The sequence below is a fragment of the Telluria sp. ZT3P26 genome, assembly GCF_059686035.1.
Genome location: NZ_JCASII010000005.1, coordinates 1 through 115343, shown reverse-complemented (window position 1 = coordinate 115343; position 115343 = coordinate 1). Strand labels below are relative to the sequence as shown.

Below are 115343 nucleotides of genomic sequence, written 5' to 3'. Positions count from 1 at the left end.
GCGGCCTTGATGCGGCGGATCGGCTGCTTGTCGACGATCAGTTCGCGGATCTCGTCGTTCAGGGTCAGGATTTCGGCGATCGAACGGCGGCCCTTGTAGCCGGTGCCACGGCAATCGCCGCAGCCCTTGCCGCGCATGAACAGGTAGTCGCCCACCTCGGCGCGTTCCAGGTGCACCGAGGCCAGTTCGAGATCGGTCGGGTCGTGCCGCTCGCCACAGCGCGGGCAGTTCATGCGGATCAGGCGCTGCGCCCAGATGCCGTTCAGGGCCGAGACGAATGCATACGGATCGATGCCCATGTGCGTGAAGCGCCCGAACACATCGAACACGTTGTTGGCGTGGACGGTCGTCAGGACCAGGTGACCGGTCAGCGCCGACTGCACCGCGATTTCGGCGGTCTCGCGGTCGCGAATTTCGCCGACCATGATCTTGTCCGGGTCGTGCCGCAGGATCGAGCGCAGGCCCTTGGCAAACGTCAGGCCCTTCTTTTCGTTGACCGGGATTTGCAGGATGCCGGGCAGCTGGTATTCCACCGGGTCTTCGATCGTGATGATCTTTTCGCGGCCGTTGTGGATTTCGGTCAGCGCCGCATACAGCGTCGTGGTCTTGCCCGAACCGGTGGGGCCCGTTACCAAGAGCATGCCGTAGGCCTCCTGCGCCAGGTGGCGCAGCGTGACAAGGGACGGCGCGTCGAACCCCAGCGCTTCGAGCGTGAGCGAGCCATACGCCTCGATCATCGCGCGCTTGTCGAGGATACGGATCACCGCATCTTCGCCGTGGATGCTCGGCATGATCGACACGCGCAGGTCGATGTCGCGCCCGGCCGCCTCGACCCTGAAGCTCCCGTCCTGCGGCACGCGGCGCTCGGCGATATCGAGTTCGGCCAGCACCTTCAGGCGCGAGATGATGTGCTCGGCCAGCTCGATGCCGCCCACCGTCGTGGCGTGATCGAGCACGCCGTCGACACGGTATTTCACGGCCAGGCCGCCGGCCGTGCTTTCCAGGTGGATGTCCGAGGCGCCGGCTTTCAACGCGTCGTACAGCGTCGAGTTGACCAGCTTGACGGCCGGGCTGCCAGCTTCGGACACCGACGCGAACGACAGCACGGTACCGATCTTGCCATCACGCCGGCCATCGGCCGCCCCGCCGACGAGCGAATCGACAGCGCGCGCCGATTCCTCCTGCTTGGACAGGTAGGCCTGGATGTCGGCCTGCTGCGCCAGGCACAGTGCAAGCGGCCGGCTAGGCGTGGCGCGGGCCTGCGCGCCGAGCCACGTCTGCAGATCGAGATCGAACGGATCGGACACCACGCCGACCAGGCGCCCGTCGGCGTGGCGCAGCAGCGCGCAGTGACGCGACAGTGCCTGCGCCAGCGGCAGCAGATCGAACGCAGGCGCGAGCAGCAGCATCTCGCCCGTTTCCATGACGGGGAGCGCAAACAGTGCGGCCAGGCCGTCGACCAGTTCGCGCGCATCGCGCCCGGTCAGCGCTTCCAGCTCGGCCACGAGGCCCCGGCGCGACACGTTCGCGGCTGCTCTGGCCTGCGCCAGAACGACAGGATCGAACGGCGCGGTGGTCACGACATGTCCCCTGCCAGATCGAAGATCGGCATGTACAGCAGCACGACGATGGCGCCGACCACGAGGCCAATGGCGGCCATCAGGAGCGGCTCGAAGGTGCGCGTAAAGCGGTCGATCCAGCGCCCGATCTCGCCATCGTAGAACGCGGCCGACTGGGTCAGCATCGGCCCCATCTCGCCCGTGCGTTCACCCACGCGCAGCATGCGCAGCGAGATCGGCGTGGTCAGGCCGTGGGCCTCGAACGCGTTCGACATCGGCTCGCCCGACTCGATCGCGGCGCGCGCCGCCGCCAGGTTTTTGGCCAGGTGCGGCGAGACCATCTGCTGCACGGTCTCGATGGCGCCGACGATCGTGATGCCGCCTTCGGTCAGCATGCCGAGCGTCAGGTACAGGCGCGAGAGTTCATACACGCGGGCACGCTCGCCGATGCCGGGCACGCGCCGCAGCAGCCGGCCCATGCCGCCGCTGCGGCGCAGGTGACGGATGCCGGCCACGATGCCGGCGACCACCAGCACGGCGCCGAACAGGATCGCCGTCCCGTGGCCGGACGCGAACTGGCCCCAGTCGAGCAGCCGCTGCGACAACCACGGCAGGTTTCGGCCCGCACCCTGGTAGACCTCGGCGAATTTGGGCACCACGTAGCCGATCAGGAACCCCGAGACACCCCCGCCGACCATCAGCAGGATCACCGGATAGATCGAGGCGCTGACGATCTTCGCGCGCACGGTGTCGATGCGCTGCTGGTAATCGATGTAGCGCGTCAGCGCGCGCGGCAGGTCGCTGGTGCCTTCGGCGGCGCGCACGATGCCGATGTACAGCGGCGGGAACAGCGCCGGCTGCGCTGCCAGCACGGCCGAAAAGCGCTTGCCTTCGCGCAGGCCGCCGAGCAGGCGTTCGAGCACGGCGCGGGTGGGCGCGGCGCTTTCCTTTTCCAGCAGCGCTTCGAGACTTTCGACGATGCCCAGGCCCGCATTGAGCAGCGCGAGCAGTTCCTGGCTGAACAACACCAGTGACAGTCTGGCGCCGCGCGAACTGGCCAGGCGCGCGCCACGCGCCGGTTCAACGGCGCTGACGAACAGGCCGCGCGCCTCGATCTGGCGGCGGGCATCCTGCGCGTCGAGGGCATCGACGACGAGGTTGGCGATCGACATGTCGGGCGCGAGGGTGCGAACGGCGAACTGCATGGGGCGGCGCTGTCAGGTGGGTGAGACGAACAATAATGTGAACAATGAGGCGAACAACGTCGGTCAGTTCGACGTGATGTCGGCGTTCTCGCCAACGCCGCCGGGCTGGCCGTCCTTGCCGAGCGAAAGCACCTCGTATTCCGCGCGGGCGCCGGGAGCGCGGTACTGGTACGCATTGCCCCACGGATCGAGCGGCACGGCTTTCTTCAGGTAGGGGCCGTTCCATTTGACGCCGGCGCTGGGCGGCGCCGTCATCAGGGCGGCCAGGCCTTCTTCGGTGGTCGGGTAACGACCGACGTCGAGCCGGTAGGTGTCGAGCGTCTTGTCGAACGCGTCGATCTGGGCCTTGGCCGCGGTGACTTCGGATTTGCCGAGCTGGGAAAAATATTTCGGGCCGACATACGCGGCAAGCAAACCGATGATGACGATCACCACCAGCAATTCCAGCAACGTGAACCCGGCGCTGCGACGCGCGGCGCCCCGTTTCATGGCAAAGAACATCGACCGACTCCTCATCTGCTGCTCAAAAAAAATCCCTGTGAACGGTATCACGGGGTATAGCAAAAGGACAACTCTTGTTTTGAGATACCACCCAACGCCGACACCGATGCGTCGAGCATGAACGACAAAGCGCGCCGGGGCGCGCTTTTGTCGTTGACGTTGCGACGCGTCAGTTGCTTGCTGCGCCGTTGCCCAGCTGGCAGGTGCCGGCCACACAGACCGCGCCCGGATCGGCTTTCATCATGCAGGTCGACACCATGCCACTGGCCGTGAGCGCGGCCTTGGTCTCGGCATACGAGCGTTCGGACAGCGCGCGCAGCGCATTGGCGTCGCTCTTTTGCGTGGAGTACGGCAGGTATTCCTGCGGGCCCCCACATGCCATCGCGCCCACCGGCAACGTGCGGCATTGCGCGTTGTCGCTGCATGACGGCGTGCCGATCTGGCGCCGGATGTCGGCCAGCGTCGTGGCCGGCGCCGTGCTGATGGAGGTTTCACCCTTGACCTGAGCGCGGACGGGACCCTGGGCCTGGCTCGTGCAGGCGGCGCAGCTGACGAGCAGCAAAAGTAGGAGTTTGTTCATGAGCCTATCTTCGCGTGCGATGGGCGTGTGGTCAAGCGAAATGCGACTGCTGCGCCGGCCACGATTTTCTTCACGCACTGTCGCGCGGCCGCCACGCCTGAGCTGGCCTTGGTGATGGTCAGAGCAGGCGCAGCGCCAGGCAGCGCGCCACCGCATGCGCCCGGTTGGCCACGCCGAGCGCGCGGTAACTGCGCTGCAGATGGTTCTTCACCGTCAGCGCGCTGATGCCGAGCTGACGCGCCACTTCTTCGTTGCTGCAGCCGGCGCGCACGCCGTCGAGCACGGCCAGCTCGCGCCCGCTCAGGGGCCGCACCGGCGCATTGCCGGCGTCCTGCCCGGCGCTGGCTGCCACTGGCATGCGCAGCAATCCCAGATGCAGGTACGGCAGCAGCAACTGCAGAAAATAGGCCTGGCGCGCATCCGGGCGCGACGGCATGCCGAGCAGCGCGAATACCGTGCCGGCAGCGCCCTGCGGCGCGCTGCCGTGCACGAGCGCATGCTCGACGCCCATCGCGCGCAAGACGCTGTCGTTCGCATCGATCACCGTGGGCATGGCGTTCCCCGCCTGCCAGCGCGCCACCAGTGCCGGCGCCACGCCGGTCTTGAGGTGCGCCAGCGCAGCGCGATCGAGCACGGTGCGATGCAGGCACTCGACATGCGCGACGGCGCCCGCCGCATCCAGTGTCACGCACAGCATGATCTCGTGTGGCAGCAGCGCCTGGAATGCGCCCTGCGTCCACAGGAACAGCTGGCGCCGCTCGACCAGTCCGACGCCCGATTCGATGGTGCGCAACAGGTATTCCTGCTCCAGCTTGTCGAGGATCGTCATGCGGCACCCGCCAGCGCCGGCAGGCCGGCGGTGAAGCGGTAACCGGCGCCGCGCACGGTCTGGATGCGGTCGCCCTGGCCGTCCGGCCCCAGCGCCTGGCGCAGGCGGCCGACATGGGTGTCGACGGTTCGTTCATCGAGCACCGCATGACGGCCCCAGACCCGGTCGAGCAATTGCGGCCGCGAATGCACGCGCTCTGGATGGCGCATCAGGAATGCCAGCAGGCGAAATTCGATGGGGCCGAGCAGGACCGGGCGGCCACCGGCGCTCACCTGCAATGTGTCCGGATCGAGGTGCAGGCCACCGTCGCGCATGGCGGCGGCGCCAGCCGGCGTCAGGCGACGCAACACGGATTGCGTGCGCGCCAGCAGTTCGCGCGGACTGAACGGCTTGGTGACGTAATCGTCCGCGCCCGATTCGAGCGCAAGCACCTTGTCGGCCTCGGCGCCCCGCCCTGTCAGCATGATCAGGCCCAGTGCGCGCGTGCTCGCCTGCGCGCGCAGCCGGCGCACGAGGGTTTCGCCGCTCTGGCCCGGCAATTCCCACTCGATCAGCAGCAGGTCCGGCAATCCCTGCGCCAGACGCTGCAGCGCATGTTCGGCATCCGGACAACAGGTCACCAGATAGCCGGCATTGCCGAAATTGAGCCTCAATAATTGCTGGACAGCAGGATCGGGGTCGACCGCGAGAATCTGGACTGGCATGGTGGCATATGTAATGTCTGCACGACAATACAATGACTATGCCCCAAGGTGCCAATGTTTATAAATACAATTTCTTTAACGTATTTATATGCTTGAAGAATAAATCCGGCGCAGCGACCTGTCAGTCGCTGCGCCGGATTGACCGGCAGTGCAGGATTAGCCGCGCTGTTGCATCCGGCGGGTGGCGCCGATCAGCAGCAGGCCGGTGGCCAGCAGCAGCCATTCGCCTGGTTCCGGGACTTCGGCGATCTGGGCCACCTGTGCCAGGCCAGGCGCGTTCACGGTGACGTCGGCCAATTTGTCTGCGATCACGTCGATCGAGAACAGTTCGGCGTCAGCGCCAAGGTAGGCGTCGAACGCGTCGTTGAACAGTGCCACGGTGAACAACGTACGCAGCGGCTCATTGCCCAGGTCGAACGCGACGTCGAACGAGAACAGGCCACCGAAGGCCAGCGCCTGGGTGAAGAAATTCTCTCCCGTGCTGTTGCCCAGGACCGCCCCGGTGGCCACGGTGCCGCTGGCGTCACCCACATACATTGCATCCCCAACGAAGTTGCCGCTGAAGTTGCTCAGACGGGCGACTGACTGCCCCATGTCGCCACCACCGTTGAAGCCCAGGTCGAGGAAGCCGGTGCTGCCGGCAAGTGAAGACGTGTCGAGCGAGACCCGGTACATCGGGCCAGCCAGCGCGGCAGGCGCGCCAACCGCGATCGAGAACGCCAGCATGGCGCGAAGAAACAGAGCGTAAAGATTGTTCATGATGATTCCTGATCAGAGCGCGCCGGAAACCAGCTGCGGGGTGTAAGTAATGGACCGTTTGGCGCTATTGGTGAACGTGGTGGTGAATGTGACGGTGGCGCCGGGCGCGATGCTCGCTTGCGGCAGCGTCAGGTAAGGCGCGCCGGCCCGCATGCCGCTGCTGCCGTCGAGTGTCACGCCGCTCGGCAAGCCCTGCATGACGAAATGCAGTGGACCGGTGAGGACCGTGGCACTCGTGTTGGTGACCGTGACCTTGCCACTGTATTTGCCGGTAAGACGGTTGATCGCAAAGCCGCCAATATCAGCACTGACCGATGCCGTGACATCGCCGAACGCCGGCGTCAGGTTCAGGCTCACCACCAGCGGATCGTGATCCGATGCACGGTAGGCGTTGTCGCGGTACGGATCCTGCGCGGTGTCGTTCAGGTTGTAGTCGATGGTTTCCGGCTCGTCGGCATTGCTGTGCCACTCGGCGGCGCCCACCACTTGCGCGGCCAGCGAGCTGCTTGCCAGTGCGTGGTCGAGGTAGCCCGACAGGCCGTCGAACACGTACGAGTACGGCATTGCCTCGGGGCGCACGAAACGCTCGAGCAGGTTGACCATGCCGGCCACGCCGGTCAGGTGGTTGATCGGGCTTTCGAACGCGTAGGCGTTCAGGTCACCAATGACCAGCACGTCCGGGTCGCCGGCGGCCGCGATCACCTGCGGGATGAAGTACGACGTCAGGCGCTGGGCCTGCTGGGTGCGGGTACGATCCCAGCAACCTGCGCCATTACCCGGATCGGTATCGCCGGCGCCGGCGCCACTGCAACCGCCCTTGGATTTCAGGTGGTTCACGACCACCGAGAACTTGCCTCCGCCATTGCCGGCCATGAAGGTCTGGGCCATCGGCGCACGGTTGTTGATCGCGTTGCCATCCGACAGCGCACCGCCCACCAGCGACACGACCGACGGCTTGTAGATCATTGCCACACGGATCGCGTCGGTACCCAGTGCAACCGGCTGCGGCACCACGGCGTACTTGCCCGGCGCCGTGGCGGCGTTGAGCTGCTCGACCAGGTAGCCCACCGCGATGTCACGGTTGTTCTGGATTTCCATCAGGCCGACGACGTCGGCGTCGAGCGCGGCCAGCGACTTGACGATCTTGTCGCGCTGGCGGATGAACTCGGCCGTGTTGTCGGCACCGCGGCAGTTGCCGGCGGACGTCGAGTTGCCGATGGTGCAGCCCTGGCCGGTGCGGCCCCAGGCGTCGCGCCCGTCGGTAAAGGTCGTGAAGAAGTTCAGCACGTTGGCGCTGCCGACCTTGATGCCCGCTGGCAGCGTTGGCGCCGGGGTGCGTTCGTTGGTGCGGGCGAAGGTCGGGGCCATGGTCGGCTGCAGCTTGAAGCCGGCGCCACCACCGCCCAGCGCGCCATAGTCGATAACGCCCGTCAGGTCGGTGACGGTGTCGCCGACGCGCACGGTGCCGTCTTCGGCCAGGTACGGAATCACGGCAGGCGCGACAAAGATGCCGTCGTCCAGCACGATCTGGTTGGCCTGGTGCTCCTGGTACAGCGCCAGCGCTTCGGGCGAACCGAGCGGGAAACGGTTGGTTGGATTTTCGCGGCGGCCATTGGCCAGGATCAGTTCGCCACGGTCACCGACGTTGCGGTTGCCATTCACCGTCAGTGGCGACGTGAAGCGCACCAGCATGCCTTCGACGCTGGCCAGGTCGGCGTTCGGCAACACGATATTGGTCGGCGTGATGGCCGGACCGGTACCCAGGCGCTGCACGCCAGTGACATTGGAGAATTCGGTGTAGGTGCGGTTGGCGCCAGTCGGGCGGTATTCGATGATCGTCCCTGTCACGCGCACCAGTTCGCCGATCGGCGCATCGGTCGGCGCGCCAAAGACGTACAGGCCGTCCGACGTCGACGGGTCGCCATCGCCGGCGGCATCCTGGATGAAGAAGCCGCTGCCGATCTTGGCCGTGATCACGCCCTGCGTGGACTGGACCGTGCCGACATACGGGCTGGCCGCACCCGAACCCTGGATGGCCGGAATGCGCAATTCACCAGCGACATTGACGTTGATGGCGCAGGTTTCGGCGTCGCCGGCGACATTGCCGAACTGGACCTGGACCGGATAGCTGCCGGCGGCCAGCGTGTCGGCAATGACGAGCTGCGCCTGGGCACGGCCGCCGACGGCGCCGGCGGCTGCGAAGTCGAGCAGGCTGATGCCCGGACGGGCGCCAGCGATGATGCTGGCGCTGTTGACGATGCCGTCGCCGTCGATGGCCGACAGGACGGTCGACGAAGCGCTGCCCTGCGCGACCTGGACCGCCGTCGGGCAGGTCAGCACGATCGGCTGCACGACCGGGCCGCCGCATGCCTGGATGGCCGACGCCATGCTGCGCGGGCCGGTCACGGGCGCGCCAGCAAAGTCGTCACGGTTGTTGTCGGTATCCTGGCAGCCGAGTGCCGCGCGCTGGATCGAATTGACGGTCGACGGGGCCGGTGCCGGCGCGCCCTCGGCGCGGTTGGCGCTGCCGAAGCCCACCAGGTCGATCAGGTTCGTGCCCTCGCCCGCCGGCATCTGCGTCGCAATACCGGACAGCGCCACCTTGCCGCCGCCTGCCGCCATGTCGAAGCTGGCGCTGGTGGCGTCGCCCGTGCCCACCGGCATGGCGTTGGACTGGGTGCCGCTGCGACCGACCATCAGGAAGTATTGACCTGGCTTGAGTTCCACAGCCGGCAAGCGCGTGACCGATCCCCAGTTGGTGCCGGTCGCGGACTGGTATTGCAAGCTCATGCCATCCAGGCTGACTGGCGAAGAACTGCGATTGAACAGTTCGACGAAGTCGTGGCTCCACTGACCGCCAGCGTTGTTCGAATGGGCATACAGCTGGCTGATCACGACGTCGCCCGGGGCAGCCGAGGCTGTCGCGGCAAAGCCCGCAATCAAGGTCGCCAGCAGCGTACGCCGTGGCATGAAGGATGCAAAGGTGGTCATGGATTCCCTGTTGGTTGTCATGCAAGGCATGCTTGCGGCATTCATTAACAAAATCATAGTAAATGCGCAAATTGACAATATGATGACGCTGCATTAGTCCGAAGGAACCAATCTTCATCATGCATACAACACAATTGGAAATTACCCTGCCAAAACGGTCGTTGCTGCGGGGCTGGTCAGGTGTCTGACGCAGATGCATGGCCCCGGGACGGGCGCAGCGGAACGGATGTCGGGCAGGAGCGGTCAACGACCAGGTGACGGACGAGCGCAGTGCCGCCAGCGTGCAGCAGGCAGAATTGATGGGTGTGGCAAAGTGTGACTTGGCCGGTGTTGGCCAGGTGATAGCGAAGGCGGAAACGCCGTGGTGTGTCGTGATGCCGGGGCGGTCAAGACGACTGCCCCGGCATCAGCGTGGTACAGCCTGATGAATTACGTTACGCGCGCTTGTAGATGTCTTCGAAGCGAACGATATCGTCTTCACCCAGATAGCTGCCCGACTGCACTTCAATGATGTGCAGCGGCAGTTTGCCCGGGTTTTCCAGACGGTGGTTCATGCCGATCGGGATGTACGTCGATTCGTTTTCGGACAGCAGGCTGACCGTATCGCCGCACGTCACGCGCGCCGTGCCCGATACCACGACCCAATGCTCGGCGCGGTGATGGTGCATCTGCAGCGACAGCTTCTCGCCCGGCTTGACCGTGATGCGCTTGACCTGGAAACGGTCGCCCGCATCGATGCCTTCGTAGTGGCCCCATGGACGATACACCTTGGTGTGGTGCAGGTGCTCGGTGCGCTCTTTCGACTTCAGGTGTTCGACCACCTGCTTGACACGCTGCACCTGGCTCTTGCTCGTGACCAGCACGGCATCCTGGGTTTCCACGACAACGATGTCTTCGAGACCAACGACGGCCACGATGCGGCTTTCGGCACGCACCAGCGAGTTTTTCACGCCATCCAGATACACGTCACCGCGCTGGGCGTTGCCGTTGACATCTTTCGGCTGGGTTTCCCACAGCGCCGACCACGAACCGACGTCATTCCAGCCGATGTCGGCCGGCACGACTGCGGCGTCACGCGTGTGCTCCATGACCGCGTAGTCGATCGAATCGGACGGGCACGCCGAGAAGGCGGTTTCGTCGAGGCGGCAAAAATCGAGATCGCGGTACGCGGCGTGCATGGCCTGGTTGGCAGCAGCGGCGATGGCCGGCGCATGCTCTTCCAGTTCTTGCAGGTAGCGCGCGGCGCCGAACATGAACATCCCGCTGTTCCAGTAATACGTGCCTTCGGCAACAAAGCCTTCGGCAGTGGCAGCATCCGGCTTTTCGACGAAGCGCGCGACGTTGTAGCAATCGCTGCACTCGGCCACCGGTTCGCCGCGGCGGATGTAGCCGTAGCCGGTTTCCGGCGTTTTCGGCACGATGCCGAACGTGGCCAGCTTGCCGGCCGCGACCAGACGGGTGGCGCGCTCGACCGCTTCACGGAAGGCTTGCGCATTCTCGATGACGTGGTCGGCTGGCAACACCAGCATGACAGCGTCCGGGTCGATCTGTTGCAGGTGGTGCGCAGCCGCAGCCACGGCCGGCGCGGTGTTGCGGCCGACTGGCTCGAGCAGGATGCCCAGTGGCGTGATGCCCACTTCGCGCAACTGTTCAGCCACCATGAAACGGTGATCATTACCGCAAACTACCAGTGGCGCCATCAATCCAGGCCAGTTCGTCACGCGCAAGGCAGTGTCCTGCAACATGGTTTTGTCGGCAACCAGTGGCAGCAACTGCTTTGGCAGAACGGCACGCGACAGGGGCCACAGGCGGGTCCCGGCGCCGCCGGAGAGGATGACTGGATAGATCTTCATGCGCTGACTTTCTCTTTCTTTGACTCGTTGGTGTCCGGGGTGTCCTTGCGGCGCGAGGTGCGACGATCACGTGCATTGAGCCACTCTTCGGAAGAATATTCGGAAGTGTGCTTCATCTCGCCATTTCGGTCGACACTGTATTCCTTGAAGACAATCATTTCATTCAATGTTACATCATGCAACACCCGCGTGTACTCGAACAGGACGCTGCGAACGACTTCGGCGCCTTCGCAGATGTGGCTGCCATGGCCGATCCAGGTCGGGCCAACGATACGCGTACCGGCTTCGATCTTGCAACCGGAACCGATGTACACCGGGCCTTCGATCGTGGTGCCTTCCCAGTCGATGCTGGTGTTCAGGCCAACCCACAGACCCGGCTTGATCTGGATGCCCGGCACGTGCATGTGGTTCACTTCGCCGGTCAGCACCGTCTGCAGCACTTCCCAGTAGTCGCTCATGGTACCGATGTCGAGCCAGTTGAACGGGCGGCCCTGGGCGTAGAACGGCAGGCCGCGCTCGGCCAGCAGCGGGAACAGGTCGGAGCCGATATCGAACGACACGCCCGACGGGATCAGGTCGATGACTTCCGGCTCGAAGATGTAGATACCAGTCGAGATGAAGTTGGACTTGGCGTCGGCTTCGGCTGGCTTTTCCTGGAATTCCTGGATGCGGCCTTCTTCATCGGTCACGACCACGCCGTACGACGAGACTTTGTCCCATGGCACTTCTTTGGTGATGACGGTGGCCATCGCGCCCTTGCGGCGGTGTTCCATCAGGGCTGCTTTGAGGTCCAGGTCGATCAGCGCGTCGCCGCACAGCACGACCGTCGTGTCGTCGAAGAAGCCACCGAATTCCTGGATTTTCTTCATGCCGCCGGCCGAGCCGATCGGCATCGGCACGACTTCGCCGTCGTCCTTCGTGTAACCCTCGAACGAATAGCCGATCTGGACGCCGAACTGCTCGCCTTCACCGAAGTACTCTTCGATTTTTTCATGCAGCCAGCTGACGTTGACCATGATCTCGGAAATGCCGTTTTTTCGGAGGTGGTCGACCAGGTAGGCCATCACCGGCCGGCCCAGCAGCGGAATCATCGGTTTTGGCAGATCGTAGGTGAGTGGACGCACGCGCGTCCCTTTGCCTGCGGCGAGAATCATGGCTTTCATTCGATGTTCCTTTGAATTATTTGGCAGTGGTTTGGTAGCGCCATACATCGGCGCACATTTGAGCGACATCGCGTTCGGCGGTCCAGCCGAGTTCATCGCGTGCCTTGGCCGGGTCGGCGTAGCATTTGGCCACGTCGCCAGGGCGGCGGTCGACGATCTGGTAGGCGACCTTGCGGCCACTGGCGGCCTCGAACGCGCGGATCATTTCCAGGACGCTGTTGCCGCGCCCCGTACCGAGGTTGTAGGCAACGATGCCCGGGCCCTTGGCCAGGCGGTCCAGGGTCTTGACGTGGCCGATGGCCAGGTCGACGACGTGGATGTAGTCACGCTGGCCGGTGCCGTCCGGCGTGTTGTAGTCGCCGCCGAAGACCGACAGCTTCTCGCGCTGGCCATTGGCAACCTGGGCGATGTAAGGCACGAGGTTGTTCGGAATCCCGCTTGGCTCTTCGCCGATCAGGCCGCTCTCGTGGGCGCCCACCGGATTGAAGTAGCGCAGCAGCGCAATGCGCCAGTCGGGCTGGGCCTTGGCCAGGTCTTGCAGGATCTCTTCGATCATCAGCTTGCTGCGGCCGTACGGATTGGTGGCCGACAGCGGGAAATCTTCGCGGATCGGCACCGAGGCCGGGTCGCCATACACGGTGGCCGACGACGAGAACACGAGCGACTTGCAGCCGAACTTGGCCATCGTTTCGAACAGCACGACGCTGCCCGAGACATTGTTGTCGTAGTAGCGCAGCGGCTCGGCCACCGATTCGCCCACGGCCTTCAGGCCGGCGAAATGAATGACCGCTTCCGGCTTGTGCTCGGCAAATGCCGCTTCCATCGCTGCGCGGTCACGGATATCGGCTTCGACAAAGGCGAACGGCTTGCCGCTGATGCGCTCTACCCTGTCACGCACCGACAACTGGGCGTTGGACAGGTTGTCGAGCACCACCACGTCGTGACCTGCGCTCTGCAGTTCGACGACGGTGTGCGAGCCGATGTAACCAATGCCGCCAGTAACGAGAATTTTCATGTATTGCTCTCTGCTTTCACTTGTAGTGATCAATTATTGTTTGCAATAACCTTGTTGCCTGATGTTGCCTGCTGCGCTTTCTTGCTATTTTTACTACACCCTGCCCGTCACCGCTTCTCTCGTCAGGACCAACGAGCGGGCGACAATCGACGCCATGGTGTGACTAGGATACATCCGGTCGACCCCGCGCACGATATCCTGTTGTGCAGCGAACAAAAAACCGCGCGTGCCTTGCTGCTACGGACCAGGTTGCTCGACCGTACGCCCTGTGACGCAATATTGCTGCATAGCGTCATAGCAAAGCTTATCTATTTTACAAGCCTTTTGCAAAAAGCGCGCGCGCGCATGCTTGTACGTACTGGCAATCTGGCAGCAATGCCCCGCTTTACCGCGCATTGGCATGCCGGTTGGCAGCCGGCAACGGTGTGTGCAACGGTGCTATTTTTCGTCGATGAACGTGATTGAAAACCTGCATTCCACCGGCACCGCAGACGAAACGGTCGAGATGCGCAACACATCGCACGGCACCTTGGACTGATAGGTGGCCGAGTACCAGCCGAGCGGCGGGTTTTCAGCGCCGCTCACCAGCTCCAGGTGCAGATCTTCGCCGCTGGCCTGCATCTGCAGCACGAAGCGGCGGCCACGCACGGCCAGGCCGTTGCTGGTCAGGCGCACGTCGAGCCCGGGCGCGAAATGCCAGAACAACTCGACCTTGTGCGGCTTCCTGCCGGATACCTCGTCGCGCACGGTCAGCGTGTTGCTGGCGCTTTCGAAGCGGACACTGCGCACATGACGCACCGGATCGGGCAGGCGCGCGTAGCCATCGTGCGAACCGCGGAAGTCGAACTCGTGGGGCGAGGCCGGCATGCGCTCGATGCTGGCAACGGCCTTGCGCAGCCACATGAACCGGCCACCCGGGACCGACTGGTCGACGCCATCGATGCGCACCGTGTTGTGGCTGGACGTGCCGCGGAAGTAATCCCGCCATTTGTCATCCTGGCCATACGAATAGGTGCCAGGATCGACCAGGCAAGGTTCACCCGCCACCGACAGCGCGAGCGCCAGTGCATCGGCGTGGCCGTGGGCAGCCGTGCCCAGGTAGCCCAGCGGTCCGCAGTCGAGCAAGCCCTTGATCTCGTCCGCCTCGCCAAAATGGTTGCCGAACAGCAGGTAGCCGCCGTCGGGAAACGCCCAGCCCGTATCAACCTCGTGCGGGTCGCAATCGGGCCGCCCGCCCGGCAGCGTGTGCAGCAGCCAGCGCACGCCGGGATGACTGTCGGCATGGCCGCCGAACACGGTGTCGCCCAGCGCCAGCAATTGCGCGGCGCGGTCCATGCCCGACGCGTCCAGGCGGAATACGCAGCCGTCATCGGCGTCGCCCACGGTCGGCACATTGCCACCGACATCGCGTACCGAGCGTAAAAAGCGCAGCGCGCGCTGCAGGCTGCCCCAGTACGCGCGCGAAAACGGTCGCAGGCTGTGGCCGCCGGTCTGCGCCAGCAAGCCCGCCACGAACAGGAATTCGCACACCAGCAAGTGGTAGCCGAAGGCTTGTTCGCGGTTGACGCCATCGCGTGAAAATTGCGCCTGGGCTTCGACTTCCAGCTCGTTCTGCGCCAGCGCCTGCCAATCGCGCGACTCCTTCCAGCACGGCCAGGTGACGGCGCCCATGTACAGGCCGGCCAGCTCGCCAATCAGGTGGTTGTTGGCCAGTGAATGGCGCGACAGATGGCGCGCGATCGTGCGGCAGTGCGCGTGGATGCTGCCGAGCCAGTCGGCGCGCAGGCGCTGTCCGTCGTCGCCCTCGAACAGTGCGCTGCGCTCGCCCCCGATCAATTGCCAGATCAGGCTCCAGTTGATGAGCCGGATGCCCAGTTCCCTCGAACTGGTCCAGTTGGGACCGGTCAGCGGCGGACATTGCTCGAGCCAGCTGCGCAGGTTCTGGCCGATTGCATCCATCCAGCGCGCATCGCGCGTCAGCGCCCAGGCCTGCGCCAGTCGCACGAGGTGCAGGTGGCGGTTCAATTCCCAGACATGCTTGATGTCCCCGACCAGCTCGCGATCGGTGATGGCGATGTCGCCACGGTACACGGCCGGCGCGGTCACGCCGGTATCGGGATCGCGGTTCCATGCGGTGGGCACGCCAACGTCGAAGCGACCATCGGCAAACAGCACGACGTGGCCTGCACAGATGCGTTCGGCGTCCAGCAGCAGTGCCTCGACCTCGCGCGGATCGAGTTCCGGCGCGCCGCGCACGCCCAGCGTCAGCGCCGGCACGGACGGGGGCGCTGCACGAGACTGCACCAGCTGCGCACGGCCCGCCATGCTGCGTCCCAGCCGGATCGCGGTCGCCTGCTGCACCCGGTACCCCATCTCGGCCACCGACATGCAGCGCAAGCGGTTCACCAGCCATACCATGTTTGCTCCGTTCATCACGCTTCCTTCATGCAACACTCCATCTGTTTAACCGGTTGCCCTTCCCCGCCAGGCGTGCGTAAAGCGCAGCGCCGGCGGATGTCTCGCTGGTCGAGCGTGGCGGGCGACCAGCGCCGGCGTGTTCCCGCGGGCGGGAGTTACCGGCACCTTGTCGAGGGGGCTTGCAGCGCGGCACGCGGTCTGGTGTGGCTTGCCACGCTGAACCGACGGCAGCGCGATGGAACCGACGGCAACCGGCCTGGCAATCGCAGGACCATCTCGTCCGCGCACTTGGTAAAGGCACAATTTTTCCGATCATACATTTTCCCGTGTCGGACGCCACGCACGATTCACGATGCGTGCGGCGTCATGCAGACCCGCGATTTCCGGGCTGTGCAGTCGCTTCGACACACCCGGTCGACGCCACGCTGACGATAGCGCGCCGTGGCTGCGACGGGCCTGGTGAGTACCTTCCGGATGGCTAAGGCGATCGCTTCGGGACGCCGCAAACACGTATCCGATCGCGGTAAGCCGGGTCGTACGGCGCATGGGCGGTTAGTTTGCAACAAGAATATGGCCGGTGCAATAACGGGTCAATGGTACGACCTATGATGTCGGCGTGCCTGTCGGCGAGGCCGCATGCCGGCTGGCGCAGCGCGCGTGCCAACGCGGCGTGATCATTCAACGCTGCGCTTGCCGGGCGCACGGATGAACGCGAGAATCACCAGGCCGAACAGTGCGCTGAGCACGGCCGTCCCTTCGCGCCCCATGCCGGCGGCAACCCCGATCGCAGCGGTCATCCAGACACTGGCAGCCGTGGTCAATCCCTTGACGTCGTTATTGTCGCGCTGCTTGAGGATGGCGCCGGCGCCCAGGAAGCCGATACCGGCCGTGACGCCTTGCAGGACACGGGACAAGTCCTGGATTGTCATCCCCGCCTGCAAAGGAATCAGCACGAACAGCGCCGAGCCAACCGACACGAGCATGTGGGTGCGCAGGCCAGCCGAGGCGCCTTTCGTTTCGCGTTCATAACCAAGCAAGCCGCCCAGGACGGACGCCACCAGCAGACGCACGACGATCACCGTCACATCCTCGGCGTCGCCCAGATCGGAAAATTCACGTTGAATCGTCTGCAAGCTTTCTGTCCACCACACGCGCATGCCCCCCATCCTTGATCACATTTATCAAGGAAATGATGCCATCCATGCAAGAAGGGTGTCGCCACGCTCGCCCGTGGGCATTGTCATCGATGCGAGATGACGCGATTGAGAGTTGGCAAGGCTGCATCAAGTCATACAAGCCGCCGGCATCGCCTGCCAGCCGCCGCTGGTCAGAACCAGCTTTCGCGCACGACGATCACGTCATCGATCTGGACCATATCGCTGCCCCGCACGTCCAGCGAGACGGACTGTCCACTGGCATCCTTGCGCGTGATGCGGATGCCGTTGTTGCTGCCGCGCGGACTCAGGCCACCGCCAGCCGACAACGCCTGCTGGACCGTCATGCCACGTTCGAGCCGGAATGGTCCCGGGCGACTGACTTCGCCGGTGATATACGCACGCGGCGCCCGTTCGACAAAGATGATGTCGCCGCCGGCCACTTCGACGTCCCGGTCGAGTTCGCCCTTGCGCACCATGTCGACCACATCGATGGTCTCGCGCATGGTCTTGCCGTCGCGCGTGCGCACGAGGCTGATCATGTCGCCACCCTCGCTATGGATGCCGCCGGCCAGCGCCAGCATGTCGAGCACGCGGCGGCGGCCTTCCACCGGATAGCGGCCGGGCCGGTTCACGTGGCCCAGCACCGAAATCTGCTGGCTCGCCATGGTCGTCACCAGCATATTGACCTGGGCATGCTTGAGGTAGCCGCTTTTCTCCAACAGCCCCGCGATGGTGTTCTCGGCTGCCGCCACCGGCATGCCGCCGACGGCCACCTGCCCTAGCAACGGGAATGTGAGGTGGCCGCTTTCGCTGACGCGGGTTTCGAGTGACAGGTCGGGACTGCCATATACTGACAGCTTGACCACGTCGCCCGGCCCCAGCAGCACCTCGGCCGCGCCAGCCATGCCCATGCCCAATATCAATGCCAGGCCTGCGATCCATATGACGACACGCTTCATGATGCCTCCATCCGCATTGGTGATCGTTGCAGGGTGCCTGCGCCTGGCCGGAAGCGGCAGCACCCGTCCCGGAAAAAATCTGCCTGACATGTCATTCGACGCGGCTGCAACCCATCGGTTCCGTCGAAAAGCGGCGCAACCGATTGAGCTGGCGCAAGCGCAACCGATGTGCGTCGTGCGCGCAAAAACACCTGGCCGTCAACGCGCCGGTCAGAACAGCACGTTGGCGGTAACCTCCACCACATTGGCATCGAACTTGCCCGTGCCGAGCCGCGCCGCCGCACTGCGGGCCTGGTGGACAACCCCGGCAACCACCTTCACCTTCGGCCTGACCTGCCACACGGCGCGCATGCTGGCCGAGCGCAGTGCGTCGCGCAGTGCATCGGCGCCGGTGAAGTCGCCCCGCCCCGTGGAGCGACGCCGCTCGTAGAGCGCGCTAACCTCGACGGCCACCCTGGCGCTGGCAGCCCAGTTGACACCGATGCTTGCACCCTGGTTGAGCGTGTAACTGATGAACGGGCTTTCGATCGGTGCGAAGTCGCGCCACACGCCCGCCTGGTAACTGACCGGGCCGCGGGGCGTGAAGACCACGTCGACGCGGCCGTTCACGCCGCTCGTGGCACCCGCGCCGTACGACGGCTGCGCGCGCCGCACGTAACCGGCCAGGCCCTGCACCGTGGTCGAGCCCGTGGCGAGCCAGTGCACGCGCAGCTTGAGTTCGTTCTGGGTGAAATCGTCGTTCAGGCCCGTCGCGATGGACGCACGCCGGAACGGATAGCTGCCCTTGATGCGGCGCGCGACCACGCCCAGCGCACTGCCGCCCCTCGGCTGGTACAACAGCTCGGTTTCAAACGTGGTTTCGGTGCGGTTGTTGAAGCGCTGGATCGCCAGGTCGTAGCTGGCCTTGTCGCGCACGGCCCCGACGCGCACTTTCCAGCTTGGGTGCAGCTTCCAGCCGGCATCGGCTTCCTGGCGGCGCTGCTGGCGCAGGTTGCGCTGGTCGCTGTTGAAGTCGGTGTAGGGGGCCAGCGTCTCGAGATACAGCCCCGCCAGATGGCCGTCGAACCTGTCGCCGATTTCCCAGAACCACGTGGCTTGCAGGTTGCGCCCGGTGTAGTCGAGCTGCCTGAATCGATCGAACGCGGTCTTCGAGACCCTGGCCGTGGCCGCGATGCGCTGCCGGCTGATCTGTTTGGCGAGCACCACACCCGCCTCGAACGTGCGGTAGCTGTCGCTGCGCCCGTTACCGAAGGCAGACACGCCACCGGCCTGGCGCAGGAGATTGTCGTCATGGGCCCAGCCGATGCCGGCGAGCAGTTGCACGCCTTCAGAGGATGCGGTGGACGCTGCGGCTGCAGGAAAGCAATACAGCGCACCGGCGCAGAACGCGACCGGCGAAAGGCGATGCAACGCTGGAGAGGCTGGCATGGTCGTCGTCTTCCACGGGTCGTGCTACCGGAGGAATCACCAGAATTGCCAGCCCCCTGTGTAGACGACCCAGACGCCCAGCAACCCATTCGTGACAGCGTGGGCCAGAATGGGCGACCACAGGTTGCGATGCCGCATATACAACACGCCATACGCCACGCCAGCGACAATACCGGCCAGCCACAGCGTGTGTTCAAAGCCAAACAGCACGCATGGAATCACGAATGCCTTGAATCCGATACGCGCCGGATCAACGAGCCGGAAGTTGGCGTGTTCGACCCACCGCATCAGGAACGAGCGCCAGAACAATTCTTCCATGACGGGCACGACCAGCGCCGCGCCGGCGATACGCAGTGTCACCATCAGCCAGTCGATCTCGCCACCGGTGCGCGGATCGTAGCCGGGCGTGCTGCCGAGCGTCATCCATGGCACGGTCAGATTGACCCACAGCACCAGCACGATCACGCCGACGACCATGGCAACGAGCGTGTGCGAGAGGCGCAGGCTGAACCGGTGCAACTCGTCGTACTGGCGCCAGAACACGGCCAGCAGCGCCAGCACGGCGCCGGCCTGCACCGGATACAGCCAGCGCAGGTCGGCGCGGCTCATGCCCATGCGTTCGAGCAGGTCGCCAATCACGATGAACAGGATGTAGGTGCCGAATGGCAGGATCCGCGCCCAGGCGGCGCGGGTCAGGAAAGGTGCATCGGCCACCGGCGCAGCAGACGCGGGGCCATCTGGCCGGGCGGTGCGCGACTCGTCGTCCATCATGAAAAGTCGCTCCGCCCGGCCATTGCCCGTCCCTGTTGCTTACACGCCGCGCGAGCGCGCTTCGATCGTTTCCCAGCGCTCGAGCGCATCGAGGAGCAAGTCTTCGATTTCGGCAAAGCGCGCATTGATGCGCTTGGCGTCGGCCGGATTCTGCTTGTAGAAGTCCGGACCGTTGAGCTGCGCCGTGATGGCCGACTGTTCGTCTTCCAGCGTCGCGATCAGCTTCGGCAGTTCTTCCAGCTCGCGCTGTTCCTTGTAGCTCAGCTTGACCTTCTTGGCAGCCGGGGCTGCCGTGTCGTCCGCTTTTGGCGCGCTGGCCTTGACCGGCGCCTGGACCACCGGCGTGGCCGCCTTGACGCGTTCCCAATCGGTATAACCACCGACGAATTCGCGCCACTTGCCCGCGCCTTCGGCCACGATCACCTGCGTGACGACGTTGTCGAGGAAGGTGCGGTCGTGGCTGACCAGGAACACGGTACCCGTGTATTCCTCGAGCAGCTCTTCGAGCAGCTCGAGTGTGTCGATGTCCAGATCGTTGGTCGGCTCATCGAGCACGAGGCAGTTGGCCGGCTTGGCGAACAGGCGCGCCAGCAGCAGGCGGTTACGCTCGCCACCGGAGAGCGACTTGACCGGCGAACGTGCGCGTTCCGGCGAGAACAGGAAGTCGTTCAGGTACGTCATCACGTGGCGGCGCTGGCCATTGATCTCGACCCAGTCGCTGCCCGGTGCAATGGTGTCGGCCAGGCTGGCTTCTTCATTGAGCTGGGTGCGCATCTGGTCGAAGTACGCGACGTTCAGCTTGGTACCCAGACGGACCTTGCCGCTGTCGGCCGTCTCTTCGCCCAGGATGATCTTGAGCAGCGTCGTCTTGCCGGCGCCGTTCGGTCCGATCAGGCCGACCTTGTCGCCGCGCATCAGCGTGCCGGTGAAGTTGTCGACGATGACCTTGTCACCGTACATCTTGGAGATGTTCTCGAGATCGGCAACGATCTTGCCCGAGCGCTCGCCCGTGGCGACGTCCAGCTTGATCTGGCCCTGCTGGTCGCGACGCACCGCGCGCTGCGAACGCAGTGCTTCCAGGCGGCGCACACGGCCTTCGTCGCGGGTGCGGCGTGCCTGCACGCCCTTGCGGATCCACACTTCTTCTTGCGCCAGGAACTTGTCGAACTTGGCGTTTTCGACTTCTTCATTGGCCAGCAGTTCTTGCTTGCGCGCCTGGTAGGTCGTGAAGTTGCCCGGGAACGACAGCAGACGGCCGCGGTCGAGTTCAATGATGCGCGTGGCAACGTTGTCCAGGAAGCTACGATCGTGGGTGATGAACAGGACCGAGCCACGGAATTCGCGCAGCAGGCTTTCCAGCCACTTGATCGACGTGAAGTCCAGGTGGTTGGTCGGCTCATCGAGCAGCAGCACGTCCGGCGCCGACACCAGCGCCACGGCCAGCGCCACGCGCTTCTGCATACCGCCCGAGAGCGTGCCCATCAGCGCGTCGCCCGACAGGTTCAGGCGATCGAGCGTGGTCTCGACCTTGTGCGCCAGGTTCCAGCCGTCGTTTGCGTCGAGTTTGGTCTGGATCACATGCATGCGCTCCATCAGCGCGTCGTCGTCGCCCTGGCCGAACTTGCCGGTCAGCTCTTCGTATTCGGTCAGCATCGCCTGCTGGTCACCCATGCCGCCGGCGACGACGGCAAACACCGTCATGCTCAGGTCAAACACCGGTTCCTGTTCAACATAGGCGATGGACACGCCCTGCTGCATGACCAGCAAGCCATCGTCCAGGCGCGAGCGGCCCGAGATGACTTTCAGGAGCGAGGATTTGCCGGTGCCGTTGCGGCCGATGAGGCCGACGCGTTCGCCGGTCTCTAGGGAAAAATCAGCGTGATCGAGCAGCGGCACGTGGCCGAAAGCAAGTTGAGCGGAACTAATGGAGATGACAGCCATGATCGGTATGCGTTTCGTCGCGCGAGGAAAATTCAGGCGCGGGGGAAAAGGTGCGTTGATTGATTAAGGGGCACATTGTACCGACTGCCGGGCATGAACCTGCATTTCTATTTCGATCCCGGCTATAATTGCAACCGGTTCACGGTACCAGCCCGCCCTGCGGGGCCTGCCCGCCGGACTGCAGGCTTGCCCTGCTTCGCGCCGTCAGCACCTGGCGGCGCGGGCGTCCTCCCCGTAGCACAATGGATAGTGCACATGCCTCCTAAGCGTGGGATACTGGTTCGATTCCAGTCGGGGGGACCAGCTACACCCCGTCATCCACGCGCAAACTGCGCTTCATGGTCGACAACAGCGCGATCATCGTCGCCTTGTCTTCTGCCGCCACATCAGCCAGCATTTCCTCGATCCAGCGCTCGTGCACTGCCGCCATTTCGTCGAACGCTGCGCGCCCCGCTGGCGTCAGCTTGACGGCCGATGCACGCCGGTCGTTCACATCCTGCACCCGCACCACGAGCTGCTCGCGTTCGAGCTGGTCGGTGATCCCCGTGATATTGCCACCCGTGACCATCATGCGCTTGGACAGTTCGCCCATGCGCAAGCCGTCCGGATGCCGCTGGAGCTGCGCCATCAGGTCAAAGCGCGGCAGCGTGATGTCGAACGTCGTGCGCAGGCGGCTGCGGATCTCGTTTTCGATGCGCGTCGTGCACGACAGCATGCGCAGCCACAGGCGCAGCGATTGGTGATGTTCGTCCGTCAGGCGGCTTTCCATGTCCAGCTCGGCTGCCCCGCCCATTGCTGGGTCTTGTTCACGTCCATCCACTTCCTGCATGCTGTCCTCAATCTGCGTTCGTGCGTAATTTAAAGCGTTGTAGTTTACCGGTTTCGGTGCGAGGTAGTTTTTCCTTGAACAAAATGGCCCTGGGGTACTTGTACGGCGCGATCTGCGCCTTCACGAATTCCTGCAGTTCGCAGGCCAGACCCGCCGACCCTGCCTGCCCTGCGCGCAGCACGACGTGGGCCTCGACCACCTGCCCGCGCTCGGGGTCGAGCCGCCCCACGACGGCGCACTCGGCCACGGCCGGATGGTGCAGCAGCGCTTCTTCGACTTCAGCGCCGGCGATGTTGTAGCCGGCCGAGATGATCATGTCGTCGGTGCGCGAGCGGTAGTAGAAATAGCCGTCGGCATCCATTTCATAGGCGTCGCCCGTGATGTTCCAGCCACCCTGCACGTAATCACCCTGACGCTCGTCGTCCAGGTAGCGGCAGCCGGTCGGGCCTTTCACGGCCAGGCGCCCGATCACGCCCGGGCCGACAGGTACGCCGTCGGCATCGAGGATGCAGGCCTGGTAGCCCGGCACCGGCTTGCCGGTCGCGCCCGGCCGGATGGCTGCGCCCGCGCTGGCGATGAAAATGTGCAGCAATTCGGTCGCGCCGATCCCGTCGATCATCGCCAGCCCGGTGGCCGCCTGCCAGGCCGCGCGCGTGGCCAGCGGCAGCGGCTCGCCGGCCGAGACGCTGGCGCGCAGGCTGGTCAGGTCAGAACAAGCCGCCTGCGCCGCCATCAGGCGGTAGAAGGTCGGCGCCGTGAAGCATACGGTGGCGCGGTAGTCGGCGATGGCCGCCAGCAGCGCCTCGGGACTCAGGCGTTCGAGCAGCACACCGGCGCCGCCCACGCGCAGCGGGAAAAGCAGCAGGCCACCCAGCCCGAACGTGAACGCCAGCGGCGGCGTGCCGATGAAGATATCGTCCGCGCGCGCACCGAGCGTATGGCGCGGGAAGCAGTCGCACACGGCCAGCACGTCGCGATGAAAGTGCATCGTCCCTTTGGGGATGCCGGTGGTACCGGACGTGAAGCTGATCAGGCAGACGTCGTCGCGCGCGGTGTCGGCCGCGACGAACGGGGCGTCGTGGCGCGCCATGCGTTCTTCGAGCGCATCGGGTGCATCTGGCGCATCCGGCACCAACTCGCCGAACACCAGCACCGGCACGCGCAGGCCCAGTGCCTCGACGGCCTCCATCAGGCCAGCGGCGCACAGCACCGCGTTGATGCGCGCCTTGTCGGCGATGGCGCCCAGCTCGCGTGCGCGCAGCAGCGGCATGGTCGGCAGCACGATGCAGCCGGCCTTGATCACGCCCAGGATACAGGCCGCCATCATCGGACAATTCGCGCCGCGCACTAGCACGCGGCTGCCGGTGGCCAGGCCAAGATCGTCGCGCAGCACGTGGGCGATGCGATCGACCTGCGCCAGCAGGCCGGCATAGGTCAGGCGCTCGCGCGCGCCGATCAGCGCCGTGCGCGCGCCCCAGCCGCGCGTGATGGCGTCGTCGAGCAGCACGCTCGCGCAGTTCAGGCGCGGCGGATACTGCAGTTCGGGCAGGTCGAACAGGAAGTCGGGCCAGGCATCCGGCGGCGGCAGGTGCGTACGCGCGAAGCCGTCCGTGTGGCCGGACGGGGACAGCGCGGCACTGGTGACGTCGTTCATGGCGTGATCCCGGCTAACAATGAAGCAGTCGACCGGCAGCGCCGGTCAGGCAACACCTGCGGGATACTGTAAGTCCAAAGCACACCGCCAGCAAGGAAATTTGTTCGGCAGACAGGCCATCGGCATCACGCACGCGCGGCGCGCCCGATCTGGCGCATCACCGCAGCCTGTGCCTGCGCCAGGCCTGCCGCCAGCGGTGCCCGGTCGAGTGCTGCGGCGGCGCCATGCAGGCCGAGCATGCTGCAGCCGTCGCGCAGGCGCGCGAGCTGCTGCGCGCCCTCGGCGCCTTCGGCCAACCCGCCCTGCGCGGCCTGCAACTGGCGCGCCAGGCCATCGAGATACAGGCGCAGGCGATCGGTGTCGATGCCCAGCCGGCGCACCACGGCGTCAGGTGCTTCGTCGATGGCGTCGTTCGCGTCGGTTGACGCAAACAGCCGCTCGAACTGGGCGCGCACGTCCTCGTGGCGAAACGGCTTGACGATGTAGCCGCTGGCACCGGCCAATGCTGCTTCATCCATCGTGCTGCTGTCGGACGCCGCAGAAACCAGCACGAACGGCAGCGCCGCCAGCAGCGGGGTCTGGCGCACGCGCTGCAGCAGTTCGAGCCCGGACAGATGCGGCATGCGCAGGTCGCAGAACACGATATCGGGCCGCAGGCCGGCTTCCAGCTGGCGCCAGGCATCGGCGCCGTCTTCGGCTTCGACGATCGCATGGCTGCCGCAGCTGTCCACCAGATGCATCAGCATCATGCGCGCCACCACATCGTCGTCCACCACCAGCACGTTCATCCCGTCTCCACCAGAATCCTCAGTCACTTCATTATAAGCAGGTGTCAGGACGGCTCGCCCGTTTCAAACGTATCGAGGACCGCGGCCAGCAGCGGCAAGCCGGCGCGCAGGCGGTCGGCGTCGTGGCTGTCGGCGGCCGCTTCCAGCTCGCCGCACAGTGCTTCCAGCGCCGGTTCGGCCAGATAGGTAGCGCTGCCGCGCAGCCCGTGCAGGATCAGACCGGCGGCATCGAAGTCGTCGCTGGCCAGTGCGGCGTCCAGTTCGGCGCGCCGGCGCGGCAGGTCGTTGCAGAATGCGGCGCGCAGGCGCAGCCCAAGGTTGTCGGCCGGTGCGGCGGGCGGCGCCGCTGGTGCCTCCACGCCGAACAGCGCATCGAGCGCACCCGGCGCAAGGGCGGCCGGCGCAGGGGCCGGCGCCACCGCAACCACCAGCCCGTCCTCCATCAGCGGCAACGGGAAACCGCGCTGCAACTGGCGTTCGATCGCGCGCGCCAGTTGCAGGTGCAGCGCCGCGTCGTCGATCGGCTTGGTCAGGAACGCGTCCATCCCGCACGCCAGGTAGCGCGCGCGGTCTTCGCCGCTGGCGTTGGCGGTGAGCGCCACGATCATCACGTGCTGGTCGAGCACCGGCGCGTCTGACGGACCGCCGGCGCGGATCAGGCGCGTGGCGCTGGCCCCGTCCATCTCCGGCATGCGGCCATCCATCAGCACCAGGTCGTAGCGCTTGCGGGCGCACGCCGCCACCGCTTCGACGCCGTTGCCGACGATGTCGATCGCATGGCCCATCTCTTCGACCATCAGGCGTGCGATGACCTGGTTGGTCGGGAAATCCTCGGCGCACAGGATCGCCAGCCGGTGGCTGTGCGGCGCGCGCGTCACGTGCGGGGCGTGCGCAGGCGCGACGCCATCGCGCAGCGGCAGCAGCACGGAGAACACGCTGCCCTCGCCTTCGACGCTGTTCACGCCAATGGTCCCGCCCATCAGCTCGACCAGCTGGCGGCAGATCGCCAGGCCCAGGCCCGTACCGCCGTAGCGGCGCGTGGTGGTGGTGTCGGCCTGCTCGAATTTCTGGAACAGGCGCGGCACGGCCGCAGCCGGGATGCCGATGCCGGTATCGCGCACCGTGAAGCGGATCATGTGCTGTTCGCCCGCCCCGTGCTGGTCGCTCGGCCGGCATTCGACATGGATCGTCACACCGCCCGCTTTGGTGAACTTGAAGGCATTGCCGACCAGGTTGACCAGCACCTGGCGCACGCGGGTCGGGTCGCCCACCAGATAGCGCGGCACGTTGTCATCGACCAGCACCGAAAACGCCAGGTCCATTCCCGCCGCCTGTTCATCGAACAGGCTGGCCACGTTGCGCATCTTGGCATGCAGGTCGAAGTCGATCCGCTCCACGGTCAGCTTGCCGGCCTCGATCTTGGAAAAGTCGAGCAGGTCGTTGATGATCGACAGCAGGGCCTGCGCATTGGCCTGGCCGCGCAGGATCTGCTCGCGCGTCGTCTCGCGCAGCGCCAGGTCGCGCAGCGCGAAGCCCAGCATGCCGATCACGCCGGCCAGCGGCGTGCGCATCTCGTGGCTCATATTGGCCAGGAATTCCGACTTCTGGCGCGTCGCATCCTCGGCGCGCTCCTTGGCCTGGCGCAGCACTTCCTCGTTGTCCTGCAAGGCGCGATAGGCGCGCGCCAGCTCGTTGCTCTGGTGGCGGCCGCGCCGCTCCTGCTCGCGCAGTTCCTCGGTCTGGAGTTCGAGCATGCGGTTCTGCTGCTCGACCTGCTCGGTGCGCGCGCTGACCTGGTGCTCGAGGCGCTCCTTCTGGTGGCGCAGGCTGGCGAAGCGGATGCGCATGCCCAGGTAGATCGCGCCGCAGGTCAGGATGATCATGCCGATCCGGAACCAGGCGGTGCCCCACGGCGGCGGCTCGATCGTGATCGCCAGTGCGGCCACGTCCTCGCTCCAGACATCGTCCTTGTTGGCCGCGCGCACCCGGAACACATACGTGCCCGGATCGAGATTGGTGTAGGTGGCAAAGCGCTTGTCGGCGCCGGCATTGACCCAGCCCGCATCGAATCCGTCGAGACGGTAGGCGAAGCGGTTGCGCTCGGGCGCAGCGAAATGCAGCGCCGCGAATTCGACCGTGATCACGGGGGCATCCGATGGCAGCGTGATGCTGCTGGCATGTTCGATCGGTCCCGCCAACAGGCCCGGGAAGACCTGCTCGACCGGCCGGTTGAACACCTGCAGCCCGGTGATCGTCGGGCGCGGCGGGATGCGGTTGTCGTGGATCGCACGGGGATCGAACGCGGTCAGGCCATTGAAGCCGCCGAAATACAGCGTGCCATCGGTCGTCCTGAGCGCCGCCGTATCGAAGAACGCGCCTTCGCTGATGCCGTCGGCCGCCGTGTAGCTGCGCCAGCGCCCGCTGGCCGGATCGAAGCTCGAGATGCCGCTCGACGTGCTGGCCCAGATGCGCCCGTCCGCATCTTCCAGGATGGCCGACACGGCGTCGTCGACCAGGCCGTCGCGGGTGGAGTAGCGCGTGAAGCTCAGGGAGCCATCCGGGCCAGTGGTCATGCGGTTCAGGCCCACGCCGGTGCCGATCCAGATGTCGCCGCGGCTGTCTTCGAACAGCGACTGCACTTCGTTGTGGCTGATGCTGTTCGGGTCGAACGGATCATGGCGGAAGTGGCGGAAACGCCCGCTGGCGCGGTCCAGCAGTTCCAGACCCGAGACCGTGCCGACCCAGAAGCGCCCGTGGCGGTCTTCCAGCAGCGGCCGCACCGAGTCATCCGTCAGGCTGGTCGAGCGGGCCGGATCATGCCGCAGGCTCGTCACCGCGCGCGTACCGGCCGCCATCCGGTGCATCCCGCCGCGCGTCCCGATCCAGATGACATCATCGCGATCGACCAGCATCGAGCGCACCTGGTTGGCGTCGGCGTCGCCCGGCAGCACCTGACGATTGAAGCGCCGCGTCGCCGGATCGAAACGCGTGATGCCCGAGCGGCTGCCGATCCACAAGAGGCCGGCGCGATCGCGTACGATGGCCGCTGCCGGCACGTCGATCAGGCTGTTGGGATTGTCCTTCTGGTGCCGGTACACGTCGGCCTTGCCGGTGGCGGGATCGAACCGGTGCAGCGCGGTGGACGAACCGAGCCACAGATGGTCGCCGTCCTGCAGCAACGCGCGGATCTTGTTGTCGGCCAGCGAATGGGCGTCATCGGGGCGGCCCACGATGCGGGCAAAGCCACCACCGCCCAGATCGACGCGCGAGACCCCGCCATACCAGGTGCCGGCCCAGAACGTCCCCACGTTGTCGCGGTACAGCGCCGACACAAAATTGTCGCCCAGGCTGTGGCGATCGGCGATCGCATGGCGAAAGACATCGAAGCGCTCTCCCCTGGCGCGCCAGCGGTACATGCCGTCGTCGTGCGTGCCCACCCACACCGTGCCATCGGCATCCTGGTGCAGCGCGGTGATCCATGCGTTGCCAACGCCGTCACCGGCCCCGAAGCGGCGCAAGGCGCCCTTGCCCGGCCCCCCCGCACCGTACCGCTCGAGCCCGCCGTAGCGGCCCACCCACAGCCGCTGCTGGCTGTCGACCAACAGCGCATGCACCGGCACGGCGCGCTCCGTCAGGTCCGACGCATGGTGCTCGATGCGCCGGCGGTCCGCGCTCAGACTGTCCAGGCCTGCCGCACTGCCGATCCACAGGCGCCCGTCACCGCCCAGCGCCAGCGCCTGGATACCGTCGGCGCGCAGTGTGCGCGGATCGCCCTGGACGTGGTGCCAGACCGTGAATTTGCCGGTGTCGATGTCGAAATGCTGGAGGCCGTCGGCGGTACCGATCCACAGGCCGTCCTGGCCATCGCTGATCATCGTCTTGATCTGGCGGTTGCCGGTGCCGCGCCGCGCCGGTTCGTTCGGCGCATGCAGCGTGAAGCTGCGGGTGGCCGGATCGTAGCGATTCAGCCCGCCGTCGGTGCCCAGCCACATGGTCCCGTGCCGGTCGAGCAGCATCGCGCGCACCGAGTTGCTGGCCAGGCTGCGCGGGTTGCCGATCTCGCTGCGGTAATTGACGAACCGGTAACCGTCGTAGCGCGACAGGCCGGACTGCGTGCCGAACCACATGAAACCATCCCCGTCCTGCAGGATCGACAGCACCGACTCCTGCGCCAGGCCCTGCTGCACCGACAGGTGTTCGAAACGCAGGGTCGGCTCGGGCGCCGCCGCGCGCCCGGGCGCTGCGCAGAGCGTGGTCAGCGCCAGCAGCGCCAGGAGCAGGAACGCGCGCACCATCGTCACGCCGCGAAAAAGGCCAGCACGTCACCGCGCCGTGCCAGCGTATCGCGCTCGCCAAGGCGAATCAGCTCGCGCGTGTAACCGGCTTCGAACAGCAGATAGGATGCCAGCGCAGCGCCGCGCGACTCGAGTGCGCCGAGCGTGCCGAGCAGCGTGCGCACCGGCGCCGGCAAGCTCGATGTATGGCGCGCGGCGATGTCGTCCAGCCGTTCGGAAGGCGAAATCATCAACAGTTTCACCTCGCGCAGCGGCATCTGCGCGCGGGTCTCTGGCGGGATGCGCGCCAGTGTGTCGTTCACACGTTCGAGGCGCTCGACGTCGGCCGCCAGGCTGTCGAGAAAGATCGACGACAGCGCATGGCCCGCCACCTGCGCGAGACTCGGATAACCGCCCTGGCCAGGATCGCCCGGGCGCGGGTCGGTCACGCGCCCGGCGCCCACGACCAGCACACGCGTGGCGCCCAGGTGGATTGCCGGCGCAATCGGCGCCGACTGGCGCATCGAACCATCGCCGCAGAATTCACGGTGTCCCGCCAGGTACAGCGGCACGGCCGGGAACACGAACGGGATGGCGCTCGACGCCAGCAGGTGCTCGACGCCGATCTGCGTGGCCAGCGCCACGCGCCCGTGACGCACCCACGGTTCGACCCGGGCCGCGCTCTGGTAGAACGTCAGGTGATGGCCGCTGCTGTAGGACGAGGCCGTGATTGCCAGCGCATGCAGCGTGCCGTCGGCCAGATTGGCGTCCAAGCGCGGCAGGTCGAGCACGCGGTGCAAGAGCCCGGCCAGCGGCGTGTTGTCGAGCAGGGACGTGGGCGGCGCCGCGCGCCACTGGCGCAGCAGCCAGCCGAACGAGAGCAGCGAAAGCCAGCGCGCGCCCGAGCGCAGCACGGACAGCGAATCGGCCCGGTACACGGCGGGCACCTGGATGTTTTCCCACACGGCCAGCAAGCCACGCACGCTGCTGGCGAAGTTGTCGGCGCGGCAGGCCAGCGCGACCGCATTCAGGGCGCCGGCCGAGGTGCCGCACAGAATATCGAACGGCATCTTCCCGGGTGGATGACCGGCATCCTGAAGAATCCGCGCGATGGCGTGCAGAACGCCGGCCTGGTAGGCGGCGCGCGCTCCTCCTCCCGTCAGGATCAGTCCGGTTTTCTGTTTGTTCTCCACGCCAGCAGGTTAGCAAATTCTGCTTGTCTTGAGGCAAATAAGGGATGGGAATGGCAAGAAATTGTCACTGATTGTCGCTTGTATGCCCACTTGCTCCGAATGGTCGACGCTGCCTGCGTAGTCTTGTGACACGCCAAAAACCGCTTTGCCGAACGCGCCAGACGCCAGGCCTGACGCCTGCCGGCCCATCCGGGCCGGCTTTCATTCCAGAGATACGTCAATCGCCCCTGGCGACACCTTCCCGGCGCGGATCCGCGCCGCCAAACCACATTGGCACACCCTTCACCATCACGCGCTCGATGCCGTGCAGCCCCGACGTCTGTTCACTGATCCGGATCGCGTGACCCCGCGCGCGCAGCACGTCAATGGTCGCATCAGGGAAGCGGCCACGTTCCAGCTCGGTCGGGCCATTGCGGCTGCCGAAGTTCGGCAGCGCGATCGCCTGCTGCACGTTCAGGTCCCAGTCGAGCGTGCCCACCAGCACCTTGGCCACGTAGTTGATGATGGCCGGACCGCCGGGCGAGCCGATGGCGAGCACCAGCTTGCCGCTGGCGCGGTCGAACACGATCGTCGGCGACATCGCGCTGCGTGGGCGCTTGTTGGCTTCGACGCGGTTGGCCACCGGTCTGTCCGCGTCGCGCGCGCTGAACGAGAAGTCGGTCAGCTGGTTATTCAGCATGAAGCCGTCGACCATCTGGCGCGAGCCGAACGCATCTTCGATCGTCGTCGTCATGGCCAGGCCGGCGCCATTGCCGTCCACGACCGAGACGTGCGAGGTCGACGGCGTCTCGATCGCGTTATCGGTGCCCCAGGCCACGTTCATCCCCGGCGGCGTGCCCGCTTTGGCCTCGCCCATCGAGCGCGCGCCCACCATCCCGGCGCGCGCCGTCAGGTAGCCCTTGTCGATCAGGCTCGGGATGCCACGGCCCGGCAGCGGCACGAAATCAGCGTCGGCGGCGTAGCGGTTGCGGTCGGCGTAGGCCAGGCGCCCCACTTCCGAGAACACGTGCACGGCGTCTGCGCCCGGCACGCCGTCCTTCGGCGCGAGCGCCTTCATGTCGAAGGTTTCGAACATGCCCAGCATCTGGGCGACGGCGATCCCGCCCGACGATGGTGGCGGCATGCCGCACACGGTGTAGGCGCGGTAGTCGCTGCAGACGGGCGTACGGACCTTGGGCCGGTAGTCGGCAATGTCCCTGGCTGTCAGCAGGCCCGGATTGGTCGGGTGCGCAGCCACCTTGGCCGCGATATCGCGCGCGAAGCGGCCCGTGTAGAACACGTCGGCGCCGCCGGCAGCGATCTCGCGCAGCGTGGCGGCCAGCGCCGGGTTCTTCAGCACGTGGCCGACCGGCCACGGCTTGCCGGCAGCGTCATAAAAGTAGGCAGCAGCGACCGGGTCCTTGATCAGGAAGGTCTCGCCAGCGAGCATCTTGTGCATGCGCGGGCTGACCTTGAAGCCTCCCTCGGACAGGCGGATCGCCGGTGCGAACAGTGCCTTCCACGGCAGCTTGCCGTGCTGGCGATGTGCGAGTTCGAGCATGCGCAGCACGCCGGGCGCGCCGACCGAGCGACCGCCGACCACGCCTTCGGTGCGCGACAGCGGCGTGCCGTCGGGCCGTTCGAACAGGTGCTCGTCGGCTTTGCTTGGCGCCGTTTCGCGGCCGTCGAACGCCTGGGTTTGCTTGCCGTCGTAGTGGACCATGAAGGCGCCGCCGCCGATGCCCGACGATTGGGGCTCGACCAGCGTCAGCACCAGTTGCGTGGCAATCGCCGCATCGATGGCAGCCCCGCCCTGGCGCAGGATCTGGTAGCCGGCCTCGACCGCCAGCGGATTGGCGGCGGTGACCATGTATTTCTTGGCCTGCCAGCCATTTTTCTCGGTGTAGCCGGTCGCCGCTTCGGGCGCGGCCTGCAGTGAATCCTGGGCCCAGAGGGGCGTCGTCGTCGCGCCGGCGAATGCCAGGGCGAGCGCAAGCTTGCTGAGTGTGTTCAAACGGTTCTCCAAAATAGCAAACGGGCGCGTGACCATAGGCCAGGCGCCCGACATCGAAGACATGCTACAGCATCTTCGAAATGCTTTCAGGACACGTCCCTGAAGAACTACTTTGGCTGCATGCGGATGGCACCGTCCAGGCGGATCGTCTCGCCGTTGAGCATCACGTTTTCGATGATGGCGCGGGCCAGGTGGGCAAACTCGTTCGGCAGGCCCAGGCGCGGCGGGAACGGCACCATCTTGCCCAGCGAATCACGGACTTCCTGCGGCATGTTCATCAGCATCGGCGTCTCGAAAATGCCCGGCGCGATGGTCATCACGCGGATGCCGTTGCGCGACAGGTCGCGCGCCATCGGCAGCGTCAGGCCGGCCACGGCGGCCTTGGACGACGCGTAGGCCGCCTGCCCCATCTGGCCATCGAAGGCGGCCACCGACGCCGTGTTGATGATGATGCCGCGCTCGCCGTGCTCGGCAGCCTCGGTCCTGCTCATCGCCTCGGCGGCCAGGCGCGCCATATTGAAGGTGCCGACCAGGTTGATGTTGACGGCGCGCTGGAACACGTCCAGCGGGTGGGCGCCATCCTTGCCGACGGTCTTGACGGCCGGCGCGACGCCGGCACAGTTGACCAGGCCGCGCAGCACGCCGAGCTTGACGGCGGCATCGATGACGGCCTGGCCATCGGCTTCCTGGGTGACGTCGCAGCGGACGAACTGGCCCTTCAACTCGGCAGCCAGTGCCTGGCCCGCCTCGGCCTGGACGTCGGCGATGACGACGGTGGCGCCGTTCTCGGCGAGCATGCGTGCGGTAGCGGCGCCAAGGCCGGAGGCACCGCCGGTGACGATGAAGACGTTATCCTGGATATGCATGGTTGTCCCTTTTAAAAGTTCTTGTGCCACTATTTTGCCCGGCTTTAACGTTTACGTAAACGTAAAGTAGGCACAAGCGAACTTTCGGGACGACGGGCGGTCCTAATTCAGAAGCACTGCACCGTGGTGCCGCTGCGGTTGCACAGGCGCCCGGCGCTGTTCACGCTCGAGCTGCCGACGGTGCCGGCAGTGGTCGCGCCAGTGGCATCGGTGCACGTGGCGCCGATGCACGGGCTGACCTGGCTGGTCGTTGGCACAACCGGGGTCGGCGCGCTGGTGGCCGGAGCGACCACCGTTGGCGCATTCGGCGACGCGAGGCGCGCTGCGCTATCGATCTGCTGCTGCACCGAGCGGCGTGCGACCGGCTGCACGCCCTGCTCCTGCTGCGTCTTTGGCGCTGGCACTGGCGTTGGCTGTGGCCGCACGTTCTGCGGCGCCGGATGCGTTGCCGGGTCGATGTCCTTCAGGCGCGATGGCTCCTGGCGACCCGTGGCTTTTTCTTCCTGGGTTTTTGGCTGCATGTCGATCGGTGCGGCCGGGGTCGAGGTTTGCTGGCCATCGAGGGATGGCCGGTATGTCTCGCCCGTGGCGGGCTGACCCTGTGCGGCGCCTGTCGTCTGGGCACTGGCGCTGGCAGCGGCAAAGGCCAGCAGCATGGCGAGGATGGCGTTGTTCTTGTTCATGGGAAGACCTCTCAGGGTTGAAGACAGATAACTTATTATCGTCTTGCCAACCCGCACACGGCGCACGGGAAACAATTGCTCACAATTGTACGGCGTAATGACGGTGACAGGTCCCAATGCAACGATCCCGCGCAGGCGGGGCCGGCGCGGGATCGATTGGGTGGTACCGGATGAACGATTTATTCGGCCAGCGCCGCAAACGCGTTGTCACGCACCTGCTCGACCGGGCCGACGCCCGTGATGCGGCGATATTTCGGCGCGCCTGGCAAGCCCGACTCGGCCCACTTGCCGTAGTAGCCCAGCAGCACCTTGGTCTGGTTGTGATAGACCTCAAGGCGCTTCGAGACGGTTTCCGCCTTGTCATCGTCGCGCTGGATCAGCGGTTCGCCCGTGACGTCGTCGGTATCGGCGACTTTAGGCGGGTTGAACTTGACGTGGTACACACGGCCCGATGCGGCGTGCGAGCGGCGGCCGGTCATGCGTTCAAGGATCATTTCGTCCGGTACATCGATCTCGAGCACGTAATCGATGGTCACGCCGCTGTCCTTCATCGCTTCGGCTTGCGCGATGGTGCGCGGGAAGCCGTCGAACAGATAGCCATTCTGGCAGTCTGCGTCCTTCAGGCGCTCCTTGACCAGGCCGATGATGATGTCGTCCGACACGAGTTGGCCGGCATCCATCACTTTTTTGGCGGCCAGGCCCAGCTCAGTCCCTGCCTTGATCGCGGCGCGCAGCATGTCGCCGGTCGAGATCTGGGGGATGCCGAACTTTTCTTTGATGAAATTGGCCTGGGTGCCCTTGCCGGCACCGGGTGCTCCTAACAGAATGAGACGCATGAGTTTCCTGAGATTCTAGAAAATAGAGAAAAGTAAAATGGCGGATAGGGTGATCTTTTTGATATGGCGCAGACTTCGTTGAGACGGAAGTTACCACAAAAGTTGGCGTAAAAGCCAGTCGCAAGCCGTTGCAGCGAGGATATTTGATCCTGCGCAGATGGCTTTGCTATCCCCTTGTGGCTTGCATCAAGACGTGTAGTGCAAACGCACCCGGGCCAGATCATCGGGCGTGTCGACGCCCCCTGGTGGTGCGCTGTCGGCAATGTGCACGGCAATCGGGACACCGTGCCACAGCACGCGCAACTGCTCCAGGGCCTCAATCGACTCGAGTGGCGACACCGCCATGGCCGGATACGCCTGCAGGAACGCATTGCTGTAGGCATACAGGCCGATGTGGCGCAGCGGTACATAGCCTGCAGGCAGCGACTCGAGCGTCTGGGCAAATGCATCGCGGTGCCAGGGAATGGTGGCGCGCGAGAAATACAGTGCGCGGCCGTTCTTGTCGAGCACGACCTTGACGACGTTCGGGTTGAATACGTCGGCCGCATCGAGGATCGGATGCGCGCACGTGGCCATCGGCACGTCGGCGCTGATGCGGGCGGCGCAGGCCGCCAGCAGGGACGGGTCGATCAACGGTTCGTCGCCCTGCAGGTTGACGACGACGTCATCCGGCGCCAGGCCCAGCACCTGCGCCACTTCGGCAATGCGGTCGGTACCCGACGGATGATCGGCGCGTGTGAGCACGGCGCTGACGCCATGCTCGGCGCAGGCGGCGGCAATGTCGACGTGGTCGGTAGCGACGATAATGCGCGTCGCGCCCGATTCACGGGCACGCTCAGCCACGCGCACCACCATCGGCTTGCCGCCCAGGTCGGCCAGCGGCTTGTTGGGCAGGCGGGTCGACGCCAGGCGCGCCGGGATGATGACGGTAAAGTTCATGCAGGCCGATCAGACAGGCTCGATCTTGCGCGCCTGGTCGGCCCACATGATCGGGATGCCGTCACGGATCGGATAGGCAAGGCGGTCGGCGCGGCAGGTCAGCTCCTGCGCCTTCTTGTCGAGTTCAAGCGGACCCTTGCACAACGGGCAGACCAGGATATCAAGCAGGCGAGCGTCCACGACATTTCTCCACGATTTGTTCAGCCAGCGCAGGGTCGAGCTGCGCCGTCACAGGCACGACCCACAAGCGCGGATCGTCCTTCAGATGTTCAAGTTGCCGACATTTTACTGCATCCTTCTCCGTGATCAGGATGATCTCGGCGTCCACGGCGGCAAACGGGTCATCCAGGAAATCATGATGGTCCGGCAACGCCAGTTCGCCAGGGTCGAGGCCAGCCGCGCGCAGCATCGTGAAGAAGCGGCCCGGATTGCCGATGCCGGCTGCGGCGACGAGGCGTTTGGCGCGCAGATCGGCCAATGGCACACGCGCGCCGCCTTGCAGCGGTTCGGCGTACTGGCCCGACAGCAGCATCCGGTATGGGGCGCCACCGACGGCCCGGGCCAGCGCGGAGGTAATTTCAGGGACATTGACCACGGTGAAATCGCGGCGGCGCGACGGCGGCTCGCGCAGCGGCCCGGCCGGCAGCAGCCAGCCATTGCCCACGCCGCGGCCATCGAACAGGACGATCTCGATGTCGCGCGCCAGCGCGTAGTGCTGCAGGCCGTCGTCGGTGATGAGCACGTCGACGTCCGGGTGCGCCGCCAGCAGCGCCCTGCCCGCCTCGGCGCGCTGGGGGCCGATGACCACCGGGCAGCCGGTGCGCTGGGCAATCAGCAGCGGCTCGTCGCCCACGATGCGCGGATCGGACCCGGGCGTGACGGCGCGCGGCGCGCCATCCTTGCCGGCAGCGCCACCATGGCCGCGCGAGATGATGCCCGGCCGCATGCCGGCCGCGCGCAAGGACTCGGCCAGCCAGATCGTCAGCGGGGTCTTGCCGGTGCCGCCAATAAAGATGTTGCCAACAACGATGACGGGCACGGGCAGCCGCGCCGACTGTTTGATGCCGGACTGGAACAGCCGGCGGCGCACGGCGGCCAGCGCCCCGAACAGCAGCGCTACCGGCAGCAGCGCGATGGCAAGCGGGCCGCGCCGCAACCACGCGCGGGTCAGGGTTGTTTCGAGGGAAGATGCCATGCGGGTGGATGCCGGCCCGCTTGACGCGGGCCGGTGAGGTTACTTGCCAGTGCCGGTCTGGGCAGCGAAGGTCAGCTTGTCGTAGCCGGCCACGCGCGCTGCTTCCAGCACATTGATCACCATCTGGTGCATCGCGAACTGGTCGGCGTTGACGATGACGACCGGGCTGGCGACCACCTGGCCATCGGGCGTGCGGGCCGCCGTCTTCATGTCCTGCGCCAGGCCTGCCACGCTGGTGAACGCCACGGGCGTGTTATTGACCGTGTAATTGCCCTTGGCGTCGACCGTGACATTGATCTCGAACGGCTTTTGCGCCTGCTTGTCGGCCTCGGCCGTCGGCAGGGTGATCTGCAGCTCGGTGAACTTGCTGTAGGTGGTCGAGACCATCAGGAAGATCAGGACCACGAGCAGCACGTCGATAAACGGGATCAGGTTGATCTCCGGATCCTCGCGCTTGCGGCCACGACGAAAGTCCATCATTTGCGGGCACCATGGACGACGTCGACAAATTTCACGGCCTGCAGTTCCATGTCGACGATATAGGTGTCGACCAGATTGCGGAAGTGACGGTAGGCGACCAGGGCCGGCATGGCGATGGCCAGGCCGAAACCGGTGTTGTACAGCGCCACCGAAATGCCGTGCGCCAGCTGGGCCGGGTTATTGCCGCCGGTCGGGGCCGAGGCGCCGAAGATCTCGATCATGCCGACCACCGTGCCAAATAGGCCCATCAGTGGCGCAAGCGAAGCGATGGTGCCGAGCGTGGTCAGGAACCGTTCGAGGTTCTGGGCCACACCGCGGCCAGCTTCCTCGATCGACTCCTTCATCACGTCGCGCGGGGCGTCGACGTTACGCAGCGCGGCGGCCAGGACGGTGCCCAGCGGCGAATTCTGTTCCAGCTTGTTGATGACGTCCGGCGTGGCCTTGCCGGTGTGGTGCACGCGGATGACTTCATCGAGCAGATTGCGGGGAAGGATTTTCTCGCGGCGCAGCGTGATCAGGCGTTCGACGATGAGGGCGACGGCAACGATCGACGCGAACAGCAGGAACCAGATAGGCCAGCCTGCGGCTTGAAAGATGGCGAGCAAGAGATACTCCTGAGAGGATAAAAGTCAATCCGGCAATGTAGCAAGTTGGCAGCGAAGCAGCAAGTAGAGTTCTGCACACCTTCTGTGGATAAAATTGTGCGCAACGCGCTGGACGCCCTCCAAGTGTGTTGATTTCAAACGGCTTTCTGTGTCTGCGCAAGAAAATGGCAGTCTCATGACCCGGTCTTGGCGCGTGGTGACACCATGGTTTTTTCGACAATACCAGTGCACGCGTTTGTAGTTGCGAACACATTCTGTGGACAAAATTGTGCGCAAGCCGCACCAACACGTGATAAGTCGTTGATTTCACACGAGTTGATCGCCGCGCCTGTTTTGGAGGCAGCTCATCGAAGTAGCGACTGCATCAGTTGGCCATGTAGTTCCGCACACTTATTGTGGACAAAATTGTGTGCAAGCCACCTTTTATGACACTAAGCCATTGATTTGAATCAGTATTAGTGTTCCGCTTAAAATTTGAGCATACGGGGCTATTGACCAATAAAACCTGCCCGGACATGGCACATTGCCCTGTTTATTTCGTCTCCACCCGGGTTGTGCAGGGATTATTCGTACTATGCACACTTTGTGTGGATAAGAGTGTGAGGAAGCCTGAAGTTAGCGAGCCAAGTCATTGATTCTTATAAGAAGACTTCGGGGTGCTTCAAAACCGGGCAGTGAGATGCATGGTGATAACAGGGAACAACAACCCAACGATGACACGCAAAACAGCCCGGACAGTGCGTGAACACGTGTGCACAGATTCTGTGGACAACTTTGTGATCAAGCCCGCCACAATCGACCTAAGTCATTGTTTTGTAATAAATCCAGCAATCCTGCTCAATCGGCGTGCAGCCCCCGGTCTTATGCATGAGTTCCCCACAGTTTGTGTGGATAAACTGCCTTCAAACGACATTACCAACCCTTCAACCCATTGATTTAAAACATAATTCAATAGATTGCATTGAAAAGCAGCAATAATCGGCGTTTGCCGGCGGATCGCCATCGACAGGAAACGTCGCACCGGGGCGGCTATAATCGCTCCTCTTCGATTTTTCGCGACCCACTATGTTCCCGACCAGCGACGCCGATTCCGCCTACGCTCCCCCCGCCGTTTTGAGCGTCACTGCGCTGAACCAGCAGGTGGCGCGCCTGCTCGAGCGGACGTTTCCACTGACCTGGATCGGCGGTGAAATTTCCAATTTCACGCGCGCGGCATCGGGCCACTGGTATTTCACGCTCAAGGATGACGCAGCCCAGGTGCGCGCCGTCATGTTCCGTGGCCGCGCACAGTCGGCCGGGTTCATTCCGCGCGAAGGCGACAAGGTCGAGGTGCGCGCCCTCGTGACGCTGTATGGCGCGCGCGGCGACTACCAGATCAATGTCGAAGCCATCCGGCGCGCCGGCGTCGGCCAGTTGTACGAGGCGTTCTTGCGGCTGAAAGAAAAGCTGGCCGCGCAAGGCATGTTCGACGCCGACCGCAAGCGCCCGTTGCCGCTGTTCCCGCGCAGCATCGGCATCGTCACGAGTCCCGGCGCCGCCGCGCTGCGCGACGTGCTGACCGCCCTGCGCCGGCGCGCGCCGCATGTGCGCGTGGTGCTCTACCCTACCCCGGTCCAGGGCCAGTTCGCCGCCGACAAGATTGCCGAGGCGATCATGACGGCATCGCGCCGCGGCGAAGTCGACGTGCTGCTGGTGTGCCGCGGCGGCGGCTCGATCGAAGACCTGTGGAGTTTCAACGAAGAGTGCGTGGCGCGCGCGATCGATGCCTGCGCCATCCCGGTGGTCTCGGGCGTGGGCCACGAAACCGATGTCACCATTGCCGACTTCGCAGCCGACGTGCGCGCCGCGACGCCGACCGCCGCCGCCGAACTGGCCGCCACGCCGCGCGCCGACTGGCTGGCGTCGCTGCATGGCGACGCACTCGACCTGCAGCGCGCGATGGACCGCCGCCTGTCGGACGCCAGCCAGGGCCTGGATAACCTGAGCCGTCGCCTGTTGAGCCCATCGGCCCAGATCGGCCACCAGCGCCTGAAACTGCTGGCACTGGCCACGGCCATGACGCACGCCGTCAAACTGCCCCTGAACCGCCAGGGACTGGTGCTGGCGCAATTGCAGCAGCGCTGGAGCCGGCACCGGCCCGACATGCGCGCACTGCGGGCACAACTGGCATCGGACGGCCGCCACCTGCACACGAGCCTGCGTAACAGCCTCAAGGGCCGTCGCGATGCGTTGACGGGGCTGGCAGCGCAGCTCGAGCTGCTCAATCCGCAGCGCACGCTCGAGCGCGGCTACGCCATCGTGCGCGACGGCAAAGGGCAGATCGTGCGCGACCCGGCGCAGATCCATGCGCGCGACACGCTGCATCTTCGCCTGGCCGATGGCAGCGCCGAGGTCGGTGTGGCACAGGTGCAGAGCGTGCTCGACTAAAGAATCCTGTCTGGATGGAAAGAGAATGCAGTCATGCAATATTGCTGCAGCCGGTTTAGAATAGCGCCGCTATCAGAACTACAACCTTTTCAACCAAACAAGGATTCATCATGGAACACACCCTGCCAGCACTGCCGTATGCCAAGGACGCCCTGCAACCGCACATCTCGGCCGAGACCCTGGAATATCACCACGGCAAGCATCACCAGACTTATGTGACCAACCTGAATAACCTGATCAAGGGCACCGAGTTCGAAGAGATGCCACTGGAAGAGATCGTCAAGAAGTCGACGGGCGGCGTGTTCAATAATTCGGCACAGGTCTGGAACCACACCTTCTTCTGGCACTGCATGACCCCGAACGGCGCCGCACCGACCGGCAAGGCGCTGGACGCGATCAATGCCAAATGGGGTTCGGTCGAGAAGTTCAAGGAAGAGTTCAACAAATCGGCACTGGGCAACTTCGGTTCGGGCTGGACCTGGCTGGTGCAAAAGGCCGACGGCAGCGTCGACATCGTCAACACGTCGAACGCCGCGACGCCACTGACCACGACCGACAAGCCGCTGTTGACGGCCGACGTCTGGGAACACGCTTACTACATCGACTACCGCAACGCGCGCGCGAAGTTCCTGGAAGCGTTCTGGAATGTCGCCAACTGGGACTTCGTCAACCAGAACATGGCTTGAAGCCACTTGAATCGCTGAATGTCACGCGCTGTCGGGCGTGACGCTCTGAAACGGCCCGCGCATGCGGGCCGTTTGTCTGCTGGCGCTCAGTCTCCGCCGCCGCCACAACCGCCGCAACTGCTGCTGCCGCTGCTGCCGCTATCGCCGCCATCGGCGCCGCCCTGGTGGCAGTCGAGGTCGAGGTCGCGCTTCACGGTGTAGCTGCTGCCACCATCGACGAGAAACGTGCCTGTCCCGCTGTCCGCGCCCTGCTTGTCGCGCCGGGCTGCGGCATATTCCGGTTGGCTGATCAGGTTCGCCAGCACCAGCGCCTGGAGGGTCAGCTCGGGATGCAGCCTGACGCGGCCGGTCATCTTCCCCTGCGCATCCAGACGGCAATACACGATGTCATGGTCTTGTAGCGCGTAGCCATGACCATGTGGCATATGCAACGTCGCATCGAGTTTGAACAGCGCGGGCAAGCCACGGCCCGGTGAGCGCGTGCGTTCGTGCTCACGACAGGCAACGAGCATGCGCGGCAGTGCAAGCGCGTCGAGTCGGGCTTGTGGAAGATGGCCGATCGGCTTGCCGAAGTGGCGACGGCAAAAGTGATCCAGATTCACGGCATCCCATGCCATCCAGGCATGCCAGACCGAGTCGGCTGCCAGCGATGGCAACGCGCACGGCGCGCGCTGGTCTGCGGCCACCTCGAAAAAGCGCATCAAGCCGCTCGCTGCCTGCATGAAAAAGAGCTCGCTGTCTGGTATGCCGGGAAATTCTTTCCCGCTATTGCGCTGCCAGAAAGGAAACAGCCCAGGAGGAATATCCTCCAGCTGCGGACGAAAGCCGGACTGGCGGACATGCTGCAGCACGCGTACTTTGGCGACCAGGTTCATGGCGTTTTCCAAGAGTGTCGGGACGTGGTTGGATGACCGGCATGTTCGACGAGAGACCGGCGTTCGTCAAGTCGGGGATGACTGACCGGGTGCGGACGTGGGCCAGGACATGGTTTCCTGCCAACTGAGCAGGTTGTCGTCAAACTGTAATGACTTGTCTCGCTTCTGGCAGGATCTGCCATTCCCGCGCACTGGCCGCTACAATGGCCGACCGAGGAGAAATTGAATGCACCGTGTAATGTTGGTGGAAGACGATGCGCGCCTGGCCGAGCTCGTCTCCGAATACCTGTCCAGTTACGAATTCGCGGTTGACCTCGTCACCCGCGGCGACGTCGCGCTCGAGCGCTTCAAGGAATTGTCGCCGGACGTCGTGATCCTGGACCTGATGCTGCCAGGCCTGGACGGCATGGTTGTGTGCCGGCAGATCCGCGAGCATTCGGACGTCCCGATCCTGATCCTGACCGCGCGCGAAGACTCGTACGATGAAGTCTCGGGCCTGGAGCAAGGCGCCGACGACTTCGTCAACAAACCGGTCCAGCCGCGCGTGCTGCTGGCGCGCCTGCGCGCCCTGATGCGGCGCGCCCAGGCCAAGTCGGGCGTCGATGCGCGCATCCTGCAATTTGGCGCGCTGCGCATCGTCACGAGCGACCGCAGCGTGGTCTGGCGCGGCCAGCCCTGCATCCTGTCGAATACCGAATACAAACTGCTGCTGGTGCTGGCAGAGGCAGCCGGCCGCGTACTCTCGCGCGACGCCCTGCTCAAGAAGATGCGCGGCATCGAATTCGACGGGCTCGACCGCAGCATCGACAACTGCATCTCGAAGCTGCGCCGCAAGTTCGACGATGCCGATTCAGAAAAGATCAAGACCGTCTGGGGCGAAGGCTACCTGTTTTCGCCGTCCGCCTGGAACTGACAGCGCGATAACGGGCCATCGCATACCACTGCACAGCCGGGGTCAGGTCTGACATTCGGACACGAGCTCAGGTTTAGCCAATTCCAACACTGCACAGCTGGGGTCAGGTCTGACATTCGGACACGACCTCAGCTTCAGCCACTCCCGTTGGTGTCTTGACCAGCATGTGCACAGCTGGGGTCAGGTCTGACATTCAGACACGACCTCAGCTTTAGCCACTCCAGTTGGTGTCTTGACCAGCATGCGCATGGCCCGGTCCAGCTGGTTTCAACTACCCAATTGTCGAGACCGTGTCCAAATGTCAGACCTGACCCCGGCTTTATGGTCGAGACCGTGTCCGAATGTCAGACCTGACCCCGGCTTTTCGCTTATTCGAATACGGGGACGATTGCCAGTGGCGCGTTGTATGTGACGAGCTGGGCGGTGTCGGTTGGGGTGAAGCGGTAGGTGACGACCGGGAAATCGTCGTCAACGTCGCCGGCAAATGCGGGTGCACGCGTGACTGGCAGGACGGTGTCGGTGCTGCCGGTGCGTACACGGGCACCGGCAGCGGGACTGGTCTTGGCAAATACCAGCCGCACGCCCACGCACGCCAGGCTGCGCGCCGAGGCGTCGCCATGGCGGGCGAAGCCCAGCGCCTGCTCGCAGGCGGCGCGCAGTTCGGTCGCGTCGTATGCACCGTCGGCGCGCAGCGCCAGCGAGATGCGGGGGCGCACCGTGAAGCCGCCGAGCGTCCGGTTGGGCGTCAGTACGGCGTTCTCGTCGTAGGCGGCCTTGAGCAGCGGCAGCGTCGTGCGGCCCAGCGCATCAAGCGCCAGGCTGGTCTGCAGCGTGCGGCCCTTGATCAAGAGGCTCGCATCGTCATCCAGCATCCCCCGCGTGCGCGGGCGCACCTGCAGCTGACTGTGCAGCAAGTGCTTGGGGCCGCCATATTTGTCGAATACCACCATCGCGCGGTAGGCATCACGATAGCTTACCCATTCCGCGGCGTGCGCCTGCGCGCTGGCAACCCCTGCCGTCAGCAGCAGGGTCACGCAGGCGATGTGGTGTACGCGTTGCATCATCAGAAGCGGTAAGCGAAGGCGGTCGAAACCGTCACGTTGGTCGGCCGCTCGACGAGCGGGCTATGGCGGACGCTGCCGATCAGGCGCGTTGCTTGCAGATTGGTGGTGAGCATCCACGACGGGCCGAGCGCCCAGTTCCAGCGCGCGCCGGCGCGCACATCCTTCACGCCGCCACCGGGGCGATACACGGCATTGCCGCTGCTCCAGGCTTCGTTTTCGTTCACGCCGAAGTAGCTGCGGTTGTAGTCGCGGTTGACCAGCGTGAGCCCGGCATTGAACGAGACCGTGTGCTGCGGCGCGATGGCCACCGCCAGGCGCTGCACGCCCAGCTCCATGCGGGCGCCGTCGCGCTCGTTGCCCGAGCCGATCAGCACGCTGCTGGTGAGCCGCCATGCCGGGTTCAGGTAGTAATTCAGGAAGATGCCGCCTTCGACCCGGGTACTGACGTCCGGCATGCCGACGACCGGATTGTCGCTGCGCACGCGTGCTGCCAGCGGCAGCATGGTCGCAACGCCGATCCCATCGATGATGCCGCCCGAGCCGGACGCATCGCGGCTGGCATGGAGCGAAAGCATTGGGCCAAATTCAAGTGTGGGATCGGTCGACAGATGCATCCCGGCGCTCATGCCGGAGACGAACATCCCGTTACTCCACTGCACCTGCAGCACCGGCATGACCGACGTCTTGCGGCTTTCCGCACCCTCGTAGCGCGCCCGTGAGACAGCCCCCAGCCCCGCATACATGTCGTGGCTGCCATCGGGCATCGGGTTGGTGGCCGGCATCTGCGCGCTTGCTGCACTGCTTGCAGCGGCGAGGGCCAGGGCGAAGAACTGTTTCATCGTGATAGCGTTCCGGGAGTTCGTGTGCTGATATTTTACGTCGAGCAAGCTACGCTCTCCCATCGCATGGTGACAATGCAGACGCTTTCGCTCTGGCTCGAATAAAAAAGCCCACTGATACTCGCGCACCAGTGGGCAAACGGAAACCCTGATGATGAGACAGATGGTAAGCGTTGCCCCTGCTGCGAATCACCCTCCAGATGTCCACCAATTGTCGTCAATTTGTAAGGTGGCCCCGGGCGACCGGCACGGATGCTTAACGTTCCATCCTTGCCCCTGTACAATCGCCGGCTCAGGAGAAACCATGCATTTGGCCGCATTTCGTCACCGACAGTTACCCAGGATGGGCCCGTGAACCGGCTATTTTTCCGGTTCTTCGTGTTCGTCATGCTGTCGATTACGGTCGCGACATTTCTCATCTACTTCGCGTTCGCACGCTTGTTTGGCGACCCGCTGGAAGACATTGCACGGCGCCAGGCCGCGGGCCAGATCTTCCTGATCGAGCATTACGTGGACGAAGCGCCCGGCGACGAGTGGCTCACGCGCCTGAACAAGGTGCGCGAGGTATCACCGGTGCGCTACGACCTGCTGCCGCTGGCCGACGTGCGCGCCCGGCTGGGTACGGGCCAGCGCGCGGCGCTCGACCGCGGCGCCATTGTCATCGACATCGGCGAGCGGGCCCTGTACCGGCGCGTCGACCTGGCGGGCGAGCGCTATATCGGCAGCAATGACGACGTGCTGCATGCGCAGAACCTGCCGATCGATATCGGCAAGGAGCTCATGATGGAGCTGCTGCGTTTCGTCATCGTCGCCCTCGCCCTGCTGGTGCCGATCGCGCTGTGGTCGCGCTCTCACTGGCGCGCACTGCAATCGCTGTCGCGCATGGCGGACGAATTCGGCGCCGGCAAGCTGTCGGTGCGCGCGCGCTTGCAACGCTCCGAGATCGTCTATCCGCTGGCCGAACGCATCAACCACATGGCCGGGCGCATCGAGGCGCTGATGGCAGCGCAGCGCAGCCTGCTGCATTCGGTCTCGCACGAACTGCGCACGCCAATTGCGCGCCTGGAATTCGGCCTCGAATTGCTCGATGCGCGCGCCAGCGACCCTGACCTGCGCCGTCGCATCGCCGCGATGGAAGGAGACGTGCGCGAGCTGAACGACCTGGTCAAGGAGTTGCTCGACATGAGCAAGCTCGACAGCGCCGGCACGTTGCAAGGTGCCACGGTCGATCTCGACGCGCTGCTGCGCGACTGCTGCGCCACGCTGCCACCGTCGTCCCAGGACGTCAGCTGCCAGTTCCAGGACGGACTGGGAACCATCGAGGCCGATGCCCGTCTTCTGGCGCGCGCCATCGGCAACTTGCTGCGCAACGCCCAGAAATATGCAGGCAGCCGGGTCGTGCTGTCGGCCGCACGGGGCCCTGCCGGCATCGAGATTGCCGTCGACGACGACGGCCCCGGCATTCCCGAAACCGAGCGCGACAAGGTGTTCGAGCCGTTCTACCGGCTCGACCGCAGCCGCGACCGCGCCACCGGCGGCTTCGGCCTTGGCCTGTCGATTGCGCACAAGGCGGTGCTCCTGCATGGCGGCGTCCTGAGCATCGAGACCTCGCCACTTGGCGGCGCGCGCTTCGTGGTGCGATTACCGCAGGCACCCAAATAAATAAACGGTTTCGTTTACTTATTACGCGGACGGGCGTAAGCTCGGCGCGTTGACATTCTTTCAGCGCGATCATGAACCAGCGTTTCCTCATCTTCACCCTGTGCGCTCTGGCCCTGCTGTCGACGGTCGGCGCCTCGCTGCCCTATCCGATGCTCGCCCCCCTGTTCGCCGATGGCAGCGTCCATGGGCTCAACAGCTTTCTGGGCCTGCCGCCCAAGCTGCTGCTGGGGATTGCGCTGATGATCAATCCGCTCGGCCTGCTGCTCGGCAGCGCCGTGCTGGGCCCGTTGTCCGATGGTTTCGGCCGCCGTCGCGCGCTGCTGCTGACGACCGTCGGCGCGGCGATCGGCCACTTGCTGACCGCCGTGGCGATGGTCATGGAATCGTATTTGCTGTTCCTGGCAGCGCGCTTTTTTACCGGCCTGCTCGAAGGCAATGGCGCCGTGATGCGGGCCCTGGTCATCGAGCGCATCAAGGGACCGATGCGCAATCACGCACTGTCGTGGCTGAATGGTTCCTTCAACCTGGGCTGGCTGGTCGGCCCACTGCTGGGCGGCTTCACGATGACGCTGGGCGCCGAGGTACCATTCGGGATCGCCGCCGTCGCCCTGCTGCTGGGTACGCTCTGCGTGTTCCTGACGATTCCCGCCACGCCGCCCGCCACGCACGGCCTGCGCTGGTGGACGGTGGCGCGGGAACGCCACGCGCTGACACTGCTGCGTCACGGCCCGCTGCGCACGCTGTTCATCGTCCACCTGGGCTATTGCTGTGGCGTCGCGTCGCTGTACGAATACTTCCCGTTATGGCTGGTGGACGTCGGCGGCTACGATGCGCGCCAGATCTCGCTCGTGAACATGGGCATGTGCGCGTTGATGACGACCGCCGCACTGTTCGCCGGCCACGCCAGTCTGGTGGAAGGCCGCCGGCGCGCTGCCTGGTACGCAGCTGTGGGTGCCACCGCTATCCTGTGCGTGGGCTTCGGCAACCTGTGGATCGGTATTGCCGGCATCGTTCTGTTCGGCGTGCCGCACGCGTTCTACAACACGGCGCTGCAAACCTGGGCGGCCGACGAGTTTGCAGCCCACGGCCAGGGGTCGGTCATGGCGCTGCTGTCGACCATTTTTTGCCTGGCCAATATCCTGATGGCGCTGTTGGGCGCCGTGCTGACGCTGATCGACACGCGGCTCGTGCTGGTCGTCGGCGGCATACTGGCGGCCTGGGCATCGGTGGCGCTGCAGCGCTGGAGCGTGCGCAGTACGCATCAACGACTGGAGACCCCATGAACACGTCGGAACGCATCCTGATGCAGCTGAAAATGCGTGGGCCCCAGACCGCCCAGGCACTGGCTGCGCAGCTCGACCTGACGTCGATGGGCGTGCGCCGCCATCTGGAGAGCGCGTTTGAAAAAGGACTGGTCGCGTATGAGGACAGCGGGGGCAAGGTCGGGCGCCCGGTGCGGCGCTGGGGCCTGAGCCAGGCCGGGCAGGCACGCTATCCGGATCGTCACGCCGAGCTCACGGTCGACTTGATCGGGCAGGTGCAGATGCTGTTCGGACCGGCGGCGATGGAACGCCTGATTGTCGCGCGTGAGCAGACCAGCGAAGCGCTGTACCGCAGCCGGCTCGATGACGTCGGCGCCGCGGCGCCAATGGATGCGCGCGTCGCGGCGCTGGCCGCCGTACGCGATGAAGAGGGGTATATGGCCGAGGCGCAGTCACAGCCGGACGGCAGCGTGCTGTTGATAGAGAACCACTGCCCGATCTGCGCCGCGGCACGCATGTGCCAGGACTTTTGCCGCTCGGAACTCGACGTGTTCGCGCGCGTGCTGGGCCCGACCGTAAAAGTGATACGCATCGAGCATCAGTTGCACGGCGCGCGGCGCTGCGCCTATGCGGTCTCGGCCGCTGAATGACAGAACGGCGCCCATGGGCGCCGTTCCGGTATTGCCAGCCTCACTTGCCTAGCTCAGTTGCCCACTCATTTGCCCACATTATGCGGAGCAGGCCGCACATTCATCACGCCGAACCAGAGGTGTTCCCACCAGTGATCGCGCGAATCCACCGTGACCAGGCATGCCTTGTCAAATCCCGCCTTGAACACCAGGTCAGGGCATTTGTTCGTCGCCAGCGCATGACGCTGATTCTCCGCATTGACCAGCGCGATGCTCAGCCAGACGGTCGCCATGGCGAAGATCGCCACCAGCGACCACGCCAGATGGTTCACGTGGCTGGTCTCAAACAGCTCTTCCTCTTTGGGCCGTGACCCTTCGTAGATCTTGAGGATGTCGCGTTCGACGTCGTTGGTCATTTGGTCTGTGCTGCTTTCGTTACCAGTGCATCGAGGACCTGGCCGGTGGCCGTCATCAGCTGGCCCATGTCCTGGATCTTGTTTGACTGCGCCACGGTGGCCGGCGACACGACGTACTTGCCATCGATGACGACGGTCGGCGTGCTGCTGGCCTTGTACGCTTCGGCAACGGCCGGCAGACGCTTGAGCTTGGTCTGCACGCCGAACGAATTCCACGCTTCCATGAACTTGGCCTTGTCGAGCCCGTTCGAGGTTGCCCAGGCGATGATGTCGTCATCCTTCATCAGGCGCTTGCGCTCGACGTGGACGGCGCGGAACACGCGGTCATGGTACTGCTCCAGCTTGCCCATGGCGTCGAGCGTCAGGAACAGGCGGGCTTCCGGGTCGCTCGGGCCCTGGAACGGCAGCGGGATGCGGCGCATCACGATGTTGTCGCCCTGCTTCTTGATCCATGCATTGAGCGTCGGCTCGAACGCATTGCAGGCGCCGCAGTGGTAGGCGAAGAATTCGACGACTTCGACCTTCTTGCCGACGGTCTGGGTCGGCTGCGGCGCGGCCAGCACGGTGTATTCGGAGCCGACGCGTGGATCAGTCGGCGAAGCATTGGCGAAACCGGCAACCAGGGCGGCAGCAACGAGGGCAAAACGCAGAGTGCGCATAACATCCTTCCACAAATATGATTGAGCGAACGATCGCGAGATTACCACTTTTTGCCCGTTCCCTGTCTGCAGGGCGCGATTTATTGCATTTGCTTACCGCTGAAACATGCATGCAAATACATCAGCCGTCCGCGCCCGGCAGAACATGGATCAGAAGTCGTAACGCAGCGACACCTTCATCTGGCGGCCATCGCTCGGGTAAATCCCGCTGCGGCAGCTGAACGCGTAGCTGTAGTGCTGGCGATCGAGCAGGTTCAGGCCCGACACCGATGCTTCCCATGGGCCAAAGCGGCGCGCATAGCGGGCGTCGACCGTCGTGTACGACGGCACACGCGCGCTGCAGCTATTGGCGAAGTCATCGCCAAAACGCTGGCTGGCCACCCACTGCGCGCCGATATCGGCGGTCTGGCCATTGCCTGGCGTCCAGGCCAGGCGCGTCGTCACGACGTGCTTGGGCACCAGCACCATCTCGCGGCCAGCGTTCGGCCCGTCGCGGAACTCGGATTGCACGTACTGCCAGGCGCCGGTCAGGCGCAGGTTGTTCGCCAGGAGTGCGTTGCCCTCGAGTTCGACGCCCTGGCGCCGGGTCGGGTCGAGATTGGTGTTGACGCCAAAGCCGCCGGCCAGCGTCGGATCGAAGAAGATCTCGTTCGTCAGGCGGTGACGGAACACGCGCACCGTGGCCTTGCGCGCATCGTTGCCGAAGGCGACGCCCAATTCGAAGTCGCGCGAGGTTTGCGGCGCCAGCACGCCAGCGCTCGAGCGGTACGAATTTTCGTCGATATTGGCGATGCGGTAGCTGCGGCCGGCCTTGGCAAACACGGTCACTTCCGGCGCCACGTCGATGCTGCCTTCGACCGTAAAGGCATTGACCGACTGCTCGGTGTCTTCCGGGGCGGTGAACGCGAGCGGATCGGTGTAGTCCTTGTCGAAACGTTCATGGCGCGCGCCGATGGCCAGGCGCGCGTTGTGCGGCGCATTCCAGGTCAGTTCGTCACGCACGTAGATGGCGTTGGAATCCTGCGTCGCGTCGCCCGCCGAGAAGCCCGACGTCACCTGGCGATCCCAACGGGTCAGATCGATACCGGTAACGAACTCGTTGCGCTTGTCGCCGAGCATGGCCGTATGGCGCAGGCGCGGCGAGAACTGGGTCTGTTCGGACTCGTAACGCGAACCGAACCCGCTGTAGGTCGACTTCACATCGCGCTTGCGGTGCGACAGTTCGGCCGCCAGTTCGATGGCGCCGATGCGGTGTTCGACGAAGGCGCTGAGACGGTCGGTGTCGAGCGAGCCGAAGTCGTCCGGCGTGCTGCTCTGGGTCGGGATCGACTGGAACTGCGCGTCGGTCAACGAACCCGGCAGGCGCGAGTCCGAGCGCGAGCTCTCGAAGCGCAGGCCAGCACGGCCGTTCGAGGCGTACGCATACTGCACGCCGCCGCTGAAGCTCGTCTGCTCGTAGCGGTTGTTGTCGCGGTAGTTGTCGGTGCGGCGGTCGGTCACGGCAGCGTCGAACGACCACGGGCCGGTGCCATGCGCGATCGAGGCGCGCAGGTCGCGGGCATCGAAGCGCCCGGCCTCGGCAAACAGCGAACCGCGCGTGCCGCTGCCCGATGGACGACGGGTGAAGATCTGGATCACGCCGCCGGTGGCGCCATCGCCGTACAGCACGCTGCTGCCGCCGCGCGTGATCTCGATGCGCTCGACCGTGTCGATCGAAATGCCCGACAGTACCGTGCTGGCCAGTTCGTTTTCATTCAGGCGCACGCCGTCGACCATCACCACCACGTTCTGCGCGCTGTTGGTGCCGAAACCACGCAGGTCGAGGCTGAAGTCGGGCGAGCCGTCCAGGCTCTGGCGACCGAAGACGCCGCCGATCTTGCGGATCGCCGCATTCACGTCGGCCACGCCGGCCGTGCGGATCTGGTCGGCCGTGATCACGGTGGCGCCGATCGGTGTGGCGGTGGCCGGGAAACGGGCGGCGGTGACGACGACAGGCGCCAGCGTTTCCTGTGCGGTGGCGAGGGTGGCGAAGGTGGACACGGCGAAGGCGCACGCCACGGCGAGGGGCGCGCGGCGCGCGGGAGCTGCAAAAGTCATGATGGGTGTGTTCTCGGTAAAGGGCGCCCCGCTGCGTCCCCGCAGCCCGGCGTCGAAGGAAGCGCGTCGCGCTTCCACCTGTCCTGGCCGGTATCCGGGCTGGCAAGCGGGACGCCCTCACCTTCCTGTCCGGCGGACAGTGGTTATCGAGATTGTCTGCCGCGGCGCAGGATGTGCGGACGCGGCGCTTGTCGACCGTTGCGGGGGCAGCACACTTCCAGGACCGCGCGTGGCGCAGGCCTGTCGTGTTTCCCGTTTAACTTCGCGCGCCGGAATGCGCGCGAGAGCACCAAAACGGCGCGATTATACCGTGTCGGCACGCGCCCTGGCAGGTCAGCTGCCGCGCTTGCCGCGCGACTGCTCTTCGAGCTTGGCAGCCAGCTTCTCGGCGGCCAGACGGGCTTTCTCGGCCACTTCGGCCGCGTGCAACGCCAGACTGGCCGCGCGCGAATCGGGCGTTTCCAGGCTGATGCGGCCCAAAGCGCCCTGGCGATAATCCTGCAGCAGCGAGTGCGCCGCCTTTTCATAGTCGTAGTCGCCGCCGCGCACGCGGAAGCCCCGGCGCATCGCCACGCCTTCGATGACGCCCACGCCATCCATGCCCTCGGTTTTCAGGCCATAGCGCGCGGTCAGCAGGTGCGGATAGCGCTGCAGCAGCAGCTCGCCCAGGTATTCGGCGACTTCTTCTTCAACCAGCGCATTGGTGCCAATGGCGTGGCTGGCTGCCAGCATCAGGCCGTCGGTGGCCATGGCGATCTTTGGCCACAGCATGCCGGGCGTGTCGACCAGGACCACGTTCTTGTTCAGGTACAGGCGCTGCTGGACCTTGGTCACGGCCGGCTCGTCGCCCACCTTGGCCACGCGTTTTTTCAGCAGCGCGTTCATCAACGTCGATTTGCCGACGTTGGGAATGCCCATGATCATGATGCGCAGCGGTTTCGTCGGCACGCCGCGGTGCGGCGCCAGCGACAGGGCCAGATCGGGGATGCGGGCGACGTCGGCCGGTTTCTTGGTCGTCATCGGGTAGGCCGTGACGCCTTCCTGTGCATCGTAATAGGCTTTCCAGGCGGCGGTGGCGACCGGATCGGCCAGGTCGATCTTGTTCAGGATCTTGAGGCTGGGACGCTGGCGGAACTTGCGCAGCTGGTCCACCAGTGGGTTGCAGCTCGCCTCGGGCAGGCGTGCATCGAGGACTTCGATCACCAGATCGATGTTCTCCATCTGCTCGGCCGCTTCCTTCTTGGCCGCGTTCATGTGGCCCGGGAACCATTGTATCGACATGCTGTTGCTTTCTTTATCTTTCGTTCAAGGTGCTATTTTACGCTGGTGGCGCGCGCTGGCGTCGCGAACCCGCCACAGCTGCCCTTTCTCTTCTGCACGACGTTGAGCCGTTGCAACACTGTTGACATATTCGCCGTGCACACTGGCCCTTGGCCACGCGGGGTGGCAGGACGCAGCGGAGACGACATATGCGCGCACGGGACAGACTGAAACGATCGATGGTGCGCTGGTATGGCGTCGGCTTGCTGTGCTGTGCCATCGCGGTGTCCGCGCTGGTCGAGTTGCCGCTGGTGCCTTACTGAACCAGCCCTGGCGCGCTGCATCCGGCGGGCGGCAAGGTGGCCACCGGATCGAACGCCGCCAGGCGCTCGCGCGCCGCCATGCGGTCTCTTGCATACTCGGCCAGGTAGCGGCTGCGCTCCTCGCTCTGCCACTCGCTATCGGGTACGCCGGCCAGCGACAGCGTGCGGCTGACCAGCACGAGCCCCTCGCGGCGCGCCAGCAGCAGCCGGTCCGGATCGGTATTCTCGCGCAGCAGATAACCTTCGACATCGCGCAGCACCAGCGGCAGTGACGGCGCAGGGTCGGCGTCGTGCAGAAGCTTGCCATGCACGCGCAACGCTACCGCCTGCGTGCCCTGCCCCAGCAACTCGTTGAAGCTCGCCAGTGCGAACGGGCGGCCCAGCGCATCGTCGATGCGGCCGCTGACCACGTAGCGGCCAGCCAGGCGTACGTCGAGCGGGAGCGTGAATTCGAGCGCGTCCGGGCCGATCGTTTCATGCGCTGCGCCCGTCCAGATGGCGGGCAACTCGGGCGAATGGATCACATCGAACAACACGACACCCGCGCGGCCAGCCGCGCTGAAGCGCACTTCACTACGGATGGTGCCGTGAAAGCCCGCGAGGGCGCCCGCTTGCGGCGCGAACGTGGCGCGCCAGTCGCCGCCGTCTTCCTGCGAGAACGCCAGCGTGATGCGCGGCGCGGGGCGAGCTCCCTGCGCAACCATCCCCTGGGCCAGCGCACGCGTGACCACCAGAGGCAGTGCGGCGCCGTGCGCGTCAAGAGCGCGCAGCGAAAATTCGACTGTCTCGCCCGCCGCCAGGTAGACGCGCGATTGCATGGTCTGCACCAGCACGGCCGGGTCGCTGTCGCCACCATCGACCCGCATCGGATTCGATTCGCGGACCGGCTGGTTCGGATACAGCTGGTCGGGATGCTGCGCGGCCGGGCGCGATGTGTGCGGGTAGCGCGTGTGCTGCAGGTAGCTGCAATAGGTATGCTGCGTCAATCGAACCTGTCCGGCAAGCTGACGCCGGCGCACGCTAGCGTCTTCGCCGGCAGGGTGCACAACCGGCACCGGACCGAAAAAATGCAGGTCGGCCGGTGGCGCCGGTGCAGCCACCGGCAGCGCCGGATCGTCCGGCTGCCAGAACAGCCCGACCAAGAGCGCACCGGTGACGACCAGCGCCAGCCAGGCCGGTCGCGACCTAATTGGCCGTATCGACCATCGCCTCACGCACGACCCCGATGACACCGGCCCAGTTACCGTCGCCATAGTGATTGAAGCGTTCACCGTCGTCGCGGAACACGACCGAATGCCAGCTCCACTTGACACTGCCGCCCTGGTTGGGCGCGGTGCCCAGGCGCAGGTCATCGCACAGCCAGTCACCCGGATTGCACAGCGCGCGGCCCGCATTGCCGGCCACGCCGCCGCTGCTGTGATAGGCCACGACCTCGTCGTCCTGGCCCGGCAACAGGAACGAGTACGCGGTGCCGCGCGCGCCGGCGTAGCGATAGAACCAGACGTTGCGGGTGTCATTGTGGTTGTACATGGCGCGCGCGGTGCTGGTCTTGAGGTCTTGCACGAGTGGCTCGGAGGTGGTCCAGGCGCCGGCGTTGGCGAGCTCGGAGCCGCCCGCCGCGCCGGCCGCGACGCGCACCCATTTGAGGTTCCAGCCCGTCTGCACGCCGCCACTGGCAACGCACACGCCGCTGGCGTTCGCGCCGGCATTCGTCACGGCGCGCGCCGAGCCGCCGTAATTGGCCAGCGTGTAGCCGAGCAGCAGGTCGCCCGCGCTATAGGCGGCGATATAGCACCAGTTCTGGCCCGTACAGAAGCAGTCGAGCGCATCGCGCACGCGGCCGCTTTGCGACGCGATGCTGCTGCGCCCGTCCCAGTTGACCGCCTGCTTGTTGATGCCGGCAGGCGTCGCGGCCGGGCCCCAGTAGCGAAAGTCGCTGTAGTTGCCGGGCGCGCCACCGCTGCTGCGGCCGTTGATCCAGAGCGTGTAATTGGCGGCGCTCGCGACGGTGCTGGCCAGCAGCAGGCACGCGGTGCAAAGAACATAGAAGGCGTACGGGATGCGGCGGTGCTTCATGCTGGTCTCCTCGCTGCCCGGCTCGTGCCGGTGCTACGTTAGAGAGCAGAATGCCGCCGCGGTTCCCGACTATTCGAGATCGGCCAGCACCTTCAGGTGCGCCACCACGCTGCGCGCCAGCGACGACAATTCGTAACCGCCTTCGAGACAGCTGACGATGCGCCCGCCGGCGTATTCGTTGGCCACGGCCAGCACCTGCCGCGTGATCCAGGCGTAGTCCGCCTCGACCAGCCCGATGCCGCCCATGTCGTCGTCGCGATGGCCGTCAAAGCCGGCCGAGACAAAAATCATCTGCGGCTTGAATGCATGCAGCGCCGGCAGCCACTGGTCCTGCACCAGCTGGCGCACGGTGTCGCCCTCGCAGCGCGCCGGCACCGGTACGTTGACGCAGGTGGCGGTAATCGGCTCGGGTTCGGTGTACGGAAAGAACGGGTGCTGGAAGAAGCTCGCCATCAGCACACGCGGATCGTCGCGAAAAGCGTCGGCCGTGCCGTTGCCGTGATGGACATCGAAATCAATGATCGCGACACGCTCCAGCCCGTGCGCCTCGAGCGCGTGGCGCGCGGCGATGGCCACGTTGTTGAAGAGGCAAAAGCCCATCGGCTCGGTGGGCGTCGCGTGGTGGCCCGGCGGGCGCACCGAGCAGAACGCGTTGGTGACCGTGCCGGCGATCACGTCGTCGGTTGCCGCTACCGCGGCGCCGGCTGCGCGCAGCGCCGCCTGGTAGCTGTACTGATTGAGCGACGTGTCGCCATCGAGCGGGTAATAGTCGCCCGGCGTGGCCGGTATGTGGTCGCGCACCAGCGCCAGCGCGCCCGCCGTGTGGTTGCGCAGGATCTGCGCGGTGTCGGCCAGCGGCGCACTGCGCTGCTCGATCAGGCCATCCAGGCGCGCCAGGATCAACTGGTCGTCGATCGCCCGCAGGCGGGCCGGGGACTCGGGGTGCCAATCGCCCATCTCGTGCCGCAGGCAGTCGGGGTGGCTGTAAATCGCTGTACTCATGATGCTCGGTCTCCGCCTGTGCTCATCCATTCACACCTTGCCGCGCCGTTCTCGCATAGAATCCCTTGGGACGGCTGTTGCTGTCGACGTATGAAGATTGCCAATGACGCTAATCTACCACGGCAGGCCGCAGCGCTGCTGTGCCGCGTTGTCAATCATGCATGCGCGCCACGACTGCCGCCCTGTTCCATGTACCGAATAACGTAGAGCCAACCATGTTCAACAAATTGCACGCCGTCGCACGCCAGGTCAACGAGGTGGTGGTCGGCAAGGACCAGCAAGTGCGCCTGGCCCTGACCTGCCTGCTGGCCGGCGGCCACCTGCTGCTCGACGACCTGCCGGGCGTCGGCAAGACCACGCTGGCGCACGCGCTGGCCATTTCGCTGGGGCTGCGCTTTAACCGCGTGCAGTTCACGAGCGATCTGCTGCCGGCCGACGTCGCCGGCATCTCGATCTATGAACGCGAAAAGAACGAGTTCGTGTTCCATCCGGGCCCGATCTTCACGCAGGTGCTGCTGGCCGACGAGATCAACCGCGCCACGCCCAAGACCCAGTCGGGCCTGCTCGAAGCGATGGAAGAACACCAGGTCTCGGCCGACGGCGTCACGCGCGCGCTGCCCGAACCCTTCTTTGTCATCGCCACGCAGAACCCGGCCAACCAGGTCGGCGTGTTCCCGCTGCCCGAGTCGCAGCTCGACCGCTTTTTGATGTGCCTGACGCTGGGCTACCCGGACGCCGCCGCCGAACGCGCGCTGCTGATGGGCGAAGACCGGCGCGCGATGCTCAAGACGCTGCAGCCGGCGATGCAGGCCGCCGAACTGGCCGAAGCCCGGCGCCAGCTGCGCACGATCCACGCATCCGGCGCCCTGATCACGTATGTGCAGGCGCTGGCGCAGGCGTCGCGCCAGAACGGCATGTTCGCCGAAGGCCTGTCGCCACGCGCCGCGATCGCGCTGCTGCAGGCCGGGCGCGCGTGGGCCGCGCTCGAAGGGCGCGACCACGTGCTCCCCGAGGACATCCAGGCCGTCCTGGTGCCGGTCTGCGCGCACCGCCTGCGACCACTGCGCGCCGCGCATGGCACGGCACTGGCCAGCCGCGATCTGGTGCTGCAACTGCAAAAGGCGGTCCCGGTCTGATGGCGCTGGCGCTACGGGGCTGGTTGCGCCGCACGACGGGCGTGTGGCTGCCGCGCGGCGGCGCGCTGGATGCGGGCGAGGTGGTCATCAGCCAGCGCCGCGTGTTCATCGTGCCGTCGCGCGCGGGCCTCGGCTTCGTGCTGCTGCTGGCCGTGCTGCTGGTTGGCTCGGTCAATTACGGACTGGGCCTGGGCTTCGGCCTGACCTTCCTGGCCTTGTCATGCGCACTGGTCGACATGGTCGCCACCTACCGCAATCTGGCGCAGCTGCGCCTGCAGCAGGGGCGCACGGCGCCCGTGTTTGCGGGCGAGGTCGCCCAGTTCGAGCTGCAGGTCATCAACCGCACGCGCCTGGCGCGCTACGCCGTGCGCGCCGATTTTGCCGACTGGCCCGAGGCACGTCACGTTGCCGACATCGCCGCCGGCACGCAGGCCACCGTCACGCTGACGCTGCCAACCACCGCGCGTGGCTGGGCCGCGCCGGGGCGCGTGAAACTGTCAACGCGCTTTCCCCTTGGCCTGTTCGTCGCCTGGAGTTACTGGCGGCCCGCCGCGCGCGTGCTGGTCTATCCACGGCCCGAAGACGGCGCGCCCGGCCTGCCGCTGCAAGGCGGCGGCGGCAACAGCGTGCGCACGGCCGGTTACGATGATTTTGCCGGCGTACGCAATTACCAGGCGGGCGACTCGCCGCGCCAGATGGCGTGGCGCCAGATCGCGCGGCTCGATCCCAGCATCGGCGGGCAACTGGTGACGAAACACTTCGAAGGCGGTGGGGGCGACGAACTGGTGCTCGACTTCGACCGCCTGCCACGCAACCTCGACGTCGAACTGCGCCTGGCGCGCCTGACGCGCTGGGTGCTGGAAGCGGAAAGCCGCGCCCTGCCCTACGCCTTTCACCTGGGCCACGTGCGCATCGACGCCGGGAGTGGCGCCGCGCACCAGGCGGCGTGCCTGCGCGCGCTGGCCTTGTACGGCATCCAGGACCCCGCATGACCTTGCTGCGTACCCCACTACCGCGCGACAAGGCTGATACCTTGCTGCTCCTGGCCAGCGCGGTGCTGGTGCTGGCGCCGCACGCGCTGCACCTGCCGTGGTGGGTCTCGCTGCTGTGCGCGGCCACGCTGGGCTGGCGCGCCGCGATCACGCTGCGCGGCAAGCGCATGCCCAAGGCCATCGTGCTGCTGCCGATTGCGATTGCCGCCATGGTCGGCGTGCAGTTCAGCTACGACACTTTGCTCGGCAAGGACGCCGGCGTGGCGATGCTGGTGCTGCTGGTGGCCTTCAAGATGCTCGAGATGCACGCGCGGCGCGATCTGTTCGTCGTCGTGTTCCTGTGCTTCTTCCTGGTGCTCACCAACTTCTTCTACGCGCAGGGCATCGGCACGGCCATCATGATGGTGGCGTCGGTGCTGCTGCTGCTGGCCACGCAGCTGTCGTTCCAGTTCACCGGCGCCGTGCCGCCACTGCGCACGCGCCTGGCGATGGCCGCGCGCATGCTGGCCTTTGCCGCGCCGATCGCGATCGCGCTGTTTGTCGTGTTCCCGCGCATCCAGGGTCCGCTGTGGAGCATGCCGGGCGGCCCCGGCGCCGGTACCTCGGGCCTGTCGGACCAGATGGCGCCGGGCCAGATGTCGAACCTGGCACTGTCCGAAGAGCCGGCGTTTCGCGTGCGCTTCTTTGGCACGCCGCCGCTGGCACCCCAGCTGTACTGGCGCGGCCCGGTGCTCGACGCCTTCGACGGCCTGACCTGGCGTCGTGGCGAGAACAGCGCATCGGGCCGCAACCTGCGTTTGTCGGTCGGCGGGCCGGGGCTGGAGTACGAAGTCACGCTCGAACCGTCGCAGTCGCGCTGGGTGTTCGCGCTCGAGATGCCGGGCGAACTGCCCGTCGTGCCGGGCCACGAACTGCGCATCTCGCCGCAGTTCGAACTGACGGCCGACGCGCCGCTGGCAAGCCGCGTGCGCTACCGCGCCAGCTCGCACGTCGAGTATGCGCTGCAGCGCGGTCCGGTACTGGCGGACACCAATCGCTGGCTGTTGCTGCCGTATGGCTTCAATCCGCGCGCACTGGCTGCCGGCAGGGCCTTGCGCGCGCTGGGCGATCCGGCCGCGCGGGTCGACGCCGTGCTGCGCCAGTTCCGCGAGCAGCCGTTTGAATACACGCTCGCCCCGCCGCTGCTGGGTCGCCATACGGTCGATGAATTCCTGTACGGGACGCGCTCCGGCTTTTGCGAGCATTACTCGGGCGCGTTCGTGTTCCTGATGCGCGCAGCCGGCGTGCCCGCACGCGTCGTGACCGGCTACCAGGGCGGCGAACGCAATCCCATCGACGGCTTCATGACGGTGCGCCAGTCGGATGCCCACGCCTGGGCCGAAGTCTGGATCGCGGGCCGCGGCTGGCTGCGCGTCGATCCGACGGCGGCAGTGGCGCCGGAACGTGTGCAGTCGGGGACGAACCGGGCCACGGAGCGGCCCGCGCCCTTCGGCATCGACGCGCTGCGCGGCGTGAACCCGTTCGGGCTGCAGGCCGGTGCGTGGCTGGCCGACGTGCGCAACGCGATGGGCGCGCTCAACAACGGCTGGAACCAGTGGGTGCTGAACTACACGCCGGAACGCCAGCGCAGCGTTGTGCAGGGCTTGCAGGACAAATTGCTGGCCTGGCCGTTCGGCGTCGTGCTGGTGCTGGCCGGACTGGCCTGGTGGGGGATGAACATTTTGCGGCGCCGTCGCGAAATCGACCCGATCGATGCTCTATACTCGGTCTTGTGCAAGCGTCTGGGCCAGGCCGGCCTGCCGCGCGCGCAAGACGAAGGGCCAAGCGCCTACGCGGCGCGCATCCTTGCCACCGATGCTGCTACCGCCGCCGGCGCGCAGGTCCTGGCGCCCCCTGCCCGCGAGGCCGCCGTCACCTTCCTGCGTCGTTACAGCGCCTGGCGCTACGCAGCGCCCGCAGCCGATCCACGGCTCCACGCCACCTTGAAAAGTCTATTGTCGCAAGTCAGATGAAATTAATTGTTACCCTGTTCGCCGCGCTCGCGCTTGCCGCCAGCGCGCATGGCGATGCGCTCGCCGCCCCTTCTTCCGATACCCAGACGCGCAGTGCGCAAGCGAAGGCCAAGGCCAAGACCGCGAAATCCACAGCAGCGGCGAAGGCCAAATCCTCCAAGGCACGCCGCACGGCTGCCAAGGCCGCGCCAGTGGCCGCTGCCGGCGCCGCCGTGGCCAGCGTCGTCGATACCGACAACGAGCATGTCAACTTCCTCGAATGGCAGCCGGTGCGCGAGTTCATCGACGGGATGGTCGCGCAGCACGGCTTCGAGCGCGCGGCGCTGGAAACGCTGTTCGGCCAGGTGCGCTACATCGATACGGCCGTGCAGCTGGTCAAGCCGGCACCGCCGGGCAAGCCAAAGAACTGGCAAGCCTACAGCGCCCGCTTCATCGAGCCGATCCGGATCCGCGCCGGCGTGCGCTTCTGGGAAGCCAATGCCGAGGCGCTCAAACGCGCCGAGGCGGCGTATGGCGTGCCGGCCGAGATCATCGTCGGCATCATCGGCATCGAAACCATCTACGGCCGCGACACCGGGCGCTTCCGCGTGCTCGACTCGCTCACCACGCTGGCGTTTGCCTATCCGGATGCGCCAAACCAGGTCGCGCGCCAGGCGTTCTTCCGCGACGAACTTTCCAGCACGCTGATACTGGCGCGCGAGCGCGGCTACGATCCGTTCTCGCTGCTCGGTTCGTTTGCCGGCGCCGTCGGCATGCCGCAGTTCATGCCAAGCAATATCCTCAAGTATGGCGTGGACTTCGACAACGACGGCCGGGTCGACCTGCGCGGCTCCAGCGTGGACGCAATCGGCAGCGTGGCGAACTTCCTGGTCCAGCATGGCTGGAACGCAGAGCATCGCGGCCCCGTGGCGTATGCCGCCGATGTGTCGCCCACCCGCGCCTGGGAGCCCCTGCTCGGACTCGGCCTGGAAGCGACGCTGCTTCCCGAAGCGCTGCGCGCGGCCGGCGTCGTGACCGGCACGGCCCTGCCCGCGGAGACGCTGTACGGTTTGATCGACCTGCAGAACGGCGCCGAGCCGACCGAGTACTGGGTCGCCAACGATAATTTCTACGCCATCACCAAATACAACCGCAGCTATTTCTATGCGATGTCCGTCGTCGATCTGGGCCGCGCCGTGCGTGCTGCCCGGCCGGAGTGAGGCAAGAAACCCTCCCTTGCCTAGCGGGAAATTTTGTAATCTTTTGTAACAAGTTTCCGGCCAACTTTCAATATTGCTGATCAGCATTCGCCTGCATACCCCCCAGGGGTATGCAAAGACATCTTGCAATTATTCGTACTAAATATATTACGAATGTAGTCATACTCCCCATTTTCTTTCCTTTTAGTTAGCAATTTCCATACTGTGCGGCATCAAACGCTGGATGCCCGTACACTATTGATTAATCAAAAAACAATAGTTCTTTCACGTGACTATATGAGAGAATTGCATTGCGGCTATTGTTGCAAGTAGACAACGATAACCGAATCGAAAGAAACGATTCCGGCTTGCTCATGAGTATCGGTATCGAAATAGTTGTACAATTGAATAGAAATTTACGAAAGTAAAAACGGACTCGACGTTGTAGATGTTGATGACTCCGCACTAACCCCTAAGGACTATGAATCATGACTAACCAAGTCGGCATTGATATGAACAGCGATTCGGAAGGCGACGAGCTGCTTCAGTACAACCCGAATCGCCTGCTCGATACGTTGATCGAGAACCTGCGCCTGAAGAATGACGCAGCGCTGTCGCGCGCACTGGAAGTCGCGCCGCCGGTGATCTCGAAAATCCGTCACCACCGCCTGCCGGTCGGCGCCTCGCTGCTGATCCGCATGCACGAAGTAAGCGACCTGTCGATCCGTGACCTGCGCTACCTGATGGGCGATCGCCGTGCAAAGTTCCGCATCAGCGACAAGCAGTTCAAGCCAAAAGAAGGCGCAGTCCCGGCAATGAAGGACTGACAGATGCCGGGCGCTTCACGGCGCCTGCGTTTGTCGTCTTGCCAGGATTGACCGGGCCGGCGCCGTATGGCACGGCCAGTACCCGTAGTGCATACGCCCGCGCGGGCGTATGAGCCGCCGCATTGGCGGACGACCGAAGGAAATTGGCGCAACGCCGATGGAAAGGTCTAGGCAGTCCAAGGACTGATTTGAAGGCCGCCTGTGAACCAGGCGGCCTTTTTTACGGGCGCAACCAACGTGGAATCACGCTGACTGCGCCATTTATCATGCAGGAAACACACCCGTGGACAGGTAGCGATCACCCCGGTCGCAGACGATGAACACGATGGTCGCGTTCTCGACGGTCTGCGCGATGCGCAGCGCCACTTCACAGGCGCCGGCAGCCGAGATGCCGCAGAAGATGCCCTCCTCGGCCGCCATGCGACGCGCCATCTGCTCGGCCGCTGCCTGGCTCACGCTCTCGACCTGGTCGACGCGCGCCTTGTCGTAGATCTTGGGCAGGTAGGCCTCGGGCCACTTGCGGATGCCCGGGATTGACGAGCCTTCTTCGGGCTGCGCGCCGATGATGCGCACCGCCTCGTTCTGCTCCTTCAGATAGCGCGACACGCCCATGATGGTACCGGTCGTGCCCATGGCGCTGACGAAGTGCGTGACGCGCCCGTCGGTGTCACGCCAGATTTCCGGGCCCGTGCTCTCGTAGTGCGCACGCGGATTGTCGTCGTTCGCAAACTGGTCGAGGATGATGCCCTGGCCGTCCTTCTGCATCTGTTCGGCCATGTCGCGCGCGTATTCCATACCGCCCGACTTGGGCGTGAGGATGATCTGCGCGCCATACGCGGCCATGCTCTGGCGGCGTTCGATCGACAGGTTATCGGGCATCAGGAGGATCATCTTGTAGCCGAGGATCGCGGCGGCCATTGCCAGCGCGATGCCGGTATTGCCGCTGGTCGCTTCGATCAGCGTGTCGCCCGGCTTGATCTGGCCGCGCAGTTCGGCGCCGCGCAGCATCGACATCGCCGCCCGGTCCTTGACGGAGCCGGCCGGGTTGTTGCCTTCGAGCTTGCCCAGGATGATGTTGTTGCGAGCCGCGTTCTCGGCGCCCGGGAGGCGCTGCAGCTGCACGAGCGGCGTGTTGCCGATCGTCGATTCGATGGTCTTGTATGCCATTGCGTTCTCTATTCCTTGCGATACCAAAACACCATTTTAATCCGAGACGCACGCGGGCGTCGGCGCAGCCGCCGGTCACGACAAGCGGCGGCTGCAAAGACTGGTGTTCAGCGCGTACCCTGGCGCATCAGCTGGCCCGGCACGGGATTCGGAGGCATGAAGTAGCCGCAGATGCGGTTGACGTCGATGACGGGTTCCTTCGCATCGGACGCGAAGTTGGTGACGCGGCTTCGGCGCACTGCCAGCTTCCTTTTCGCCTGCTCGCACTCGTACGAGTTCGGGTCACCCTGCGGCGGCGCGATCGAGCCGACCGGATCGGCCGCACCTGCCTGCAAGCCGCCACGCTCCTCCTGCGCACGCCAGTCCTGCACGGGTGCCGGAGCGGACTGCGCCGCCTGCGCCGAACGCTTGAGGACTGGCGGCAGTGCCTCCATCGTCGTGCGCTGCGCGCTGCGGGCGCAGCCCGAGTCGGAATACGTCTTCGCCCCGGTCTTTGGGTCGACGCATTTGTAGACCTGGGCTGCAGCCGGCAGCGCGACTGCGCACCAGCCAACCGCAACGGTGCACAGGACGATGGTCAGTTTCACGACGCGGCGACCGGCTTAACGCAGCGGCAGCGGATACGTCGCGACGCTGACGTTGCCGTCCTTGTCGACGGCCTGCACGCCAAAGAAGACATTGTCTTTCGACAGGTCGAGCGTGGCTTCCGTCACGTTGCCGACCCACTTCGAACCTTCCCAATTGGCGCTGGTCGTGTCGCGCCAGACGATGCGGTAACCGGCCAGGTCGGGCTCGGCATTGGCTTTCCAGACCAGTGTGGAATCGTTGGTCAGGCCCGCGGTACGCAGCTTGACCTCTTGCGGCGCGGCCGGCGCCATTGCGAGTGAGGCCATCGCAGCGCCGTTCACGCGCGTGACCTTGGCGATGTAGTCGAAGTCGACGTGGTCGATCGTGTCGCCATACACCTTGCCACTTTCGGTGCGCAGGTCCTGGTGCTGGTGCGCGAAGTCTTCGGCTGGTTCGGTAAAGCGCAGCGCGGCGTAGCCCTGTTCCAGGAACGGCATGTGGTCACCCCCGCGCAGATAGCGGTCATGCCGCTGGATCACGCTGACCTTGAAGCCTTTCACGTAGCGCTCGCCCTGCTCTTTGGTGTGGCGCGCGAGCTGGCGCGAGAGCGAATCGTTCTCGCCGCCCGTGGCCACCAGCTGGCGCACGGCCTCGCTCATTTCCTTGGTCGCCGGGATACTCTGGGCGAACAGGCGCACCTGCTTGTTGTCGATCTTGCCATCGTCACCCTTTGAGCTGCCGATGATGTCGTTGGTGAACATGCCGGCCACGTTCCAGTTCTTTTCACGCGCGCCAACGGCCCAGTGGCGGGCGCCGATCAGGCCCTGCTCTTCGGCGGCCACGGCCATGAAGACCAGCGTCGCGTCAAACTTGTATTTGGCCATCACGCACGCCAGTTCCATGATCGCGGCAGTGCCCGATGCATCGTCGTTCGCGCCCGGGGCATCCGAGGTGGCGTCCATCACGTCCGAGGCGCGCGAGTCATAGTGACCGCTCACCACGTACATGCGCTCTCTGGAAGCGGCCTGCGTGCCCGGCAGCGTCGCGACGACGTTGACGATCTCGGTCGGCTTGGTGATGCGCGCCGAGACGGGCGCGACGTGGCTGTCATACGTGACCTGCAATGGCGTGCCGGCGCCGCAGCGCTCGAGCTCGGCCTTGATCCAGCGGCGGGCAGCGCCGATGCCGCGCGTTGGCGACTCGGTCTCGGACATCGTGTGGCGCGTGCCGAAGCTGACCAGCTTGCGGATATGGCCTTCGATGCGCTGCTGCGAGACTTCACCGAGGATCTTCGTGATCTGGGCTTGCTGCGCGGTGATATCGGGTTGTTTCGGTGTGGCGGGCGTGGCCACTGGCGTAGCAGCTGAAGCGACGCCTGCAGCAGCCAGCAGGGCTGCCAACAGGGCGGTTGAAACACGGGCGTGAGGCATGACGACCTTTCTGATATTGATGTTCAAGCACGATCTTGAAGAGCTGGAACATCTTGCCACGCGCCCGTGACGCTGTCAGTCAATACATGTCATGTTGCGGTTTTTGCGTCGGCCGGTTTGGCCGCCGACTTGTCGCCCTTGGCGGCAGCGGGCTTGGCGGCGACACCTTCCTTGCCCTTGCCGTTGACGACCAGCCCGGACTGACTCAGCCTGGCGGCCTTTTTATCGCCCATGCCCTTGACGCGCGTTTGCAGGTCGGCCCAGTCCTTGAACTCGCCCTTGGCGCGTTCGTCGAGGATGGCCTTGGACATGCTCGGCCCTACGCCCTTGACGCCATCGAGCGCGGCAACATCGGCCTTGTTCACGTCGACCTGGGCAAACGCCATGCTGCCCGAGACGGCCAGCGCGGCAAAGGCAAGCATCAGTTTCTTGATCATTGAATTTCTCCGTTGGTTGAAGACGCTGGACGGCGACGCCGCCCATCGGTCTTTCAACGGATCGCCCGGCGCGTCGTTGACGGGCCGGGCTTGAGGCAAATCAGGAGGGGAACAGCTCGTCGCGGGTCACGGTGGCCGTGCCCAGCTTGCCGACGACGATGCCGCCGGCGCGGTTGGCCGTCACCAGCGCTTCGCCCAGCGGCGCGCCCGTGCCCAGCATCGTGGCCAGCGTCGCAATCACCGTGTCACCGGCGCCCGAGACGTCGAATACTTCGCGCGCATCGGCATTCACGTGCAGCACTTCACCGGCCGTAAACAGGCTCATGCCCTCTTCGGAGCGCGTCAAGAGCAGCGCATCCAGGCCCAGTTCCACGCGCAGTGCCTGCGCTTTTTCGAGCAATTGCGTCTCGCTCTTCCAGCCACCGACGACACGCTGCAGTTCGGCGCGGTTGGGCGTCAGGATGCTCGCGCCTTTGTACGGCGTGAAGTCGTCGCCTTTCGGATCGACCAGCACGATCTTGCCGGCAGCGCGCGCCAGCGCAATCATCTCGGCGACATTGACCAGCGCGCCCTTGTTGTAATCGGACAGGATGATCACGTCGTAATCGGGCAGCAGCGCCTTGAACTGGCTGAGCTTGTCGCGCAGCACGGTCTCTGTCGGCGCGTCTTCGAAATCGATGCGCACCATCTGCTGCTGGCGTCCGATGACGCGCAGCTTGATGATGGTCGAGATGGCGTCGTCGCGCTTGAGGTAGCTGTGGATGCCCGCACCCTGCAGCAGGCGCTCGACTTCATCGCCCGCCTCATCGGCCCCCACCACACCCAGCAGGCCCGTATGGGCGCCCAGCGCCGCGGCATTGCGCGCCACGTTGGCGGCGCCACCCAGGCGCTCTTCGCGCCGCTCGATGCGCACGACGGGCACCGGCGCTTCCGGCGAAATGCGCGAGACGTCGCCGAACCAGTAGCGGTCGAGCATCACGTCGCCCACCACCAGCAGGCGCACGGCGGACAGTTCGGGGGCCGCCTGCTGGCGGTAATCGTCGGCCACCAGCAGGCGGCTCGGGGTCATGGGCGTGGAGCTTGTCATTGGCATCGTTTGATGGACCGTCAGTTCATCACATTGAGTTCTTCGGTGCGGCGTGGCGGGTAGGAATCCCAGCGGTTGCAGCCCGGGCATTGCCAGTAGAACTGACGCGCCTTGAAACCGCAGTGGCTGCACTGGTAGCGCGCCAGCTTCTGCGTGTAACGCTGCACCAGGTTCTTGACCATCGACAGCTCTTCCCAGACATGGGCCGGCGCATCCATCAGGCGCGCTTCCAGCAATTTATCCAGGCCAAGCAGCGTCGGGTTGCGGCGCAGCTCTTCCACCACCAGCCCCTTGGCCGCTTCGACGCCATCGAGCTCGATCACGGCTTTGAACACGACTTCGATCAGGTCGATCGACGAGGCCTCGGCCAGGTACGAGCGCAGCAGGTTCACGCCTTCCTGCGGCCGGCCCACCTTGCGGTAGCCATCCATCAGGCGCGCGGCCACCAGGGCCACGTGCGGCACGCTTTGCTGCTCCACGCGGCGCCAGGTCTTGAGCGCTTCTTCCACATCGCCCTGGGCCAGCAGCGCGTCGCCGCGCAGGATGGTCGCGCGCACGCTGTGGCGATTCGCTTCGAGCGCCTTGTCCAATAGCAGCATCGCGTCGCTCGGCGCCATGTGCACCAGCGCGTCGGCCGCCAGTTCGCAATAGAACTGGGCGATTTCGATCTGGCGCGCGCCGGCGCCAGACGCCTGCAAATCCTGAGCCGCTTCGATGGCGCGCTTCCATTCCTTTTCGCGCTGGTAAATTTCCAGCAGCGAGCGGCGCGCCTGCACCGCGTATGGTGTGTCGGCCAGGCCATTGAACGATTCCTCGGCGCGGTCGAGCAGACCTGCCTTCAGGTAGTCGATGCCCAGTTCGTACTGTGCGTGCGCTTTTTCGTCGCTCGGCAAGTCAGGGCGCGCGAGCAGGTTCTGGTGCACGCGAATGGCGCGTTCGGTCTCGCCGCGGCGACGAAACAGATTGCCCAGCGCGAAGTGCATGTCGCTCGATTCAGGGTCGAGCTTGACGATCTCGATGAACGAATCGATGGCCTTGTCGGGTTGGTCGTTGAGCAGGTGGTTCAGGCCCTTGAAGTAGCCACGCGGCAGCGTGCGCGACTCGGAAACCACCTCGTTGATGTCGACGCGGGCGGCGAGCCAGCCCAGGCCAAAGAAGAAGGGGATGCCAAGCAGCATCCAGAGTTCGAAATCCATGGTGTTCTTGTTGTTAGTGGCGGGGTGCAACCGGTGGGACGGCATCCGGCGGCGGTGGCGTGGTCGCGACCACACCGGTGCCGGCGGCGCTTTGCAGGGCCTGGATGGTGTACTTGTGCTGCCATTTTTCGCGGCGCTGACGGAACACGGTCGGCGCCAGTGCCAGGATGCCAAAGGCAGCGCCGGCGACGAAGAACGCCAGCAGCATCAGCACGAGGGGGCCGCGCAGTTCATAGTCGAGGAAAAAATGCAGGTCGACCTCTTTCGTGTTCTTCAGCGCGAAGCCGAAGAACAGGATGAACAGGACAAATCCGACAATGGTCGAGACGAATTTCATCAACAGGTTCCGCTAGACAATGGAGTAAGGGCGAAGTGTCGCATATCCGCCATCATATTTCAAAATACCGTGCGACGTTGGGCCGCTGCTTGCCTCGACAGGCCATAAAAAAACGGCATCCTCGCGGATGCCGTTTCTTGGTGCCAGCACTGACTCAATCGTTGATGATCGGTTGCCCGACCATCGCGTCCACCTGCTCGCGCAACTGCTTGCCCGGCTTGAAGTGCGGCACCCGTTTTTCGGGCACCATCACCTTGTCGCCGGACTTCGGATTGCGGCCGATACGCGGCGGACGGCTGTTCAGCGAGAAACTGCCGAAACCACGGATCTCGATGCGTTGCCCGGTCGCCAGGGCGTTGGTCATCGCATCGAGGATGGTCTTGACAGCAAACTCCGCATCCTTTGCCACCAGCTGAGAATAACGCTCAGCCAGTCGGTTGATCAGCTCGGACTTGGTCATCTGCAAGCTCCTCAGGGCTTACCTGATTAGTTCTTGTTATCGAACTTGGCCTTGAGCAGTGCGCCCAGGCTGGTCGTGCCCGAAGCAGCGCTGTTGTCGTTCGACAGCTTGCTCATTGCTTCTTGCGTATCGACATTGTCTTTCGCCTTGATCGACAGCTGGATGCTGCGAGCCTTGCGATCGATGTTGATCACCAGAGCTTCGACGGTGTCGCCGACTTTCAGGTGGGTGCCAGCATCTTCAACGCGGTCACGCGAGATTTCCGAAGCGCGCAGGTAGCCTTCGACTTCTTCCGACAGCGAGATCACGGCGCCTTTTGGCTCAACCGATTTCACGGTACCGGTGACCAGCGAACCCTTGTCGTTCATCGACGAGTAGGTGTTGAACGGGTCGCCTTCCAGCTGCTTCACGCCCAGCGAAACACGCTCGCGCTCGACGTCGATGGCCAGAACCACGGCTTCCAGTTCGTCGCCTTTCTTGAAGCGACGCACGGCTTCTTCGCCGGCTTCGGTCCACGACAGGTCCGACAGGTGCACCAGACCATCGATGTTGCCTGGCAGGCCGATGAACACGCCGAAGTCGGTGATCGACTTGATCGAACCCTTGACCTTGTCGCCCTTCTTGTGGGTCATGCCGAAGTCGTCCCATGGATTTGCTTTGCACTGCTTCATGCCCAGCGAAATACGGCGGCGCTCTTCGTCGATCTCCAGAACCATGACTTCCACTTCGTCGCCCAGCTGGACAACTTTGTTTGGTGCCACGTTCTTGTTGGTCCAGTCCATTTCGGACACGTGGACCAGACCTTCGATACCCTGCTCGACTTCGACGAACGCGCCGTAGTCGGTGAGGTTCGTGACTTTACCGAACAGGCGGGTGCTCTGTGGGTAACGACGCGACAGACCGGTCCATGGATCGTCGCCCAGCTGCTTGACGCCCAGCGAGACGCGGTTCTTCTCTTGATCGTACTTGAGGACCTTGGCGGTGATCTCTTGGCCAACCGACAGGACTTCGGATGGGTGACGCACGCGACGCCATGCCAGGTCGGTGATGTGCAGCAGACCATCGATGCCGCCCAGGTCGACGAATGCGCCATAGTCGGTGATGTTCTTGACGATACCGGTAACGACGGTACCTTCTTTCAGCGTTTCCATCAGCTTCTGACGCTCTTCGCCCATCGATGCTTCGATGACAGCGCGGCGCGACAGCACGACGTTGTTACGCTTGCGGTCCAGCTTGATGACCTTGAATTCGAGGGTCTTGCCTTCGAATGGGGTCGTGTCCTTGACTGGACGGGTGTCAACCAGCGAACCCGGCAGGAACGCGCGGATGCCGTTGGTCAGAACGGTCAGGCCGCCCTTGACTTTGCCATTGACGGTACCGGTGACGATTTCGCCCGATTCCATTGCTTTTTCCAGCGCCAGCCACGAAGCCAGACGCTTGGCCTTGTCGCGCGACAGGATGGTGTCGCCAAAGCCGTTTTCCAGCGACTCGATGGCCACGGAAACGAAGTCGCCTACTGCGACTTCCAGTTCGCCCTGGTCATTCTTGAATTCTTCGATTGGAATGAACGCTTCCGACTTCAGGCCTGCGTTGACGATCACGAAATTGTGATCCAGACGCACGACTTCAGCCGAAATGACTTCGCCCGAACGCATGTCTTGACGCGACAGCGATTCCTCGAAGAGGGCGGCAAAGCTTTCCATACCAGTATCTTGGGTAGTTGCAGTAGACATAAAAAAGTTGGTTATTTCATGTGAGCCAGCAGACCGACGATAGTGCGGACTGAACTGGGTTAGGTTAAAACACGCTTGCGATCGCCAATATGCTGTCGCAAGCACCAAAGGACAATGGTCTTCGATTGACATCTCAATATAAAACGAGGATGCCAACCCAAAGACCGTCGTCCCCGCGTAGGCGGGGAACCAAGTTACTCAGCGCAACCACCACGGCGATGACTCAAGCCAATGGCGGCATTGCAGACCTGGATTCCCGCCTGCGCGGGAATGACGTTCAGGCGCCGCTGCCCTACGGTTCGGACTGCAACCGGTTGACACCACCGCCACCACGTCATTCAAAGTCTTATTTCTGCGCATACCAGGCCAGGACTTGCTCGACCGCCTGGTCGACCCCCATCGCAGAGGTATCCAGGATATGCGCATCAGCTGCTGCGACCAGGGGAGCGACTGCACGACCAGTGTCGCGTTCGTCTCTAGCCCGTAAATCTGCAAGCAGGTCGTTCATATTAGCAGAAAAGCCTTTGTCAATCAATTGCTTATACCGGCGTTGCGCGCGCGCCTCAGCACTTGCGGTCAGGAATACTTTGAGCTTGGCGGTGGGAAAGATCACGGTGCCCATATCGCGGCCATCGGCCACCAGTCCGGGCGCCTGGCGAAAGCCCAGTTGCAGGTCGAACAGCGCCTGGCGCACGCTCGGCAGGGCGGCGATCTTCGACGCCATATTGCCCACCTCTTCCGCGCGGATCGCGTGGCTTACATCCTCATCCGCCAGGTAGATCACGTCATCCCGGAAGCGCGCCGGCAGCTGCTGGGCCAGCGTAGCGATGCCCGCTTCGTCCGACAGCGGCAGTGCGCCGCGCAGCGCCTGCAGCGCCGTCAGGCGGTACAGCGCGCCCGAATCAAGAAGGTGAAAGCCCAGGCGGTCGGCGACGCGGCTGGCCACGGTGCCCTTGCCGGAGGCGGTCGGGCCGTCGATGGTGATGACTGGTACGTTTGAATTGGGCATGGGCTCGGGCAGATGGATTAAAACAGCTCGTTGCGCGCAATGCCCGCAAACGCTTCGAAATAGTCGGGGAAGGTCTTGGCGACGCACTTCGGATCGTTGATCCGCATCGCGTTGCCGCGCCGCGCCTTGCCGTCCAGCGACGCCAGCGAGAAGCACATCGCCATCCGGTGGTCGTCGTAGGTGTCGATCGTGGCGGGCTTGAGTTCGTCCGGCGGCGTGATGCGGATGTAGTCCGGCCCCTCCTCCACCTCGGCGCCGACCTTGCGCAGTTCGGTCGCCATCGCGCTCAGGCGATCGGTTTCCTTCACGCGCCAGCTGGCGATATTGCGCAGCGTGCTCGGGCCGTCGGCGTACAGTGCCGCCACCGCAATCGTCATCGCCGCATCCGGGATGTGGTTGAAGTCGGCGTCGATGGCCTTCAGCACGCCATTCGATTGCACCTCGATCCAGTTCTCGCCACGCGTGACGATGGCGCCCATGCGTTCGAGCGCATCGGCAAAGCGCACGTCGCCTTGGATGCTGTGTTCACCGACGCCTTCGACGCGCACCGGTCCGCCCGCGATCGCGCCGGCGGCCAGGAAGTACGATGCCGACGAGGCATCGCCTTCGACGTGGATCGTGCCCGGGCTCTGATAGCGCTGACCCGGCTGCACGGTGAACGAGGCCCAGCCGTTCTGCTCGACCTCGACGCCAAAGCGGCGCATCAGGTTCAGCGTGATCTCGATATACGGCTTGGAAATCAGCTCGCCGACGACATCGATGGATACCGGATGCGTGGTGGCCATCAGCGGCGCGGCCATCAAGAGCGCGGTCAGGAACTGGCTCGACACATTGCCGCGCACCGCCATGCGGTTGGCCGTGATGTGGCCGCGACGGATGCGCAGCGGCGGAAAGCCCGCTTCACCCGTGTACTCGATCTGCGCGCCGACGGCGTTGAGCGCGTCGACCAGGTCGCCGATCGGGCGTTCGTGCATGCGCGAGACGCCATGCAGCGTGTAGTCGCCGCCGATCACGGCCAGCGCCGCCGTCAGCGGCCGGATCGCGGTGCCGGCATTGCCCATAAACAGATCGGCCGCAGATTCGGGCAGCACGCCGCCGTTGCCATGCACGATGACCGTGCGCTCGTCGACTTCATCCCAGCGGATGCCCAGCGAGCGCAGCGCGCCCAGCATGACCATCGTGTCGTCCGACGCCAGCATGTCGTGAATGGTGGTCGTGCCCTCGGCCAGCGCGGCCAGCAGCAGCGTGCGGTTCGAGATGCTCTTGGAGCCCGGCAGCCGCACTGTGCCCGCCGCGTGCAGCACAGGTTCGAGGTCGATATGCTGCGGATAGTGTTTTTGCTGCGTCATGTGTTTTCCTGAATAGGCGCGCGCGGCGCATTTTGCCCGTGATCGGCTTCGATGGCGATCTGCCACTCGTGGCGGGCGCGCTGCGCGTTCGCATAGATATCGTGCAATCCGGCCCCGTCGCCGGCAGCCAGCATGGTCCGCATCGTCGTTAATTGTGCCAGATAGGCATCCAGCTCGGTCAACAGCGCGGCCTGGTTGGCCAGGCTGATGTCGCGCCACATTTCGGGCGACGAACCGGCGATGCGCGTGAAGTCGCGAAAGCCGCTGGCGGCGTACTGGAACAGCATGTCCGCGTGCGGCTTGCCGGCGAGGTCGTCCACCAGCGCGTACGCCAGCAGATGCGGCAGATGGCTGACGGCAGCGAACACGCGGTCATGGTCTTGGGGCGTCAACTGGTGGATCACGGCGCCGCAGGCGCGCCAGGCGGCAGCGACCCGTTCGACGTCGCCTGATGCGTTCTCCGGCAGCGGCGTGAGCACGGCCTTCTTGCCCTGGTACAGGCCGGCCAGTGCGGCATCGGGGCCATTCGCTTCGCTGCCGGCGATCGGGTGGCCGGGCACGAACTGGTGCACGCGCTCGCCGAGTACCGCGCGGGCTGCTGCAACGACGTCGCACTTGGTGCTGCCGGCGTCGGTGACGACCGTGCCGGGCGCCAGGTGCGGCAGCAGCGCGGCCAGGATCGGCCCCGTCTGCGCCACCGGCGCGGCCAGCATGACCAGGTCAGCGCCGTTCAACGCATCGGCGTAGTCGTCACAGACCCGGTCGATGATGCCAAGGGCAAGCGCCCGGGCCAGTGCTTCGGGATGCCGGCCAATGCCGACCACTTCCCGCACCTGCCCGGCGCGTTTGAGCGCCAGCGCGAACGAACCGCCGATCAGGCCGACGCCAACGATAACGATCTTGTCCAGCATTCAGCCGAGCGCCTTCTTCAACGCCTCGATGAAGGCCGCGTTTTCCTGCGGCAGGCCGATCGAGATGCGCAGCCACTGCGGCAGGCCGTAGTTGCCGACCGGGCGCACGATCACGCCCTGCTTGAGCAGTGCCACGTTCACGCGCGCGCCGGCGCCGTCGTCGTCGCCGACCCGCACCAGCACGAAGTTGCCAAACGACGGCACGTACTCGAGCCCCAGTTCTTCAAAGGCAGCGATCATCTGGCGATAGCCGTCCGCGTTGTTGCGCGCGCCCTGGTCCAGGAACGCCGTGTCGTTCAGCGCCGCGACTGCAGCGGCCTGCGCCAGCGAGTTGACGTTGAATGGCTGGCGGATGCGGTTCATCAGATCGGTGACGGCTGGCTGCGCGATGGCAAAGCCCACGCGCAGGCCGGCCAGGCCATAGGCCTTCGAGAACGTGCGCGACACGATCAGGTTCGGGTAGGTGCGCACCCAGGCGCTCGACTCGAACTGGTGCTCGGGCGCCAGGTACTCGTTGTACGCTTCGTCGAGGACGACGATCACGTGCGCCGGCACCTTTTGCAGGAACGCTTCGATCTGCGCAGCCGGGATGAACGTGCCGGTCGGGTTGTTCGGGTTGGCGACGTACACCAGGCGCGTATCGGCATCGATGGCAGCTGCCATCGCATCGAGGTCGTGACCGTAGTCGACGGCCGGCACCACGATCGCGCGGCCACCGACGCCTTGCGTGGCCAGCGCATACACGGCAAACGAATACTGCGAATACACGACCGCTTCGCCTTTTTGCACGAAGGCGTGGGCCGCGATCTCGAGGATGTCGTTGCTGCCGTTGCCGAGCGTGATCCAGTCGAGCGGCACGTCGTAGCGTTTGGCCAGCGCGGTCTTCAGCTCGAAACCGTTGGCGTCCGGGTAGCGGCCCAGGTCAGCTGCCGCTTCGAGCATCGCGGCGCGGCTCGATGCGGGGATGCCGAACGGGTTTTCGTTCGACGCCAGCTTGACGATGTTCGCTTCGTCGAGACCATATTCGCGGGCCACTTCGGCGATCGGTTTGCCGGCCTGGTAAGGGGCGATGGCACGGATGTATTCGGGACCAAATGTCGACATGAAAATCTCTCTTGTTATCGTTTAAAGGCTTTGCGGGTAGGAACCCAGCACCTTGAAGAAGGCGGCGTTGTCCTTGAGTTCTTCGAGCGCGCGCGCAACGGCAGCGTCGTGCACGTGGCCCTCGATGTCGACATAGAAGTAATACTCCCAGGTGCCGATACGCGCCGGGCGCGATTCGAACCGGGTCATCGACACGCCGTGTTTTTCCAGGGGCGCGAGCAGGTTGTAGACGGCGCCGGCCTTGTTCGGCACGGCCAGCACGATGCCGGTGCGGTCCTTGCCCGACGGGCCGGTCTGCAACTGCCCGATCACGACGAAGCGCGTGCGGTTGTGCGGATCGTCCTGGATGTGGGCCTGCACGACGCCCAGGCGGTACTGCTCGCCCGCCATCTCGCTGGCGATCGCGGCGACCGTCGGATCCTGGCTGGCCAGCACGGCCGCCTCGGCGTTCGACGCCACGGCGCGGCGCTCGATGTTCGGGTAATGCTGGTTCAGCCACACCTGGCATTGTGCCAGCGCCTGCGAATGGGCGCAGACGACGGTCACGCCGTCCATCGTGCCGGTCTTGCTCATCAGGCTGTGGTGGACCGCAATCGAGACTTCGCCGCTGATGATCGTGGTCGTTGCCAGCAGCAGGTCGAGGGTGCGGTTGATGGCGCCCTCGGACGAATTCTCGACCGGGACCACGCCAAAGTCGGCGGTGCCGGCCTCGGTCGCGCGAAACACTTCATCGATCGACACGCACGGCAGCGCATCGATGGCCGTGCCGAACTGCTGGAACACGGCCTGCTCGCTGAACGTGCCGGTGGGGCCGAGAAACGCGACCGTGACGCGCTTTTCGAGGGCGCGGCAGGACGACATGATCTCGCGGAAGATGGTCTGGACGTCGCTGTTCTTGAGCGGACCGGGATTGCGCTCGGCCACGCCACGCAGCACCTGCGCTTCGCGCTCCGGGCGAAACACGGGCGCGTTGGTTTCGGCCTTCACGTGGCCGACGGCTTGTGCGACCTGGCCGCGCTCGCTCAACAGCTGGAGGATTTGTGCGTCGATCGCATCGATGCGTTCGCGCAAGGGGGTGAGTTTGTCTGTCATCGTTATGCTGGTTGGTCGATGTTGTTTGCGTTCGGGCGCATCAGCCGTGCATTGGACGCGTGGACGGGATACCCGTCCACCCTACGTCGTGCTCAACCGCGACGGCTTACCGTCCCGCAAACGTGTTCAAATAATCGACGAGGGCCTGTACGCCCTCGATTGGCATCGCGTTGTAGATGGATGCCCGCATGCCGCCGACGGACTTGTGGCCCTTCAGTTGCAACAGCCCGCGCGCTTTCGCGCCGGCCAGGAATTGCTCGTTCAGTGATTCGTCGCGCAGGTAGAACGGGATGTTCATGCGCGAACGATAGGCCGGATCCACGCGGTTGGCGTAGAAATCATCGGCGTCGAGCGCGGCGTACAGCAGGCGCGCTTTTTCGATATTGATGGCTTCCATCGCCGCCACGCCACCGCGCTGCTTGAGCCAAGCAAACACGAGGCCCGCGATATAGATCGCATAGGTGGGCGGCGTGTTGTACAGCGAATCATGCTCGGCGCAGGTCTTCCAGTGGAAGGCCGACGGGCACTGGGGCGAGGCAAAGTCGAGCAGGTCGTCGCGCACGATCACGAGCGTCAGGCCGGCCGGGCCGATGTTCTTTTGCGCGCCGGCGAAGATCACGCCGTACTTGGAGATGTCGATCTGGCGCGACAGGATATGCGAAGACATGTCGGCCACGATCGGCAGACCGGCCGGCACGTCGGGCGCGTCAGGGTATTCGACGCCGTCGATGGTCTCGTTGGTGCAGATGTGCAGGTACGATGCGTCGTCGCTCAGGCGCCAGGTGTCGCGCGGCGGCACGCGGGTGAAGTGTTCAGGCTCGCTTGATGCCGCGATGTTCACGCGTGCAAAGCGCGCTGCTTCCTTGGCCGACTTGCCCGACCAGGTGCCGGTGTGGACAAAATCGATCACCGGGTCAGCCCGGCGCCCGGCCAGGTTGAGGGGCACGATGGCGTTCTGCCCGAGCCCCCCACCCTGCTGGAACAGGATCTTGTAATTGGCCGGGACGTTCAGCAGCTCGCGCAGGTCATCCAGCGCCTGGCGGTGGATGCTGGAAAATTCGGGACCACGGTGGCTCATCTCCATCACCGACATGCCGCTGCCATGCCAGTCGAGCATGTCGTGCGCGGCCTGTTGCAGCACGGTTTTCGGCAGCACGGCGGGGCCGGCCGAGAAATTGAAGATCTGGGTCATGCGGTCCTTTCGTGGAGGGTTATTTGCCTTGCGCGCTCTGCATGACTTCCTGCATCAGGCCATTCAGGCGCGGCGCGACGATGCGCTGGCCGGCGGCCATGCTTTCGGCGGACAGGCGCGGACTCAGGGCCAGCATCTTGCGCCCCAGCGGCGTGCGGTAGAACGCGGTGAGTTCCTTCAGTTCGGCGACCGTGTAGTTCTTGGCGTACAGCGGCGCGATCTCTACCATCATCTCATCGATCAGCGCCGGATCCCGGAGCAGGCGGCCGATGGCTTGCGACGCCGCCGGCAGGACCTGCTCGACCTTGGCCAGTGCGGCCTTCTTTTTCTCGGCATCGGCGCCCGGATCGGCGCTGATCACGGCCGTCATCTGCGCGCGCATCATCTGCGGCAGCGCCTTTTCCATCTCGATGAACGACGCGGTCATCATCTTGCGCACGTCCATTGCGTCGAGCAATTCCTTGACGGCGGCGTTGGCTTGCGGGCTGACGGCGGTGGTAGCCGTCGGCGCCGATGCGGCCTGGGCCATGGCAAACGACGGCGCAGCAGCGAGGGCGGCAACAACGGTCAGGGAACGAAGAAGGTGTTTCATCAGAAGTCCATGCGGGTGGCAGAGCCCAGCGACTTGGGACAATGGCCGGCCTGCCGGGCCGGCCATCCGGAATGGCAGCAGCAGGGACGACAGCTCGCCCCTGCCTGGTACGATATTACTCGGGCGCCGGCTCGAACTCGACTTCTTCGAGGTCGGTTTCGACGATGCGCTGCAGGCCCGACAGCTTGGTGCCGTCTTCGACAGCGATGAGGGTCACGCCCTGCGTCGCGCGGCCCATCTCGCGGATCTCGGACACGCGGGTGCGAATCAGCACGCCGCCCGTCGTGATCAGCATGATCTCGTCGCTTGGCTCGACCAGCGTGGCCGCCACCACCTTGCCGTTACGCTCGGAGGTCTGGATCGCGATCATGCCCTTGGTGCCGCGGCCATGGCGCGTGTACTCCGTGATCGGGGTACGCTTGCCGAAGCCGTTTTCGGTCGCGGTGAGAACAGTTTGCTGCTCGTTCTCGGCTACCAGCAGCGCGATGACTTCCTGGCCTTCTTCGAGGTTCATGCCGCGCACACCGCGCGCCGTACGGCCCATCGGCCGCACGTCGTTCTCGTCGAAGCGCACGGCCTTGCCGGCGTCGGAGAACAGCATCACATCGTGCTTGCCGTCGGTGAGCGCCGCGCCAACGAGCACGTCGCCTTCATCCAGGTCGACCGCGATGATGCCGGCCTTGCGTGGATTGGAGAAGTCGCGCAGCGGCGTCTTCTTGACAGTGCCCAGCGACGTGGACATGAAGACGTAGTGGTCTTCAGGGAAGGTGCGGTTCTCGCCCTGCAGCGGCAGCACGACGGTGATCTTCTCGTTGTCCTGCAGCGGGAACATGTTGACGATCGGCTTACCGCGCGAATTACGCGAGCCTTGCGGCACTTCCCAGACCTTGAGCCAGTACATGCGGCCACGGTTGGAAAAGCACAGGATGTAGTCGTGCGTGTTGGCGATGAAGAGCTGGTCGATCCAGTCGTCTTCTTTCGTTGCCATCGCCTGCTTGCCACGGCCACCGCGCTTTTGCGCGCGGTATTCGGACACTGGCTGCGACTTCATGTAGCCCGAGTGCGACAGCGTCACGACCATGTCCTGCGGCGTGATCAGGTCTTCGGTTTCGAGGTCGCTGGCATTGTGCTCGATGGCAGAACGGCGCGCATCCTTGCCATTGTCGGCGTACTCGGATTTGATCGCCGTCATTTCGTCGACGATGATCGTGGTCACGCGTTCCGGCTTGGACAGGATGTCGAGCAGGTCGGCGATGTGGGTCATCACTTCCTTGTACTCGTTGACGATCTTGTCCTGCTCCAGGCCCGTCAGGCGCTGCAGACGCATCTGCAGAATTTCTTGCGCCTGTTCGTCCGACAGCTTGTACAGGCCATCCGGCTGCATGCCGTAGTGCTTCGGCAGGTGCTCGGGGCGGAAGGCTTCGATGCCGCCGGCCGCGCCGGTTTCGGTGCGGTTGAGCATGTCGCGCACCAGGGACGAATCCCAGGCTTGCTGCATCAGCTCGACCTTGGCAACCGGTGGCGATGGCGCCGCCTTGATGATCGCGATGAAGTCGTCGATATTGGCCAGCGCGACGGCCAGGCCTTCGAGCATGTGGCCGCGGTCGCGCGCCTTGCGCAGTTCGAACACGGTACGGCGCGTGACGACTTCGCGGCGGTGCGACAGGAAGCACTCGAGCATCTGCTTGAGGTTCAGCAGCTTCGGCTGGCCATTGACCAGCGCCACCATGTTCATGCCGAACGTGTCCTGCAGCTGCGTCTGCTTGTACAGGTTGTTCAGCACGACTTCAGGGACTTCGCCGCGCTTGAGCTCGATCACAACGCGCATGCCCGACTTGTCGGACTCGTCGCGGATGTCGGAAATGCCTTCGAGCTTCTTGTCCCGCACGTTTTCGGCGATGCGCTCGAGCAGCGACTTCTTGTTCACCTGGTACGGCAGCTCATCGATGATGATCGCCGTGCGGGCGCCGTCGCGGCCGATTTCTTCGAAGTGGGTCTTGGCGCGCATCACGACGCGGCCCCGACCGGTGCGGTAACCGTCGCGCACGCCCGAGACGCCATAGATGATGCCAGCGGTCGGGAAGTCCGGCGCAGGGATCAGCTCGATCAGCTCGTCAATGGTGCAGTCCGGGTTGTGCAGCACGTGCATCGCGCCGGCAATCACTTCGGACAGGTTATGCGGCGGAATATTGGTGGCCATGCCGACCGCGATGCCCGACGAACCGTTGATCAACAGGTTCGGGATGCGGGTTGGCAGGACGGTCGGCTCTTTCTCTTTGCCGTCGTAGTTCGGCTGGAAGTCGACGGTGTCCTTGTCGATGTCGGCCAGAATTTCGCCGGCAATCTTGTCCAGGCGGCACTCGGTGTAACGCATCGCCGCGGCGCTGTCGCCGTCGATGGAACCGAAGTTGCCCTGTCCATCGACCAGCGTGTAGCGCAGCGAGAAGTCTTGCGCCATGCGCACGAGCGTGTCGTAGATCGACGAGTCGCCATGCGGGTGGAACTTGCCCATCGTGTCGCCGACGACGCGCGCGCACTTCAGGTAAGGCCGGTTCCACACGTTGTTCATTTCGTGCATCGCGTACAGGACGCGGCGGTGCACCGGCTTCAGGCCGTCCCGCACATCCGGCAGTGCGCGGCCCACGATCACGCTCATCGCGTAATCGAGGTAGCTCTTGCGCATCTCTTCTTCGAGGGAAATCGGGACTGTTTCTTTTGCGAATTGATCCATTGGCGGGTCGACTGCTTTCAGGCGAAAGTTATAAGTTACAGCGGGCGATTCTACCACGCGGGACATCCTAGTTGCTCAATTCCGGGCCATGCCTTTTTGGCAGCAAAAAACCGCGGGGGATCACCCAAAAGTTCCAGTATTGTCGTCACCAAGGATGCATACTTGGCTAAATGTTGCGCTTAAACAACGTCAAGCAACAAATGCTCGGTGTTTGATTTGGGTGCAGTCGTACGATTTTGGTGCGTGTGGCAGAATGGCCAGGAAGTCAATTGCTTGTTTCACAATACGAAACGGACAGAGCAGCCAACATGTTATTGTTATGACCACATGGAGACTGTCTGAATCGACACGGAATTTACCGAAAGGAAAAGAATATGAAAAAAATGATCACTGTTCTGTTCGCAGCAACGGCCGCCATCGCGGGCGTCGCTTCTGCCCAAAGCGCCCCACCTTACGCGCCGCTGACCACTGACCTGCAAGCGCGCACCCCATACAGTGCTTATGTGCAGGACAGCCGCGGCGTGATCGCACGCAATCCTTTCGGTCTGTGCTGGCGTACCGGCTACTGGACCCCGGCTGATGCGGTCCCAGGTTGCGACGCGCCACTGTGCGTCGAGCCAGAAAAGCTTGAAAACGGCAAGTGCGTCGCGCCACCAGCGCCAGTCGCCCCTGCACCAGCACCGGCACCGGCCCCTGTTGCAGCCCCAGTGCCAACCTCGGAAAAAGTCAGCTACTCGGCCGACGCATTCTTCGATTTCGACAAGGCGATCCTGAAGCCAGCCGGCAAGGCATCGCTGGATGAGCTGAGCGGCAAGCTGGGCGACATGAACCTGGAAGTCATCATCGCCGTCGGTCACACTGACTCGGTCGGCACCGATGCGTACAACCAGAAACTGTCGATCCGCCGTGCAGAAGCTGTCAAGGCTTACCTGAAGGGCAAGGGCATCGAAGAAACCCGCATCTACACCGAAGGCAAGGGCGAGAGCCAGCCTAAGGCCGACAACGCTACTGCCGAAGGCCGCGCACAGAATCGTCGCGTGGAAATCGAAGTGGTCGGTACCCGCGGCGCCAAGTAATCAGGCCACGCAGGACCCTCAGGGGGCCACAGCGGCCCCGCAAAAACCCCGCCACGGCGGGGTTTTTTCATGCGCGCAGCGACAAATTATCCCCCCTTCGGCGCGGGGGCAACCTTGCCCGCCGGGCAAAGTCGATTTCCGCTATTATTCCAGGCTATGACGACGACAAATTCAGACCCATCAGAAATTCAGAAGTTCAGCGAACTGGCCCACCGCTGGTGGGATCCAACCTCGGAATTCCGGCCGCTGCACGAGATCAATCCCCTGCGCCTCGAGTGGATCAACGCGCGCGTGCCGCTGGCCGGCAAGAACGTGATCGACATCGGTTGCGGCGGCGGTGTGCTGTCCGAGTCGATGGCAAAAAAAGGCGCCAAAGTCACCGGCATCGACTTGTCCGAAAAAGCGCTGAAGGTCGCTGACCTGCACAGCCTGGAATCGGGCGTCGAGGTGCGTTACAAGCACATCGCTGCCGAAGACATGGCGCAAGAAGAGCCCGGCCAGTTCGATGTGGTCACCTGCATGGAAATGCTGGAACACGTGCCCGACCCGGCCTCGATCGTGCGCGCCGCGGCAGCCCTGGTCAAACCTGGCGGCCACCTGTTCTTCTCGACGCTCAACCGCAATCCGAAGTCGTACCTGTTCGCCGTGATCGGCGCCGAGTACATCCTGCGCATGCTGCCACGCGGCACGCACGATTACGGCAAGTTCATCACGCCAGCCGAGCTGTCGCAGTTCGTGCGTCAGGCCGGCCTGCAGGTCGATGGCCTCAAGGGCCTGACCTACAACCCGCTGACCAAGATCTATTCGCTCAACAGCGACACCAGTGTGAACTACATGGTGGCGTGCACCAAACCCCTGTGATCCGATGACCTTCCCTGCTTCGATTCCGGCGCCGCGCGCCGTCCTGTTCGACCTCGATGGCACGCTGGCCGACACCGCGCCCGACCTGGCTGCGGCCGTCAACTGGCTGCGCACCGAACGGGGCCTGGCCGAAACGCCGTACGAGGTGTTGCGTCCCACCGCCTCGGCTGGGGCGCGCGGCATGATCGGTGCCGCCTTTGGCCTGGCGCCGGGCGACGATGGCTACGAAGAGCTGCGCCTGGCCTGGTTCGACCGCTACCAGACAGCCATGTCGACCCATACGACACTGTTCGACGGCATCAACGAACTGCTGACCGGCATCGAGCAAGCCGGCATGGCGTGGGGCATCGTCACCAACAAGCCATCGCGCTTTACCGACCCGCTGGTGCCGCAGATTGCACTGGCGCACGCCGGCTGCATCGTTTCCGGTGACACGACGGCGTTTGCCAAGCCGCACCCGGCGCCGGTGCTCGAAGGCGCGCGCCGGCTCGGCGTTGCACCAGAACAGTGCTGGTATGTCGGTGACGACCTGCGCGATATCGAGGCCGGCAAGGCCGCAGGCATGATCACGGCGGCCTGCGCCTGGGGTTATTGCGGTGCGATTGCGCCGTCGACCTGGGGCGCCGACTATCTGTTCGACACGCCAGATCAATTGCTGGCTGCATTGCGTGAAGCAGCGGACAGCACGTCGCGCGCGGAGCGGGCGGCCTGAACGGGTTCGACTGACTTCCTCACGATGGCGCCCTCTTCCGGGCGCCATTTTTGTTGGCGCAGTCAGCGTTATCTGTTGATGACACTGATAGCAATGCGGAGCAATTGTTCTGGCAACATAACCCGCTCACCGTCCAGCGCCCAGCGCCAGCCCAGATAATTCGGCAAGTAATGCGATGCCACGCCACGAAAGCCCTGAAGCCAGGCCTTGAAGCGCTGGTGATAAGCGTTCACGTTCTGCACGTGGATGGCAAGACTGCCCAGACGCCTCAGCCGCACGCCAGCGCGCACATTGACCGTCTCGTGCGCGATCCTGTGCTTGCGCGCGAAGGCGCGGTAGGCAGCATGGCTGTCACTGACCAGCAACGCCTGCCGGTCCAGCATGGGCAGCAAGTCTCGGGCAAGTTGCGCAGCGGTGAGTGCCCCGCGGCCGGTCACGGCATCGATAGTGCGCCCCTCGCGGTCGCGCGCGACCAGGATACAGTCCAGTTCGCTGGAAATGCCCCGTTTGGCAGCGCGCCCGCCACGACGGCGCGGTGGCCGTTCGAGCGTGCGCGAACCTTTTTGTGACTCGAGCAGAAAAGTTTCGTCAGCCTCGACGATGCCATTCAGGGCCGCGGGCCGGTCGAGCTTGACCCAGTGCAGGAAGCGGTGGCGCCACCGGAATGCGGTGGTGCGGTGCACGCCGACCCGATCTGCGCCCTTGCGTACGGACAGTGAGGCGAGCAGCACCTGCGAGTACGCGAGCCATCTGGCCTTAAGCCTGAGCCGCGCCAGGGGCGTGCCGGTGAGGTCGTTGAAGGTGCGGCCGCAGGCACAGCAGCGGAAGCGCTGCAGGTCGTTGGCGAACCCGTGTCGGTAGCAGCGTTCGTTACCGCATCTGGGGCAGCAGCGACCTGGCGATCTGGCCTCGCTGATGAGTGCGACGACCTGAGCGAGCCCGGCTGCAGGATGCAGGGCATCGAGCACTTGCCGGCGCTGCGGCTGGTTCAACGAAGGCAGTTTTGCGAACCAGCCCTTGAAACGTGGCGCTTTCATGATCGACTCCTGACGCTGGGGACAGGGTTTGGACCACTGGACTGCTCGTCAGTTCAAAGTTAGTCTCTATTTAACGCTAACTGAGCCTTTTTGTTTGTGCCAGCCATGGATGAGGACTTACATCTCTTTACGATTGATACAGGGATGCGTCTAGCTTCGAAGCGGCCCCGCCAGTAATCTACATCCATACGAACAAGCAATAACTTACTGGAGCAGATCATGCAAAACACGACCAACCGCATTCACCCGATGATGGCAGCCGCAGCAGCGTCGGTCATCATCGTCAGCCTGACCGGTGCCGCAGCGATCACTGGTCTGCTGCCTTCGTCCAAGAGCGCGCCCGAGCCAATGCCGCTCGCCGCCACGTCGCCATACAATCTGCAGCAACCTGGCATGCAGCAGCCTGGCCTGCAAGTGCCGAACGGCTACATGGTCCAGAACGGCCAGCTGGTGCCAGTCGCGGCCAACCAGCAGCAACTGGTCCCTGCGATGGTCCCGGCCATGGTGCCCGCCAACCAGCTGGCCTACGCCCAGCCAGTGGCCCAGCAGCAGCAGCCGACCGTGATCATCAAGGAAAAGCCGGTGGTGCGCGTGGTCGAGAAAACCCGCGTGGTGCACGCAGCGCCGAAGCAGGTGCACTACGAACAGCGGCGCTATGCCGAACCAGCGCCAGCGCAGCCTAACTACGTGGGTATCGGTACCGGCGCCGTCATCGGTGGCCTGATCGGTAACCAGATCGGCGGCGGCAACGGCAAGAAGCTGGCCACCGTGGCCGGCGTGATCGGCGGCGGCATGCTCGGCAACGAAATCGCCAACCGCAATCGTTAAGTGAGACTCTCGCCGCAAGCTCTGCAGCTTGCGGCAACTTTAGAGCAAGGCAAGTGAAAACGGCTGTACATCGCCAGCTCATGGAGTACAATAAAGCTTCTCGACACTGGGGGCGACCTGGTTTCGACGTGGGTTGCAAAGCAGCGCAGGGCATACCGAGGACTGGTTACCTCGTAAATACATCCAGAAATCAATAACTGCAAACGATAACTCGTACGCACAAGCAGCTTAATTGCTGCTAGCTCTACAACACCTCGCCTCTGGGGTGAGTCGCAAGACTAGTAGAGTCATTTACAGAGGCTAGGACTCAGCCGGGTTACTTGGTTGTTTCCGAAATTTAAGGTAACTCGCCTGTCCAAAGCGTGCACATCCGCGCTGTACGGGCTAAATTAAATGATAGTGCTAAGTATGTAGAACTGTCTGTAGAGTGCTTGCGGACGCGGGGGATTTCCGGGAATTCGGGGAGCACCGCTCCCCGCCGGAAATCCGCCTTGCGCTTGCAAGCGCAAGGCTCTCCGATTCGCCTGACCAGAGGGAAATCGCCCCGCGATTTCCTGCCCTTCCGCCTCTGCTAAAACGCCGCAGCTTTACATCAGAGCGCGATATCACAGCCAGCCACCCCAAAAACATCCCCACACACACCGCCCCCATGTCTTTCTAGCAAGATCAGCTATGATAGCGCCCCAACGAGCACGTCAGCAGCATCCCGGAAAGCACATGAAGTCCACACCCAGCCCCACCCCGACAACACCACAACGCCAAGAAAACTACCCCACGATCAACCTGCTGAAAGCCATCTCAGCCCAACTGATCGTCCTGCACCACCTGGCCTTCTACGGCCCCATGGCCGACCACACGCGCCAGGCATTCCCCGACCTGATCGACTGGCTCGCCCAGGACGCCCGCATCGCCGTCCAGGTCTTCCTCGTCATCGGCGGCTTCCTTGCCGCAAAGTCGTTATCACCCAAGGCGCTGTCCGGCCCGTCCAACCCGTTGACCACCATCCTGCGCCGCTACACCAAGCTGGCCCCCCCGTTCTTCGTGGCGATCCTGCTCGCCGTTGCCGCGTCGTGGCTGGCAAGCTTCTGGATGACCCACGACGCCATTTCCGCGCCACCCAGCGGCGGGCAATTGCTCGCACACGCATTCCTGCTGCACGACGTACTCGCCTATGACGCGCTGTCAGCCGGCGCCTGGTACGTCGCCATCGATCTCCAGCTGTATGCGATGTTCAGCATCCTGCTCTGGACCTGCAGCCGAGCACAGCCCGTGTCGGCGTACCTGATCCCGACCCTGACCGCAATCGCCGCCGGCGCCTCGCTGCTGTACTTCAACCTGGATACCGACTGGGACGTCTGGGCACCCTACTTTCTCGGCAGTTATGGCCTGGGCGCGCTGGCCTGGTGGGCAAGCGATCCCGCCCGTCGCCCGCGCTCGACTGCCATCCTGCTGCTGCTGATGACCGTACCGGCGCTGCTGTCGCTGACGGTCGATTTCCGCAGTCGCATCGCGCTCGCGCTGCTCATCGCGTGCGTACTGGTCGCGTTCGGCCGCCTGCACACCGCGACAACTGACCGCGGACAATGGCGCATCATCAGCTTCGCCGGGAACATTTCGTTCTCCATCTTCCTGGTGCACTTCCCCGTGTGCCTCGTCGTCAACGCCGCGTTCACCCGCTTCGCACCGCAGGACGTACTCGTGCAAACTGCCGGCGTCATCGTGGCCTGGATCGCCAGCATGGTCGCCGGCGCCCTGTTCCATTACGGCGTCGAGTTACCGATCGGCCGCGCGCTGAGGTGGGCGCCGCGACGCCGCCCGGTGCTGGCCTGATGCTGGCCTGATATTGGCCTGATGCCGGCAACGTGGTGCTAACGCATCCTTAACGCCCGCATCACGCGCACATAACGCACCTTGCCGATTGGCTACTGCTGGGTTACCATAGCGCCGCCCTTGGGGAGTAGCCTGCTTCACTTCAGAAGTTCTCGCATCAACATACTTGACGCTCAACGTCATGGTGCGAAAGCCTTTCGGTTGGCAAGACCATTGGCATGTTTGCGTGACGTTCGGGCCACGCGACATGCCTTTTGTCGTGCCCGATCGGAAAGCTGTCATGTCTCTCGTCGCCATTCTCATCCTCGCCTTCGCCATGTCCACCGACGCCTTTGCCGTCGCTATCGCCATGGGTGCGCGCCGCCATCACGTACGGTTCAAGGATGCATTGAAGGTGGGCCTGCTGTTCGGTGTGATCGAGGGCGTGACGCCACTGGTCGGCTGGGCGCTGGGCAGCATTGCCGCGTCCTACGTCGAGACCTGGGATCACTGGGTCGCCTTTGTCCTGCTGTGCGGACTCGGCGTGCGCATGATCCACGAAGGCTTGTCTCCACCGGAAGATGCAGAAGACTCCAACCGGCCACTGTGGCTGCTGGCATTGACGGGTTTTGCCACGAGCATCGATGCGATGGTCGTCGGCGTGAGCCTGGCCTTTACGGCCACCCACATCGTCTGGCCGGCATTGGCCATTGGCCTGGCGACGCTGACGATGGTGACACTGGGAATGCTGGTCGGCCGCCGCATCGGCGCCCTGGCAGGCAAGCGCGCCGAGATCTTCGGCGGCCTGGTATTGATTGCGGTCGGTTGCGTCACGCTGTGGGAACACTTGCAGTGACGCAGCCCGGCCGCTGACGGCTGACTGATTACGAAGTCGGCCCCGGATCGGTGCCGGCTTCTTGCTGCACCATTAATTGCTTCATGATGGCTTCGTTGAACGCCGGAATATCATCCGGCTTGCGGCTGGTGATCAGCTTGCCATCGACGACCACCTCGTCATCGGTCCATTCGGCGCCGGCATTGACGAGGTCGATCTGCAGCGTCGGCCAGCTGGTCATGTGCTTCGACTCGGCGATGCCGGCGTCGATCAGCGGCCATGGGCCGTGGCAGATCGCGGCAATCGGCTTATCGCCGTCGCCAAATGCCTTGATGAAGGCGATCGATTCCGGGCTCGAACGCAGATTGTCGGGATTGGCCACGCCGCCCGGCAGCAGCAGCAGGTCGAAGTCGTCCGGGTTGGCGTCTTTCACGTTCAGTTCGACCGCGTACTTGTCACCCGGTTCCATGTGATTGAAGCCCTGGATCTGCTCGCCCACCTTCTTTGGCGAGACCAGCACGACCGTCACGCCCTGTGCTTCGAGGAACGCGCGCGGCTTCGTGTATTCGACCTGCTCGACGCCGTCGGTCATCAGGACAGCGACGCGGCGGGCGTCAACGGATTGGGTTGCGGCTGGTTCGAGATGATCTGCCGGCTGCATATTGTCTGGTTGTTGCATGGTGCCTCCTGGTCGATGGTGTGTTAATTCGTTGACATCGATTGTAGGCCGGGCACAGCTTATGTGGCGCGCGCGTGCCATCAGGAATCAAACCTGTTATCAGAGCAGGTAGCACATGTCGTCACGGTCGCATGCCGCACTGCGCGTGCACAGGAAGTCATCCAGCCCCAGCCGCGTGGGACCACCCAGGCGGACGCCGTGGATCGCCGCGCGCTGCAGCACGACCTGCAGCTCGCGAAACGGGATGTCAATTGCAAAGCGCGTCAGCAACGCCGCCAGCGCGCGACTGCCTGCCTGCCCTGGCAGGAACCGCGCGAACGCGCTGGCGTTCAGCGGCCCCAGGCGAATGCGGATGCCGAGCTCGGGCCGCCGCAGCCGCGCCCCCGCCGTGGCACCGGCCCCCAGCACGCAATTACCCTGTGCCAGCCGGGTGCGCTGACCCGGTTCGAGGATGTCCCAGCACCCTGTAAATTGCTCGACGCGCACTGCCACACCAAGGTAGTTCCCGAGCACGCGCGTGATCAAATCGGCACTGACCACCCGGCTGCGCAGGGGCGCGGCAAACCGGGCCAGCGCGGCCGGATCATCGCCACGCCCATCTGCACGTCCCGGTGCCACGCCGGCCAGCGCCAGCAACAGTGGCTCAAAACGGTCACTGCCCGCGTCGAGCGGTTCACGCACGCGGTACTTGCACCAGGCCCGGTAGAACAGCGCCACCTGGCGGCTGGAAAACAGATCAAGAAAGGCGCGCGGCCCGGCGTCGCGGTTGCTCAGTTCCCAGGCAGCGAACCGTTCGGTGTAGTGCAGCGGCAAGGCGCCCATCGTGCCGAGCAGGCCCATCATCGCGGGCGTGACCGTGACTGCCGGCCTGCCCGCGGTGACGGGGTCGATGGCCTCGATCTCGCTGGGCGGAAAGCGCAGACTGACGCTGCTGCGAAAGCGGATCACGCCGCCAAGCGCCTGCTCCGGGGCGATCCCCTGCCGATCCAGCCAGCGCAGCAGCAGGCGCACTGCCTGGAAGAATTCGTAGCGCTGCGGATGCGCCAGCAGGTCGGCAATCACTGGCTACACCAGCGTCAGATCGCCGCTGCGCGGTTCACAGCGCAGCAATTCCCTGCTGCTCTGGCCAGAGACCAGCACGAGCCGCGTGAAACTGTTTACGTGAACATACAGGCCCAGAAAGCGGCTGACCACCTGGGCGAAGACATACAGGCTGCTGCCGGCAAACGCTTCTTCATCCAGTGTCAGGCGCATTTCGGTACCGTGCACGAGCGTGGCGCCATGCCGGTTGCGCAGCCATGCCGTGGCCGGCAACGTGGTCAACGCACGCAGGCCGGCGATCTGGCGCTGCGAACTGCCAGAACGCACCAGGTCGTACAGCGCCAGCGTGTCGCGGAAGGTGTCCAGCTCGGCCAGCGAACGGTGATTCAGCGCCAGCTGGGCCACGAGGCGCCAGCCCGTGCCATCGCGGTTGCCGAAGTGCAGCGGTACCGACGGCTTGCGCAACAGGCGGATGGGCAGCCCGCCGGTCGCTGCTTCACTGGCCAGATCGCCGCCCGGCGCGCCCGAGTCCACCGCGCAGGCCGCCAGGCCGTTGCTGCAGGTCAGGTCGATCGAGGCAATGCTTGTGTCGAGTCCGGCCAGCGCCCGGTCATCGTCGCTGAAGCCGATCTGCATGCGTTGCCGGCGGTCGCCCCCGTCGTCGCTGCGGACGAACCAGTAACGCTGGCCGTCGCCGGCGTCGCCATGGCGCAGGCCGTAACAGGGATGCGCGGCAACGGCGCGCGTCTTGCCGTCGCGCGTCGTCAGCAGTTGCACCGCGTCGATGCTGACCACCTCGACATGGTCTTCGGGCCGGCTCGGGACCACGTCGTACATCGCTGAACGGTGCGTGATGCGCACCGGCGCAGCCGCTTGCCGGAACAGGTTCACGACCGGCGCGCAGCCTGCGATCACATGCTCGCCCGACAGCGCGCGCAGGACGCGGGCCGGGCCTGAATCGACGTGCACGCCGGCCAGCAGCATGTGCAGCGTAAAGCGCCGCGCGCCGGCGGGAAACATCGGCGCCAGCGCCGCCAGGTCGACATCCAGGAAGTGAAACTTGTCGGGGAAGGCAAAGTATTCCGTCAGCAAGCGGTAGGCAGGATGGGCATGCGCCGGTTCCGGCACCAGGGCCTCGTCCGCCTCCAGGCCGCCGAGCGACAGGACGGGACGGTCTAGGCGGCGCCAGCGGTCCTGCCCTTGCGTCTCGACCCAGGTCTCGAGCGTGTGCATGCACAGGCTGTCGATCAGCGCGGCCGTCAGCAGCGCGTCGCCCGCGACATGCAGCCGCAGGCGCGCCAGGCCCAGGCCGGGCAACAGCCGGCACGGCATGGCGCTGTCGAACGTGATGCTGATGCCCGCGCTGGCGCCGGCCGGCAGCCGGATCCGTGGCGGCACATGCGCCACCGGCGAGAACCAGGCGCGCGCCACCGTCACGGGCGCCAGGGTCAGGCTGGCCGTCGTGCGAAAGCGGCATGGCGCGCCGCCCGCCGCCAGCGATGTCATCTCGGTGCCGCGCGGCACCACGTGCACGTGGCCAAGCCCCGCCGGGTGTGCCTGGCGGTCGCGGTCGTCGACGTGCACGATCGCGCAGCTCGGGATGCCGTGCAAAAAGTGCGGATACAGGCTGGCCAGCAGCGCCCCGGTCAGCTCCGGATAATCGTCGTCGAGCTTTTTTGCGGTGCGCGCATTGAGCAGCGCGCAGGCCTGGATCAGGCGGCGGACATGCGGATCCTCGCTGCCTTCGGCCCCCAGGCCAAGCTCGGCGGCCAGGCGCGGATATTGGTGGGAAAACTCGCGGCCGACCGTGTTCAGGTACACCAGCTCGCGCTCGTAGTAAGGCAGCAGTTCGTTCATTGCAGTCTCCTCAGGCTGACTGCTACGGTCGATCAGATCGCGCGCAGGGGCGTTGCGCAGGCGCAGTAACCACGCACCGATCGACCGCAGGCCGTGGTGCGCGGACAGTGCCGCTTTCCCCCGGTCTTGACAATAAGTCAGTAAAATCATGGGTTCCCCAAGCCGAGCCCGCATCATGACCACCTCCGCCACACCGATCCGTACCGAAATCCTTACCCTGTGGCGCCTGTCGTGGCCGGTGCTGGTCGGCCAGCTGGCCACCGTCGGGATGGGCGTGGTCGATGTCGCCATGACCGGGCACGTCAGCGCCGAAGAGCTGGCGGCGGTGTCGCTCGGCACGGCCGTGTGGTCGATCGTGCTGGTGACCGTGATGGGCACGATGATGGCCATTAATACCGTCGTCGCGCACGAAATGGGCGCCGCGCGGCACGACCAGGTGCCCCACTCGGTGCGCCAGGCTATGTGGAAAGGCCTGTTGGTCGGCACCGTCGCGATGCTGTTTGCCAACCTGTGTACGCTGCTGTTCGACCATGTCGGGCTCGATGCCCACGTGGCGGCGCGCGCGTCGCTGGTCGTGCACGTGATCAGCGTCGGCTTGCCGGCGTTTGGCGTCTACCGCGCGCTGTACGGGTACACGACCAGCATCAACCAGACCAAGCCGATCATGTGGATCGCCATTTTCGGCCTGCTGTACAACACGCTGGTGAGCTGGCTGCTCGTGTTTGGCGAGCTGGGCTTTCCACGCCTGGGCGCGGTCGGCTGCGCGATTGCCACCGCCAGCGGCATGTGGCTGATGCTGGGCGTGATGCTGTGGTGGGTGCGGCGCTCGCCCGCCTACCGCATGACCTACCCGTTCGACCGCTTCGAAGGCCCGGATGCCAGGGCCATCGGCAGCATGCTGCGCCTGGGCCTGCCGATCGGCGTGACCTATTTCGCCGAGGTCAGCGCCTTTGGCCTGATCAGCCTGCTGGTGGCGCGTTATGGCGTCGTGCAAGTCTCGGCGCACCAGATCGCGCTCAATTTTGCGTCGCTCGTGTTCATGCTGCCGCTCAGTTTCGCCATTGGCATGCTCACCCGCGTCGGCCAGGCGATGGGCGAAGGCGACCCGGTACGCGCCCGCTTCGTCGGCTGGGTCGGCGTGGGCGTGTCGCTGACGTTCGGCGCGCTGGCGGCGCTGTTCATCGCCATCTTCCGCTGGGAAATCGCAGCCGCTTATACATCCGATCCGGCCGTGCAGCAGGTAACGGCTCACCTGCTGCTGTTCGCGGCGTTGTTCCAGTTGTCGGATGCGACCCAGGTGGCTACCGCGTCGGCCATCCGCGGCTACCAGGTGACGCGCCCGCCGATGGTGATCCAGCTGGTCTCGTTCTGGGGCTTGTCGCTGCCACTCGGCTGCGTGCTGGGTCTCGCGCCGCAATGGTTCCCGTGGACACCCGCGGCGCCGATGGAAGCCACGGGCTTCTGGATCGGCCTCGTGTTCGCATTGACGGTTGCGGCCGTGCTGCTGACCTGGCAGTTCGAGAAGCTGGCGCGCCAGCGCATCCGCGAGGGTGCGGCGAAACCACGGGCATCCTAGTTTTTATGACATGTCATTACAGCGCTGGCAGGCCGACTCTGGTATCGTCTCGCGGTTGCTGTCAATTAAACATCCACCAGAGAAACTATGCGCCCTCTCCTTGTCCTCCTGGCCGCTCTCACGGCCGTTCCTGCCATGGCTGAACGTCTGACCCTCGACCGTATTTATGGCGACGCTTCGCTGGCCGGCGCCAGCGTGCGCAACCTGCGCGTGTCGCCCGACGGTGAACGCGTGACCTTCCTGCGTCCGCGCGCCGACGATCAGTACCGTCTCGACCTGTGGGAATACAACACCAAGAGCAAGGCCACGCAGCGCCTGGTGGACTCGAAGCAGCTGGTGCCGACCGAGACCCTGTCGCTCGAAGAAAAAGCACGCCGCGAGCGCGCCCGCACCGCTGGCCTGTCGGGCATCCTGAATTATTTCTGGTCGCCGGACGGCAAGCAGTTGCTGGTGCCGGTCGGTGGTGACCTGTACCTGGTCGATGCGGCCAAGCCAGAGAACGCCCGCAAGGTCGCCTCAGGCAGCGTGACCGATCCGAAGATTTCGCCGCGCGGGCGCTATGTCTCGTTCGTGCGCAACCAGAACCTGGTCGTGATCGACCTGAAAAGCGGCGCCGAGCGCCAGCTGACCACCGATGGCAAGGGCACCGTGCATAACGGCGCGGCCGAGTTCATCGCGCAGGAAGAAATGAGCCAGACCACCGGCTACTACTGGGCGCCGGACGATTCGGCAATTGCCTACCGCCGCTACGATGAAGCGCCGGTGCCGGTCGTGCGCCGCTTCGAGATCTTCGCCGATCGCACCGAGGTGATCGACCAGCACTACCCTGCCGCGGGCGATCCGAACGTGCTGATCGACCTGATGCTGGTCGACCCGGCCACGGGCGTGCAGCGCAAGATCGACCTGGGCGCGGACAAGGACATCTATCTGGTGCGCGCCGATTTCAGCGCCGATGCGAAGACGCTCGTGTTCCAGCGCCAGACGCGCGACCAGAAGCGGCTGGACCTGGTGGCCGTCGATGTCGGCACGCTCGCCCAGCGCCCGCTGTTCTCGGAAAACTCCAAGACCTGGGTCAGCATTCACAACGACCTGCGCTTCCTGAAAAACCGCAAGGCCTTCATCTGGGCCTCGGAGCGCAGCGGCTACAACCACCTGTATCTGTACGACCTGGACGGCAAGCTGCTGCACCCGATCTCGCGCGGCGCGTGGGGCGTGGACGATGTGCTGGCCGTCGATGAAGGCGCCGGCAAGGTGTATGTGTCGTCGAACCGCGATGCGGTGATCGACAAGCAGACCTATGCGCTGGCGCTGGACGGCAGCAGCGCCGACAAGCCGGCCCGCATCACGCAGGGCGACGGCTGGCACGACGCCGCTTTTGCCGGCAATGGCAAATTGTTCGTCGACACCTATTCGAATCCACGCACGCCACCGCAAGTGTCGATCCGCCGCGCCGATGGTGCGATGGTCGAGTGGATCGAAAAGAACGAGCTCAATGCCAATCACCCGTACACGCGCCACATGGCCGACCACCTGGCCACCGAATACGGCACGATGAAGGCCAACGATGGCCAGACGCTGCACTATTCGATCATCAAGCCAGCCAATTTCGACGCGACCAAACGCTATCCGGTGTTCCTGTTCACCTATGGCGGCCCGCACTCGCAGCGCGTGACCCGCGCCTGGGGCAATTACTTTGACCAGTACATGGCGCAGCAGGGCTTTGTCGTGTTCCGCCTCGATAACCGTGGCTCGGGCCGCCGCGAGCGCGCCTTTACCGACGTGCTGTACAACAACCTGGGCAAGCATGAAGTCGAAGACCAGGTCACCGGCATCGACTGGCTGGCCAAACAGAGCTTTGTCGATCCGAAGCGCATCGGCGTGTTCGGCTGGAGCTATGGCGGTTTCATGACGCTGCGCCTGCTGTCGGCGGCATCGGACAAGATCGCGATGGGCGTGTCGGTGGCGCCGGTGACCGACTGGTCGCTGTATGACACCCACTACACCGAACAGTTCGTCGGCGCGACGCCAAAAAGCGATCCGGAAGCCTACAAACGCAGCGGCGTGTTCGCGCACCTGGATGGCATGAAGTCGCCCCTGCTGCTGGTGCACGGCATGGCCGACGACAATGTGCTGTTCTCGAACACGACGCTTCTGATCGACGAACTGGTCAAGCGCAACGTGCAGTTCGACCTGATGACGTACCCGGGCGCCAAGCACGGCATCTCGGGCCGCACCAGCCAGCGCCACGTGTATGGCCTGATCGAAGCGTACTTCAAGCGCCACCTGGCCGAGACGCCGGCAAAATAAGGCGGCTGCGCCAGACGTAAAAAAGCCGCATCGGAAACGATGCGGCTTTTTCTTTTCCCGGCTGCCTGCCGCGATTCGCGGCTGGCGGGGGAGTCCGTATTATGGACGTGGACGTGGACGGTTTGCGTCGTCAGCTGCGTCTTCGACGGCTTCGCGCACGTCGCCAGCTGCGTGCTGGACCTTGCCTTCAGCCTGGTTTGCCAGACCTTTGGCCTGCTGTTCCTTGCTGTCCACCAGTTTGCCGGCGCCTTCTTGGATTTTGCCGCCAACTTCTTTCAGTTTGCCTTCGACTTGGTCTTTGTTCATGGTGATCTCCTTTGGTTGGCATGGCCGGTTGGCGATGCGATGAGTACAGATTAACGGAATGTTTCCAGCTCTTCTGTTAGCGCACGCACATAAATGCCATATCGCATTTGGGCCGCGACCAGGTCGAATTGCGCGACATCTTGCTCCTCAGAATGCTATTGTTTTAACAACACCATTCAACCTACACGTAGACACATCACCATGCATCCCCACACGCCGCCTTCTACCGACGCCACGACGCCGGAAACGCCCCTTACCCAGCGCAAACTCGCGCGCCGCGTCACACTCGTCAACGGTATCGGCGTCCTGTTCATCCTGGGCCTGGCAGCAGTCGTGCTCGCCGCCGACGCCCTGCTGCTGATCTTTGCCTGCATCCTGTTTTCGATCCTGCTCTACAAACTGAGCGCGCTGCTGCATCAGCGCACCGGCATCAAGCGCAATATCGCCCTCGTGATCGTCGTGCTGCTGCTCACCGCCATCTTTGGCCTGGGCGGCTGGGCGATGGCGCCGCAGATTTCCGAGCAATCAGGTCAGCTGGCCAAGGAAATCCCCGCCGCCGTCGAGCGCCTGCAAGGGGAAGTGGCGCAACATCCTGTGCTCAAGCGTGTGGTGGCCGAGCTGCCGCCACCGGAAGACATCGTCAAGCAGATGGGTTCGCTCGTACCGAATGCCGGCCTGTTCTTCAGTGGCGTCATCGGCGCGCTGGGCAATATTGTGATCATCATTTTCGTGGGCATTTACTTTGCCGCCTCGCCGGGTGTCTATACGGGCGGGTTCATCCGTCTCGTGCCGCAACAGAAGCGTGGTCGCGCACGTGAGGTCATGCAGGAGATGGGCGACAACCTGTCCAGCTGGCTGCTGGGCAAGGCCGTGTCGATGCTGATCGTCGGCGTCACGACGGCGATCGGCCTGAGCATGCTCGGCGTACCGCTGGCGCTGATCCTGGGCGTGATTGCGGGCCTGCTGGACTTCATCCCCTACCTGGGCCCGATCATGGCGGGCATCCCGGCGGTCCTGCTGGCGCTGTCGATCAGCCCTGACCTGGCGCTGTATGCGCTGCTGCTGTTTGCAGCGATCAATATGCTCGAGGGTTATGTGCTGCAGCCGATGATCGAGGCGAAGGCCATCGAATTGCCGCCGGCACTTGTGATCGTGATGCAACTGATCTTCGGCACGCTGTTCGGCTTTGCCGGCGTCGCGCTGGCCACGCCGCTGGCGGCCGTGCTGTCCGTGCTGGTCAAGATGCTGTATATCGAAGACATACTAGGCGACAGAACCGGGGACAGATCCGGGGACAAACGCACCAGCCGGCCATGAAAACAACAAAGCCGCGCAATGCGCGGCTTTGTCGATCATGATGCTGAAGTGAATCAGCGGAGCTGCATCAGCGATTGCCTTTTGCGATTTCCTTGACGTCGCCAACTTTCTTCTGAGCTTTGCCTTCAGCCTGGTTCGACATGCCTTCGCTCTGCTGCTGGCGGCTGCCGACGGCTTCGCCGACTTTCTCCTGCACCTTGCCGGCGACTTCCTTGGTCTTGCCCTTGACTTGATCCTTGTTCATTGCAATCTCCTTGCCCGTGACGTGGATGAGGCTTCACAGTAGGAGCATGTTCAGGTCAGTTCTGTACGCCGTTTAACACATGGGTTTGCGCCAGACGCTCGCCAGCCACGGTTGCTGGTCGCGCGGCAAACCTGGTGGCCGGTAATAGTGGTGCAGCGCGACGAAGCCGGCCGCCAGCATGAAGCGCTCCCAACTGTCGTAGTCATGGTAGCTGCCATAGCGCGCGCCGTTCCAGCCTTCCTGGTTATCGCCGCGTGGATTCGACGTGAACAGCACCCCGCCCGGCTTGAGCGTGCCGAACAATTGATCGAGCGTGCCTGGCAACGCCGCGCTCGGCACGTGAAACAGCACCGCGTTGGCAAAAATGCCATCGAACAACGCTGGCGGCAAATCCAGGTGCAGGAAATCCTGCTGCCACACCTCGCAACCACTGTACTGCCGGGCCATTGCGACAAACCGTTCGCTGCCATCGACGCCGATGGCACGGTGGCCGAGACCGCTGAAGGTCTTGAGGTCGCGCCCGGGCCCGCAACCAAGATCGAGGATCGTGTGCGGCGCTGGCGTGGCGATTGCGCCCAGCAGCGCATCAATGTTTTGACTTACGTCATGGTCGATGGTGCCGTTAAAGAAATCTTCGGCATGCTCGTTATAGTGTTCAAGCGTACTGCGGGTGATGTCGTCATGGTTCATGCGCATAGTATGCCAGCGGCGGCGCCCGTTGCGGGCCACACCCCTGCGCAAAATAATCTGAAAATATTTTCCAGATCACCCTAAAGTTTCCACAAGCGCAGTCGTAAATGACTCAGACAACCGGGAATCCGGCCTGAAAATTAATGCTCTGGTGCCAATATGAACGCAAACGATGTCCTTGCGATGTACGAAAACCTCGCTGACCTGACTGGTCAGATGACGCACGCCGCCAAGGCAGGCGACTGGCACGAGTTTGCACAATTGAATATGGAAGCCAGGGCTCAGGCAGCCCCGGCAGTGGCCGGCATGCCCGCACTGACGGGTGCCAAGCGCCTGAGCAAGGTCGCGCTGTTGAAGCAGCTGATGGCCAACGACCGCGCCATCCGCGATGTGACCGAGCCATGGGACGAGCAGGTCGATCGCGCGCTGCAAGCACACTGATCTGCCATCGAATCGTTGATCAAAGCACCTGCGGGTGCTTTTTTTACGCCGAAACGCCCACGTTGCAAACACCAGGCAACAAAAAAGCGCCCATCGGGCGCTTTGGTGGCCATCGAGCAGCGCGCTGGATGGCGAATTCGGTGAGAGGACGAACCCCAGCTATCTGCTGGCGTCGCCTCGTGCCGGTTGCTGCCGGCGTCCGTTGCCACTGTAGGCAAGCAGACTGCTTCCAGACACAGGCGTTTCCTCAACGGTCGTCTGCTTGCCGCGCCACCTATCGTTGGTGACTGCGCCAGACCCTGTGCTGTCTGTGATCTTGTCGATCACAAGACCATTATAGCTCAGAATCAAAGTTGTGTAGACATTTCCTTGTGCGGCTCGTCCAGCTGTGGTTCAACCGGCACCGGCGCCTTGTTCTTGCGCGCGAAACGCTGGCGCAGGCGCGCCATCAGCGACGTGCGCGGCATGGGCTCGATCACTGGCCCTGCCCGCTTGCGGCGGCGCAGCACGAGCAGCACACCACCCACCAGCACCAGTACGGCGATCACCGCGCCGGCGATCCAGCCCCAGGGCGTGGACGCGTCCGGTTCCGGCGCAGACCGCTTGCGCGAAGGCCGTGGCGTCGCCGGTTTCGCGACCTTGTCCTGGACGACGGCGGACGGACTGGCGCCCAGCGCCACTTGCAGCACCCGCACCTTGTCTTCGAGCGTGCCGATCTGCTCGCGCAACAAGGCATTCTTGACATCGAGCGCGGCGCACACGGGCGCACTGTCGGCGGAGGACGGTGCGCAGGTCGCGGCAGGCGCGGCTGCAGGGGCGGATGCGGGAACCGGCAGCGGCGTCAGCGATGGCGCCGACGCTTGCGCGGCTGCGGCCGGTTCCGGCGTTGGCGCTTCCTTCACCACAGCGAGCAGCTTGGGCGGCTTGGGCGGCTTGACCGGTTTGGGCGACTTCACTGGCGCTAGCTTGTGCGCCGCCACCACCGGCCTGGACGCCGCAACGGGTGCAACAGGCGGGTCGGCCACGACCGGCACGGGCGCCGGGGCCTGGGCCTGGGCCGGCACTGGCAGCGGTACGGCGGGCGCCGGCGGATTCGGGTTCGGCGTGATGAAGATCGTCACGAGACGCACGTCGCGTTCGCTGCCATCGGCCAGTTCCAGATACAGGTGCAGGCGGCTTGATTCGACCGGCGCCGACGACGTGACGCGCAGGAACTGACGGCCATCGCGCTGGGTCACACGCATGGCCAGCGTCGACAGCACGGCCGGCATGCCGATGTTCGCGCCACGGTACACGTCGGGGCGCGCCAGGCGTGCCTGGACGAGGGTTGCGGGCGAAGCAAGCGCGGTCAGCTCGAGCTCCAGCGCCAGCGGCTGGCCGATATACGAACTGATGCGCGGCTCACCAAGCTCGGCCGCGCCGACGCCGCAGGAGAGCAAAACACACGTGATGAATACAGGGAGGCGGCTGGCCATAGCAACTAACAAGAGTGAAGCCCAAGCGTCATTAACGGACATTGGGATAAACTCTTTAATCCCAGCCTCTTGCATATCAGGACATGTCCATGGAAAACAGGATTGAGAAAGACAGCTTTGGTCCAATCGACGTCCCGCAGAACAATCTGTGGGGTGCGCAGACCCAGCGTTCGCTGCACCACTTCGACATCTCGACCGAACGCATGGCGCCCGAACTCGTCGCCGCCCTCGCCCAGGTCAAGCGCGCCGCGGCCGCCGTCAACCGCTCGCTGGGCAAGCTGCCAGCCGACAAGGCCGACGCCATCATCCGCGCGGCCGATGAAGTGCTCGACGGGCGCCACCCCGGCGAATTCCCCCTGGCCGTGTGGCAGACCGGGTCGGGCACGCAAAGCAATATGAACATGAACGAAGTGCTGGCCAACCGCGGTTCCGAGCTGCTCGGCGGCGAGCGCGGCGAAGCACGCCTGCTGCACCCGAACGACCATGTCAACATGGGCCAGTCGTCCAACGACATCTTCCCCACCGCGATGCACGTGGCCGCTGCCTGGGCGCTGGCCAAGGAGGTGCTGCCCGCGCTGGCGCAATTGCGCAGCACGCTGCTGCGCAAGTCGCGCGATTTCGAGCCGATCGTCAAGATCGGCCGCACCCACTTGCAGGATGCGACGCCGCTGACGCTGGGCCAGGAATTTTCCGGCTACGTCGCCCAGCTCGAATTTGCCGAAAGCGCGCTCAAGTCCACCCTGTCGGGCCTGCTGCAACTGGCGGCCGGCGGCACCGCCGTGGGCACGGGCCTGAATGCGCATCCCGATTTCGCACCGCGCATCGCGGCCGAACTCGGTTCGCGCACCGGCCTGTCGTTCAAGTCGGCGCCCAACAAATTCATGGCGCTGGCCGGGCATGACGCGATGGTGTCGGCCCATGGCGCGTTCAAGCTGCTGGCGACGGCGCTGATGAAAATCGCCAACGACATCCGCTGGATGGCGTCCGGCCCGCGCTCGGGCCTGGGCGAAATCACGATCCCCGAAAACGAACCGGGCAGCTCGATCATGCCGGGCAAGGTCAATCCGACCCAGTGCGAAGCATTGACGATGCTCTGCTGCCAGGTGTTCGGCAACGATGTCGCGATCACGGTCGGTGGCTCGCAGGGCAATTTCGAGCTCAATGTGTTCAAGCCGATGATCGCGCACAACTTTTTGCAAAGCGCGCGCCTGCTGGCCGACGGCATGCGCTCGTTCGACACGCACTGCGCCCAGGGAATCGAACCGAACCTGGTCCGGATCGGCGAACTGATGGAAAAATCGCTGATGCTGGTGACCGCACTGGCGCCGCACATCGGGTATGATCGCGCCGCGCAGATCGCCAAGACCGCATCGAAGGAAGGCCTGACCCTGCGCCAGGCCGCCCTGCAGAGCGGTTTTGTCGACGACCAGCAGTTTGACCAGTGGATCGTGCCGATCGATATGACGCGGCCCGATCCGGTCGAGTAAATACCCAGTACCCGGGCGGCCTCGTAATCATCAGGCCGCCTTTTTATTCCCGAGGAAAGAATGCAGAAAATCGAATTTGAGTTGACGTCGGAGTTTGTCGAGGTCAACCAGTTGCTCAAGCTGGCCGGCCTGGTCGACAGCGGCGGCGCCGGCAAGAACCTGGTCGCCAGCGGCGTGGTGAAGGTGGATGGCAAGCAGGAATTGCGCAAGACGGCCAAGATCCGCACCGGTCAGGTCGTGACCCTGGGCGACGTGGAAATCACGGTTCGCTAAAAAATAGACAGAAAGACAGCTTCTTATGTTTGCGGCTTAACAAACAGAACCGGGCTTCCTTGTTTATATTTTAAGACGTTAATCAACGGCTTATAGGTGAAATCGATGGAAACCCCGGAAACCCGCGTCCAGTCGCAAGAGCAACTCATCGGTGATCTGCGACTCGTGATCGAAAACGCAGAAGAACTGCTCAAGAATACGGATCAATACTCGAGCGAGCTGTATCAGAGTGCACGGACGAAGCTGTCACTGGCCCTGGAAGCGGCCAATGAAGAGTTGTCCCGCTTCGAAGATGCCCAGCTCGAACGCATGATGGCCGCGACCCGTCTCGCCAACGAACAGTTTGCGGACCGCTCGGGCGAATCGCGCATCCTGCGCGCGTTTCACTAAGCAGTTCACCAAGCTGCAATAATGACGACCCGGCATCGCGCCGGTTTGTTCACGCCTTCGTATTGATCGAATTGCCCAGGTGCGACGGCAGGTTCGGTGCCTGCGGAAGCGATGCGATCATCTGCGCCGCCGACGAGGCTTCAATGTCCATGGCGCGCTTGAGCATGGTCATGCCCACTTCCTGACGGATACCGGTTTCAGCCATGCTGGTCGACAGCTTGGCAATACTCGTGACGTCCATATACTTCTCCAGAAAAAGACTCGTCAGTCTTTAACGACACCGCCGGGCAGAACTTGAGGGGCGGCGCCTGCCCAGGTAGCAACCCAGCCCAGCACCGCGCCGATGTCGTTCAGGTCGAGCCACGCCACGCCGGCGCGCACTGCCGCAGGACGGGGTACATCCGAGACCACCGCCACGATCGTCGCATCGTCGTTGTACAGGGCCGGCTTGCCCAGCGCCGGCCGATGCACTTCCAGCTTCGGCAGCGTCTCCCACTTGTAGCCTTCCACCAGCGTCAGGTCGGCCGGCGACAGGCGCGCCAGCAGCTCGGCCAGCGGGGGCTCGGGCGCAGCGCGCAGTTCACGCATGATGGCGATCCGGTACGGCGACGCGATCATCACCTCGGCCGCGCCGGCCAGACGCAGGCGCGCGCTGTCCTTGCGCGGCGGCTCGAGCTCGATATCGTGGTGGCTGTGCTTGACGATATTGACGCGCAGCCCGGCGCCGGACAGGCCAGCGACGAGATGCTCGAGCAGCGTTGTCTTGCCGCTGCCGGACCAGCCGACCACCGCCAGGACGGGCCCGGTCGTGCGATGGTCGGGTAACTCAGTACGGCGCACGGTAGCGGGTTCCACGGTAGTTCATCACGGCGGCCTTGGGCGTCAGGCGTTCGAGCACGAGGCCGGGCGCGACTTCCTCGCCTTCGCGGCGCAGCATCTTGTCGACCAGCAGCAGGCTTTCGCCGGGCGTCGGCGAATAGATGTAGCCGCCGAAGGCCAGCTTCGGAATCTCACGCTGCAGCGCATCCGGCAATTGCTGCAGCGTGCGCAGCGGTTCGTCGCCGCCTGGCTGCGCGGTCACGGTCGCCGGTGCCGGCGTGGCCTCGCGCGGCGGCGTTGACGGCGGCGCGACCGGTGCCGGTGCCGCTGCCGGTTTCGTGCGCACCGGGCGGGCTTCGGCCACCGGTGCAGGTGCAGGTGCGGGCTGGACAGCCGGGGCAGGCGCGGGTACGACAACAGCGGCCGGTGCAGGCGTCGCCACGGGTGCAGTTGTCGGCGCAGTTACCGGTGCAGTGATCGGTGCAGCGGCAGGCGCAACCACGGGCGGCGTCACAGTTGCCAGCCGCACCGGCGGCTCGCCCGCAAGGCGTGGCCACAGCAGCACGACCGCCGCCACGACCACGACCAGGCCCACGCCAAGCGCCAGGTAGCGCCGCTGCGCGCCCTGCCCTGCGCGCGGCGCCGCATAAGACGGGGCTGGTGCATGGATGGTCGGGGCGTTGCCCAGCTGGCGTTCGGCTTGCGCCTTCTTGAGTGCTTCGAGGATGTACGACATATCAGGTTCCCGTCCCGCCAGCGGTCAGCAAACGGGGTTCGGCCACGTTCGACAACTGGTTCAGGCGCATATAAGTGCGCGGCCCGGCCACGCCATCGGCCTTCAGGTCCTGCGCGGCCTGGAAGGCGCGCAGCCACTCCCTGGTGCGCGCATCGAGTGGCGTATCAAGCGCCGGCGCGGTTTCGTTGTGCAGGCCTGCCAGCCGTTGTGCGATCCAGTCGACGTCCGGCCCGCGGTCGCCTTGTGCGACGACATCGCGAAACGCCGCCGGCATGCGCCAGAAGGTGGTGAATTCGCCCCCGAAACGCGCGACGAAGGCAGCGATGTCGACGCGCTCGCGCCGCTCGCCGTGCGCCAGCGTGACGCTGCGCTCGTCCATCCCGACCAGCACGGCATGGCCGGTGCGCGGGCCGTCGTGCAGCGTGACCACGGCCGGCCGGTCGAGCAGGCGCAGTTCGTACAGGCCGCCCCGCCCCGCATGGCAGCGCAGGTTGGCGCGCAGCGCGGCCTCGCAGGTGGCCTTCGGGTCGGTGCCGGTCAGGTCGGCAAACGACGGCCCCCACAATGCCGCCAGTGCACCCAGCGCCGCAGTCTCGCTCTCGATCGTCGGCAGCGGCGCGCCTGGTGCGGCGACCGGGGTGGCGGCCGGGATGGTGACCTGCCTCGGCGTGGTCGACGTCACGGGCGCCGGCTTGACTGCAACCGCACGGGCAACTGCCGGCGCCGCCGCATGCTGCGGCAGCATCTGCCACGCCGCCGCGCCCAGCGCCACGCAGGCCAGTGCCCCGCCGGCCAGCAGCGGCCAGCGGCGCGGCGCGCGGCGCCCGGCCGGATCGTCGGCGAAGACTTCGGCGGCCGCCTTGCGCAAAATGGGGCGCGTGACCTGCGGACTGTTTTCGACATACGCGCCCAGCAGCGCGCGGTCACACAGCAGGTTGATCCGGCGCGGCACGCCATGCGCCAGGCGGTGCACCAGCGGCGTCAGGGCGGGCGGGAACGGCGCCCCGACCGCGCCGGCCACGGCCAGCCGGTGCGCGATGTACGCGCCCGTTTCCGCTTCCTGCAGTGGTCCCAGGTGATAGCGCGCGATCACGCGCTGGGCCAGTTGTTCGAGTTCGGGACGCGCGAGCATCGTGCGCAGTTCGGGTTGGCCGATCAGGATGATCTGCAGCAGCTTGCGCTCGCTGGTCTCAAGATTGGTCAGCAGGCGCAGTTGCTCGAGCACGTCGCTCGACAGGTTCTGCGCCTCGTCGATCACCAGCACGTTGTTCAGGCCCTGCGCGTGCGAGGCAAGCAGGTAGCGGTTGATCGCATCGACATAGCCCTTCACACCCGCGCCGGCCGCCGCCGGTGCCACCTCGATATGCAGCTCGTCGCACACGGTCTGCAGCAGCTCCTGCGCCGTCAGGCGCGGATTGAAGATGTACGCCAGGCGGCAGTTCGCAGGCACCTGCTCGATGAAGCAGCGGCAGACGGTGGTCTTGCCGGCGCCGATCTCGCCGGTGAGCAGCACGAAGCCGCCGCCGCTGCCGATCCCGTACAACAGGTGCGCCAGCGCTTCGCGGTGCCGTTCGCTCATGAACAGGTAACGCGGATCGGGGGCGATCGAAAATGGCGAGTGCGAGAGCTGGAAATAGTGGTTGTACATGAATGACTAACGGCCGCTGAGCGGCTTGAACTTGGCGCAGTATATTTTGCTTTTGTCGTTCGCGTAAGCGATCGTGCTGCCCGGGATCGACTTGCGCAACGGGTAGCGCGAGCCATCGACCGCGCGAAACGGCGTACCGGCGGCGGCGCGCACCGACTTTTCCAGTTCATCGGGCTTGGTCTCGAGGATGGCGGCCACGAACACGACGGCGCTCGTGTCGTCGCTGACCATGACCTGTTCCACCTTCGCACCCCACAGCGACGCCTCGGTGCGGAACCAGTAGGCCCCGCCCTCGCGCTTGTAGGCCGGGCCGAAGAATTCGGTGAGGTAGGCGTGGAAGTAGGCGTTATCGAGCTGGCTGCGGCACAGGAGCGCGCTGCCGATCACCGGCCCGAAGGTCGACGGCGCCGCACCCGCGCCCGTGGCGGCGCTGGCCAGCACGAGACCTGCGAGCAGCGACCGACCGCGCGGCAGCAGCGTGGTGGTACGACGGGCAACAACCGGGCGGATCATGGCGATACTCTCCTTCAGAGGCGCCCATTATGACACTGCCGCCGTCTATTTCGCGGCCGCCGCGGCCAGCACTGCATCGACGTCGTCCGGCAAGGCTGGCTTGAGCAGATGACGGTCGAACCCCGCCGCGCGCGAACGGGCGCGGTCTTCCTCCGTGCCCCAGCCCGTCAGCGCCACCAGCATGGCGCCGTCGAGCGCGGGCAGCTGGCGCAGGCGGCGCGCCGCTTCATAGCCGTCCATGAACGGCATGCCGATATCGAGAAACACCAGGTCGGGATGAAAGTGCGCAGCTTCTTCCACCGCTGCGGCGCCGTCGTGCACGACGCGGACCGTGTGGCCGGCCATCTCGAGCAGCGTCGCCAGCGTCGTGGCGGCGTCGACGTTGTCGTCCGCGACCAGCACCTGCAGTGTGCCAGCCTGCCCTGCCCGCAACGCACCGTCCACGGCGGGTGCAAGCGGCGGCGTCGCGGCGAGCGGCGCGACCATCAACGGCAGGCGCACGGTAAAGCAGCTGCCCAGGCCTTCGCCATCGCTGTGCGCGCTGACCACGCCCCCATGCAGTTCGACCAGGCGCCGCACCAGCGAGAGCCCGATCCCCAGCCCGCCGCTGGCCCGCTCGATGCTGCGCGCCACCTGGGTGAACATCTCGAACACGGCCGCCAGCATGTCGGGCGCGATGCCCACGCCATTATCGCGGACGGTCACCAGCGCGTCGCCGCCATCAAGGCGCACTGCCAGCCCGATACGCCCGCCCGGCGGCGTGTACTTGGCCGCATTCGACAGCAGGTTGCTCACCACCTGGCTGATGCGCACCGGGTCGGCGTCGACCGGCACCGCCGTTGCCGGCAGATCGACACTCAAGCCGTGGCCGGCAGCGTCGATCAGCGGCCTGCTGGTTTCGACGGCCGTCGCGATCACGTCGCGCAGGTCGACCGGCTGTACCTGCAGCACCAGCTTGCCGCTGGAAACGCGCGCGATGTCCAGCAGGTCGTTGATCAGGTGGACCATGTGCCCGACCTGGCGTTCCATCATCGCGCGCACACCGCCCAGCCGCGTGGCGCTGCCCGGCTTGTCCGCCCCCATGCGCAGCAGTTCGAGACCGTTGCGGATCGGCGCCAGCGGATTGCGCAGCTCGTGCGCCAGCGTGGCGAGGAACTCCGACTTGCGGCGGTCTGCGTCGTGCAGCGCTTCGCTCGCGCGCACCCGCTCGATATGCGCCCAGCAGCGCTCGACCACCGCCTCGACCAGCGCCACCTCGCCCGCCGTCCAGACACGCGGCGTGCGCTGGTGCACCGCCATCATCGCCGCCAGCCTGCCGCCCTTGACCAGCGGGCAGCAGATGATGGCGCTGACGTCGATCTGCGTGAACATCGCGGCGCCGTCTTCGTCCGTCAATTCGCGCCCGACGTCGTGGATCAGCAGCGTGCGGCCTTCGCGCATGTCGGCGCGCGCGCGCGAACCGAACAGGTCGAGCGAGTACACGCCCACGGTGCTGACCGCACCCGGCGTCACCCAGTCGTGGCGGATCGTGAAGCGGTCGTTGTCCGGCTCCAGGTCGGCGTAGGCCACGCGCGTGACGCCCAGGTATTGGCCCAGGAGGCGCGTGGCCTCGACCATGATCGTCTTCGGATCATGCGCGACGCGCGTGGCTTCGCCGATGGCGTCGAGCAGGCGCAGGCGCTCTTCGACCTGGCGTCGCTCGGTGATGTCGCTGCCAGTGGCGGCCACGAACAGCAACGCGCCGTCGTCGCCCATGACGGGCGCGATCACGAGATCGATGAAGCGCTCGCCGCCGCCTGCCACGAAGTACGGCAGTTCGCAGCGCACACGCTCGCCGCGCGCGGCCAGTGCGACGCAGGCCGCGATTTCGGCGGCCACCTTCGGCGAGCCGCTCCACCAGCCGCAGGCCTCGAATGGGCGCCCCAGCACATCGTCGCGCACGTAGCCGCCGGCATCCAGCGCCACGTGATTGGCTTCGATCAGCGTGCCGCCCGGGGTCATCAGGATCCCGAAGTGGGTGCCCTGCTCGAAGAACGTGCGGAACTTTGCGTTCGCTTCGGCCGCGGCCATCGCTTCGCTTGCGCTGGCGCGCACGCTCGCTTCGAACAGCTTGCGGGCCGTGATGTCGAGCGTGGTGCCAACCAGGCGCTCGGGTGCGCCGGCAGCGTCGCGCAGCAGGCGCCCGCTGGCCGCGATCCAGCGTTCGCGGCCATCGATGGCGCTGACCGTGCGGTATTCATCGCTGTAGTGGCCATCGCCCGGCGCGGCCAGCAGCGCCGCGACCCTCGCCACGACGCGCTCGCGGTCATCCGGATGGAACGCGGCATCGATCAGCGTGTGCGTGACCGGTCCGTCGGGCGGCACGCCGAAATGCGTGCGCGCATGCGTGTTCCAGACGATATCGCAGTGGGTCAGCGAATGGTCGAACAGGCCGAATTCGCCGGCATCGGCCGCGATGCGCAGCTTCTCGTTGCTGGTGGCCAGCGCGTGCAGTGCGTGGTCACGCTCGCGCCCTGCCAGGACCTGCGCCGTCGTTTCGGCGCACACGCAGCACACGCCCGCGACCAGCCCCGCTTCGTCGCGCAGCGCGATGGTCGAGAAGGTGACGTAGATCTGCTCCGGATAGCCGTTGCGCTGCACGGTGAAGCCATGGTCTTCCGCATGCACCGGGTTGCCTTGCAGCGTGGCGGACATGATCGGGCTCACCTCGTCCCAGGCATCGGCCCAGACCTCGGCGAACGGCTGGCCGAACGTCTGCCCGGGCTGCTCGCCGCGCGCGCCGAGCACGACGCGATACGCATCGTTATAGAGCAGGTGCAGCGCCGGCCCCCAGGCCACGTACATCGGCTGGCGCGCGCCGAGCATCAGGCTCACGGCCGTGCGCAGCGGTTGCGACCAGGCTTCGAGCGGGCCAAGCGGATGCTGCGCCCAGTCGAGCGCGCGTAACAGCGCGCCCATGTCGCCTCCACCGGTGGCAAACGCCAGGCTGGCAGGTGCAGGTTGCGGGTGCAGAAGGTCGGCCATGCAGGGTAGTCGGTTGGGATAATCACCGAACGATATCACCTTGCCAGCTTACAAGGCGGCGCGATGGTGAACAATCTGACATGTCCGCATCATCGCCACGATACCAATTAGCATACCAATTCCGTAGACTTTGGCCTTCCCGGTCCATCTTGCCTTCGATCGACGTACAGAATCCACCCTCAAGAACCATACCAGTTAAATACCTGTTGACATCAAAGAGTGCGCTGCCTATAGTGCGATGACCCTTTTCCCGGTATGGATTGCACACCATGATCGACTATCTCATTGGCGTTGACGGCGGCGGCACCAACACCCGCGTGCGCCTGGCCCGGCGTGATGGCACTGAACTGGCCACCGGCAGCAGTGGCGCGTCCGGCCTGCGTCACGGCATCGACAAGGCCTGGCGCGCGGTCCTTGCCGCCACCGGCCAGGCCTTCGCCACGATCGGCATCGACACCATTCCCATGGCCGCCTGCGCGATCGGCCTGGGCATGGCCGGCGTCCATAACAAGGAATGGGCGGCCGCCTTCCACGCCGCCAATCCCGGTTTCGGCGCCCTCGTGCTCGACACCGACGGCTTCACGACGCTGATGGGCGCCCATGGCGGGCGGCCCGGCGCGATTGTCGCCATCGGCACCGGCAGCGTCGGCGAAGCCCTGCGGCCCGACGGCACGCGCGTCGAAGTGGGCGGCTGGGGCTTTCCCGCCGGCGACGAGGCAGGCGGCGCCTGGATGGGCCTGCGCGCGATCGGTCACGTCCAGCAGGTGCTCGACGGCCGCACCGAGGGCGGCGCCTTTGCCGACGCCGTGATTGCCGCCTGCGGCGGCGCGCGCGACCCGATCCAGGTCTGGCTCGGGCACGCCACGCAGACTGACTATGCAGGCCTGGCGCGCTTCGTCGTGGCGCACGGCGCCAGCGACCCCGTGGCCGCCCGGATCCTGACACAGGCCGGCACCGAAGCGGCCAGCATCGCGCGTGCGCTCGACCCGTCGGGCAGCCTGCCGCTGGCGCTGTGCGGCGGCCTCGGTGACACGCTGCGCGCCTACCTGCCGGCCGCCACGCTGGCGCGCTGCACGGCGCCGCATGGCGACTCCGCCGCCGGCGCGCTGCGCATGATCGAACTGCATCTGAAGGACACCAACCCATGACAAACGACGCTCGCCAACCCATCAAGGGCAACATCCTCACCCCGGCCGGCTGGGTGCACGGCGCGCTGCGCTTCGGTGCGCGCATACAGAGCATCGACGGGCGCCGGGTCGACCCGGCCAACAATGACGACGTGTATATCGTGCCGGGCTTCATCGACGTGCACGTGCACGGCGGCGCGGGCCGCGACATGATGGAAGGCGGCGACGCCCCGCACGTCATCGCCGCGCTGCACGCAAAACACGGCACCACCAGCCTGCTCGCCACGACCATGACCGCGCCGGTGGAAGACATCGACCGGGCCCTGGCCGCCATCGGCGCAGCCTGCACGGCGCGCGGCAAGGGCGAGGCGCGCATCCTTGGCGTGCACCTGGAAGGCCCGTACATCAACGCCGGCAAACTGGGCGCCCAGCCGCCATTCGCGCGCGAAGCCCATCTCGATGAAGTCATGCGCTTTCACGCGCTGGCGCCGATGAAGCTCATCACCGTGGCGCCCGAGATCGACGGCCACATGGCCCTCGTGCGGCAATTGACGAAGGCCGGCATCCGGGTCCAGATCGGCCACACCAACGGCAATTACGACGTCGGCGTGGCCGCCCTCGAACACGGCGCGGCCGGCTTCACGCACCTGTTCAACGCCATGCCCGGGCTGCACCACCGCGATCCCGGCATGGTTGGCGCAGCGCTCGCGCATGCCGAATACGCCGAGATCATTCCCGACCTGCTGCACGTGCACCCGGGCGCGATCCGCACGGCCCTGCGCTGCATCCCCAAACTGTTCTGCGTGACCGATTCGACGGCGGCTGCCGGCATGCCCGATGGCGAGTACATGCTGGGCCGCCAGGTGGTCCACAAATGCATGGGCGGCGTGCGCCTGGCCGACGGCACGCTGGCCGGCAGCACGCTGACGATGGACCAGGCGCTGCGCAATCTGGTGGGCATGGGGCTGTCGATCGAAGATGCCAGCAAGCGCGTCTCGACCCATGCCGCCGACTACCTGGGCGAAATCCGGCGCGGCCGCCTGGCGCCTGGCTGTCACGCCGACTTCGTGGTCCTGGACCGCGCCCTGAACATCAAAGCTGTCCATATCGAAGGAGAATGCCTGTGAATGCCACACCCGCCACCGCTGACGGTCACCAATCGCTGATGCTGCAAGAGGCGCTGTCGTCCGGCGACTGCATCGCCCACGCCCTGACGCAGGACGCCGACCGCTACGCCGCGCTGGGCGAACAGCTGCGCGGGGCCCGGCTGCACAGCGCCGTGACCGTGGCGCGCGGCAGCTCGGATCACGCGTCGGGCTACCTGGCCTACCTGATCATGTCGCGCATGGGCCGCCTGGTGACGTCGCTGCCGATGTCGCTCATCACGCTGTACAAGTCGCCGATCATCGCGCGCGACACGCTGGCGATCGCCATTTCGCAGTCGGGCCAGAGCCCGGACGTGGTCGAGCCGATGCGCTACTTCCGCGCCGGCGGCGCCGTCACGGTGGCACTGGTGAACGACGCCGCTTCGCCGCTGGCCGATGCCGCCGAGTGGACCATGCCGCTGCATGCCGGCAAGGAGCACAGCGTGGCCGCGACCAAGAGCTTCATCGCGAGCCTGGTGGCCGGCGCGCGCCTGGTCGCCGACTGGCAGAACGACCCCGAACTGAAGGACGGCATCGCCGCCCTGCCCGATGCGCTGCGCGCGGCCCGCAGTTTCGGCCAGGACGGCGACTGGTCGGCCGCCATCGACGTGCTGGCACCGGCACGCAACATCATGGTGGTGGGCCGCGGCATCAGCTTCCCGCTGGCGCTCGAAGCGGCGCTCAAGTTCAAGGAAACCTCGGCGCTGCAGGCCGAAGCGTTCTCCGGCGCCGAGATCAAGCATGGCCCGATGGCGCTGATCGAAGACGGCTATCCGTTGCTGATCTTCGCAACCCGTGGCCCGACACAGGCCAGCCTGGTGGCGCTGGCCGACGACATGCGCGCACGCGGCGCGCGCGTGCTGCTCGCGGCGCCGGCCGATATCGCCAGCCGCGACCTGACGCTGCCCACTGCCGCCATCCCCGACCTCGATCCGATCGTCGCGGCGCAGGCGTTCTACACGATGGCCGCGCGGCTGTCAGCGGCGCGCGGCATGAATGCCGACCAGCCGCGCCACCTGAGCAAAGTCACCAAGACGAACTAACGCCCCGAATCACGCACATGAACGACTACCTCGACCTGGCCGGCCAACTGGTGATGGTGCGCCTGTTCGGCACCGAACTCGATGCCGACACCGATGCCTTCCTGCGTACCTACCGCATTCGCGGCGCCTGCCTGTTCCGCCAGAACATGCGCGACGCGGCGCAGCTGACCCGCTTCACGGGCGCGCTGCGTGACGCGATCGGCCCGCAGGCCCTGATCGCCCTCGACCAGGAAGGCGGCGCCGTCGTGCGCTCGACCTGGGTGCCGGCGCCGCCAAGCGCGATGGCGCTCGGCGCGGCCAATGATCCGGACCTGGCGCGCGAGGTCGGCGCGGCCGTGGCGCGCGCGGTGCGTTCGCTCGGCTTCAACTGGAACTTCGCGCCGGTGCTGGACCTGAACAACAACCCGCACAACCCGGTGATTGCCGAGCGCTCGTTCGGCGCCGATCCCGAACAGGCGACGCGCATTGCGCTGGCCTGGATGGAAGGCAGCGAGCGCGAAGGCGTGGCCTGCTGCGTCAAGCACTTCCCCGGCCACGGCGACACGCACGTCGACTCGCACCGCGACCTGCCGTACGTGGACAAATCGCGCGCCGAACTCGAACGCTTCGAGTTCGCCCCGTTTCGCATCGCTGCGCCCCACGCACCGGCCATGATGACGGCCCACATCGTCTATCCGGCGCTGGACCCCGTCAATCCGGCCACCATGTCGCATGCGATCCTGACCGGCGTGCTGCGCGGGCAATTCGGCTACGACGGCGTGATCATCACCGACGGCATGGACATGCACGCGATCGCGCACCGCTACGGCGTCGGCCAGGCCGCCGTCAACGCGCTGGTGGCCGGTGCCGACATGGTCATGGCCATCGGCACGCGCGAGACGCAAATCGAGACCGTGCACGCGATCGCCGCCGCGATCCGCGACGGCGTGCTGCCGCTGGCCGCCGTGCAGGCGCGTCTGGCGCGCCTTGGCAAGCTGGCCGATGCGCACCCGGCCGGTTCTGTCGCCTACGCCGCCGAAGCGGATGACCGCGCACTGATGGAACGCGCCTGGCGCGCGGGCCTGACGGCACTGCGCTCGCCACAACGCCCTGAGCGCGGTGCGCGCGTGCGCCTGGTTGCGCGCGCCGACGTGGTCAGCGACGGGGTGTCCGAAGCCGGCGTGCCGGCGGCCAGCATCGCGGCAGCGTTGTCGCAGCTGTATGACGTCGACCTGGTGACCTTCGCCGACAGCGAGACCTTCGACTGGGCTGCGCTGCCGGCCAATGGCCGCTTCACGATCCTGGCCTCGACGGCGCGCCGCCGTTACGGACCGCAAGCCTGCGCGACCTGGCGGCCCGACCTGCACCTGGCGCTGTGGAACCCGTATCAGGCGCTCGACTTTCCTGGTCCGGCCCTGCTCACGTATGGCTTTGCGCCACCGGCGCTGGCCGCGGCGGTGGCGTGGCTGGCCGGCGGGATCGACGCGCCGGGCGTCTGCCCGGTACCGGGTTTTGACGGGCCGTGACAGCGGCAAGGTAACGCGATGTAACGACACGGGCACGGCGGCGCGTGCTGCGGCACAATTGCCAATCCAGAAAAAGCTGGATATATGGGACAATGCTTTTTTGTCCGAGCTTGGCATTTTTGCTATATTGCAAAACGCACATTTCGTATATTTTTTGTCTAGATAGAAGGATAACCAATGTCCCAATTCCGTCTCGCCCGCCTCTGCCTGATGCTGGCCGCCGTCGGCCTGAGCTCCGCTGCCGTGATTCCTGCCGTCCACGCGCAGGATAAGGCTGCCCCAGCCGCAGCTGCAGCGCCGAAGGACACCGTCCGCCCAGAGCTGTTCAAGCTGCTCGACCCGGCGCAGATCAAGCCGCTGATGGATGCAAAGAATTACGCCGAAATCCAGAGCCGCGTGACGCAGGCCGAAGCCTTCCCGAACCGCACGCCGTATGAAGACTACGTCGTCAACCGCATGAAGCTGTCGCTGGGTTCGGCAACGAACGACAACGCCATCTCGATCCCTGCCCTCGAAGCCGTCATCGCATCGGGCCGCCTGGCGCCGAACGAGCAGGCCGACTTCATCCAGGCCCTGGCGAACATGCACTACAACGCCAAGGATTACCCGAAGGCGATCGAGTGGTTCAAGCGCTATCAGAAAGAAAGCCCGACGCCTGAAAAGGTCGCCGCACCACTGACCCGCGCCTATTACCTGGGCGGCGATTACGCCAGCGCCAAGACGGCACTGCTGCCAGCCATCGAGGCGACCGAAAAAGCCGGCCAGAAGCCAAGCGAAGAAGACCTGCGCCTGCTGGCCTCGTCGGCTAACAAGGTCAAGGACGATGCTGGTTACCTGGTCGCACTGGAAAAGCTGGTCGCCCACTACCCGAGCGACGACTTCTGGACCGACCTGCTCAACCGCGGCGTCGCGCGCAAGTCGGGCTTCGATGCGCAGACCAACATGATCAACGTGTATCGCCTGGAAGCCGCTGCCGTCAAGCAGATGGCGGCCGAGGAATACGTCGACCTGGCCGAGCTGTCGCTGCGTGACGGTTTCCCGACCGAAGCGAAGAAAACGATGGATGCCGGCTACGCTGCTGGCGTGCTGGGCAAAGGCGCCAATGCCAAGACCCACAACGCACTGCGCGACAAGGCCAACAAGGGCGCAGCGGACGATGCCAAGAACATCGCCGCCGGCGAAGCAGGCGCAGCCAAGGCCAAGACCGGCGCTGGCCTGGTCAACCTGGGTTGGGCATACGCCACGATGGACCAGGGCGACAAGGGTGTCGGCTTCATCCAGCAAGGTATCGCCAAGGGCGGTCTGAAGAACGCCGAAGAAGCCAAGCTGCGCCTGGGCATGGCACAAGTCCGCGCCGGCAAGAAAGCCGACGCCATCTCGACCTTCCAGACCGTCAAGGGCGGCGGCGGTGCAGGCGACCTGGCCAAGTACTGGCTGGTGCTGCTGCAGCAGCAAAAGTAAGACTGCTGTCGTTGATGTCCCCGTGAAAGCGGGCCGGGCCTCAGGCCTGGCCCGCTTTTTTCATGGCAAAAGCCGGGGTCAGATACCGTCTTGAATTGCAAGCCGATTCGATAAGAAATTTGCGTCGAATGGCTTGCCTGTTCGAATGACGCCGTAGATCAGATGGGCCAATTTGTGCGTAACG

General features: G+C 65.0%; 101 protein-coding genes, 1 tRNA gene, 1 other RNA gene and 2 riboswitches (1 of these 105 running past the window's edge). Of the genes, 31 read left to right on the top strand and 72 right to left on the bottom strand.

Annotated features, from left to right (window positions below; all coding sequences use genetic code 11):
• The 17 genes from AC56LN_RS16960 to AC56LN_RS16880 all read right to left on the bottom strand — a co-directional run.
• A protein-coding gene (locus AC56LN_RS16960; protein ID WP_499573467.1) for a GspE/PulE family protein crosses the window boundary here: on the bottom strand, positions 1–1580 show its 5' portion. 106 nt of this gene lie to the left of the window's left edge; the window shows 1580 of its 1686 coding nt (coding positions 1–1580); the start codon lies at positions 1578–1580; the stop codon falls past the left edge of the window.
• Positions 1577–2764 (bottom strand): type II secretion system F family protein, encoded by a 1188-nt coding sequence (locus AC56LN_RS16955; RefSeq protein WP_499573464.1) that lies wholly within the window; start codon positions 2762–2764, stop codon positions 1577–1579. Before AC56LN_RS16955 ends, AC56LN_RS16960 begins: the two co-directional genes overlap by 4 nt.
• A gap of 63 nt (positions 2765–2827) precedes the next feature.
• Complete coding sequence (gene gspG / locus AC56LN_RS16950; RefSeq protein WP_499573461.1) at positions 2828–3265, bottom strand: type II secretion system major pseudopilin GspG; 438 nt, start codon at positions 3263–3265, stop codon at positions 2828–2830.
• Positions 3266–3434: 169 nt separating this feature from the next.
• Complete coding sequence (locus tag AC56LN_RS16945; protein WP_499573459.1) at positions 3435–3845, bottom strand: hypothetical protein; 411 nt, start codon at positions 3843–3845, stop codon at positions 3435–3437.
• A gap of 118 nt (positions 3846–3963) precedes the next feature.
• Positions 3964–4674: a LuxR C-terminal-related transcriptional regulator gene (locus AC56LN_RS16940; RefSeq protein WP_499573457.1), complete on the bottom strand. Its 711-nt coding sequence runs from the start codon at positions 4672–4674 to the stop codon at positions 3964–3966.
• Positions 4671–5378, bottom strand: coding sequence for a winged helix-turn-helix domain-containing protein (locus AC56LN_RS16935; protein WP_499573455.1), 708 nt, complete (start codon positions 5376–5378; stop codon positions 4671–4673). The genes AC56LN_RS16940 and AC56LN_RS16935 overlap by 4 nt, the downstream gene beginning before the upstream one ends.
• Positions 5379–5534: 156 nt before the next feature.
• Positions 5535–6137 (bottom strand): NF038129 family PEP-CTERM protein, encoded by a 603-nt coding sequence (locus tag AC56LN_RS16930; RefSeq protein WP_499573453.1) that lies wholly within the window; start codon positions 6135–6137, stop codon positions 5535–5537.
• Between the two features lie 12 nt (positions 6138–6149).
• Positions 6150–9128 (bottom strand): ExeM/NucH family extracellular endonuclease, encoded by a 2979-nt coding sequence (locus AC56LN_RS16925; RefSeq protein WP_499573451.1) that lies wholly within the window; start codon positions 9126–9128, stop codon positions 6150–6152.
• Between the two features lie 434 nt (positions 9129–9562).
• The gene (locus AC56LN_RS16920) at positions 9563–10981 is read right to left on the bottom strand and encodes a mannose-1-phosphate guanylyltransferase/mannose-6-phosphate isomerase (RefSeq protein ID WP_499573449.1); all 1419 of its coding nucleotides are present in this window, start codon (positions 10979–10981) and stop codon (positions 9563–9565) included.
• Complete coding sequence (locus AC56LN_RS16915) at positions 10978–12144, bottom strand: nucleotidyltransferase family protein (RefSeq protein ID WP_183550210.1); 1167 nt, start codon at positions 12142–12144, stop codon at positions 10978–10980. Before AC56LN_RS16915 ends, AC56LN_RS16920 begins: the two co-directional genes overlap by 4 nt.
• A 16-nt stretch (positions 12145–12160) precedes the next feature.
• A complete protein-coding gene (galE, locus tag AC56LN_RS16910; protein ID WP_499573447.1) occupies positions 12161–13159 on the bottom strand; it encodes a UDP-glucose 4-epimerase GalE in 999 nt (332 codons plus the stop codon).
• Between the two features lie 438 nt (positions 13160–13597).
• Positions 13598–15592, bottom strand: coding sequence for a heparinase II/III family protein (locus AC56LN_RS16905; RefSeq protein ID WP_499573445.1), 1995 nt, complete (start codon positions 15590–15592; stop codon positions 13598–13600).
• Positions 15593–16251: 659 nt separating this feature from the next.
• Positions 16252–16734 (bottom strand): MgtC/SapB family protein, encoded by a 483-nt coding sequence (locus AC56LN_RS16900; protein ID WP_499573444.1) that lies wholly within the window; start codon positions 16732–16734, stop codon positions 16252–16254.
• A 170-nt stretch (positions 16735–16904) separates the two neighbouring features.
• Entirely contained in the window at positions 16905–17693 is a 789-nt protein-coding gene (epsE, locus tag AC56LN_RS16895; protein WP_499573442.1) for a polysaccharide export protein EpsE, read from the bottom strand.
• Positions 17694–17903: 210 nt separating this feature from the next.
• Positions 17904–19121 (bottom strand): XrtB/PEP-CTERM-associated polysaccharide biosynthesis outer membrane protein EpsL, encoded by a 1218-nt coding sequence (epsL, locus tag AC56LN_RS16890; RefSeq protein WP_499573440.1) that lies wholly within the window; start codon positions 19119–19121, stop codon positions 17904–17906.
• 36 nt (positions 19122–19157) lie between these two features.
• Positions 19158–19892: a CAAX prenyl protease-related protein gene (locus AC56LN_RS16885; protein ID WP_499573438.1), complete on the bottom strand. Its 735-nt coding sequence runs from the start codon at positions 19890–19892 to the stop codon at positions 19158–19160.
• 39 nt (positions 19893–19931) lie between these two features.
• On the bottom strand, positions 19932–21833 hold the full coding sequence (locus AC56LN_RS16880; RefSeq protein WP_499573436.1) for an ATP-binding cassette domain-containing protein: 1902 nt from the start codon (positions 21831–21833) through the stop codon (positions 19932–19934).
• 228 nt (positions 21834–22061) lie between these two features.
• On the opposite strand from AC56LN_RS16880, the gene AC56LN_RS16875 reads away from it, so the two are divergent.
• A tRNA-Arg gene (locus AC56LN_RS16875) sits at positions 22062–22136 on the top strand.
• Between the two features lies 1 nt (position 22137).
• On the opposite strand, the gene AC56LN_RS16870 is transcribed toward AC56LN_RS16875, so the two are convergent.
• From AC56LN_RS16870 to AC56LN_RS16805, 14 genes are all read right to left on the bottom strand, one after another.
• Positions 22138–22662, bottom strand: coding sequence for a MarR family winged helix-turn-helix transcriptional regulator (locus tag AC56LN_RS16870; protein ID WP_332533409.1), 525 nt, complete (start codon positions 22660–22662; stop codon positions 22138–22140).
• 7 nt (positions 22663–22669) lie between these two features.
• A complete protein-coding gene (locus tag AC56LN_RS16865; protein ID WP_499573433.1) occupies positions 22670–24316 on the bottom strand; it encodes an AMP-binding protein in 1647 nt (548 codons plus the stop codon).
• Between the two features lie 125 nt (positions 24317–24441).
• A complete protein-coding gene (locus AC56LN_RS16860) occupies positions 24442–25104 on the bottom strand; it encodes a response regulator (protein ID WP_499573431.1) in 663 nt (220 codons plus the stop codon).
• 44 nt (positions 25105–25148) lie between these two features.
• Positions 25149–29399, bottom strand: coding sequence for a hybrid sensor histidine kinase/response regulator (locus tag AC56LN_RS16855; protein WP_499573429.1), 4251 nt, complete (start codon positions 29397–29399; stop codon positions 25149–25151).
• A gap of 2 nt (positions 29400–29401) precedes the next feature.
• Positions 29402–30571, bottom strand: coding sequence for a patatin-like phospholipase family protein (locus AC56LN_RS16850; protein ID WP_499573427.1), 1170 nt, complete (start codon positions 30569–30571; stop codon positions 29402–29404).
• A 217-nt stretch (positions 30572–30788) separates the two neighbouring features.
• On the bottom strand, positions 30789–32600 hold the full coding sequence (gene ggt / locus AC56LN_RS16845; RefSeq protein ID WP_499573958.1) for a gamma-glutamyltransferase: 1812 nt from the start codon (positions 32598–32600) through the stop codon (positions 30789–30791).
• A 71-nt stretch (positions 32601–32671) separates the two neighbouring features.
• Complete coding sequence (locus AC56LN_RS16840; RefSeq protein WP_499573425.1) at positions 32672–33430, bottom strand: 3-hydroxyacyl-CoA dehydrogenase; 759 nt, start codon at positions 33428–33430, stop codon at positions 32672–32674.
• Positions 33431–33537: 107 nt separating this feature from the next.
• Positions 33538–34113: a hypothetical protein gene (locus tag AC56LN_RS16835; RefSeq protein WP_499573423.1), complete on the bottom strand. Its 576-nt coding sequence runs from the start codon at positions 34111–34113 to the stop codon at positions 33538–33540.
• A gap of 179 nt (positions 34114–34292) precedes the next feature.
• Entirely contained in the window at positions 34293–34949 is a 657-nt protein-coding gene (gene adk, locus AC56LN_RS16830) for an adenylate kinase (RefSeq protein ID WP_499573421.1), read from the bottom strand.
• 186 nt (positions 34950–35135) lie between these two features.
• A complete protein-coding gene (gene kdsB, locus AC56LN_RS16825; RefSeq protein WP_499573419.1) occupies positions 35136–35888 on the bottom strand; it encodes a 3-deoxy-manno-octulosonate cytidylyltransferase in 753 nt (250 codons plus the stop codon).
• 9 nt (positions 35889–35897) lie between these two features.
• Positions 35898–36068, bottom strand: coding sequence for a Trm112 family protein (locus AC56LN_RS16820; RefSeq protein ID WP_183550164.1), 171 nt, complete (start codon positions 36066–36068; stop codon positions 35898–35900).
• Positions 36049–37083, bottom strand: a complete 1035-nt coding sequence (gene lpxK / locus AC56LN_RS16815) for a tetraacyldisaccharide 4'-kinase (protein WP_499573417.1) — start codon at positions 37081–37083, stop codon at positions 36049–36051. Before lpxK ends, AC56LN_RS16820 begins: the two co-directional genes overlap by 20 nt.
• A gap of 39 nt (positions 37084–37122) precedes the next feature.
• On the bottom strand, positions 37123–37560 hold the full coding sequence (locus tag AC56LN_RS16810; RefSeq protein ID WP_482900191.1) for an ExbD/TolR family protein: 438 nt from the start codon (positions 37558–37560) through the stop codon (positions 37123–37125).
• Positions 37560–38168: a MotA/TolQ/ExbB proton channel family protein gene (locus AC56LN_RS16805; protein ID WP_183550160.1), complete on the bottom strand. Its 609-nt coding sequence runs from the start codon at positions 38166–38168 to the stop codon at positions 37560–37562. Before AC56LN_RS16805 ends, AC56LN_RS16810 begins: the two co-directional genes overlap by 1 nt.
• A gap of 1065 nt (positions 38169–39233) precedes the next feature.
• Here AC56LN_RS16805 and xseA point away from each other — a divergent pair.
• Positions 39234–40595, top strand: a complete 1362-nt coding sequence (gene xseA / locus AC56LN_RS16800; protein ID WP_499573416.1) for an exodeoxyribonuclease VII large subunit — start codon at positions 39234–39236, stop codon at positions 40593–40595.
• A 110-nt stretch (positions 40596–40705) separates the two neighbouring features.
• The gene (locus AC56LN_RS16795) at positions 40706–41281 is read left to right on the top strand and encodes a superoxide dismutase (protein WP_499573415.1); all 576 of its coding nucleotides are present in this window, start codon (positions 40706–40708) and stop codon (positions 41279–41281) included.
• Positions 41282–41367: 86 nt separating this feature from the next.
• Here the strand turns inward: AC56LN_RS16795 and AC56LN_RS16790 are convergent, their stop codons facing one another.
• Positions 41368–42156, bottom strand: a complete 789-nt coding sequence (locus tag AC56LN_RS16790) for a UCP032817 domain-containing protein (protein WP_499573413.1) — start codon at positions 42154–42156, stop codon at positions 41368–41370.
• Positions 42157–42382: 226 nt separating this feature from the next.
• Between AC56LN_RS16790 and AC56LN_RS16785 the strand changes: the two genes are divergently transcribed.
• Entirely contained in the window at positions 42383–43069 is a 687-nt protein-coding gene (locus AC56LN_RS16785) for a response regulator (RefSeq protein ID WP_499501487.1), read from the top strand.
• A 368-nt stretch (positions 43070–43437) separates the two neighbouring features.
• On the opposite strand, the gene AC56LN_RS16780 is transcribed toward AC56LN_RS16785, so the two are convergent.
• Both AC56LN_RS16780 and AC56LN_RS16775 read right to left on the bottom strand, forming a co-directional pair.
• A complete protein-coding gene (locus AC56LN_RS16780) occupies positions 43438–44133 on the bottom strand; it encodes a hypothetical protein (RefSeq protein ID WP_499573411.1) in 696 nt (231 codons plus the stop codon).
• Positions 44133–44972: a MipA/OmpV family protein gene (locus tag AC56LN_RS16775; RefSeq protein ID WP_499573409.1), complete on the bottom strand. Its 840-nt coding sequence runs from the start codon at positions 44970–44972 to the stop codon at positions 44133–44135. Before AC56LN_RS16775 ends, AC56LN_RS16780 begins: the two co-directional genes overlap by 1 nt.
• Before the next feature lie 351 nt (positions 44973–45323).
• Here AC56LN_RS16775 and AC56LN_RS16770 point away from each other — a divergent pair, with 351 nt between their 5' ends.
• From AC56LN_RS16770 to AC56LN_RS16760, 3 genes are all read left to right on the top strand, one after another.
• Positions 45324–46634, top strand: a complete 1311-nt coding sequence (locus AC56LN_RS16770) for an ATP-binding protein (RefSeq protein WP_499573408.1) — start codon at positions 45324–45326, stop codon at positions 46632–46634.
• A 71-nt stretch (positions 46635–46705) separates the two neighbouring features.
• The gene (locus tag AC56LN_RS16765; protein WP_499573407.1) at positions 46706–47917 is read left to right on the top strand and encodes an MFS transporter; all 1212 of its coding nucleotides are present in this window, start codon (positions 46706–46708) and stop codon (positions 47915–47917) included.
• Complete coding sequence (locus AC56LN_RS16760; protein WP_499573404.1) at positions 47914–48546, top strand: helix-turn-helix transcriptional regulator; 633 nt, start codon at positions 47914–47916, stop codon at positions 48544–48546. Before AC56LN_RS16765 ends, AC56LN_RS16760 begins: the two co-directional genes overlap by 4 nt.
• Positions 48547–48611: 65 nt before the next feature.
• Here AC56LN_RS16760 and AC56LN_RS16755 read toward each other — a convergent pair whose 3' ends face one another.
• From AC56LN_RS16755 to AC56LN_RS16725, 7 genes are all read right to left on the bottom strand, one after another.
• Positions 48612–48941, bottom strand: a complete 330-nt coding sequence (locus AC56LN_RS16755) for a hypothetical protein (protein WP_482897901.1) — start codon at positions 48939–48941, stop codon at positions 48612–48614.
• A complete protein-coding gene (locus AC56LN_RS16750) occupies positions 48938–49600 on the bottom strand; it encodes a thiol:disulfide interchange protein DsbA/DsbL (RefSeq protein ID WP_499573401.1) in 663 nt (220 codons plus the stop codon). Before AC56LN_RS16750 ends, AC56LN_RS16755 begins: the two co-directional genes overlap by 4 nt.
• 150 nt (positions 49601–49750) lie before the next feature.
• A complete protein-coding gene (locus AC56LN_RS16745) occupies positions 49751–51697 on the bottom strand; it encodes a TonB-dependent receptor (RefSeq protein WP_499573398.1) in 1947 nt (648 codons plus the stop codon).
• A 68-nt stretch (positions 51698–51765) separates the two neighbouring features.
• A riboswitch (cobalamin riboswitch) is annotated at positions 51766–52005 on the bottom strand.
• Positions 52006–52030: 25 nt separating this feature from the next.
• Positions 52031–52978, bottom strand: coding sequence for a ribosome biogenesis GTPase YlqF (gene ylqF, locus AC56LN_RS16740; protein ID WP_482897898.1), 948 nt, complete (start codon positions 52976–52978; stop codon positions 52031–52033).
• A 295-nt stretch (positions 52979–53273) separates the two neighbouring features.
• The gene (locus AC56LN_RS16735) at positions 53274–54422 is read right to left on the bottom strand and encodes a hypothetical protein (RefSeq protein ID WP_499573396.1); all 1149 of its coding nucleotides are present in this window, start codon (positions 54420–54422) and stop codon (positions 53274–53276) included.
• 43 nt (positions 54423–54465) lie between these two features.
• The gene (locus AC56LN_RS16730; RefSeq protein WP_499573395.1) at positions 54466–55356 is read right to left on the bottom strand and encodes a hypothetical protein; all 891 of its coding nucleotides are present in this window, start codon (positions 55354–55356) and stop codon (positions 54466–54468) included.
• Positions 55357–55425: 69 nt separating this feature from the next.
• The gene (locus AC56LN_RS16725) at positions 55426–56358 is read right to left on the bottom strand and encodes a histone deacetylase family protein (protein ID WP_499573392.1); all 933 of its coding nucleotides are present in this window, start codon (positions 56356–56358) and stop codon (positions 55426–55428) included.
• A gap of 215 nt (positions 56359–56573) precedes the next feature.
• On the opposite strand from AC56LN_RS16725, the gene AC56LN_RS16720 reads away from it, so the two are divergent.
• The 5 genes from AC56LN_RS16720 to AC56LN_RS16700 all read left to right on the top strand — a co-directional run bounded on the left by AC56LN_RS16720 (position 56574) and on the right by AC56LN_RS16700 (position 62503).
• Positions 56574–57494 (top strand): AAA family ATPase, encoded by a 921-nt coding sequence (locus AC56LN_RS16720; protein WP_499573389.1) that lies wholly within the window; start codon positions 56574–56576, stop codon positions 57492–57494.
• Positions 57494–58486, top strand: a complete 993-nt coding sequence (locus AC56LN_RS16715; protein WP_499573387.1) for a DUF58 domain-containing protein — start codon at positions 57494–57496, stop codon at positions 58484–58486. Before AC56LN_RS16720 ends, AC56LN_RS16715 begins: the two co-directional genes overlap by 1 nt.
• Positions 58483–60498 carry a transglutaminase TgpA family protein gene (locus AC56LN_RS16710; RefSeq protein WP_499573386.1) on the top strand — a complete coding sequence of 672 codons (2016 nt, stop codon included), beginning with the start codon at positions 58483–58485 and terminating at the stop codon, positions 60496–60498. The genes AC56LN_RS16715 and AC56LN_RS16710 overlap by 4 nt, the downstream gene beginning before the upstream one ends.
• Positions 60495–61697, top strand: coding sequence for a lytic murein transglycosylase B (gene mltB / locus AC56LN_RS16705; protein WP_499573384.1), 1203 nt, complete (start codon positions 60495–60497; stop codon positions 61695–61697). Before AC56LN_RS16710 ends, mltB begins: the two co-directional genes overlap by 4 nt.
• A 467-nt stretch (positions 61698–62164) precedes the next feature.
• Complete coding sequence (locus AC56LN_RS16700) at positions 62165–62503, top strand: hypothetical protein (protein ID WP_183550106.1); 339 nt, start codon at positions 62165–62167, stop codon at positions 62501–62503.
• Between the two features lie 264 nt (positions 62504–62767).
• On the opposite strand, the gene cysM is transcribed toward AC56LN_RS16700, so the two are convergent.
• The 17 genes from cysM to gyrA form a co-directional block, all read right to left on the bottom strand.
• The gene (gene cysM, locus AC56LN_RS16695; protein WP_499573382.1) at positions 62768–63670 is read right to left on the bottom strand and encodes a cysteine synthase CysM; all 903 of its coding nucleotides are present in this window, start codon (positions 63668–63670) and stop codon (positions 62768–62770) included.
• 107 nt (positions 63671–63777) lie between these two features.
• Entirely contained in the window at positions 63778–64257 is a 480-nt protein-coding gene (locus AC56LN_RS16690) for a DUF4124 domain-containing protein (RefSeq protein WP_499573380.1), read from the bottom strand.
• Positions 64258–64272: 15 nt separating this feature from the next.
• Positions 64273–65667 (bottom strand): M20/M25/M40 family metallo-hydrolase, encoded by a 1395-nt coding sequence (locus AC56LN_RS16685; RefSeq protein ID WP_499573379.1) that lies wholly within the window; start codon positions 65665–65667, stop codon positions 64273–64275.
• An 89-nt stretch (positions 65668–65756) separates the two neighbouring features.
• On the bottom strand, positions 65757–66104 hold the full coding sequence (locus tag AC56LN_RS16680; protein WP_499573378.1) for a ComEA family DNA-binding protein: 348 nt from the start codon (positions 66102–66104) through the stop codon (positions 65757–65759).
• Between the two features lie 100 nt (positions 66105–66204).
• Complete coding sequence (rfaE1, locus tag AC56LN_RS16675) at positions 66205–67173, bottom strand: D-glycero-beta-D-manno-heptose-7-phosphate kinase (RefSeq protein WP_499573376.1); 969 nt, start codon at positions 67171–67173, stop codon at positions 66205–66207.
• A gap of 38 nt (positions 67174–67211) precedes the next feature.
• Positions 67212–68387, bottom strand: coding sequence for a lipopolysaccharide assembly protein LapB (gene lapB / locus AC56LN_RS16670; protein WP_499573374.1), 1176 nt, complete (start codon positions 68385–68387; stop codon positions 67212–67214).
• Between the two features lie 13 nt (positions 68388–68400).
• The gene (locus AC56LN_RS16665; protein WP_183550089.1) at positions 68401–68724 is read right to left on the bottom strand and encodes a LapA family protein; all 324 of its coding nucleotides are present in this window, start codon (positions 68722–68724) and stop codon (positions 68401–68403) included.
• Between the two features lie 154 nt (positions 68725–68878).
• Positions 68879–69184 (bottom strand): integration host factor subunit beta, encoded by a 306-nt coding sequence (locus tag AC56LN_RS16660; RefSeq protein WP_183550085.1) that lies wholly within the window; start codon positions 69182–69184, stop codon positions 68879–68881.
• Positions 69185–69210: 26 nt separating this feature from the next.
• On the bottom strand, positions 69211–70917 hold the full coding sequence (rpsA, locus tag AC56LN_RS16655; protein WP_183550082.1) for a 30S ribosomal protein S1: 1707 nt from the start codon (positions 70915–70917) through the stop codon (positions 69211–69213).
• A gap of 346 nt (positions 70918–71263) precedes the next feature.
• A complete protein-coding gene (cmk, locus tag AC56LN_RS16650; protein WP_499573372.1) occupies positions 71264–71926 on the bottom strand; it encodes a (d)CMP kinase in 663 nt (220 codons plus the stop codon).
• 17 nt (positions 71927–71943) lie between these two features.
• On the bottom strand, positions 71944–73275 hold the full coding sequence (aroA, locus tag AC56LN_RS16645) for a 3-phosphoshikimate 1-carboxyvinyltransferase (RefSeq protein ID WP_499573370.1): 1332 nt from the start codon (positions 73273–73275) through the stop codon (positions 71944–71946).
• Positions 73272–74186, bottom strand: a complete 915-nt coding sequence (locus tag AC56LN_RS16640; protein ID WP_499573368.1) for a prephenate dehydrogenase — start codon at positions 74184–74186, stop codon at positions 73272–73274. The genes aroA and AC56LN_RS16640 overlap by 4 nt, the downstream gene beginning before the upstream one ends.
• Positions 74187–75290 carry a histidinol-phosphate transaminase gene (hisC, locus tag AC56LN_RS16635; RefSeq protein WP_499573366.1) on the bottom strand — a complete coding sequence of 368 codons (1104 nt, stop codon included), beginning with the start codon at positions 75288–75290 and terminating at the stop codon, positions 74187–74189. It lies immediately after the preceding gene.
• Positions 75291–75311: 21 nt separating this feature from the next.
• A complete protein-coding gene (gene pheA, locus AC56LN_RS16630; protein ID WP_499573364.1) occupies positions 75312–76382 on the bottom strand; it encodes a prephenate dehydratase in 1071 nt (356 codons plus the stop codon).
• Positions 76383–76488: 106 nt separating this feature from the next.
• Positions 76489–77574: a 3-phosphoserine/phosphohydroxythreonine transaminase gene (gene serC / locus AC56LN_RS16625; RefSeq protein ID WP_499573362.1), complete on the bottom strand. Its 1086-nt coding sequence runs from the start codon at positions 77572–77574 to the stop codon at positions 76489–76491.
• 19 nt (positions 77575–77593) lie between these two features.
• The gene (locus tag AC56LN_RS16620; protein WP_499573360.1) at positions 77594–78166 is read right to left on the bottom strand and encodes a DUF2059 domain-containing protein; all 573 of its coding nucleotides are present in this window, start codon (positions 78164–78166) and stop codon (positions 77594–77596) included.
• Positions 78167–78281: 115 nt separating this feature from the next.
• Positions 78282–80897: a DNA gyrase subunit A gene (gene gyrA, locus AC56LN_RS16615; RefSeq protein WP_499573359.1), complete on the bottom strand. Its 2616-nt coding sequence runs from the start codon at positions 80895–80897 to the stop codon at positions 78282–78284.
• Between the two features lie 374 nt (positions 80898–81271).
• Between gyrA and ompA the strand changes: the two genes are divergently transcribed.
• From ompA to AC56LN_RS16600, 3 genes are all read left to right on the top strand, one after another.
• Positions 81272–81973 (top strand): outer membrane protein OmpA, encoded by a 702-nt coding sequence (gene ompA / locus AC56LN_RS16610; RefSeq protein WP_499573357.1) that lies wholly within the window; start codon positions 81272–81274, stop codon positions 81971–81973.
• Between the two features lie 156 nt (positions 81974–82129).
• Positions 82130–82834: a bifunctional 2-polyprenyl-6-hydroxyphenol methylase/3-demethylubiquinol 3-O-methyltransferase UbiG gene (ubiG, locus tag AC56LN_RS16605; protein WP_482897873.1), complete on the top strand. Its 705-nt coding sequence runs from the start codon at positions 82130–82132 to the stop codon at positions 82832–82834.
• A 4-nt stretch (positions 82835–82838) separates the two neighbouring features.
• Positions 82839–83546: an HAD family hydrolase gene (locus AC56LN_RS16600; protein ID WP_499573354.1), complete on the top strand. Its 708-nt coding sequence runs from the start codon at positions 82839–82841 to the stop codon at positions 83544–83546.
• 68 nt (positions 83547–83614) lie between these two features.
• On the opposite strand, the gene AC56LN_RS16595 is transcribed toward AC56LN_RS16600, so the two are convergent.
• A complete protein-coding gene (locus AC56LN_RS16595) occupies positions 83615–84583 on the bottom strand; it encodes an IS1595 family transposase (protein ID WP_499573353.1) in 969 nt (322 codons plus the stop codon).
• A 219-nt stretch (positions 84584–84802) separates the two neighbouring features.
• On the opposite strand from AC56LN_RS16595, the gene AC56LN_RS16590 reads away from it, so the two are divergent.
• The 4 genes from AC56LN_RS16590 (at position 84803) to AC56LN_RS16575 (ending at position 88076) form a co-directional block, all read left to right on the top strand.
• A complete protein-coding gene (locus AC56LN_RS16590; protein ID WP_499573351.1) occupies positions 84803–85411 on the top strand; it encodes a glycine zipper 2TM domain-containing protein in 609 nt (202 codons plus the stop codon).
• A gap of 108 nt (positions 85412–85519) precedes the next feature.
• Positions 85520–85853: a transfer-messenger RNA gene (gene ssrA / locus AC56LN_RS16585) on the top strand.
• A 275-nt stretch (positions 85854–86128) separates the two neighbouring features.
• Complete coding sequence (locus tag AC56LN_RS16580) at positions 86129–87241, top strand: acyltransferase family protein (RefSeq protein WP_499573349.1); 1113 nt, start codon at positions 86129–86131, stop codon at positions 87239–87241.
• 106 nt (positions 87242–87347) lie between these two features.
• Positions 87348–87521: riboswitch (yybP-ykoY riboswitch) on the top strand.
• Complete coding sequence (locus tag AC56LN_RS16575) at positions 87522–88076, top strand: manganese efflux pump MntP (protein WP_482897870.1); 555 nt, start codon at positions 87522–87524, stop codon at positions 88074–88076.
• Between the two features lie 28 nt (positions 88077–88104).
• Here AC56LN_RS16575 and AC56LN_RS16570 read toward each other — a convergent pair whose 3' ends face one another.
• The 3 genes from AC56LN_RS16570 to tssF form a co-directional block, all read right to left on the bottom strand.
• Complete coding sequence (locus AC56LN_RS16570; RefSeq protein WP_499573347.1) at positions 88105–88734, bottom strand: type 1 glutamine amidotransferase domain-containing protein; 630 nt, start codon at positions 88732–88734, stop codon at positions 88105–88107.
• Between the two features lie 99 nt (positions 88735–88833).
• Complete coding sequence (tssG, locus tag AC56LN_RS16565) at positions 88834–89796, bottom strand: type VI secretion system baseplate subunit TssG (protein WP_499573345.1); 963 nt, start codon at positions 89794–89796, stop codon at positions 88834–88836.
• 3 nt (positions 89797–89799) lie between these two features.
• Positions 89800–91632 carry a type VI secretion system baseplate subunit TssF gene (gene tssF / locus AC56LN_RS16560; RefSeq protein ID WP_499573344.1) on the bottom strand — a complete coding sequence of 611 codons (1833 nt, stop codon included), beginning with the start codon at positions 91630–91632 and terminating at the stop codon, positions 89800–89802.
• 175 nt (positions 91633–91807) lie between these two features.
• On the opposite strand from tssF, the gene AC56LN_RS16555 reads away from it, so the two are divergent.
• Positions 91808–93208: an MATE family efflux transporter gene (locus tag AC56LN_RS16555; RefSeq protein ID WP_499573342.1), complete on the top strand. Its 1401-nt coding sequence runs from the start codon at positions 91808–91810 to the stop codon at positions 93206–93208.
• A gap of 87 nt (positions 93209–93295) precedes the next feature.
• Positions 93296–95515, top strand: coding sequence for a S9 family peptidase (locus tag AC56LN_RS16550; protein ID WP_499573341.1), 2220 nt, complete (start codon positions 93296–93298; stop codon positions 95513–95515).
• 99 nt (positions 95516–95614) lie between these two features.
• Here the strand turns inward: AC56LN_RS16550 and AC56LN_RS16545 are convergent, their stop codons facing one another.
• The gene (locus tag AC56LN_RS16545; RefSeq protein WP_332530718.1) at positions 95615–95821 is read right to left on the bottom strand and encodes a CsbD family protein; all 207 of its coding nucleotides are present in this window, start codon (positions 95819–95821) and stop codon (positions 95615–95617) included.
• Positions 95822–96022: 201 nt separating this feature from the next.
• On the opposite strand from AC56LN_RS16545, the gene AC56LN_RS16540 reads away from it, so the two are divergent.
• Positions 96023–97138, top strand: coding sequence for an AI-2E family transporter (locus AC56LN_RS16540; RefSeq protein WP_499573340.1), 1116 nt, complete (start codon positions 96023–96025; stop codon positions 97136–97138).
• 67 nt (positions 97139–97205) lie between these two features.
• Here AC56LN_RS16540 and AC56LN_RS16535 read toward each other — a convergent pair whose 3' ends face one another.
• Entirely contained in the window at positions 97206–97382 is a 177-nt protein-coding gene (locus AC56LN_RS16535; protein ID WP_332530716.1) for a CsbD family protein, read from the bottom strand.
• A 72-nt stretch (positions 97383–97454) separates the two neighbouring features.
• Positions 97455–98072, bottom strand: a complete 618-nt coding sequence (locus AC56LN_RS16530) for a class I SAM-dependent methyltransferase (protein WP_499573338.1) — start codon at positions 98070–98072, stop codon at positions 97455–97457.
• A 159-nt stretch (positions 98073–98231) separates the two neighbouring features.
• Between AC56LN_RS16530 and AC56LN_RS16525 the strand changes: the two genes are divergently transcribed.
• Positions 98232–98513, top strand: a complete 282-nt coding sequence (locus AC56LN_RS16525) for a flagellar protein FliT (RefSeq protein WP_482897861.1) — start codon at positions 98232–98234, stop codon at positions 98511–98513.
• A 347-nt stretch (positions 98514–98860) separates the two neighbouring features.
• On the opposite strand, the gene AC56LN_RS16520 is transcribed toward AC56LN_RS16525, so the two are convergent.
• On the bottom strand, positions 98861–99952 hold the full coding sequence (locus AC56LN_RS16520; protein WP_499573337.1) for a FimV/HubP-related protein: 1092 nt from the start codon (positions 99950–99952) through the stop codon (positions 98861–98863).
• 125 nt (positions 99953–100077) lie between these two features.
• Here AC56LN_RS16520 and fumC point away from each other — a divergent pair, with 125 nt between their 5' ends.
• The 3 genes from fumC (at position 100078) to AC56LN_RS16505 (ending at position 102138) form a co-directional block, all read left to right on the top strand.
• On the top strand, positions 100078–101475 hold the full coding sequence (fumC, locus tag AC56LN_RS16515; RefSeq protein WP_499573334.1) for a class II fumarate hydratase: 1398 nt from the start codon (positions 100078–100080) through the stop codon (positions 101473–101475).
• Positions 101476–101535: 60 nt separating this feature from the next.
• Positions 101536–101748, top strand: a complete 213-nt coding sequence (locus AC56LN_RS16510; protein WP_258836198.1) for an RNA-binding S4 domain-containing protein — start codon at positions 101536–101538, stop codon at positions 101746–101748.
• 105 nt (positions 101749–101853) lie between these two features.
• Complete coding sequence (locus AC56LN_RS16505) at positions 101854–102138, top strand: DUF883 domain-containing protein (RefSeq protein ID WP_183550001.1); 285 nt, start codon at positions 101854–101856, stop codon at positions 102136–102138.
• 49 nt (positions 102139–102187) lie between these two features.
• Here AC56LN_RS16505 and AC56LN_RS16500 read toward each other — a convergent pair whose 3' ends face one another.
• Genes AC56LN_RS16500 through AC56LN_RS16475 form a run of 6 tightly spaced genes read right to left on the bottom strand, consistent with a single transcriptional unit; the run spans position 102188 to position 108878 of the window.
• Positions 102188–102379 (bottom strand): YjfB family protein, encoded by a 192-nt coding sequence (locus AC56LN_RS16500; RefSeq protein ID WP_499573331.1) that lies wholly within the window; start codon positions 102377–102379, stop codon positions 102188–102190.
• A gap of 23 nt (positions 102380–102402) precedes the next feature.
• Positions 102403–102993 carry a molybdopterin-guanine dinucleotide biosynthesis protein B gene (mobB, locus tag AC56LN_RS16495; protein WP_499573329.1) on the bottom strand — a complete coding sequence of 197 codons (591 nt, stop codon included), beginning with the start codon at positions 102991–102993 and terminating at the stop codon, positions 102403–102405.
• Entirely contained in the window at positions 102965–103693 is a 729-nt protein-coding gene (locus AC56LN_RS16490; RefSeq protein ID WP_499573328.1) for a general secretion pathway protein GspB, read from the bottom strand. Before AC56LN_RS16490 ends, mobB begins: the two co-directional genes overlap by 29 nt.
• A 1-nt stretch (position 103694) precedes the next feature.
• The gene (locus tag AC56LN_RS16485; RefSeq protein ID WP_499573327.1) at positions 103695–105341 is read right to left on the bottom strand and encodes an AAA family ATPase; all 1647 of its coding nucleotides are present in this window, start codon (positions 105339–105341) and stop codon (positions 103695–103697) included.
• Positions 105342–105347: 6 nt separating this feature from the next.
• Complete coding sequence (locus AC56LN_RS16480; protein WP_499573325.1) at positions 105348–105854, bottom strand: hypothetical protein; 507 nt, start codon at positions 105852–105854, stop codon at positions 105348–105350.
• A gap of 45 nt (positions 105855–105899) precedes the next feature.
• On the bottom strand, positions 105900–108878 hold the full coding sequence (locus tag AC56LN_RS16475) for a PAS domain-containing hybrid sensor histidine kinase/response regulator (protein WP_499573324.1): 2979 nt from the start codon (positions 108876–108878) through the stop codon (positions 105900–105902).
• A 269-nt stretch (positions 108879–109147) separates the two neighbouring features.
• Between AC56LN_RS16475 and AC56LN_RS16470 the strand changes: the two genes are divergently transcribed.
• The 5 genes from AC56LN_RS16470 to AC56LN_RS16450 all read left to right on the top strand — a co-directional run bounded on the left by AC56LN_RS16470 (position 109148) and on the right by AC56LN_RS16450 (position 115159).
• Positions 109148–110026: a glucosamine kinase nucleotide-binding domain-containing protein gene (locus AC56LN_RS16470; RefSeq protein WP_499573322.1), complete on the top strand. Its 879-nt coding sequence runs from the start codon at positions 109148–109150 to the stop codon at positions 110024–110026.
• A complete protein-coding gene (gene nagA, locus AC56LN_RS16465) occupies positions 110023–111132 on the top strand; it encodes an N-acetylglucosamine-6-phosphate deacetylase (protein ID WP_499573321.1) in 1110 nt (369 codons plus the stop codon). The genes AC56LN_RS16470 and nagA overlap by 4 nt, the downstream gene beginning before the upstream one ends.
• Before the next feature lie 38 nt (positions 111133–111170).
• On the top strand, positions 111171–112193 hold the full coding sequence (locus AC56LN_RS16460; protein ID WP_499573956.1) for an SIS domain-containing protein: 1023 nt from the start codon (positions 111171–111173) through the stop codon (positions 112191–112193).
• Positions 112194–112210: 17 nt separating this feature from the next.
• Positions 112211–113698 carry a beta-N-acetylhexosaminidase gene (gene nagZ / locus AC56LN_RS16455; RefSeq protein WP_499573317.1) on the top strand — a complete coding sequence of 496 codons (1488 nt, stop codon included), beginning with the start codon at positions 112211–112213 and terminating at the stop codon, positions 113696–113698.
• Between the two features lie 177 nt (positions 113699–113875).
• Positions 113876–115159, top strand: coding sequence for a tetratricopeptide repeat protein (locus AC56LN_RS16450; protein ID WP_499573315.1), 1284 nt, complete (start codon positions 113876–113878; stop codon positions 115157–115159).
• Positions 115160–115343: the final 184 nt, after the last annotated feature.

Excerpts from the sequence above, each read along its gene's own strand:
- AC56LN_RS16580 (WP_499573349.1), top strand. The coding sequence starts at position 86,129 with ATGAAGTCCACACCCAGCCCCACCCCGACAACACCACAACGCCAAGAA.
- AC56LN_RS16665 (WP_183550089.1), bottom strand. The coding sequence starts at position 68,724 with ATGAAATTCGTCTCGACCATTGTCGGATTTGTCCTGTTCATCCTGTTC.
- AC56LN_RS16600 (WP_499573354.1), top strand. The coding sequence starts at position 82,839 with ATGACCTTCCCTGCTTCGATTCCGGCGCCGCGCGCCGTCCTGTTCGAC.
- kdsB (WP_499573419.1), bottom strand. The coding sequence starts at position 35,888 with ATGAACTTTACCGTCATCATCCCGGCGCGCCTGGCGTCGACCCGCCTG.
- AC56LN_RS16775 (WP_499573409.1), bottom strand. The coding sequence starts at position 44,972 with ATGAAACAGTTCTTCGCCCTGGCCCTCGCCGCTGCAAGCAGTGCAGCA.
- AC56LN_RS16915 (WP_183550210.1), bottom strand. The coding sequence starts at position 12,144 with ATGAAAGCCATGATTCTCGCCGCAGGCAAAGGGACGCGCGTGCGTCCA.
- AC56LN_RS16930 (WP_499573453.1), bottom strand. The coding sequence starts at position 6,137 with ATGAACAATCTTTACGCTCTGTTTCTTCGCGCCATGCTGGCGTTCTCG.
- AC56LN_RS16755 (WP_482897901.1), bottom strand. The coding sequence starts at position 48,941 with ATGACCAACGACGTCGAACGCGACATCCTCAAGATCTACGAAGGGTCA.
- fumC (WP_499573334.1), top strand. The coding sequence starts at position 100,078 with ATGGAAAACAGGATTGAGAAAGACAGCTTTGGTCCAATCGACGTCCCG.
- nagA (WP_499573321.1), top strand. The coding sequence starts at position 110,023 with ATGACAAACGACGCTCGCCAACCCATCAAGGGCAACATCCTCACCCCG.
- AC56LN_RS16835 (WP_499573423.1), bottom strand. The coding sequence starts at position 34,113 with ATGAACAAGAACAACGCCATCCTCGCCATGCTGCTGGCCTTTGCCGCT.
- galE (WP_499573447.1), bottom strand. The coding sequence starts at position 13,159 with ATGAAAATTCTCGTTACTGGCGGCATTGGTTACATCGGCTCGCACACC.
- hisC (WP_499573366.1), bottom strand. The coding sequence starts at position 75,290 with ATGTCGACATTTGGTCCCGAATACATCCGTGCCATCGCCCCTTACCAG.
- AC56LN_RS16885 (WP_499573438.1), bottom strand. The coding sequence starts at position 19,892 with ATGATGGACGACGAGTCGCGCACCGCCCGGCCAGATGGCCCCGCGTCT.
- AC56LN_RS16785 (WP_499501487.1), top strand. The coding sequence starts at position 42,383 with ATGCACCGTGTAATGTTGGTGGAAGACGATGCGCGCCTGGCCGAGCTC.
- AC56LN_RS16905 (WP_499573445.1), bottom strand. The coding sequence starts at position 15,592 with ATGAACGGAGCAAACATGGTATGGCTGGTGAACCGCTTGCGCTGCATG.
- epsE (WP_499573442.1), bottom strand. The coding sequence starts at position 17,693 with ATGAAGCGTGTCGTCATATGGATCGCAGGCCTGGCATTGATATTGGGC.
- AC56LN_RS16865 (WP_499573433.1), bottom strand. The coding sequence starts at position 24,316 with ATGAACGACGTCACCAGTGCCGCGCTGTCCCCGTCCGGCCACACGGAC.
- gspG (WP_499573461.1), bottom strand. The coding sequence starts at position 3,265 with ATGTTCTTTGCCATGAAACGGGGCGCCGCGCGTCGCAGCGCCGGGTTC.
- AC56LN_RS16730 (WP_499573395.1), bottom strand. The coding sequence starts at position 55,356 with ATGAAGCACCGCCGCATCCCGTACGCCTTCTATGTTCTTTGCACCGCG.
- mltB (WP_499573384.1), top strand. The coding sequence starts at position 60,495 with ATGAAATTAATTGTTACCCTGTTCGCCGCGCTCGCGCTTGCCGCCAGC.
- ompA (WP_499573357.1), top strand. The coding sequence starts at position 81,272 with ATGAAAAAAATGATCACTGTTCTGTTCGCAGCAACGGCCGCCATCGCG.
- AC56LN_RS16870 (WP_332533409.1), bottom strand. The coding sequence starts at position 22,662 with ATGCAGGAAGTGGATGGACGTGAACAAGACCCAGCAATGGGCGGGGCA.
- AC56LN_RS16745 (WP_499573398.1), bottom strand. The coding sequence starts at position 51,697 with ATGACTTTTGCAGCTCCCGCGCGCCGCGCGCCCCTCGCCGTGGCGTGC.
- rfaE1 (WP_499573376.1), bottom strand. The coding sequence starts at position 67,173 with ATGACCCCGAGCCGCCTGCTGGTGGCCGACGATTACCGCCAGCAGGCG.
- AC56LN_RS16460 (WP_499573956.1), top strand. The coding sequence starts at position 111,171 with ATGCTGCAAGAGGCGCTGTCGTCCGGCGACTGCATCGCCCACGCCCTG.
- AC56LN_RS16525 (WP_482897861.1), top strand. The coding sequence starts at position 98,232 with ATGAACGCAAACGATGTCCTTGCGATGTACGAAAACCTCGCTGACCTG.
- AC56LN_RS16765 (WP_499573407.1), top strand. The coding sequence starts at position 46,706 with ATGAACCAGCGTTTCCTCATCTTCACCCTGTGCGCTCTGGCCCTGCTG.
- adk (WP_499573421.1), bottom strand. The coding sequence starts at position 34,949 with ATGCGTCTCATTCTGTTAGGAGCACCCGGTGCCGGCAAGGGCACCCAG.
- tssF (WP_499573344.1), bottom strand. The coding sequence starts at position 91,632 with ATGAACGAACTGCTGCCTTACTACGAGCGCGAGCTGGTGTACCTGAAC.
- AC56LN_RS16720 (WP_499573389.1), top strand. The coding sequence starts at position 56,574 with ATGTTCAACAAATTGCACGCCGTCGCACGCCAGGTCAACGAGGTGGTG.
- AC56LN_RS16935 (WP_499573455.1), bottom strand. The coding sequence starts at position 5,378 with ATGCCAGTCCAGATTCTCGCGGTCGACCCCGATCCTGCTGTCCAGCAA.
- AC56LN_RS16555 (WP_499573342.1), top strand. The coding sequence starts at position 91,808 with ATGACCACCTCCGCCACACCGATCCGTACCGAAATCCTTACCCTGTGG.
- AC56LN_RS16505 (WP_183550001.1), top strand. The coding sequence starts at position 101,854 with ATGGAAACCCCGGAAACCCGCGTCCAGTCGCAAGAGCAACTCATCGGT.
- lapB (WP_499573374.1), bottom strand. The coding sequence starts at position 68,387 with ATGGATTTCGAACTCTGGATGCTGCTTGGCATCCCCTTCTTCTTTGGC.
- ggt (WP_499573958.1), bottom strand. The coding sequence starts at position 32,600 with ATGGTCACGCGCCCGTTTGCTATTTTGGAGAACCGTTTGAACACACTC.
- pheA (WP_499573364.1), bottom strand. The coding sequence starts at position 76,382 with ATGACAGACAAACTCACCCCCTTGCGCGAACGCATCGATGCGATCGAC.
- AC56LN_RS16955 (WP_499573464.1), bottom strand. The coding sequence starts at position 2,764 with ATGCAGTTCGCCGTTCGCACCCTCGCGCCCGACATGTCGATCGCCAAC.
- cysM (WP_499573382.1), bottom strand. The coding sequence starts at position 63,670 with ATGGCATACAAGACCATCGAATCGACGATCGGCAACACGCCGCTCGTG.
- AC56LN_RS16760 (WP_499573404.1), top strand. The coding sequence starts at position 47,914 with ATGAACACGTCGGAACGCATCCTGATGCAGCTGAAAATGCGTGGGCCC.
- AC56LN_RS16945 (WP_499573459.1), bottom strand. The coding sequence starts at position 3,845 with ATGAACAAACTCCTACTTTTGCTGCTCGTCAGCTGCGCCGCCTGCACG.
- AC56LN_RS16620 (WP_499573360.1), bottom strand. The coding sequence starts at position 78,166 with ATGAAACACCTTCTTCGTTCCCTGACCGTTGTTGCCGCCCTCGCTGCT.
- AC56LN_RS16470 (WP_499573322.1), top strand. The coding sequence starts at position 109,148 with ATGATCGACTATCTCATTGGCGTTGACGGCGGCGGCACCAACACCCGC.
- AC56LN_RS16570 (WP_499573347.1), bottom strand. The coding sequence starts at position 88,734 with ATGCAACAACCAGACAATATGCAGCCGGCAGATCATCTCGAACCAGCC.
- AC56LN_RS16685 (WP_499573379.1), bottom strand. The coding sequence starts at position 65,667 with ATGCCTCACGCCCGTGTTTCAACCGCCCTGTTGGCAGCCCTGCTGGCT.
- AC56LN_RS16700 (WP_183550106.1), top strand. The coding sequence starts at position 62,165 with ATGACTAACCAAGTCGGCATTGATATGAACAGCGATTCGGAAGGCGAC.
- AC56LN_RS16925 (WP_499573451.1), bottom strand. The coding sequence starts at position 9,128 with ATGACCACCTTTGCATCCTTCATGCCACGGCGTACGCTGCTGGCGACC.
- AC56LN_RS16485 (WP_499573327.1), bottom strand. The coding sequence starts at position 105,341 with ATGTACAACCACTATTTCCAGCTCTCGCACTCGCCATTTTCGATCGCC.
- AC56LN_RS16575 (WP_482897870.1), top strand. The coding sequence starts at position 87,522 with ATGTCTCTCGTCGCCATTCTCATCCTCGCCTTCGCCATGTCCACCGAC.
- AC56LN_RS16880 (WP_499573436.1), bottom strand. The coding sequence starts at position 21,833 with ATGGCTGTCATCTCCATTAGTTCCGCTCAACTTGCTTTCGGCCACGTG.
- AC56LN_RS16725 (WP_499573392.1), bottom strand. The coding sequence starts at position 56,358 with ATGAGTACAGCGATTTACAGCCACCCCGACTGCCTGCGGCACGAGATG.
- rpsA (WP_183550082.1), bottom strand. The coding sequence starts at position 70,917 with ATGTCTACTGCAACTACCCAAGATACTGGTATGGAAAGCTTTGCCGCC.
- AC56LN_RS16920 (WP_499573449.1), bottom strand. The coding sequence starts at position 10,981 with ATGAAGATCTATCCAGTCATCCTCTCCGGCGGCGCCGGGACCCGCCTG.
- AC56LN_RS16540 (WP_499573340.1), top strand. The coding sequence starts at position 96,023 with ATGCATCCCCACACGCCGCCTTCTACCGACGCCACGACGCCGGAAACG.
- AC56LN_RS16710 (WP_499573386.1), top strand. The coding sequence starts at position 58,483 with ATGACCTTGCTGCGTACCCCACTACCGCGCGACAAGGCTGATACCTTG.
- cmk (WP_499573372.1), bottom strand. The coding sequence starts at position 71,926 with ATGCCCAATTCAAACGTACCAGTCATCACCATCGACGGCCCGACCGCC.
- serC (WP_499573362.1), bottom strand. The coding sequence starts at position 77,574 with ATGACCCAGATCTTCAATTTCTCGGCCGGCCCCGCCGTGCTGCCGAAA.
- AC56LN_RS16750 (WP_499573401.1), bottom strand. The coding sequence starts at position 49,600 with ATGCGCACTCTGCGTTTTGCCCTCGTTGCTGCCGCCCTGGTTGCCGGT.
- AC56LN_RS16500 (WP_499573331.1), bottom strand. The coding sequence starts at position 102,379 with ATGGACGTCACGAGTATTGCCAAGCTGTCGACCAGCATGGCTGAAACC.
- AC56LN_RS16860 (WP_499573431.1), bottom strand. The coding sequence starts at position 25,104 with ATGAACGTGCTGGTGGTGGACGACGATGTGGTGGCGCGCATGATGCTG.
- AC56LN_RS16840 (WP_499573425.1), bottom strand. The coding sequence starts at position 33,430 with ATGCATATCCAGGATAACGTCTTCATCGTCACCGGCGGTGCCTCCGGC.
- AC56LN_RS16790 (WP_499573413.1), bottom strand. The coding sequence starts at position 42,156 with ATGAACCTGGTCGCCAAAGTACGCGTGCTGCAGCATGTCCGCCAGTCC.
- AC56LN_RS16490 (WP_499573328.1), bottom strand. The coding sequence starts at position 103,693 with ATGTCGTACATCCTCGAAGCACTCAAGAAGGCGCAAGCCGAACGCCAG.
- AC56LN_RS16595 (WP_499573353.1), bottom strand. The coding sequence starts at position 84,583 with ATGAAAGCGCCACGTTTCAAGGGCTGGTTCGCAAAACTGCCTTCGTTG.
- AC56LN_RS16535 (WP_332530716.1), bottom strand. The coding sequence starts at position 97,382 with ATGAACAAGGATCAAGTCAAGGGCAAGACCAAGGAAGTCGCCGGCAAG.
- nagZ (WP_499573317.1), top strand. The coding sequence starts at position 112,211 with ATGAACGACTACCTCGACCTGGCCGGCCAACTGGTGATGGTGCGCCTG.
- AC56LN_RS16590 (WP_499573351.1), top strand. The coding sequence starts at position 84,803 with ATGCAAAACACGACCAACCGCATTCACCCGATGATGGCAGCCGCAGCA.
- lpxK (WP_499573417.1), bottom strand. The coding sequence starts at position 37,083 with ATGGCATCTTCCCTCGAAACAACCCTGACCCGCGCGTGGTTGCGGCGC.
- ubiG (WP_482897873.1), top strand. The coding sequence starts at position 82,130 with ATGACGACGACAAATTCAGACCCATCAGAAATTCAGAAGTTCAGCGAA.
- AC56LN_RS16530 (WP_499573338.1), bottom strand. The coding sequence starts at position 98,072 with ATGAACCATGACGACATCACCCGCAGTACGCTTGAACACTATAACGAG.
- AC56LN_RS16795 (WP_499573415.1), top strand. The coding sequence starts at position 40,706 with ATGGAACACACCCTGCCAGCACTGCCGTATGCCAAGGACGCCCTGCAA.
- AC56LN_RS16780 (WP_499573411.1), bottom strand. The coding sequence starts at position 44,133 with ATGATGCAACGCGTACACCACATCGCCTGCGTGACCCTGCTGCTGACG.
- AC56LN_RS16855 (WP_499573429.1), bottom strand. The coding sequence starts at position 29,399 with ATGGTGCGCGCGTTCCTGCTCCTGGCGCTGCTGGCGCTGACCACGCTC.
- AC56LN_RS16550 (WP_499573341.1), top strand. The coding sequence starts at position 93,296 with ATGCGCCCTCTCCTTGTCCTCCTGGCCGCTCTCACGGCCGTTCCTGCC.
- AC56LN_RS16640 (WP_499573368.1), bottom strand. The coding sequence starts at position 74,186 with ATGCTGGACAAGATCGTTATCGTTGGCGTCGGCCTGATCGGCGGTTCG.
- AC56LN_RS16715 (WP_499573387.1), top strand. The coding sequence starts at position 57,494 with ATGGCGCTGGCGCTACGGGGCTGGTTGCGCCGCACGACGGGCGTGTGG.
- AC56LN_RS16480 (WP_499573325.1), bottom strand. The coding sequence starts at position 105,854 with ATGATCCGCCCGGTTGTTGCCCGTCGTACCACCACGCTGCTGCCGCGC.
- AC56LN_RS16475 (WP_499573324.1), bottom strand. The coding sequence starts at position 108,878 with ATGGCCGACCTTCTGCACCCGCAACCTGCACCTGCCAGCCTGGCGTTT.
- xseA (WP_499573416.1), top strand. The coding sequence starts at position 39,234 with ATGTTCCCGACCAGCGACGCCGATTCCGCCTACGCTCCCCCCGCCGTT.
- AC56LN_RS16940 (WP_499573457.1), bottom strand. The coding sequence starts at position 4,674 with ATGACGATCCTCGACAAGCTGGAGCAGGAATACCTGTTGCGCACCATC.
- AC56LN_RS16900 (WP_499573444.1), bottom strand. The coding sequence starts at position 16,734 with ATGCGCGTGTGGTGGACAGAAAGCTTGCAGACGATTCAACGTGAATTT.
- gyrA (WP_499573359.1), bottom strand. The coding sequence starts at position 80,897 with ATGGATCAATTCGCAAAAGAAACAGTCCCGATTTCCCTCGAAGAAGAG.
- AC56LN_RS16450 (WP_499573315.1), top strand. The coding sequence starts at position 113,876 with ATGTCCCAATTCCGTCTCGCCCGCCTCTGCCTGATGCTGGCCGCCGTC.
- AC56LN_RS16510 (WP_258836198.1), top strand. The coding sequence starts at position 101,536 with ATGCAGAAAATCGAATTTGAGTTGACGTCGGAGTTTGTCGAGGTCAAC.
- aroA (WP_499573370.1), bottom strand. The coding sequence starts at position 73,275 with ATGACGCAGCAAAAACACTATCCGCAGCATATCGACCTCGAACCTGTG.
- AC56LN_RS16810 (WP_482900191.1), bottom strand. The coding sequence starts at position 37,560 with ATGGACTTTCGTCGTGGCCGCAAGCGCGAGGATCCGGAGATCAACCTG.
- AC56LN_RS16660 (WP_183550085.1), bottom strand. The coding sequence starts at position 69,184 with ATGACCAAGTCCGAGCTGATCAACCGACTGGCTGAGCGTTATTCTCAG.
- epsL (WP_499573440.1), bottom strand. The coding sequence starts at position 19,121 with ATGCCAGCCTCTCCAGCGTTGCATCGCCTTTCGCCGGTCGCGTTCTGC.
- ylqF (WP_482897898.1), bottom strand. The coding sequence starts at position 52,978 with ATGTCGATACAATGGTTCCCGGGCCACATGAACGCGGCCAAGAAGGAA.
- AC56LN_RS16680 (WP_499573378.1), bottom strand. The coding sequence starts at position 66,104 with ATGATCAAGAAACTGATGCTTGCCTTTGCCGCGCTGGCCGTCTCGGGC.
- AC56LN_RS16545 (WP_332530718.1), bottom strand. The coding sequence starts at position 95,821 with ATGAACAAAGACCAAGTCGAAGGCAAACTGAAAGAAGTTGGCGGCAAA.